Origin of the sequence: Microbulbifer sp. HZ11, from assembly GCF_000708675.1 — a bacterium.
Classification (GTDB): Bacteria; Pseudomonadota; Gammaproteobacteria; order Pseudomonadales; family Cellvibrionaceae; genus Microbulbifer.
The window spans coordinates 115343-230685 of the sequence record NZ_JELR01000005.1; the positions used below are offsets into that span (position 1 = coordinate 115343).

Here is a 115343-nt window from a genome sequence, read left to right on the forward strand (position 1 = left end):
AAGCCTGCAGTCACCACCCAATGTGTAATACAGGGACTTAATAATACTGGACTTTCCAGTATCGTTATCTCCGTAAATAATGTTTATTTTTGGGGAGAAATTAAAAACCAGGCCTTTCTTATCACGCCTTGAAATAATAGAAACTTTTTTAAAGTATATGAGGCTCATGGTTCCTCGCCTCCGATAAGATTTTTAATTATGGAATAGACTATAATGGACTCCTTCTGCGGAGATGTAAGTGCCAGTGAGTAGTCGGGAACACTTACTTCCAAATTACTTTTCAATTCCTCAATATATAAACTCAAGGACTTATGAAGCTTGTTCTTATCATACATAGACTCTGCATTTTCTAGATAGGATTTTTCGACACTGTTATCTCTTTTTATGGATATGCTTACTCTTGAAAATGTGGCCTGCAAAGAGATTAGTTCAATCGAGCTTTTTCCTAAGTCTGCAAATATTGCTCGAGCATTTTCCCAATTTGGCTCCAAGCGTTTGCTTTCGCATATTGATTGTAAAGAGCCCCTAATAAAGCTCGAAGACAAACCTTTCTTTTTAACTAGTTCATCAAAGTCTTTGATATCAGAGGATCTTACTTTTGATCTATCTCGACATGCGCTTTCAAGTGTTTTGGCAAATGATGAGGGGTTTACATCTATGTCATTTTCAAAATACTTGTCGAAAAAATCACATATTTTCCCTTTTAAATGTGAAGAGTGCCCCTCTAAGCTCAAATCTGATGTTAGGAAGGTAAGTGATTTCAGTTCAACTGAATAACCTTTGCCTATTTGATCTGAGACTTTACTTTTAATATTTGTTTGTAGTGTATTATCAATTTCATGTGCGCCAAATATATTTCTACTTTCAAATGAGAAATAAGCATTGGTCACAAACATCAATTCTACGCCTTTATCACCAAACCTTTTTTTATGCTCAAAGAGCTTTCCAATAAATGAAATGGGCTTTTTCTTTGTTGAATTAATCAGTTTGGGTAATGTCCATGATCCTTCATTCGTTTTAACTTGTGCGAATGTCACCCTTTTAGGGTCGCTTTCAGAGTCAAGTATTAACACATCATCATGAAACTCAAATACGAAAACATACTCTTTCCCTTCTAACTCATACTCAAGCATGTGTGACAGCGCCCAACAGGATTGAAAATCAAAACCTCTTTGGGCGATCTCTCCTCCTCGTTCTGTCTGAGGGGTGTTGATAAGAATTTCACTTAACTCCATGACAGTCCTTTATCCAATTCACATTAATTCTCCAATCTGAAACTAGGGCTTATAACGCCCAGCGTTGGCTGTCGGTATCTGTCAACGTAGTTGTCGCGTTTAAGGTATCAGCTCTTTAACAATTTACCGCCTTGTCCGGGTTCAGCATTACTGACTCCGGCAAGCTGAGGTTTCTTGTTTCTCCTGACCAGCGTCGAGGGTTCTTGGCCTTCGCAGCCTCAAGCACAACTCTGCGCTGAATCAGTATCTCGTGAGCCTCTCCATTATGGCGTTGCTCAGGTGTTACGTAGTTCAAGCCACTGTGGCGATGCTCGGTGTTGTACCATCGCACAAACGCCAGCACCCAGTTCCGAGCTTCATTGATCGTTTTGAAGCCACTTGCCGGGAAGCCCGGTCGGAACTTCAGCGTCTTGAACAATGACTCAGAGTAGGCATTGTCGTTGCTCACTCGGGGGCGGCTGTTCGAGGGGGTTATACCAAGGTCATACAGTTTCTCCAGGAATGTCGCCGCCTTCATGGGGCTACCATTATCGGAGTGCAGTACAAGCGGCTTGCTCTTCGCCGTCAGGCGCTCACGCCAGCAGGCTTTCTCGATAAACTCACAAGCCAACTCTCCGGTCTCACGCTCATACACCTCATGGCCGACAATTTTCCGGCTGTAAACATCCATAACCAAGTAAAGGTAATACCAGGTTCCGCATGCTGGTCCTGGTAGCCACGAGATATCCCACGACCACAGACAGTTTGGTTCTGATGCTTTGTGTGTGGTCGCTGCTCGCTTCCGCTCCGGCGCCTTCTGGCGGCCTCTACGGTGGACTTGATTGTATTCATGTAAAACCCGGTAGAGCGTTGATTCAGAGGCGAGATAATGGCCCTGATCCAGCTGGTCAGCAACAATAAATGCTGGAGGGCAGCTTCGGTATTCAGGTTGATTACACAGGGCTATTACGGCTTGACGCTCCTTAGCCGTCAGTTTGTTCGATGGCTCCGGCCTCGGCACCACGGGCCTCTGATCTTCCCTGACAACCTCGTCAGTGACCCAGCGTTGATAGGTGCGTACGCTCAAGTTCAGCAAGGCACAGGCCTTGGCCAGCCGGGCTCCGCTGCGATTGGCTTCGGCAATCAGAGCAACGATCTGCTGGCGATCTGGGAGGCTGGTCATTCGTCCTCGTCTTTGTGGCCCCAGATCGCCTCGGCTTTTTTTGACAGTGTGAGGAGCGCAGCGGTTTCAGCGAGCGCCTTCTCCTTACGTCGCAGCTCTGCCTCAAGCTTTTTGATACGCTTTTTCTCGGCCTTACTGGCCTTTTGGTTGCGTTTAGACTGCTCGTCAGATACAGCATTGGCTGACATGCAGGCCGTTTTCCAGGCCTCAATCTGCTCGGGGTAAAGGCCTTTCTTGCGGCAGTATTCACTGAGCTCCGCCTCAGTCATTGGGGCAGTTTCAAGGACGACTTTGAATTTTTCTTCGCTACTCCAATTATCGGGAGTAGCAGAGTTGGAAGGCAAAACAGCACCTCGTTGTCTGGCGGCTTTACGCCAATTGTACAGGGTAGCGGTACTGATGCCTTCCTGGCTCGCCAGTTCGGCAACGGTCATGCTGTGAGGCGGCGCCATCTTCTTGAGGATGGCCTCTTTACGTTCAGGTGAATAGTGGGGCATGGTTGTCCTCTGAAAAGTTCAGGCGACAACTACCCTGACACATAGGGCTGTCGCTCTGCCGCTGATTGTTATACGGGGCCACTGCACTCAGGCTCAACGATAGTTTCACAATAGATTTCCGTCGCTAGAGCTAGCAACTGCTGACTGAACAATTCAGTGATCTCTTTTGCATGCTGCTCTATTTCTGGAGTAGCTTTTCGCTCAGATCCAATGTATTTGAAGCCGACGGATATTTTAGTGGATGGCTCACCAGGAATTGCATCTGTTGTTTTCTTCACACGAAACTGTACACGCTCTCGCATAAAGTTATCTGCGTACATTGGATATTTTTCTTTTATCTCATCGATTAGACGCGGCTCAAAAATCTCGCTCTTTATGCAGTCAATTTCTTCTTCGCCTACATTCTGCATTTTTACGGATGTAAGCGAGGAAATAGTACATGTATCGCAATCCATGGTACATCCAGCTGAAAGCAACATGAGCGGAAACAAATATGCAATTACTTTTTTCATTTTTATAGGTCTCAGTCTCGATTATTCGTATAACGCCGCAATAAGACGTCGGCTGCATTACTTTGTTAGGGCTTTGATAGTGCATGGCCTGCGCCACAAGCCACGAACACCAAACCAACCAGGCAAGCAACGACCGCAACTCCGCCAAGTAACCAGCTTATACAATGCACCCATTTTGGCGAATCAAGTACTTCGACTCCTTGAATATTGTCGTTAAACCGTTTTTCCCAGCTCTTTAAAACGACTGCACCAGATATCACGAGTAAAAAATGTAACAGCAATGATGCGGCAAGACTTGACGCGAATAGGTACCAAGAAGCTCTTAAAAGTTGTTCTCCTTGCGCCGGCAAGTTCGGACGACTTCCATTTAGATAGGCACCAATAGTAATCGACATCACGCCTCCGCTTAGCACTATTACGACATTCAATAACTTTTCAATTCGATTTTTCCAATCAGCCGTAAAATTATTAAAGGCTTCTGTATCGTTACTCATGTTTTTTCAGGTACTGAGCCCTAACGCCCGCCACACGGGCAAAGTTGAAGCGCAGCGTAAACTTTGTCCCTGTGCTGTCGATTGCTATGCATCTTCGTCTGGAACCTTCAAGTCCGCTGAAGCAAGGGGGTGGCTTTGCGAGTTGAAGAAAAATAGTTCCTTTCCTTTAAGGTCAACGGCTAGCCGGGATTTTAGGGCGACAATATCCTCGCCATCTTGATGTGGCCAAACACCGATTGCCACTTTACTAGAATCGCTCTGCAAGAGCGCATCAATAATGTGTTGGTCATAATCTTTATGCAAAGAATGCCCAATTACGACCACTCCATTCTCGCTCCTTGCGAGCTTTTCGTAACAAAAGCGGAGATAATCATTCCGTTTAATCCGCGACAGCTTCCATTTTGAACTGCCTTCAGTGATAAATAGGGGGAACTGTTCGGGATGGTCTAAATCAAAGAGCTCCGATAACCGGTTTAGACCATTGGCGGTTAGCTTTTTAGTCTTTCCATTTGGAAGCTCTACGAGGTGAATAGCGCCGTGCAGGTAATGGAGTTTTGTTCTGTCTGCGGGAACAGCTACATCAGATGAATCAAAGCAACCATCCGCCCCCCAGAAGTAATCTTTAAATCTCCATGTATCAGAATCCATAATGGCCCAATAGGGGATTAAGTCATAGTTCGTGGTAAATACATTCTTGTAACCCCTAAGCCTTGCATTAATTTCAGTTACGTTAGCAAGTGCTGGTGGTATGTGAGCAAAGTTAACCGCTGAACCCAAGGCATTCTTGGCACTTTCATATAGAGCTGTAATCTCGGCTTCCTGAGGGTTACCAAGCTGCTCATCTACGAGCTTCGCGTGATACAGGATTCTCAGAACGTCTTCAAAGTTGGCACTGCCAACGTGCTCAAAGAGAGCAAGACTTTGCGCGTTGAGTTGATGGTCTATATCTTTTCTCTGAGCAACCTCAAACAATGTACCGTACCCAAATCGATCCCAGATATTAATACTAAAACCATTTCCAAGAAGCAGGTTTCTCCACTCCAACTCGGATAGCTCGTCCCACTCAACTAAGTTTTCGTCAATTTTAAGCTCTGGCATCGATACTCCGTTTCGAGAAATCATAAAATGCATAACGCCCAGCACAGCGGCTGGCAAAGCTGGCACGTAATTGCGCAGCAATTTGAGTGACAGGTTTGACAGTCCGTTGCTGCTGCTTGTTAGCTCATTCCGCCATGACTTTTTCCCAGCGATACTGACAATAACCACACTTTCCTTCATTGTATTGATCTTCTAGGCCTAATCCTTCCCCACACATTTCACAGCTTGTGTATTCCAACTCATATTCACAAGCAACGCACTTTCCTTCTTCATGTATAAACGTAGATTGATCACAACTCAAACATGTATCGTATGGAGACTCACCACCATTCATCGCATTATAGATTGCTTCTCCTGCCAGAGAATCATCAATACATTGCTCAACTACTTCATCAAAGGTGAAATCATTATCACATGACTTACAATGCAGATTAATCGAAGGATAAGAATCACTCGAATCCGGAGCCTCTATTAGCGAAGAATGACAACTCTCACATCTCAAATACTTTAAGGCATCTTTAACAGAATTATATTTCCAATCTATAGCATCAATTGTGGATTGACAGGCTTTCTCTTCTGCGGTGTATACATCACTTACTTCGAGTAGAGTTGACCAAGCATCTTGCCCTAGCGTTTCTTGTGGGTCTAATTCAAGATTATCAGATAGAAAATCTCGTATTAATAGGAAGGACTTAGCTACAATTTCTCTAACAGCATCTGGAGATTGGGAAGTATAGTAGTGCTCTAATTCATTTCTTAATTTGTTTATCTCATCGAACCGAGTCCAATCTACGGTTACTTTTAGACTCTTAAAGCGCTCTTTTATCGATTGAACATCTACAGTTTTATGGCCTTTTCCTTCGAAAACGATTTCACCTTCATCATTCTGAATAGGCCGAATATTTTGTTTAATCAAAAGCTCTTTATTGTCTTCAGGAGAGAGCTGACACAATTTCTCTTTGTACAATAGAAGAATTCCCGCAGAAATATTTCTAATTGCGGAGACACTTCTTCTGTCATCTGTATCCTGATAGTCTTCAATTCCGATTTGAATCGAATCTATCGCATTCTTGATTATGCTCACGACCTCTCCTTGGAGCTAACGCCCAGCGCAGGCGCAGCGTTGGCTGTCGCTCTGCCGCTGCTTGTATGGTCAAATTCCCCATATCTTCGATAAAGTGAGGCCCGTAACTTGCCTCCACAAGTTACCGGTGTGGCAGCTCGATGCCTGGCAGGAGCAGGTTCTACCTAGCCCGTTAACAAGCGTGTAGCGCCACACCGACCCTATGTATAACCCGAACAGTCGAATGGGCCTCATGAGCCCGAATGTAGCAAGGATGGGATGATCTCACAATGCGCGAAATAGCTACAAAAGGGGTAAACGTCGGTGCAGATATTGGAAAGGCTTTTCTTGATATCTACATCCACGAGCGAGACCGGTATTGGCAGATTGATAACACCAAAACCGAGATCAATAAATGGATCAAGGCGATACGCCGGTTCAAGGTCGAAAGGGTCGTGCTAGAAGCGACTGGCCGGTATGAGCGCTTATTTTACGAGCAGTTGGCTGAGGCCGGTATTCCCGTCGTCATAGTCAACCCTTTAAAGGTCCGACGCTATGCAGGAGCTGCCGGCATCCTCGCCAAAACCGATAAAGTCGATGCCAAGCTGATTGCCGAATTTGGTGCGGTAATGCAGCCAGAGGTGATGCCTCCGGAGTCAAAAATTCAGCGTCAAATCAAAGACTTACTGGTTAGGCGGCGGCAGCTTATGACGATGCGAACGATGGAGAAGAACAGAGGCAAGATAATGCCGAAGTGCCTCCAAGCTGATTACCGCCGCCACATTAAATTCCTCGAAAAGGAAACTGAGAGAATCGACGAAAAGCTCGATAAAGCAATTAAAGCGGAGGAGCTTTGGCGCGCCAAGCGCGAGCAGCTCGAATCGGTTCCTGGGGTAGGCAAATTACTGGCTACTACGCTAATAGCGGAACTGCCGGAGCTGGGTAACCTGAGCCCCAAGGAGATCGCAGCACTCGTCGGCGTAGCACCATTTAATAGAGACAGCGGATCACTCAGGGGGAAGCGTCGAATAAGAGGTGGCAGAGCATCTGTTCGAACGATTCTCTATATGGCGACCCTTTCATCGACGATTCACAATCCGATGATCCGAGAGTTTTATAAACGGCTCGTGAACCAGGGCAAACATAAAAAAGTCGCCCTCACGGCCTGCATGCGGAAGATGATCGTAATACTAAATGCCATGGTGAGAGACGGAACTTACTGGGGAGAAAGCGACCTCAAGTTGGCAGCTTGACATCACAGTCGCTTGTTAACTGTTGTGCTCAATGAGCCGCTGCGCCACCTCAATTGGCTCCACTTCCATGCCGAAAAAATGAGCATCCCAATTAGGACCGACTAGGTGTCCATCACCATGCATACCTTTTAGCCAGTTATCAATAAAGCTATCCAGATTAATCATAGATGGAGCGGAATCACTCCAAATTTCCTTGCAATGTCTTTTTGCATAGGCTTTGTCTGACCAGAATACAAAAACGAGTGTTTCATCATACTCGTTTGACGGACTGGTAGCCCAAGTACCATCAGAGTGTTGTATCCCCCAGACTTCTCCCGACTCTTTAACTCTCTTAAGAAATCTTTCGAAATTTTCTTTTGTTGTAGCTGAATCTTGGAACATAGATTAATTCGTGAATGACAGTTAACGCCTTGCTCAGCGGCGGCTTACTTTATGCAACTTTTGCGCGAAACTGGGAGCGTAGCGACCGCGCAAAAGATGCATAAAGTAAGACGTCAGCTGCAGCAACTTGTTAGGCATTTTTTGACCACCTTGCGTAGATTAGTGAGGAGGCAACCAAAAAAGGAATGCCTACTAATAAAACACTCAGTACTGAGGCAAAGTATTGTGGAAGGTTTACTCCACCCTGAAGTAAATAACATACAAAAAATGCCGTGACTACCATCGGCAGAATGCTAGATAGCAAACCCGAAATCAATACGTTGAGATAGTGATTAAGATGCGAGAAAAACTTTGTGGAAACCTTGAATATCGGAAATCCAATTAAGCAAACCCCAACAGCTGTAGGGAGTGCGAACAGTAGAATGACCATTGCTATAACATGGAAATCCGGCACAAAAATCATACCAATCATGAAAATTACAAACCAAGTTGCCATCGTCCCAACGATTGCAGATGCGATGTATTTAACGACTTGGTGCTCGATCATTCCTGATGCCTAACGCCCAGCGCAGGCGCAGCCAGCGCGGAGCGCATTTTGTGTTAATGTTTGAGCGCCAGCGAGTAACACAAAAGGTGCGTAGCGTTGGCTGTCGCTCTGCCGCTGATTGTTATGCACTTCGGAGTATTTTGTTAGCGTAGAGATCCTCTACAGGGAAAATCATTGTGTAATCATCCCAATTTAGGTTCCCATCCACTATCTCATACTCAAGAAACTTTCTTTCAGACTTATACTGTTCATAGTCTGGATGACCCACAGAAAATATGAATGGTGCAAAATCTACGATCTGCTTGTGGCCATCATTGAAAGTTATTTCAAGAATGTGAGATTTTAGGTGACGGACAGACTCAACCAAAATTTCTGACATTTTTAACTCTCTGCGTGATTACTTTAGGAGCAATAGGCTGCTTTCTCACGAAGTATGAAACCCACTTCTCAACGATTTCATCAGCATATACGTTGACAAATTCTTCAAACTCTTTTCTCTTCTTAGGATCTAAACCCTGCCCCTTATCCTTGATGATAATCTTGCTGATTTTTCCGTGGAAGAAATGAATTTCCGCCTTACTTTCTTTTCCTTCATATTTTGCATGGACGTGAATAGGTTCATGCTCATTGCTATAGAAGAAAAGAGTAATTCCGAGGTATTGATATAGTTTTGGCATCACATTCTCCTTGTGAAGTTTCTACTTGATTGCATAACGCCCGCAGCAGGGGCGACCAATGCTATGCACTTTTTGTGCGAAACTGGGAGCGCAGCGACCCGCACAAAATGTGCATAGCGTTGGGCGTCCCGCGGAGGCCCGAAGGGCTGGAGCAAACTGCCTGCGATTGTTATGAGATGGTGGCACGGCTTCGGAACTCGCCTATTCTTTTGCAAAGATCCACGTCTAGCTCATAGCCATATTGATTTAAAGCAGCATAGTTTTCCGCGCAACGGCTAATCATTTCATGTGAATCATTAATGATACACCCGATATTTATTTTTGAATTATTGGGATCAGAGGCATCCATATGTTTGAGGTTGTTCCTAATGTGGTTTAATGATCCCTTAGCCTCTTTTCCAGAAATTTCGTTCCCGCTAATTTTCTTGTGGATAGAAACAAGAAGATTTTTTCTCCATTCTATGGCGGGACTTCCTCCACTATGCAGAAGCGCATTTCCAAAAATTTCCTCTGCTGCACCAGCAAGAGTTAACGCACACAAATATTCATCTGAAAAATGTAGATCAATAGCCTTAGAAAGATGAATTTCAGCGCATACAAATTTTTCTACGATCATCTTCGAATCTCATAACGCCGCGCTCAGCCGCAGCTTACTTTGGGCGCATTTTGCGCGAAAATGGGAGCGACAGCGACCGCGCAAAAGGTGCACAAAGTAAGCTGTCGGCTGCAGCGCCTTGTTAACGTGCGATGCCCTTTGAGGCACTACGGATTAAAATTTTCACTTGAGACTTGCCGCCCGCACCCCTTTAGCAAGGGTAAAAGTAACCACAGTTCGCTCAGAACTTTACGAAAATCCTGGCCTTTAAAACACCATCCGAATTGAGCCCAAAACTTGCAGCCCGCTGTTTTAAGTAGGCTCAGCGGCTCTCCATAACTTGGGAAGCCCGCGCCAAGCCTGACAAAACAACATTCCTTCTATGCGAGCGTGGATTAAACCACAATCCGCATTTTAAAATTTTAAATCTCGGCTTTTCACAGTAGACCAAGGAACTATGTTCTTGCCTCTACACGTTAACGCCCACAGCAGGGGCGGCTTACCTTGTGCGCATTTTGCGCGAAAATGGGAGCGTAGCGACCTGCGCAAAAGGTGCACAAGGTAAGCCGTCCCGCGGAGGCCCAGCGGGCCTTAGCAATCTGCCTGTGTTTGTTAACGTGGTCTGGATATAAGGCCAACGAACCACCAGAGAACTGGAAAAACAATGTACAACAATATGACCATTGGTACCATTTCAGAAGCGCTTTCCGGGTCAAGAATCGACGCTGAATGGTTACTCTTGTCGTAATATACTTTTACAAGATCACCAGGCTTTAAACTCCTGAAATTCGCCAGTGTGGACAAACATGAATCACTATTTTTGACTATGTTTGAACTATATGTTTTCCCAGAGACTGTATAGAAATAGAAAACTTTTAAATTCCTACAGCCTCTGCCACCACCTGAAATATCTACTAGGGAAACATTCCCTTGGGCAACACCTGAATATCGAAAATTCATCTCACGATATGCATCAGATAGTGGGCCATTAAACATTACGTCCCATCCAGTAATAAAAATGAGATACGTTAAAATTTGCAGAAATACATTTTGCCAATGTAGCCGTAATACTTTCTTCGTAACCATGAAACGTTAACGCCCAGCGCAGGCGCAGCCAGCGCGGAGCACATTTTGTGTTAATTTTTGAGCGCCAGCGAGAACACAAAAGGTGCGTAGCGTTGGCTGTCGCTCTGCCGCTGTTTGTTAGCAATGTGGGTCAAACTAGGAACTCTATTGGATCCTTGGACTTGAAGTCCCGCTTACGCATGACTGTAATTGCAATAATTTCTCGATGATCCAGGCCAGATGTATCTCTTGTAAGCTCGACAGCACACGGTATATTGATGTCAGTTTTTGAGCACCGAATATTGAACGTATCATGATGCTTAAGCTTCACCAGCTTTCCGATATAGACCGTTGTGAGCCGGTTAAAAATACTATGTAGTTCAGTGATAGTAATATTTGGCACGTTTCTTGGGTGGTTCATTCTATCCTTGACAAAATGAACTGACATTTTGAAAGTGAGGCGCTCTTGAGAGAAGCGCTCATTCAGAATGCTTTCTAGCAATGAAATTTCATCAAGTGCGATACCCATTATTTCTCTCCCTGAAATTTCTGGTAAAGCTCAGCTAGTTTCGTATTTAATTCTTCCGTTGAATGAGCCGTAATAGATCCGGCAGATTGAGACTCTCGTACCGTTCCAATTCGAACCTCAAATTCTTCATTATCAAAAGAATCAACAAAAACAGACTTCCCCGTTTTCTCGTCAATGAATGAGGCAAAATTGTCCTCAATTGACATGTCAAATTTCACGCCGATCTCCTTTTAACGTGATTGAATTGCTAACGCCGCAATCAGCCGCGGCTTATTTTGTGTGCTTTTTGCACGAAAATGGGAGCGCAGCGACCGTGCAAAAGGTGCACAAAGTAAGACGTCGGCTGCATTGCTTTGTTAAGTGCTCGCCAGCGCCACGACTACCGAAGAGAAGAAGTAAGCTGCAATTGCAATAACCGCCAATAGAAGAGGCATAATGTACTCTCCGAACCAAGTAGTACGAATTATGTGCTTAACGCTCACAATAAGATACGTTAACCACAAATGTCTTTTGGTTACTTGGTAATCACTACCAAGAGCTTTTGAGATTTCCTCTTCAAGCGCACCATCCTTCTCAGGATCTATGACTTCTCTAACGGTGTAACGTAAAAATCCGTTGTACTCAATTATTTTAAAATAATCTAAGGGTATTACTTCTTCTGACGGGTACTGCTTCAGCCGTACTTTTCTAGCAACGTGAGGTACTCTTCCAGAAATTAAGTGATCTAACGCCCGAAAAATACCAGTCCCACCAAGCTCATTAAGGTATTGCCAATATTTAATCACCATATAAATGAGCGCGAGAATTACGAGTTGAAGAGGAACTTCGGGGCGTTCAAATTTTATTGAATTTCCCAGAAGGCTGAGTTTTTCAATTTCCCCACCGGCAAAAAGCATGAATAGAGCAATGGCCGATAGAAGTAGCGTATTTCTTCTATGCTTGAAAAATCTTTCTTTCTTTTCTTTATCTTCTTCGATTTGCATAATCTATAAATCACTTAACGCCGCGCTCAGCCGCGGCCAACTTTGTGCGCTTTAAGCGCGAAAATGGGAGCGCAGCGACCGCGCATAAAGTGCACAAAGTTGGCCGTCGGCCTGCAGCGCATTGTTAGGCGGACTCATGCTCACTACTTTTACTTACCTCATATCGTAGCTCGGCCATCCCTACCCCCATTTGCTGAACGGATATTAGACAGAGCGTAGGGCTTAAAACACGACGCGGAAAAAGTGGCTTACCTTTAGCAAGAGTGGCGGAACCGACTTGAATAATTAGCTCGTCCAACAAGCCCGCGTCATAGAACTGGCCAGCCAAGTCACCGCCGCCGACGATCCAAATATTTTTATCTTTGGCAGCAACCTTCATTGCTTCGTGCGCTTTACGTACATCTCCATTTGAAAAATGAATATCTGCGCCATCAATCATTGGTAGCTTGCGACTAGAGAACACCCAGGCAGGTTTGTTGTAAGGCCATGGAGAACCAGTCTCTTTAGCGACCTGGTCTGCATTACGTACCATCCATTCATAAGTTGATGACCCCATAGCCAAGGCTCCAACTTCGGAAATGAACTCCGGATAACTAGAGCTATTAATATCTCCAAGAGGAAAAAGCCAATCAAGAGAGTCTTCTTCAGTAGCGAGAAATCCATCAAGGCTTGTAGCTGTGTAATATTGTGTTTTCACTATTTCCACCTATTCAATTGTGTTCGCCTAACGCCGCGCTCAGCCGCGGACAATTTTGGGCGCTTTATGCGCGACAATGGGAGCGTAGCGACCGCGCATAAAGTGCACAAAGTTGGCCGTCGGCTGCAGCGCCTTGTTAAATGCATTTGCCACGCAAGGACTATGCGCATAGACTATGCACATTACCCACGCGAGGACTGTGACCATGAAGTCAATTTATGACCATTCAGCGGCCAAGAAACCCACAAACCTTAGCCTAAACAAAGACTTACTCACTAAGGCTAAACAGCTAAACATTAACCTTTCCGCGACACTTGAGAAGGCATTGGCTGCCGAAGTCAGCAAGCGACAGGCTGAAGAATGGCTAAAAGCCAATCAAAAGGGCCTTGAGGCATGCAATGAGTTCGTGGAAAAGAATGGCCTTTTCTCAGACGCATTTAGGGATTTCTAGTGAGCCAGTTTACCCTCTACGAAAACACGGATAAAACCACCAGAAAGGCCTATCCATATTTTTTGGATGTTCAGACTGACCTCATTTCTGTGTTGAACTCCAGAATCGTGATTCCGGTAATTCCCGCACAGAATCTTGAGCGAGAGGCACCTGAACGTTTATGCCCAATTTTTCAAATTGACAGCAATGAGTACGCGCTACTTACACACCAGCTAACAAGTGCGCCGACGTCAATATTGAAGCGCCCCGTCGAAAACCTAGAAACTTTTCGCGATGAAATTATAAACGCGATAGATTTTTTGATTACTGGCATTTAACGCCTTGCTCAGCGGCGGCTTACTTTATGCAACTTTTGCGCGAAACTGGGAGCGTAGCGACCGCGCAAAAGATGCATAAAGTAAGACGTCAGCTGCAGCAACTTGTTAGGCATTTTTTGACCACCTTGCGTAGATTAGTGAGGAGGCAACCAAAAAAGGAATGCCTACTAATAAAACACTCAGTACTGAGGCAAAGTATTGTGGAAGGTTTACTCCACCCTGAAGTAAATAACATACAAAAAATGCCGTGACTACCATCGGCAGAATGCTAGATAGCAAACCCGAAATCAATACGTTGAGATAGTGATTAAGATGCGAGAAAAACTTTGTGGAAACCTTGAATATCGGAAATCCAATTAAGCAAACCCCAACAGCTGTAGGGAGTGCGAACAGTAGAATGACCATTGCTATAACATGGAAATCCGGCACAAAAATCATACCAATCATGAAAATTACAAACCAAGTTGCCATCGTCCCAACGATTGCAGATGCGATGTATTTAACGACTTGGTGCTCGATCATTCCTGATGCCTAACAGTTTTATTCAAAAGCCCCAGATATAGACATAATGTCTATATCTGGACATATATTGCCATATGTAGCCATTATGCCTATATCTGCCTATTTCGGTATATGTCTATATCTAGGCATATTTGGTTTCTTACTAGGATTTACCGCCTGTCTCGCACGACGGATATGGCGCCAGATGCCATTGGCGGGAGTGGCAAAGCGGCGTCTCATTCCTTGCTTGGGTCTACAGCTGTAAACGCAGATTACTCTCGATTTCCTCGATCAGTGTTGTCGGCACTTCCTGCTCGGTGGCCAGGCGGCGCCAGTGGGAGACCTGCTCGGTTACTTTATCCACAACGCTGTCGATTTTCCGCTTGCTAAACAGTGGGCTGATGCTTTCCAGGCTGTAGATATCTTTTCGGGTAAATCCGTCCCGTTTGCCGTTCAGGCTCATCCAGTGGCTGTTTACCCAGCGGCTGCCCGGTTTGTAGCTGTATGCGAGGTCGTAGGCGGGGGCCAGTTGCCAGGTTTTTCCCTTGAGCTGGAAGGCAAAGTTCTTTGCGTGGTCGTCGTGGTTGCGCGCGACGATATTGAAGACCAGGCGGTGCAGCAGCTGTTCTGCGTCTCTGGCGGTGAGTTTGAGCTGGCGGGCGATGCCGAAGAGTTCGGCGTAGGAGTAGGAGCCCGGTACCTTGTAATCCACATGGGCGATGCCGTTCAGGGTCTGGATATGGATTTTGTCGTTGCCGTGGCGATCAAAGCGCTCCGTTACAAAGTGTCTGCGGTTGCCCTCGTGCAGTAAATGGCAGGGCATCATGTCGATCCCGCAGCGGGTGGCCATCTGGTGATAGACGTATTCCATGGCGCCGAACCCCATGGGGTCACCGAAGGTTTCCTGATTCTTGTTGTGTTCGCTGACGCCATCAAACTTCATCAGATAGTGGGTGAACCCGGCGGGCAGGTCTGTCTGGCCGGAGCGCACTTGGGTGAAGTCCTGGTTGAAGGCGAGTACGGCTTTGGGGCGGGCGCCGCCGGCGCTCATGCCAACGGAGAGCAGGGCGACCATGGCTTCCCGGTTCTCACCGTTCTTCTCCAGTTCAACCTGAAAGCCGGCGCGGCTGTCGAGTACTTCCTGGGCGATGGCGACCAGTTCGTCGATGGCGATATCCTGGGAGGCGTTGAGTTTTTTGATGCGTGTGGCCGGGCTGTATTCCAGGGCGCCCATACCGCGCTTGCCGGTGTATTGCAGCCGCTGCAGTGGGGTAATGTCCTGGGGTTGTTTGCCCTGGGCGGCCATCCAGGCGTTGAGTACGGCATTGCCGAAATCGTCCGGGAGGGAATCGGCTATCAGGCCGGGGAGGCCGCGGAAGGTTTCAAAGCGCAATTCCGGGAAGCGATAGATGCGCCGCGCCAGGGGCATTTTAAGTGGTGAGAGTTCGATACCGGTGTCGATAAACGTGGGGTCGTATTCGAAGGCGCCGAGGCCGCTGTCGGTATCGAAGCTGACGGCGCCGGCGGTCTCGCCCTGATATTCGACGTTGATGACTTCCATTACCATTCCGCTTCCTCCCGGGTGTCTTCTTCACCCCCTTCCTCTTTACCGCGCTGGCCGGACGCCCGTTGGCGCTGTTTGCCCTGGAGCTTGGCGAGCTGGATGGGGGAGGGCGGCTGCGGCGGCAGGAAGTTGTCCAGTTGCTGGGTGAGTTCCAGGGCCTGGAGGATGGCGACCAGAACCTCCAGCTGGGCTTTGCCTTTTTCCGCGTTGAGCACCGCTTTGCGACTGACGCCGGCGCGCTCGCCGACTTCCTGCTGGGTCAGGTCCAGGTTCAGGCGCGCCTGCTTGAGTCGCTGGCCCAGCGCCCCGGCGATGGCGGCGGGCGATCTGCTGGTGTAGTCCATGGGGTAGCCCTCAGGCTCGAAATCGTATCGATTGTGGTTAAGGTGCGCTTTATGGAACCTTAATGGGTTTATTTCACATTATGTGCCTATTTTAGGACTTTGTTAACATATATTTAATGTGCAGAAATGAGGATTTTACCGGAATTTTTAGTGTTAAAGTCCAAAAAATGGATCTTTATGGGCGTTGTGATGAATAAGTTGAGGGTCCGCGGGCCGGTATTCTCCGCCCCCGCCGGGGAGGATGGCCCCAATTGCCCCTGCTGAGACAATCCCCGCATAACCATAAGTCAGTCAGCGGTGATCCCAATGTCTCAAAATCCATCCACGGCGGCGGTTGCCGGCGCCAAGCCTCAGTTGAGCTTCTGGCAGATCTGGAACATGTGTTTCGGGTTTCTCGGTATCCAGTTCGGTTTTGCCCTGCAGAACGCCAATGTCAGCCGAATCTTTCAGACCCTCGGGGCCGAAATCGACGATATCCCGGTGTTATGGGTGGCCGCACCGCTGACCGGTTTGCTGGTACAACCGCTGATCGGCTATTTCAGTGACCGCACCTGGACCGGCTTTGGCCGCCGCCGCCCGTTCCTGCTGGCCGGTGCCATTCTCTCTTCCATCGCCATCCTGTTTATGCCGCATTCGCCCACTTTGTGGATCGCTGCCGGCATGCTGTGGGTGATGGACGCCTCCATCAATGTGTCCATGGAGCCGTTCCGCGCACTGGTGGGCGATATGCTGCCACAGAAGCAGCGCTCCTTTGGTTACGCCTTGCAGAGCTTCTTTATTGGGGTGAGCTCGGTGGTGGCCTCGGCCATGCCGTGGATGCTGGCCAACTGGTTTGATGTCTCCAATACTGCGCCGGAGGGCGTGGTGCCGGATTCCGTGCGGATTTCCTTCTATGTCGGTGGTATCGGTTTCCTGCTGGCGGTGCTGTGGAGCGTATTCCGCACCCGTGAATACAGCCCGGAGCAGCAGGCTGCGTTTGAGGCGGCGGAATCGCCCGAGCTGCAGGAACAGGCTCAGGAAGCCGAGCAGGATCACAGCGCCGGCTACCGCAAAATCGGCGGTGCCATGCTGCTGGTGGGGACCGCCTTTGCTGCATTCGTCTGGCAACAGGGGCTGGACCAGCAGCTGTACATTCTCGCCGGACTGATTGCCGGTCTTGGTGTGATGCAGCTGCTGGCGCTGGTATCGCGCGCCAAATCCGGCGGCGACAAGGGCATGCTGGAAGAGATCGTCTCCAACCTCTACGCCATGCCCGATGCCATGAAACGCCTGGCCTGGGTACAGTTTTTCTCCTGGTTTGCGCTGTTTGCCATGTGGATCTACACCACTGCTGCGGTCACCAGTTTTCACTTCGGCACCAGCGAAGTGACCTCTCAGGCCTACAATGACGGCGCCGACTGGGTGGGTATTCTGTTCGCCACCTATAACGGTTTTGCCGCCCTCGCTGCACTGCTGATTCCGGTGATGGCCCGCAGTCTCGGCATGCGTCTGTCCCACAGCCTGAACCTGGCCTTGGGTGGTCTTGGCCTGCTGTCTTTCCTGTTTATCCGCGACCCGCAGTGGCTGCTGCTGCCAATGCTGGGTGTGGGCTTTGCCTGGGCATCGATCCTGTCACTGCCCTACGCCATGCTCTCCACCCATGTATCCACACGCAAGATGGGCGTGATGATGGGCATCTTCAACGGCTTTATCGTGATTCCACAGCTACTCGCCGCCAGCGTACTGGGCTTTGTACTGCGCACCTTCTTCGACAACGAAGCCATTTACGCGCTGGTTCTGGGCGGTGCCAGCTGGCTGCTGGCGGCGGTGTGTGCTCTGCGGGTCAGCGAGCCGAAAGCGGCCGAAACCGACGGTGACCTGGCCCAGGCCGAAGGCTGAGTAACTGCTGAGTCCTCAACGTCTTCTTTGATGTCGCTGATCGATGTCATCTTCCGTTTGCCCCGCTGGTCGGGGCTTTTTTGTGCCGGTTAGTGGCATGACCGCGCAGCAGAATATTTGCTGGAAATACGGTAGGATTTACAGGCTTTGCTGCGAGAAAAGTGCATTTTTCCGATAATAATTTTAAAAAGGTGAGTCTGGTGATGATTTCCTGGTTGGCGCGATGCCACATTCTCAGGCCTGTGGTGGGCCTGATGCTCTCTCTATTCCTTGTGTCCCCTGGGGTCGCGAAAACGAATGAACTGACCGCCAAAGACTATGGTGCCCTGCCAAAAGTCAGCATGCTGACGGTGTCCCCCAGCGGCGAACGCATTGCCTTCCGCATGACCGGGGAAAACGACTCTGATATCGCCATCGTGATGTCGCTTGCGGACGGCAAGCGATTGAGCGCTTTGAACCTCTCTGAAATAACCCCGGAATCCATCTATTTCGCCAATGAGAACGAGCTCATTCTGGTGGCGTCGAATGTGCGCAAGTTGTGGGGATTTCGCGGCAAGCTGGATTTGAGTACTGCTTACGCTTTTAACGTGGCAGACGGCGAGGTGCGTCAGCTGTTGACCCCGGGAGACGTGATCTATGCGGGGCAGACCGGGCTCGGCAGTATTGTGGGGCTCTCGCCCGATAATAAGTACGCCTATATGCCGGCGTATGTGCCCGACAGCAAGAACGATCAGAGCCCGCGCAAGTCACTGCTACGGGTCGAACTGGATAGCCCGCGCTACCCCCGGGTACATTTCAAGGGGCGCTCGTCCTCCTGGGATTTCTTCGTGGACAACAAGGGCGAGGTGATCGCCCACGAGTTGTTCGATAACAAACGCAACCTGCACCGTATGCTCGCGCGCCACGGTGATGAATGGAAAGAGATTTACCGCAAGGAAACGTCGGTCCCGTCGATCAGTTTTATGGGACTGACTCCGGATCGCGAGTCACTGATCGCCATCGCAAATAATGGTGAAACCAATCGCAACGACTTTTACACCTTGTCACTGATCACCGGCGAATTCGCAAACCTGGGTTTCGGTCGGGAAGATGCGGATGTGGAATACACCTACACCAGTCTGGACCGCCGAGTGTGGGGGGTGCGCTACTCCGGTTTTACCCCGAGTTACCGGTTCTTTGATCCGGCGCTGGATCAGCGGATGCAGGATATTCAGGCACAGTTTGCCGGACACTCGGTGTGGCTGCGTGACTGGAGCGCAGATTGGGAGCATCTGGTGGTGTACGTGGAGGGCTCGCAGGTGGCCGGGGATTACTACCTGTTCCCGAAAGAGGGCAGCCCGGTACTGCTGGCTTCCGCCAGGCCTCAGATCAGCAGTGAGCAGATTCATCCCATCGCGACCATGAATTTCAAAGCCCGCGATGGTTTGGTGATTCCCACATTGCTTACCTTGCCGCGTACCAGGATGGACAACCTGAAAAACCTGCCCGCGGTGATTCTCCCCCACGGCGGTCCCGCGGCCTATGATCGCGTCAGCTTTGACTGGCTGGCCCAGGCGCTGGCCAATCGTGGATATCTGGTTGTACAGCCGCAGTTCCGGGGGTCCACCGGTTTTGGCCTCGACCATCATCTGGCGGGGAGCGGTGAATGGGGTGTGAAAATGCAACATGACGTCACCGACTCGGTGGATACTCTGGTACGTAAGGGCATCATAGATCCGCAGCGGGTGTGTATTGCCGGCATGAGTTACGGCGGATATGCAGCGCTGGCGGGCGGGGCATTTACCCCTGAAAAATACCGCTGTGTGGTCTCCGTCAATGGAGTGAGTGACCTGGAGCAGATGTTGCGGGGAGAAAGGCGCGATCACGGGAAAAATCACTGGGTCGTCAGCTACTGGGAAGAAAGCATGGCCCGCGGTGAAGCGGACAAGGATCGCTTGCGCACGGTGTCCCCGGCGCGATTTGCGGAGAACTTCCAGGCACCGGTGCTGCTGATTCACGGGGAGGACGATGTAACCGTGCCGATACGGCAGTCTGAATACATGCACAAGCAGCTCAAGCGCAAGAAAAAAGCTGTAGAGTTTCTGGAGTTAAAGGACGAGACTCACTACCTCTCCACAGGAACCGCGCGCGTGCAGACGGCAGAGGCCATCGTCGCCTTTATCGATGAGCATCTGCAGCCTTGATTTGGGATTCTGATCAGGTGAGGAGTCGCAGTTTTTGCCACTGTTACTGCTCACCGGATCACTTCCTTTGTCCAAATGTTGGGGGCACGTATTGAATACAGTTTTCGCCTGCCCTTGCGGTACCTAACCGTCTTCCCCCACCCGTACCACCAGCTTGCCAAAGTTCTTACCTTCCAGCATTCCGGCAAAGGCTTCCGGTGCCTGTTCCAGGCCTTCGACAATCTGTTCGCGGTATTTGATTTTGCCCTTGGCGTACCAGTCTGACATCTGCTGGTAAAACTCGTCATAGCGGTGGCCGTAGTCATCAAAGATGATGAAGCCCTGCATTTTCAGGCGCTTGGTCAGAATCATGCCCATCAGCAGTCCGAGGCGGTCGGGCCCCTCGGGCAGATTGGTGGCGTTGTACTGGGATACCAGTCCGCATACCGGTACTCGTGCGCCGGTATTCAGTAGCGGCAACACGCCGTCCAGTACCTTGCCGCCGACGTTTTCGTAGTAGACATCGATCCCATCCGCGCAGGCGGATGCCAGTTGCTGGTCAAAGTCTGACGCGTAGTGATCAATACAGGCATCGAACCCCAGCTCTTCCACTGCGAAGCGACACTTCTCCGGGCCGCCGGCCACACCGACAGCCCGGCAGCCTTTCAGTTTGGCGATCTGACCGACGGTGGCGCCCACTGGCCCGGTGGCGGCAGCGACGGCGACGGTCTCGTTTTCTTTGGGTGCGCCGATGTCCAGCAGGCCCATATAGGCGGTGAACCCGGGCATGCCGAGTAGGCCGAGAGCGAGTGAGGGCTGCTTGGGGTTTTTGCCCAGGTTGATCAGCATGGTGCCGTCCGACAGGGCGTAATCCTGCCAGCCGCAGGTGTAGGAAAGCACCCAGTCGCCTTCGGCAAAACCGTCCAGGCGGGACTCCATCACGCGGTTGACGGTGCCGCCCACCATCACATCATCAATAGCCACTGGCTCCGCGTAAGACGGTGCGTCGCTCATGCGGCCGCGCATATACGGGTCCAGCGACAGGAAAACGGTGCGCAGCAACACCTGGCCCTCGCCGGGCTGCGGGATCTCGCTCTGCTCCAGGCGGAAGTTGTCGCTACCGGGGGCACCCTCGGGGCGGGAAGCGAGAACGAGGCGGCGGTTGTGCTCGCTGGATTGGTTGAGGTCCATAGGGCGTTCTCCAATATGGTTGAGATAGGGATTACGGGTTGATGATTGGGGGTTGATGTTTGGAGGCCTTTTCCGGAAATTAATTCCATCGAGGCGCTGCAGGGAGCAATAATCGGCTAGGCCGCGGGTGTCCGCCCCAGGTCGCTCCGGTAAGCGCTATCCGGGCTCTTAGGTAAGGTAGTGCCTTCGTCTGAGGCGCGGTAATTTTCTGGGGTTGGGGGCGGCAATATTTGAGATCCGGCCCGTAGTGCGCGAGCATTGCGTACTTTTGGCTGACTCTCTTTCCCATGAATTTTCTCGAATCCCTAGAATCTGCCCTCAATACCTTCGTCGCCTACGCTTGGGGGACTCCGTTACTGGTACTGCTGGTGGGCGGAGGCCTGTTCCTGCTGGTCAGCTCTCGTGCGCGCCCCTATCGCCACCTAGGACACAGTATCGATCTGCTGCGGGGTAAGTACGACAACCCCGATGATCCCGGCCAGGTTCCTCATCGCCAGGCGCTGTCTACGGCGCTGTCTGGCACCCTCGGGCTCGGCAATATTGCCGGCGTTGCCATCGCCATCAGCACTGGTGGTCCCGGCGCCATCTTCTGGATGTGGATAACCGCGCTGGTGGGCGTGGCCACCAAGTTCTACACCGCTACCCTGTCGGTGATGTACCGCGGCCGTGACAGCAATGGGGAAATTCAGGGCGGCCCCATGTATGTGATCCGCGAAGGGCTGGGGAAGCGTTGGCAACCGCTGGCCTACCTGTTTGCCATTGCCGGCCTCGGTGGCCTGCTGCCTTCCTTTCAGTCTAATCAGACAGTGCAGTTGCTGCGGGTCTCATTCGCCGAACCCCTGGGCTGGGTAAGTGCGGACAATGCATTTCTGTTTGATCTGGGGCTCGGTGTGCTGCTCGCCGTCGCGGCGCTGGTGGTGATTGTGGGGCGTATCCAGCGTATTGGCCGCTTTGCGGTGCGTATCGTGCCGGCGATGGTGATTTTCTATCTGTTGCTGACCCTCGGAGTCATTGGATATTTCTGGCAGGAAGTTCCCGCCGCATTCGCGCTGATTTTAACCGACGCTTTTTCCGGTGAAGCTGTGGCCGGTGGGGTACTGGGCACGGTGATAGCCACGGGCATCAGCCGCGGGGCATTCTCCAATGAAGCGGGCATCGGCACCGAGTCTCTCGCACACGGCGCTGCGAAAACCACCGAGCCGGTGCGCGAGGGCGTGGTGGCCATGGTTGGGCCGATCGTGGACACCCTGATTATCTGCACCTGTACCGCGCTGGTGATTATGCTCACCGGAGTGTGGCAGCAGGGCGAGGGCATCGAGGGGGTATCACTGACGGCAAATGCGTTCAGCAGTGTGTTTGGCGGCTGGGGCCCGCTATTGCTGTTGATCATGGTGGTGCCGCTGGCCTTCAGCACCATCGTTACCTTCTGGTATTACGGCATGAAATGTTTTGTGTTTCTGTTTGGCGCCCGCTTCCAGGTCCTGTACACGGCTCTTTATCTGCTGCTGATTGTGTTGGGTGCGGTGCTGTCGTTGAATATCGTCAACAGTCTGATTATCGGTATGTACGCGGTGATGGCGATACCCACTATGGTCTCCACGCTGCTGTTGTCCGGTCGGGTGAACCGGGCGGCGCACGATTATTTTGTGAAGACTCCAGGCGTCTGATTGCCCGGGTGCACGGGCACCCCTGTGCCATACTTTTTAAGGAACCTCTGGCAACCTTTGGTAAAACGGGCCTGCTCAGTGGTTCCCTCGGCTCGCGAGTGTGGGCGCAGGTATCCAGGAAGGATACATCCGGGAAGTAGAGGTGCCATTGCACCGGGTAGTAGGGATGCTCGACCATGGAAGTACGCAGTTTTCGCGGGCGTCACGCCTGCCTCTTTGTTGCAGTAATTGGGCTGTTTTTTTCGTTCGCATCCTTTGGGGCACAGCCTGACAGGAGCTGGGACAGCTTTCGACATGGCTGGCTCCCCGCGCCCCCCGCTGCTGAAATTATTGAGGGCTCGGTCAAGAGCCAGCATTTCCCTCTTGCGGGCTACCGCATATCGCTCTACGCCAATTTCACTATTTCCGGTGGCTTCCAGCGCAAACTGGCGACGGCAGTGAGCAAGCCCGATGGCAGCTTCCGCCTGCACTACCGGCTGCCTCCGGGGCTTATCGCGACAATGCCGCCGGTACTGTTACTGGTTGCGGAAAAAGGTCTGGTGACCCTCGCCACGGTCGTATCCGGTAGTGAGGTGCCGCTACAGCTGGTGATCAATGAGCGCACTACCGTTGCTACTGCGGTTTCCTTCGCGCAGTTTATTCACGGCCGAAATTTGCGCGGCAATCATGTGGGTATGCAGAACGCCGTGAAAATGGTGACGAATATGGCGGACCCAGCCTCCGGACGGACATCCGATGTCTTGCGAGAGACGCCCAATGGCAGCGAGACCAGTACCTTTGCCACCTTTAACGCACTGAGTAATGTGGTGGCCGCCTGCGTGGCCGCCAGTGAGCACTGTGAACAATTGTTTGCGGCCACTTCGGTGGCGGGCGCGCCTCCCGCCGATAATATTCTGCAGGCGCTGGCCAACCTGACCCGGCACCCGTCTTACCCGTTATACCCTCAGGACAGTGCGGACCCGATTTTTCTGCTGTCTCTGGCGGCGCCTTTATACCAGCCGGCGCTGGAGCAGCGTCCCACAAACTGGCTGCTGTTTATCAAATTTACCGGTGGCAAGTACTCCGCGCAGGATCGTTTCAACCTGATGAACGGGCCGGGAAATATCGCCTTTGATGCAGAAGGCAGTGCCTGGATTCTGAATAACTACATTCCCAAAGCCACCAATCAAAATGCCTGCGCAAGCCAGCGTCTACTGCGTTTTTACCCCTGGGGCGAAACTTACGAGGGGTCTCCCTATTACGGCGGTGGCCTGAGCGGTGCCGGGTTTGGCATAACCCTGGATCCGCGCGGCAATATTTGGGTGGGGAATTTTGGTTTTGAATCCCCGGCCTGTGCCGACGGTACGGTACCACCGGACCCGGCAAATAAAATTCCGGCCACCCACAACAGTGTCTCGCTGTTTCATAAGAGCGGTCGGCCTATTTCCCGCAGCAATGGCTTTACCCGGGGCAATATCTGGTGGCCGCAGGCTACGGTTTCGGACCGCGAGGGGAATATCTGGGTGGCCAATTGCGGCAATGACACGGTGACCATGATTCGCAGTGGTAACCCGCTACTGGCAAAAAACTTTCTGTTGCCCGGCGCCAATCCCAATCTGCAACCCACGGAATCTCCTTCCCTCAAGCCCTTCGCGATTGCCATCGACACGCGAGGACGGGCCTGGATCACCGGCAATAAATCCGAGCGTCTGTACCGTATCGATCAGCGCGGCAATGTGGAAGAGGTGAGTACCGGTGGTGCCGAGCTGTCCTGGCCCATGGGCATTTCCAGTGACAGCAAGGGGAATATGTGGATATCCAATTCCGATGCGGTGAATGTGCCCTGTGTTGATCCGCTCGATCCCCAGGGGGGTGGTAACCCATCCATTGTATTTATGCCCGCGGATGGTGGGGCACCGGTACAGGTGTTTGGCAAGGGGGGGCTGAGTATTCCCTGGGGTAACGCGGTGGATGGCAGTGATAGCCTGTGGGTATTCAATTTTGGTCACACCCCATTTGAGGATGTACAGGCGGACACTGTCTGGCCGGATACCGGTGTGTCGCGATTTTGCGGAAGTGGCGACTGCCCACCCGGAATGGCCGTAGGGGATCCGATCTCCCCGGATACCGGCTACACCAGTGATGCCCTTGAGCGCATTACCGGGGGCGGTATCGACCCATCCGGTAACCTCTGGCTGCTAAACAACTGGAAAAAAATCGGCCCTTTCGTCTATGACACCAACCCGGGTAGTAATAGTTTCGTCATTGTTCCCGGTGCAGCGACGCCGGTAAAAACGCCCCTTATTGGTGTGCCGCGCCATTTTCCTTAGCCGTAGCCGGGAATAATTTGTATTCAGCGCAAAGGCTGCCCTGCACAAAGCTGTGCGATTTTTCGCTGAATTAACCGCTATTTAAACAGTTCGGCAATTTGCCGGTTGTGCTCTTTTTGGCCAGCGGCGAGTGCTTTTTATACGCTGGTCGGAAATGGTTCCGCTGGTGTCTGCATTTGGCGCCTAATTTTGTGTGAGGGCCTTCACAAACTTGGAGCGTGGTTTGATTTTTGTCTCAACGGCTATGGGAACCAGTGGAAAAAAACGCTACAAACGTGGCTTACCTAAAAACATAAACACTTCTCTACGGTTACAACTTAGGTGGCAATATGGCGAATCCGCTCGATCCAAAGCCAGATGCGAATCTGGACTCCAACTCTTTTCTTTCCGGTATGAACGAAAATGGTGCGAGCGAACGCCCGTTCGCGGATAAGCTCGAATCCACGATGGCGAAGGATCGCTCGGTAATCGGTAAAAACATCAAGTTCCGCGGTGAACTGATCGGCACCGAAGATCTGCATATTGAAGGCACCATCGAAGGCACCGTGATTATGGAAGGTCACGACCTTTCCATCGGTCGTGAAGGTGAAATCAACGCGAATATTCACGCGCAGAACATTGTGATCAATGGAACCCTGACCGGAGACGCTCTGGCGGACGAGCTGATCGAGATCCGTAATACCGCGGTAGTAAAAGGCAATCTGATCGCGCCGCGCATCCAGCTGGACGACGGCGGTAAGTTCCGCGGTTCCATGGATATGGTCGACACCGATGACGAGATGAAAGCCCGTCATTCCGAGTTCAAAGACAAACTGGTTCACCCGAATCTGCCGCCGAAAGACGAAGCGCCGAGCAAGCCCGTCGCGAAAAAGCCTTTCGCACCGGCTAAAGACGCTGCCAAGGATTCGGCCAAGGATGCGGAGCTGGCTGACAGCTGATCCTCCGCTGCAACGCCGCATCCCCCCGTGCGGCGTTGCCTTCTTTCTCCAGGCTCACGCCCCGAATTCTTGCGATAGACAATGCAACACCGCTCTTTTGGCCTCGCTGCGTTAACGACCGAGATGGTCAAAAGCGGGGACCGAATACTCGATCTCGGGCCTCTCTCGTCCGGCACCACTCAGGCCTTTCTCGGCCTCAACTGCCAGTGTCATATCGAAGACCTGGTGGAGTACCTCGCCGATAATCAACACGCTGAGGATCCTCTGCAGGCGCTGGAGGACCATCTGATCCCCAAGCCGGAAAAGCTCAAGTTTGACGTGATCCTGTGCTGGGATTTGCTGAATTTTCTTGAGCTGGATGTAATCCGCCACCTGATTCACCTGCTGGAGCCGCACCTGAAACCGGGGACGATCCTGCATACCATGCGCTATACCGGGCGCAACCAGCCACATAAACCTCGGCGCTTCCGCCTGCTGGAAAATTTCTGCTTCGAGTATGTGGACGACCCCAGTTACCCGGAGGTCCCCTCCAAGGGGCACTCTACCGTGACCCTACTGAAGTGCATGGATCGTTTCAGTCTGTTCAACTCCCTGATGAAACGGGAGGGCATGGACCAGAATGTTACCGAGCATTTTCTCGAATACGACAGTACCACCTCGCGCAACCAGGTTCGCAGCGGTGGCGCTTCCGATGTGAGCGCCTATTTCCGCCAGGTGCGCGACGACGAGCGACTGGAGTTTGCCGGTGTGCGTAAGGCTTTAAGCGCCTTGCCAAACGCGGCCACGGTGCTGGACTGTGGACGCAAAAATGGCCGCAATATTGATGCACTGAAAAAGAAAGTGGGCGCGCTGTACGTGGAAGACCTGCACGCTTCCCTGGCCTGGCGCAAGAAAATGCACGGTGAAACCAGCGGTTTCAGTGAATCCATGTTCAGTTTTGACCCGGGCACCCGTCTGGATGGGGTATTCCTGTGGGATCTGCTGAATTTTTGCAGCGCAGATCAGATTGCGGCGCTGGGTGAATTACTGGCGGGGCGCATGACTCCTGGTGGCCAGTTGCACTTTCTGGTGTACAAGTCCAGCCAGCAGCCGCAGCGGCCGGCGATGTACGAGGTGCTCGAGGATGAAAAGGTTGCGGTTACCGGAATTTCCGAAAGTCGCAGCGAGCGCAGCCTCGGCAGCACCGCGGATCTGATGCGCTTATTACCCGGCTATCGCCTGTTCAGCCATCATCTGGGGCGGTTGCCATCGGGGGACTCGGTGCAGGAGTTTGTGTTACAGCTTAAAGCCTAGCGGCCGCAGCCCCCGTCAAGAAAAGAAAGAAAATCAAAAAATTAAACCGAGAAGATTCCACACGAGATTGCTTCCATGTCTGAATTTTTGCGCTCTGTCTTTGTTGCCCTGAGCCCGGATGCGGTTACCGAAGGCTTCCTTTCCCTGATGCTGGTGCTGTTTGCGCTGGCGCTGGTGTTCCGGTTTACGCGCCGCGCCGGTGAGTTTGTCGAGCAGGCACCGGGCCTGCTTACCTCTCTCGGTATCCTTGGTACCTTTACCGGCGTCATCATCGGCCTGTTTGAATTCAGCCTGGCGGATATTGACCAGAGTATCGCCAATCTGCTGGATGGTCTGAAAACCGCCTTTATCACCAGTGTGTGCGGTATTGGCCTGTCCATCGTGCTGCGCGCGCTGACCCGTTTTATTCCCATGCCCGGCGACAATGCGCCGGAAACTGAACTGTCGGATATTCACCAGGCTTTGCAACAGCTGCAGGGCGCCCTGGTGGAAGGGCAGGAGCGTCAGCTCAAGCAGAGCGAAACCCAGCTGGCGAATTTTTCCGAGCAGATGTCCAGTGCGCTGGTCGCGCAAATGGAGCAGGTGGTGACCCGTTTCAACGAGCGCGTGGAAAGTCAGTTTGGTGAGAACATGACCCGCTTTGGGGAAAACTTTGCCCAGTTTGACGGCATGGTGGAAACCCTCACCCGCGAGTACAAAGCCCACGAGGAGCGGGTGGAATACTGGTCCGAGCATTGCGATACCGCGGTGATGGGGCTGGTGCAGGTGGCGCGGGATCTACAGCAGATCCATCAGCAACTGGCGGAAGTGCCGCAATTCTTTGAAGGTATGCAGGGGGTCAACGATCAGGCCCGCACGCAGATGCAGGCACTGAACGAACAGCTGGAGCGCTACCGCGGTGTGAGTGTACAAATGCAGGAAGTGCTGCCGCACCTGGGTGAGCGCATCGATCAGTTTGTGCAGGGTATCGATGTGGTGCAGCAGGTGATGACCAGCGACATGAAGCAATCACTGGTAAGTATTGCCAAGCAGAGCGAGCTGCTGGGTGCGCAGATCGAGTCGGTATCCGGTGCCTTCGAAAAAATGTCCAGCCTGGATGCGGATTTCATCCAGGGACTGGTACAGGAAACTGTCACAACCCACCGCAATGGTATGCAGGAGCTGGCGCTACAGCAGGCGCGCACCCACAAGGAAATGGTGGATGCCCTCAGCCACGTGATCCGCAAGAGTATGGGCGATGCGGAAAACTCCATCGGCAAGCAGTACCAGCTGGTGGAGCGGAAAATGGAAGAGGAAGTGGAAGGGGTTATCGCAGCCATGGGCCAGGCGCTGGCGACTATCAGCGGCCAGTTCACCCGGGATTATCGCCAACTGGTTGCGCAGATGCAGCGTCTCACCACTGCCGCCCAATCTTCTGAGCGCGCCCGTGAGGAAATCGCCTGATGAACTCGAGGTCCGGGTTTTCCCGTTCCGGCAGATTGGGTGTGGGCAGGTCTGGCTCCGCGCGCACCGACAGCGACGCTTCCTGGATCAGTGTCTCTGACCTGATGGCGGGCCTGATGATGGTATTCCTGTGTATTGCCGTGGCAATGATGCGCTCGGTGATGATCGAGCGGGAAAAGATCCGCACCATCGCCATGTCTTACAAAGAAAACCAGCTGGCCATCTATGAGTCTCTGCAGAGCGAATTCGCCCCGGATCTGGCGCGCTGGGGGGCCACCATTGACCGCGATACCCTCACGGTCGCGTTCAACAACTCCGATGCCATGTTCGATACCGGAGAGGCTGCGCTCAGCGACAGCTATCAGGTGGTATTCGAGGAGTTCTTTCCCCGCTATATGAATGTGCTGGCTCCATACAAGGCTTCGGTGGAGGCGGTACGTATCGAGGGTCACACCAGTACCGGCTGGGGCCAGACCAGCGACCGCAACGCCAGCTACTTCAACAACCTGCGCCTGTCCCAGGATCGCGCACGTTCGGTACTGCGCTATGTATATACCCTGGACGAAGTAACCACTCACCACGCCTGGATGATGCAGAATGTGGCGGCGGTCGGATATTCTTCCTCGCGACCGATTTACAATGCCGACGGCAGTGAGAATATCGAACAATCCAAGCGAGTGGCCTTCCGCGTGATCACCAATTCCGAAACCAAGATCCACAGCATCCTCGAGGAGTCTTTCTGATGGGCCGCTGGAGCCGCCATCTGGAAGCGCTTACCCAGGCGATCTCCGGCATGGGGGCGCCCCCCCGTTCCGAGGACGCCACCGCCCTGCAGGAATTGCCCGAGGTGGAAGATGCAAGCGGGGTCGCTGCGTTGCCATCGACAGGCCAGGGGGATGCGGAAACTGCATTGGCCGACGCATCGGGTGCGGTGCAGAACAGTTCCATCGAACAGGCCCTGATCCAGGGTATGGAAGTGACCCTGGGGGATCTCGATCAGACTGCCCACGGCTGGATGTATCGCGGCCAGCCGGTAATGGTATTTGCGGTAGACGTGGCAGCGGTGGAAGACCAGCAGGTGCGTCGGGAGTTTTTCCATCGGGTACACCTGGCGAGTTGCTGTGGCGCGCTGGAAGATCCGGCCCAGGTGGTGTGGATCGGTACCGCGCGGGAAGCGCTGGCAGCGCCGGGCCTGGAGGGCGCCCCTCATGCCTGCGAATACTGTCTTGCCAAGGTCAATCACCGCGGCTATCGCAGCCTCGGGCCGAGGGATCGCAATCGGGTCGCCGCCGGCTTCAGTTTCCACTGGCATGTCAGCCAGTATGCGCAGGAATTTTTTCCCGGCGAGACGGCGCACTTCTGGGCGCCGGGAAAATTGCCACAGCCGCTACTGACCACTGACTCGGACGAGCCGCAGCAGGGCACCTGCGGTGTGTGTGAATGGCAGGTGCCGGTGGGCGAAGAGTGGTTTATTCCCGTCGAGCGTGGCGAAGCGCTGGGTCTTGCTATCGATACCTGTATTCTCTGTGCACAGCAGCAAGCCATGGGGGTGTTGACCCTACCGGATGAGCGAGCACTGGAGGCGAGCCACGCCCGCTACCAGGCGCAGGTCGCTGGGGAGCCTGTGGTTGACTCGGGAGATAATGAAGAAAGTGCGCGCGACTGGACACGGGTACGCCGCCTGCTGCCCCTGTCGTGGCACCCGCTGTGCGAGCAGTTGGAGCGAAAACTCTCGGCACCGGTGTTGTTTCACGGGTTTACCGGCTACGAAGGTGTCGCGGTGCTGGCGTGGCCGGAGCATCGCCGGGGTATCGTTGCCAGCGAGGAAGACCGCAATCTGTTGCCGGAGGGGTGGGATTTCTGGACCATGCGCAGTGTACTCGGCAGCCTGGGTTGATCCGTTTGATTGATCGGCAGAAGTTTCCGCTAGTTTTCAGCAAAAAGGGCAGCGTAAGCTGCCCTTTTTGTTTTGCTGTTACTTCCGATTGGTGCCTACCGTATCACTGACGAATGGTCACCTTGGTTCCCATCGGGGCGTTTTCATAGAAAATTTTCGCCATATGCCAGGGCAGGCGGATACAGCCGTGGGATTCCGGACGGCCGGTGACCTTGCCTGCGTGCATACCTACCGCGCCATTCACCCGCATAAAGAAGTCCATGGACGCGCCGCGGAATACGGTACCCGCAGGTCGCTTGTCGCGACGCACGTCCACACTCGCTTTGCGCACATAACCCGCGCGGTCTACATAGTGGCCAAACAGGTTCGAGCGGTGATCGATATCTTTTTCCGATACGCGGAAGCTGCCGGTGGGTGTGCGATAGCCGGCAATGCCCGTAGCCACCGGTGAGATGCCGGCGAGCTGGCTGCCTTTATAGAAATAGGCGCGCTGCTCGCTGATATCGATGATGATGTGCGGCGCTCCACCAACCACATCCCGGCGCCACCAGGCACTGCCATCGGTCATGGATCTGTGTTGCTGGTAGGGGTAGGGGTAGTCACCGGCCTGCGCCACGGGTGCAAAAACGGCCGACGCCGCCAGTACCAGGCTGGTGCCAATAGCGATTTTCTTGAAGAGATTTTTGGCCGAGTTTTTAACGGAAACTGTCAAAGAATTGGAAGAGCCTTGCATGCGTACCTCATCTGCTCTCGCGAGCAATTTGCAGGTCGGCGTCTTTGTGCTTACCGGTGATGGCAGGGGTTTGCATCCACACCTTTTTCCGAGGCGAACGAAGCCCTGCACCCGCGTGCACTAACTTGACCTGTGAATTTCCCCAAAGCGGCGAGCCGGTGTGTCCCGGATTGGCCGCGGGATGAGCCTGCCTTTCAGCACTGCTGGAGCGCAGTCCTCTGGGCAAGTGAGAGGCATGGTAGGGTCTGGGTTTGGCGCCTTTTACATTTAAATGGAATGACGGGGGGCGCTGATAGATGCGTTTTTCCGTTGGGCAGATAAAAAATCGGGCAGATAAAAAAAAGCCGGCTGATGAGCCGGCTTCAAACCAATCCAGAAAGTCTGGAAAGCGTGCTTTGACGAGAGAGCAACTAATTGACGATCTTATTGAGAGGTAACCCTTTGAGTACGGGCGGCCGAAGCGGTTCGACAGACTCGCGCAAGGGGGCGCCAGTTTCTCAATAAAATCCGAATTTCCTGAGGGTTTTCCTGTTTATCTGTACTTGCGCTACGCGCTTACTTGCGGAAAAAGACCCGCGCGCCAGCCACCGGTAGCTTGACCGTATCGCCGTCCACCGCCCCACCAAACCACTTCGGGGTAATGTCATCGCTGCCAACAAACTCTGCGGGCAGGGTGAATTCCGCGGCCTCGTGGCCCAGGTTCAGCACCACGAAGTAGCCTTCGCCTTCACCGGCACCGCGTTCAAAGACCAAAAGGTCATTGCCGGTATCCAGAATTTTCTGGCTGGCGGTGGCCAGTTCCGGTGACAGTGCGGCATGCCACTTCAGCAGGTCGCGGAAGCGGTTCAGCATCGCGTACTGGTCGTCTTCCTGAACTGAGGCGGCCAGGTGGTAGTGTTCTTCCGCAACCGGCAGCCACGGTTTCACCTTGGAGAAGCCCGCATTGATTTCACCGCCGTTGAACCAGGGCATGGGGGTACGGCAGCCGTCGCGGCCCTTGAACTCCGGCCACAGGTTGATGCCGTAAGGGTCTTGCAGGTCTTCGAAAGCCACTTCCGCTTCCGGCAGGCCCAGCTCTTCACCCTGGTACATGCACACACTGCCGCGCAGCATCAGTTGCATCAGGAAAAACAGCGGCGCGCGGGCGCGGGCGGCTTCAGGGTCGAAGCCCTTGTTCCAGCGGGTGAACGAGCGCGGCACATCGTGGTTGGAGATGGACCAGCAGGGCCAGCCTTCCTCGATCACCTGGCGGTTTTTCTCCAGGGTGTCGCGCAGGAATTGCGCGCTGCAGTCTTCCGACAGCAGGTCGAAGGAGTAGGCCATGTGCAGGCGGTTTTCCGTGGTGTACTCGGCCATGATCTTGTGGGTGTTGTCGTCGCCCACTTCGCCCACGGTGGTGGTGCCCGGGTACTGATCCATCAGTTCCCGCACTCGTTGCAGAAACACCAGGTTCTCCGGCTGGGATTTGTCGTGAATGTGCCACTGGTATTCGTAACTGTTCACCGGCGGTAGGCCGTTCTTGTCGAGCTTGACCGGGCGCGGCGGATTGTTTTCCAGCGAGCGGTTGTGGAACGCGTGGTTGATGGCGTCCAGGCGGAAGCCGTCGACTCCACGGTCGAGCCAGAACTTCAGGTCGGCCAGCAGCTGTTCCTGAACTTCCGGGTTGTGCAGGTTCAGGTCCGGCTGCTCTTTCAGGAAGTTGGTCAGGTAGTACTGGCGGCGGCGGGTGCACCAGCGCCAGGCACTGCCGCCGAAGTTGGACATCCAGTTGTTCGGCGCGCTGCCATCTTCCTTGGCGTCCGCCCACACGTACCAGTCCGCCTTGGCGTTGTCGCGGCTCGCGCGACTTTCCTCGAACCAGGGGTGCTGGTCGGAGGTGTGGCTCAGGATCTGGTCGATGATGACCTTGAGGCCCAGTGCATGGGACTTTTCGATGACCCGGTCAAAATCGTCAAGATTGCCGAAGATCGGGTCCACATCGCGATAGTCGGCTACGTCGTAGCCGAAGTCCGCCATCGGCGACTTGAAAAAGGGAGAGATCCAGATGGCGTCCACGCCGAGTGATTTCACATAGTCCAGCTTCTGGCAGATACCCTGAAGGTCGCCGATACCGTCGCCGTTTGCGTCGCAGAAGCTGCGGGGGTAGATCTGGTAGATAACGCTGTTGCGCCACCATTCCCCATTTGGGTTTCCGTTGTGAATACCGCTCATACCGAGAGTCCGTCTTTGGGATACTTATTAGGTTAGGGTCAGTATGGCGGCGGCAGTGCCGGCATGCCTCCTCCCCAAATGGGGGGGAGGGGTGAGGATGCGTGGCTGAAAGTCAGCGTGTGGCTGCTCGCTCATGCGCCTGGCCGCCCTCCTGCAGGAAGGATTTGCGGGTGGCGGCTGGCCGCACCGCGTCCCGTTGAATGGATCCGTTAGGTGGTACCGGTGTACGTGCAATAATCCTTGAAGGGGTTTTTAGCGCTCTTTAAGATTCTTGGTTCTTTCAGATGGATTTGAAATGTTGCAAGGATTCCCATGAGCACGCCACAAAGCCCTCTCCAACCCTCCCCCCATAACTGCCCTGTGATCGCCGGCCAGGGGGCCGGTAAACCTATTCGCTGCGTTACGGAATACCAAATGACCTATGAGCGCCTGAAGCGGGCCGCCGATCGGAACCATCACTGGGCGCGGATTGCGGTCAAGGAGTTGCATGCACTCACTACCGGCATGCTCGGCAAAAACAATGTGTATGTGCGACCCGGTGAACGCCAGCGTGGTACTGGTAACGAATTGTATTACGTGTTTTTCCCGGGTCTGAAGGCCACGGTGGTGCGCTGGATGAACGACCAGTTTTGTATTACTAAACTGGCGATGGACGACCATTACTTCGACTTGACGGCGCCGGGCCAAGATACGGCTCGAATGGGCTTATACCGCGCTTCTATTGACCCCGTGAGGGGTGAATGGAAAGGGACATATATTGCGAATGGAAAAGTGGCTGCGCAGCACGGCCGCTTAGTCGCAGTCGCTGATGGAAAGTTCAATCGCGTATCAGATGCCTTGAGAGAGACGATGCCGAGAACAGTCAAGCATTTGGGTGTAGGGGCGGCTCAATTATCCGATAGTGGGGCGGATCTGCATTTTACCCCGGGTAGGGCGCGCCTAGGTGGCGGTCTCCTAAGCTACAACCCGCTGAAGGTAGATAATAGTCGCGCTTCCGCGCTCTTATTGGCAGTTACGATGGAATCTTCTCGAGAAATCAAAGGAGTGGTTTGGGCGGCAGATTTCGGTGGATCTTCGGTGCTTACTCAGGCAATGCAAATATTGGCTGACAAAGGCATTCGCCTGACGGGGCATACGGTTTACTTTCATAAACCGCGGACATCACCAGCCAAAGCTTTGCGGTTGGCCCACCAGCTGGAGATGAGGCTAAATGAGCGCATCGCCGATACCGGATATAGTGTGCTTGGTGCGCTTAGTCAATTTAGCGTAGCCGGGGTACGCCTCAAGAATAAAAATGACCCTTACAACAAAGGGTATCACGCCGAAGCGTGGCTGAATGGTGGACTCAAGGTAGCCGCTCCGGCGGGTTTTTTGGCAGCTGCAATTGGTGGGCAGGCAGGATTGATTGTAGGGGGAATTGCCACTGCCATCGGTGGGGCCGGCGTGGTGCACGCACTCGGCAAGAGTGCCGCAGAAAGCTTCGGCTACAACTTCAAGCGATGACAAGCGTTATGCGTAACTTATTCAAATATCTGCCTCTAGAGTGGCGGCGGCGGGAAGATTACTGTGTCCCCCGTGGGCCATCTTTTTCGGGTTCAGCAAAAACCACATTAAGTCTTGCAGGAAGTCGCTTGCATTTTCGGGCGCCGAGGCACAAACCTCTGCGTCGATCTGTGCCACAAGTTCGAACTGTGCCTGGCCACGATGTATTGATTGAGCCTCATTTGAGTCGGTTTGGCGAAGGCATTTTGGCGAGCTCCCATTGGGGCGCGAACTGTTTGGTGCACCGTCTATGGGCCTTTTTCGGTCCGTGGATGAGCGGGTGTAAAGGGGAGCTAAATTTTAGTGTTGGTGTAATTGGCCGGCTAGAGGAACACAGTTTTAAGAATGTGTCATTTTTGAATCCCAGGGCCTTTGAGATGGTTCTGCTGCACTATTTGAATGATCGGTACGGACATCACAACTGGGAAAATGACCTTGCACATATCCCAAAATTTTTTGGCCCTATAGATTGGCAGTGCCATGCCCACCTTCCGGTACCTAGTGCCAGCTTTAAAGTTGGTCGAGGAGCTAATTCTGAGCAATTGGTTGGCCTGGAGAATATTTTTGTATTTCCGGTCACTGATAGGCATTTTGTAGAAGTATGTTTTGAGAAAGAAATCTACAGTTTTGATTCTGATCATCAACCAAAATTTGATGCTTCTCCAATGACGGAGCTGCAAAATGCCATTTTCGATAGTATTCGTCTGGAACTGGGCCCAGAAACCCAGGCCCGTGTCGACCAGATCAAAGCCGAAGTCGGTGATATGCAGCTCTGCAAAGAATTCGCCCCCCTCAAGTGGCCCACCAATATCTACCCGCCGGAGCCATCCGAAGCTCCGCAAATGCAAAAATCCCTGAAAGCCGGTTGTTAAAACCGGCCTTTTGTTTTCGGGCTGAGGCTTCGTATCAGGGCTTATCCTGCACCGAGCGCAACAGTTGCTCGGCCAGGGCGATCGCCTGCTGGCGGTCTTTCACATCGAGTTTCTGATACAGACTGCGGATATGGGTCTTGATGGTGCTGGGGGCCACCTTGAAGTGCCGCGCGATACGCTCGTTGGAGAGGCCGGAGTGAATGGCGTTCAGTACCTGCCACTCCCGCGGGGTCAGCGGAGAGTGACGCAGGAAGTCCGGCACGGCGTCGCTGGCGAGGATCTCGCGCACGATGGTTTCGTCCAGTTCGATTCGGATGCCGCCGCCCAGTTCCGGCTGCTGTTGCGCGAGTTTGATCAGCTGCTGTGCCTTTTCCACCTGGGCCTCGTTGAGGGCGTGCTGCCCGGTCTCTTCCAGGGCGGCCTTGAGTAGTACGATCATGGGCTTGCCGACCTGCAGGAAGCTGGCGGTCAGGTCACTTTCGGTCATGATGGCGAGGGCGGCATTGAGATGGCCCAGTGCGGTTTCCCGGCGTTCGCGCAGCCAGGCGAGACGGGCGGCGAGTACGCAGTTGCGCAACTGGTCGGTGATCAGGCCGCACTCCTCTGCCACCTGTTGCAGGCGTCCCAGCAGCCGGTTGGCATCGGACCAGCGGTGTAGGGAAATCAGCGCGCGCACATGGTTGCGCCCGTAACACTGCTCAAAGTGGTTGCTGGGGCGATCCGCCACCGGCTCCGCCTGTTCCTGCCAGGTGGCGATGGCCTCGGTATTTTCCAGCGCCTGCCATACGCGCATGCGCGCGGCGTCCGCATTGGCTACCCAGTCCCGGTGGTACTGTTCGCCGCTCAGCAGGTGTTCCACCCGCTCCATCCACTCCAGGCACTCGTCCTTGTCGCCGCGGGCCAGGGCGACCTTCAGCAGCAGCGTGTATTCCGGCAGCAGCCAGCGTTCGCCGACTTTGCGGTTGATCTGCATGCCGCGGCGGGCGGAATCTGCGGCGCCGTCGAGGTCGCCGGCCTCCCACTGCAACTGGCCTTTGAGGCGGTAGATAAACTCGGAAATCGGCAGGCCCACCAGGTGGTGTTCTTCGACCAGGCGCTGGGCGCGCGCCTGCAGGGCGGCGGCTTTTTTCAGCAGGCCGTTGGCAAAGGCGATTTCGGTCTGCTGGCACAGGGCCCAGGCCGCATTGGGAATATCCTGCCGCGCGAGGGTGGCTTTCTCCACCGCTTCCATATGGTGCATGGCCTGATCCAGCTCGCCCAGGCAGAAGCTGGTTTCGCCGATCACCAGCTGCGCGGATATGCGCTCGTTCAGCTGATCTTCGGGAAGAAGCTCGAGGGCTTCCTGGGCGTATTCCTTGGCCTTGAGGATCTGCCCGCGGGACACGGAAACCTGAGCGCGCATAGCGGCGAAGGCACCTTCGAATGCCTGCCACTGCTTCGGGTCTTCCCGCTGCAGCCAGCTCTCCGCCGCTGCCAGCAGTTTGTTGCAGCGCTCGTAGTCAAAGCTGTCGCGGGCGAGCCGTGCAGCCAATAGGGCGAAGCCTGCGTGGCGTTTGATCTGGTCATCTCCCAGCCAGTTGAGGGAGTCATTCAGCACCCGGAACTGTCCTTCGCGCAGGAACTGTTCGCCCTGCTCGTCGATCAGCCGGTGCACCCGCTCGCGGTCCTCTGCCTTGAGGGCGTGGCGCAGGGCTTCAAGAGGTTGGTTGAGCTCCTGCCAGGTGTCGCTGGCGGTCTGGTGGAGTTGGGTGAGTTCGTCGCCATCGGACAGCTGGCGCTGCAGGAAGCGCGCGAACACCGGGTGGAAGCGGAACCACTGGCGACTGGAATCCTGTGCCTGCAGGAATAGCCCGCGACTGGCAGCGGTTTCCAGTTGCTGCTGGCCACCGCTCTGGCCACTCAGACGCTCCGCCAGCAGGCCGTTGACCCGGGTGAGAATGGAGGTGCGCGCCAGTAGCTGGCGCAGCTCCGGCTCCAGTCGCTCCAGCACTTCCTCGGCGAGGTAATCGAGAATATGTCCGTGGCCCTGTTCCAGTTCGCCCAGGTAGCGATCCACTTCTTCCTGGTTGCGCACCGATAGGGCAAACATCTGAATCGCCGGTGGCCAGCCTTCCGACAGCTGGTGTAGCTGGGCGACACGGTCGCTGCCGAGCGCAAATGGCAGGCGGCGGGCAAGGAGCTGGGTGGTCTCGTCGGTGGTCAGTGCCAGGTCTTCCGGCCCCAGCTCCAGCAGTCGCCCCTGCAAGCGCAGGGCGCCGAGCCCCAGTGGTGGCTGGCTGCGGCTGGTGATCACCACGCCGATACCGGCTGGAGCGTGGCGCAGCAGAAAGCGGGTGGCATCGTGTACCGCGGTGTTGTCTATCTGGTGGTAGTCGTCGAGGACGATACGCAGCTCACTGGGGAGCTGGCGCAGTTCCGACAGCATTTGGCTGATTACCAGGGAGGGGTCGAGATTGTGTTGCGCGGCGAGAATCTTGCTGGTCTCGGGCACGCCGTTACCGGTGGCGCGGTGCACGCTTTCCACCAGGTAGCGGCAAAACTGGCCGGGTTCGTTGTCCCCGCCATCCAGTGAATACCAGGCCACCGGGTTGTCCTGCTCTGCGGCCCAGGAAGTGACCAGGGTGGTTTTACCGTATCCGGCGGGGGCGGTAACCAGTAACAGCTGGTCACTCTGGCTCTGTTCCAGAAGGGACTGTAACCGGGGCCTTTGCAGGGTATGTTCCGGGCAGTCGGGGAGGCTGTACTTGGAGGCTAGGAGCATAGCGTGGACCCTTCCCAAATGTTCTGGCGCAAGTGTTAAGGCGCAATTGTACACTCTGAGTCTGCCACTACCCTGCGGGGCCCGCCTCCCCCTCGCTGGGGGTGGAGGCTCATATAAAAAAGCCCACATCGCATGATGTGGGCTTTCGCAGAGGGCCGCGTGCCGCCCGGCAGTCTACAACCGGGTTACTGGCGCTGAAACGGCCTGATCAACGCGGTTACTCGCAGGTGCCAATGGCTTCCCAGGGGCCGCCGTCGGTGGGAACATTATTTTGGGTCCACCATTTTGCGCGGTAAATGGTGCCCTGATACGAGGCCTGGTCGTCGCCCACATACACCGCGTTGGAATCCCATGCCGCAGGGCAGCTGGTGCCCTCTGCAAAGGTCACCACAAGAGTGTGGTTGGCGGAGAGGTTGCTGAAGGTATAGCTGTCGGCGACCGCCTGTGTCACGCCATCGACCACGATGCTCGCTATCTTGTAGCCACTGTCGGGAATAAAGGTGACGGTAAAGTCGCGATTGCCGCGGGCGGAGATGGTGCCGCTGGTATCCGGTGCCGGAGACAGGCTGCCGCCGCTGCCGGAGACGCTGGTGGAAATGTCGTAGTACACCGGAGTATCAATGGTGATATCGCTGTAGCTTCCGCTGACGCCAGTAAAGTTGCTCGCGTTGATGTCATTTACATTCGTGTCTACGAGGATCAGCTGCTTATTGTCGCCGCCGGCGGCCGCAGGGGTGAGTGACAAGACCGCATTGTCGCCGTCCTGAGCGAGCTGCAGATCGCTGAAACTGTATTGGAAGGCACCCATGCTGATCTCAGTCTTGGCGGCGTCGAAGCTGTCCACGCTGACGATCATGTTCCAGCCCCAGGTCTGCCAGCCGAGTGATACGATGTAGCCGAGGCGGTCGAAGCTGCCGGTGACGTTATCGAACATATCCCCATGCAGATCGTTGAGTGTCAGGCCGGGCAATTCTATGTAGCTGTAGATGCCGCCGTCGGCCGCCTGTACCCCGACAAACACTGAGCCATTGCTCTCGTAGGCTTTGAGGTGTTTAAAACCGATACCGGCACTGCCGCGGACTTTATCGACCGCTGGATCGAAGCCAGAGGCTACCTGAGTGCCGGACCAGGCAATGGTGTACACATTGGAATTGACAATCACCGCGGCAACGTCGGCGTTGACCTGAGCGGCGCTCGCGCCCTGGATAACAACAGACTGACCGGCAAACTGCAGTTTTGCTCCGCCACTGACATCACTTACCACCAGTGCCGCAAGCGGGTCTTGCGCGGTCCAGTCGCGCAGGATGATACGGTCATCACCAATGGTGAAGTCTGTAAGCGTGGTGGTAGAGCCAGACTGTTCATTGAGCAGCACTATATCGCTGCCACCACCGGTAATGACCAAATCATTGCCCCAACCTGCAGTCAGGGTTTCGTCGTATGGTGAACCCTCGATGGTCTCACTCGCCGGCGTGTCAAACAGGGTGTTGAAACCACCGAACTTGTGCACGTACGTGGTGATACAGGTACCGATCTCATCGCAGGTGATTGAGTCGTTGGTCAGCAGCGCACCGGCACCCCAGGCACCGCGCAAGTGGGCGGCGGCGAGCAGGCCGGACATGGTGGCCTGAATCTGAATCGGATCGCCATTCTCATCGGTTCCAGGCCAGCTTTTTGCCAGCGCCTGTCCCCACGTCATATTTGCATCTTCCAGCAACTGGCTCATCACGTTGTAGTTGAAACGCATTGCATCGCGAATAACGAGCTCCTGATTGGCGGGGACCTTCAGGTCCTCAAAAGAGTGAATGCCATTCTTGCCAACAAAAGTACCTTCCCAGCGATTGATATGGGTGGACAGCACATAATTGCCGCCGGATCCGGGAATTTCAGCCAGCGCTTCTGTTTCGCACCCGATCCAGGTGCTGTCGTCGAGAAAAATATAAAAACTGTCGTATTCGGTACCGTCCACATCAACACTGATCGGGCTGTAATAGCCCGAGTCGATCAGCAGCGCTTCACCAAGTTGATAGCCTACAAAGCCCCAGGCATTGGTGGAGTTGTACTGCATCGCCTTGTACATTTCGGCGTCGTAGGGGGTGGAGGAGTCGTACAGGTGATCAATACCAAGTTTGGTAAAAAACTGGTTGATGGTGGTCGCTTCCGAAATCATGCTGCCCGTAGCGCAGTCGCGCACGATTTTTCCCGGCTCGGTAACTTGGGCGTAGGTGTATACCGGGTTGTCCAGATTTGCCAGGTAGAAATCCGCAAGAGCGGGGTTGATACCGGATTCGAAGTCGCGCAGCGTGTCGAGAAAATCCTGCATGCCGCCGTTCGCGGACGCACTGACCGTGTGCGCGGACAAGCATAAACCAGCCGCAATAAGCGCGTGTTTGGTTTTCATAATTAGCCTTATTATTTATTGAAGGTGATGTCGTTTGAGTAACCGTCAACCAGCAGTGTGGGCGGGTACATCATGACGGCCTTACGCAAAGTTAGGCGGCCAAAAATAAATAGTCAATTAATTTGACTATTTATTTTATTATTCTGCGAGAAGTGACGAGAGCGCGCGCTCTTGCTGCTCTTTCGCGGGGCGGGTAGCGGAAAAAAGCACGGAAATGGGGCGTGAAAATCATAACAGTCGGCAAGACCGCGCGATCACGCAAAAGGCGGTTACCTGTTTCGATCACCGCCTCTATAAGATCCCTCTAGAGCTCTAGGTTGCGCCCGTGGCGCTTGCCATCGGCGCTGCGAACTCGCAGTGATATTACCGACTCTGGTGCGGTGTTTTCGGTAACCGGGTTCCACCGGGCGCCGTCAAAGTATTCAACGGTCAGCCCCGGATAGGGGGTGGCAACTTTCAGCCGGTCACCTTCGATGGCGGCACCGGGAACCGGAATACGGTATTGCACATTTCCGAGATCCAGTTTGTAGAGCTCTCTGTTACCAAGTGCCGCTGAAAACGCCAGCCAGTCATCGGCCAGTTGCTTGGTGTCTACGCGGTTACTGCGCTCGTCAAACACCTGACCGTCCGGGTCGATTTCCCATGACGCCTTGTGCCAGGCGCGCTCGGCGAGTGCGAGCAAACGGGGAAATATTTTGTACTCGACCATCTCATCGGTGCGGGTAGTCTCACTCCAGAGCTGCCCCTGTATGCCCATGACGGACTGCGCAAAATCAGCGTTTGGTGATTTCCCTGACCAGGGTTTGCCGTCGGCATCTGGAAAGACTTCCGCTAGCTGCGGGGTGTTGAGTGGCGAGTAGCCAAATACCTTGCGAGTATCGGAATTGCGCGAGGCCCAGTAATAACCGTTTTCTTGCGGGTCCATTTCGTAGGGCATATCGAAATACAGGTGGTCTGAATGAGACTGCACCACACCGAAACCTCGGCTCGCCAGACGGTGGCTTTTGTCGCCGCCGTCGCCGAACGCCGGGGCCCAGGAATTGATGTAGTTATTGCGCGTACTCAGCTCTGTTTGCGGATCGTCAATATTCTTGAGGCCGTCATACCAGGCGCCCATGGTGAGGATGCCGGCGTCGCTCACTATCTCACTGACACGCGTGGCAAAATAGTTGCCCAGCTTTTCGATGGATTCCACGGTGCCGTTTTCAACCAGTCGCTGGCACTGGGGCGAGCCGGACCAGGGCTGCTGGCGGGAAGCAGCGGCGACATCGCCTTTTTCCGAATCGGTACCCGGTGCATCTTCGAAACTGTCGAATGCGCGGAGGTTGATCGCTTCATCTCCACCGAAGTGCCATGTGGTCAGTGGCGCTCCGGCGGTTTTGTGCATCTGTTGCACCTCGCGAACCAGCTTGGCGACAAAGTGATAGCTGGAGTCGATACAGGGATTGACATAGCTGTCGTTGTAAAACTGCACTGACAGGAAGTCGGTATTGTCGGCCGGGTCGATCAGTCGGAACTCTTCCGCTTGAGCGGGAGCCGATTCCCGGTATTTCTGATATCGGGCTTCCATCGCCACAATGGCCGCGCGCGCGTGAGCCGGGGTGTCAAACTCGGGAATCACTTCGATATGCCGGGCGGCGGCATAGCGCACAATATCGATATAGTCGGCGATGGTGTAAAAGCCGCTACCGAAATTGTCACTGTCTGGCCCCGACCCCAGTTGGGGCAGCAGGCAGCGGGTTTCACTCAGATCAAAACAGCGCTTGCCGCCGACTTCGGTCAGTTCCGGCAGGCCGGGAATTTCGAGACGCCAGCCCTCGTCATCCGACAGATGAAAGTGAAAGCGGTTGAGCTTATACGCGCTCATCTGCTGCAGTAGTTTCAGTACCACCTCTTTACTGTGAAAGTTGCGCGCAACATCCAGGAACATTCCACGATACTGGAAGCGCGGTGCGTCTTCGACGCGGGCGAGCGTCAGCGTGCGCTGCCTGGCATCCACCAGGGAGAGTAGGGATTGTGCCCCGTAAAATGCACCAGCCTGGTCAAAACCAATGATCGTTGCGCCGCTATCCCGAGCGTCGAGGCGGTAGCTGCCTGCGATGGCGTTCTCGAAGGTGTGTGGCTGGATATCAATTTCGACGGGATATGCCGCTTCACCAGTCTCTGTCAGTTTGAGTTGTTGCAGGCGGCTCTGGATAGCCGCAAGGCTGTCCTCACGTATTGCGGAATTTACCAGGTGAATACCGGCGGCGAGCGTTACTGGTGGCTGAGGGTAAGGGGTACTGGACAGGGGACTGGGGATAATACGCGTGCTCCCATCGTCCGCATCTGTACCGGCGGCGGTGTGGCTCTGATAACGGCTGGCCGCGCTTGCCAGGGTATTGCCGTCGTCCGCGGTGTGTTTCCAATTCAGCGGGTCATTGCTGGTTATGGGGCGGACAAAATTCGCGAGGGTTTCACTATCGGTGTTGGCGATCACCTGAGTATTGCCGGCGTCGTCGGCCACAAAAAAGCGTGGCATAAAATCGGATTCAAACTGGATCCGCTCTTCGATCAGAATGTCCAGGTGCAGGGTCTGCCCCGCGGCCAGACCGGGGAAGCGGGCCGTGGGCACCAGCCGGTGCAGGTCGCCTTTGACATGCTCAAGGGCAAAGGCGTCGCTGTTCAGCAGCACGAGATTGCGACGGATACTGTGGAAGTAGAGGCTCCAGTTGCTCTCTCCGGAAGACAGATTCGTTCCGATGTTATTCAGCGACATACGGTAAGTGGAGCATTTGGCGCCTATGGCGCCAGACCGTTTGCACAGCTGTCTTAGCTCGCTGCTCACGCCCTGGAAATTTTTCAGTATTTCGAGAGTAACCGACAGGCTGCCGGCAACCCGCTCAGAAGTTGTGGATAAGGACTGCTCCATTGTATTTTCCACATTGGTGCCCGGTTGATCACAGCCGGAGAGCAGTGACGCCAGCAGAGCGGCGCCAACCAGATTGAACGTGCGCATGTTGAGTACCGTTTTTATTGTATTTCTTACCGTTGATCACTTGGGAACCCTCATGCGGGTTCTGCGTTTGCCGCTGAGATTTCCAGGTCCTGGCTGAGTAACTGAGCGGCGGCGCGAGCACTGCAGGCGCGGCTGGAGTAACTGCACACATAAGTGGAGAGCGCCGGCAAGGCTGCCAGTTCATAGTCGGAGCGCAGCGCAATGACGATCACGGAATCGCCAAACTTTGCCACAGCCCGCCGAACGATCTCAGCCTGCTGGTCGCCGTCGTAATCCAGTCCCGGTAACGGGTAGTCTTCGGTAACAATCACCAGGGGCAGTTCAATACGAACACGGCTGTCTTCGGCAAGCAGTGTGTCCAGTAATTCGTACCCCACTTCCTTAAAGTGGCAACCGCGCGCCTGGAGCTCTTGTCGGAATACCTCGTAGGCGGCATGAGGCTCGTTCGGTCCAATGCCCCGGGTACCGGTTACCAACTGGTGCATAGCGGGGTTCGAAGCGCCAGCGAGGGTAAAACCATCGCGCTTTAGCGGCCATGCGCCGCAGTGATTCCGCAAAACCCGCAGTGCCTTGTGGGCACACTCTGCGGCAATATTCTGATGCTCGCCGCTTTGAAGTGCACCGCGTACAAATCGTGACGGATGGGTAAACGCCTCGCCTTTGTACTTTACAGACAACACGCGGGTCAGGGCCGTATCGATGATGGATTCGGCCAGCTCGCCACGCTCTACAGCGTGAATCACACCCACAATGGTTTCGCGCTGTTTTTCCTGGTAATTCCCCAGCTGGTTTTCATAGTGCTCTTCGCTGAGCATAATCAGGTCGGCGCCCGCAGCGAGTGCGCGCACCGCCGCTTCTGCTGGAGCATAGTTTTTCCGCATGGCCCACATGTTCATGCTGTCGGTAATGATCAGACCAGTGAACCCCATCTTTTTCCGCAAAATCTGCTGCAGGATTTTCTTTGACAGGGTGGCGGGGTTTTGCGGATCGATGTGTGGATAAAGGATGTGACCGGTCATGATCAGATCCACCCCTGCATCGATGGTGGACTGAAAGGGGGCAAGGTCGCTGCGCTGCAGTTGATCCCAGGTTTTATCCACTGTGGGAAGCAGCCGGTGGCTGTCTTCACCGGTATCGCCGTGACCGGGGAAATGTTTGGCCGAAGACACCACGCCACCCTGGTGTAGGCCCTTCACCGCCGCAGCGGCATGCGCTGCAACGTTTTCGGTCTTTTCACCGAAGGAGCGCACACCGATGATCGGGTTTTTGGGGTTACTGTTGATATCTGAGCACGGGCCGAGGATACAGTTGAAGCCCAGAGCGCGAATTTCACGGCCGAGTACCTGGTGCATTTTTTTCGTCAATGCCAGGTCGTCTGCGGAGCCAAGGGCCAGATTGCCGGGACCTGTGGTGGTGTGCTCGACCAGTACGCCCCAGGCGCCCTCTTGGTCTACCGCGAGAAGCAGGGGTGCATCGCAGGCGCGTAAATGCGCCTCGTAGTCCAGCTGTGACGTAAGTGCGTAAGCTTCCTCCGGCGTTTCCGCATTGTCATGGGTGAGGTAGAAGCCTCCGACATGCAGGTCCCTCACCAATGACTTCGCGTATTCCGTGTCTTTTCCGGCGTATCCGAGAACAAACAGCTGACCGACTTTTTCCGCCAGTGACATATGTTTGATCAGCGTGCTGACATGTTTCAGCGTATCCTGTGGCATCGCTTCGTCCTTTTAAATCCACGCAATTTTTGATTGTCGAGCTTTCGTTACGCGCTCAGGCGCTGGGCGCCGGTAATGAATCCCACAAGATCACGAGGGGAGACATCATTGATGGCCACATCGGCAATGCTTTCTCCACGCAGGAGCACCACGGCGCGGTCACAGGTTTCCATAACATGCTGCATGTTGTGACTGATCAGCAGTACTGCCACGCCCTGTGAACTGATCAGGCGGATGAGTTCATTCACCTGTGCGCTCTGCTCGACACCGAGGGCCGCGGTGGGCTCGTCCATAATGACGACATCGGCACCGCTATTGACCGCGCGGGCAATAGCCACTGCCTGGCGCTGCCCGCCAGACAGCTTTTTGATGGCCTCGTTCAGATTCGGGATACGGGAGTTCAACCGCTGCAGAGAGCGGCTGGCGGTGGCCTCCATGGCGCTGTCATCCAGCCAGCCAAAAAAGCGTAGCAATGGATTTTTTGACAGTGTTTCCCGATTCAGAAAAAGGTTTGCGGTGATATCGAACTCCGGAATAACCGCGAGGTCCTGGAATACGGTTTCGATACCCAGGTCGCGCGCATCTTGGGGGGAGGCTATTTTTACCGCGCGGCCATTGACCTGGATCTCTCCGGTGTCCGGCGGGTGAATGCCCGAGACGCAGCGTACCAGTGTGGATTTGCCCGCACCGTTATCGCCCAGCAGGGCCACCACTTCACCTTTGTTGATGTTGAAGCTGACATCTTTCAGCGCCTGAATGCCGCCGAAACTCTTGGAAATATTTTTGACGGTAAGTGCGGGCTGTTTCAGCAGTTCGTTGCTCATTTTTGCTGCTCCTTCACGCCGATGGCTACCGCGACGATAAGGATCAGGCCCCGGGCTATCATTTGTTCATTGGTGGAAAATCCGGAGAGAATCAGACCGTTGTTGATCAGTCCCATCAACCAGGACCCGATCACCGCACCGAGAATGGATGCGCGGCCACCGAACAGACTGGTGCCGCCGATGGCAACTGCGGCAATGACGGTGAGCAGGTCGGCTTCGCCCAGGGTGTAACGCGCACCGTGCAGGCGACCCGCGTAGAGCAAGCCGGCGATGGCGGCGGATGTGGAAGCAATGACAAGGGACGCGATACGGATCTTCACCGTATTGATACCCATCGCCCGTGCGCCACTTTCATTGCCGCCTACTGCAAGCAGGTGACGGCCGTAACGCAACTTACGCAGCACAACATAGCCGATCAGTGAAGCGACGATGGTCCACACCAGCAGTACGGAAATGGAACCAAAGCTGCCGGAGCCGAAAATAAAGTTAAAGCTGCTGTCGATAATGGGCACGGACTCGAGATTGGTAATCTGGCGTGACAGACCTGTGATCACACCCATGGTGCCTAATGTGATTAACAGGGAGGATACTTTCAGCCACTCGATCAGCAGGCCGTTGATCAGCCCGATGATGACGCCGACCATCAATGCGCCGCATACGGCAACTGGCATGGGCACCACTTGCATCAAAACCGCGGCGACCAGTGCTGAAAGTGCCACCACCGAGCCGATCGACAGATCGATGTGCCCCCCGGCAAGTGCGAAGGTCAATCCGATCGCCATAATCGTGATCGGGGTTGTCTGGCGAATGATGTTCATAAAATTCGCCAGTGAGAAGAACGAGGAATCGTGCAGCGTTACCGTAAAAAACAGCAGCACCAGAAAGAATACGTAGTAGACAAAGTATTCCCTGCGAATAAGGGCACTGGCAGAAAACCAGCTATTGAACTTCAGCGAAGAAAGCATGCTTCGACCCCGGTTAAGTGTTGTTCTAATTGTTCGTTGGAATGGAACGGCGAGGTTGCCGTTGTATTATTTGAGAGCCCTGTCCAGTAGCCTGGGCAGTTCGGTGCGATAGGCGCTGCGCCAGATGCCGCGAATATTGTCTCGTTGCACTTTATCGAAGCCGACCACGGAAAAAGCGGGCGCAGGCTTTCCGATCAGCCCGTAGACGCCGAGGCGAGCCATGGCTTGGCCGATTTCATAAGGCCGGTCGGCAATGGTGCCGTACATGCTGCCGTTCATTGCCATGTCCACCAGATTGTTTACCCCCAGGTCGTGGGTAATGACCTTGATATCGCCACGTCCCATGGAGCGGAGCCCCTCGATCACGCCCTCTGCGGCAGCATCCCAGGCCACGTAAATGGCTTTCAGTTCCGGGTGTTGCAACACCATGGCGGCCGCGATATTCGAGGTCTCACTTTCTTTGGTGAAGCCGCGCTCTACCGCGATACGGATTTGCTCTGCGCCTGCAAGCCCCCCTTGAATGGCATCGCGAAATGCCTGGTCCCGATTGTTGGTGATAAAGTAATCCGCATCGTGGTAGATCATACCGACGGCGCCCTTGCCGCCGATGGCATCCCGGGTCATTTCCGCGGCGGCGACACCCATGCCGCGCATGTCGTCAGTCACAATGCCCACATAGTCATGGCCGGGCTTAAAGCCCTGAATAGGATTGGAAAGCAGCACCAGTTTGCTGCCTTGATCAACCGCTGCGCGGTAGCTGGGCGCAGCACTGGTGCTGTCGATTACCAGTGACAGAACGATATCGGGCTTGAGTGCCATGACATTTTCGATGTCTGCGGCCTGTTTTGCCGGGTCATACTGTGCATCGGTTTCTGCAACGATCTCGATACCGAGTTGTGAAAACGTATCCTTCGCTCCCTCGCTGAGGGCGTTTACCCAGTTACTGGAACCGTGCCAAACCAGGGCTGCCCGGAAGTTTTTACCCCGTTGTTTGGCCTGTTCCTGGACTTGGGCGATATCTTCCGGCTGCAACAGCGTTTCCTGTTCTGCATTGACGGCGATGTTGCCAAGGGGGCCGCGCAGTGGAGTGTCGGTCGCTACCGCCGTGTCCGGCGCAGCGTGCACCAGTTGGCTGGTAAATAGCAGTGGCAATAGGAGCTTTCGGTACATGATTTTTATTTTCCGGCGTCGTTACTAGAGCGCTTCGCAGAAGCGCTCTAGTGGGGCTTTCCCTGTGTGGTATGAGGGCAATATTGGCGAAGCCTGTTTTTCAAGTCAAACAAATTGACTAAATGGGATTGAGCTTTTATGCTGCGGTTAATTTGCGATAGATGCGACCGAGCGGCCGTTACTGTGCAGTTACTGAGCGCGGTTGCGGGTATCGGCATTACTAGATGAAGGGAGAGCAGCTTGAGAGGCAATAATTCCAAGCAGAGTAAAACATCGAACCTGCGACTGGTGCTTAACCTGATTACCACAGCCCGGCCCATTTCCCGTGTCGAGATCGCGCGGCGCACCGCGCTTACCAAGCAGACCATTTCCAATCTGACCGATGAGCTGGCCGGCGCCGGACTGATTCACGAGACGGGAATTCGCCGTGAGGGCGTGGGCAAACCCTCGAAGATGCTCGATCTCAATCCCGAAGGTGCTTACACCGTCGGGCTTCGGGTCAAGGCGCGCAGCATTGAAGCCGGGTTGTACAACATCGCCGGCGAAGCGGTGGACGTGCGCCAGTTTCCATTTAACGAGCAGGATCCGGATGTGCTGGTGGAAACCCTGGCACAGATTGTGGATACGTGTTTACAGGGAGCGCCGGCCGAGCGCGAGCGGGTTCTCGGTGTTGGCCTGGTAATGCCGCCGCCGCAGTCATTTAGTCGCGACCCGCGCAAAGCCGGTCAGTTGGGAAACCTCACCGATCAGCATGTGCAGCAGGTACGCGCGCAGCTGATTGAGCGGATCCGCTTGCCTGTAGTGAGTGAGAACGTAGCGGCGGCGGTATCCGCGTCGGAAATGCTTTACGGTTCGGCCAGGGATTTGCGGAGTTTTGTCTACATCCACCTCGGGGAAAGTCTCGAGGCGGGCATTGTGTTCAATCGCCAGCTGTTTGGCGGGTACAACGGTATTTCCGGACGTCTGGGGCACGTCATTGTTGACCAGCATGGTGGGCAATGCCGGTGCGGGAACCACGGGTGTCTCGATCTGTATGCCTCGCTGGGTTCTCTGTCCAAAGCACTGGGGCGAAAAATCAAACCTGGCCAGGACTGGTGGGAAATTCTCGCGGACCCGGAAAAGCACAAAGCGGTATTGGATGCCTGGTTCCAGCAGATGAGCGAACCCATGCGCATCGCGTTCAACATGGTGGAAAACCTGGTCAATCCGCAAACGGTGATTCTTGGCGGTGATATTCCCGACTGGTTTATCGATCAGTTTATCCGGCGTCTGCGTCCGTTTATCCCGTCGGTATCCCAGTATGGAGAACGGGAGATTCCCCGGTTTATCCGCGCCCCGAAAATGGAAAATATGGCGTTGCTGGGTGCGGCTACCCTGCCGATTTACTCGGCAATCAGCTCTGAAGGGGCCCGGGCAGTCGACATTGATGCGTTGGGTAGCGTCACCGAACTGCAAGAGCTTGTGTACGCCTGACGCGCACCGTCAGCGCAGCGCGGGCGGTCCGGAATCCCTGAACCTCTGCTTGACTGCCTTCTCTTTGGGCCGCCGTCTCGCGCGGCCTGCTCAGTGTCACCCACACCCGATTTCCTGTGATGAATTAATAAGTAAAACTGTTTGACATAATATTAGTCCAATGCATAGACTAATTTCAGCTCGATAAAGCTGAAACATCAGCCGACCCAGGGGGTATACGGGGGAGCTTGGCTTTGCTTCATAAAAATAAGAGGACTCAACATGTCAGTCAGTTTGAAAACAGCCATTCAACACGCCAACAAACTGGCCCTGCGCTACGGCTCCATCAGTGCGCTTGCACTGGCGGGTATCGCCGCGCCGGGCTTTGCTCAGGATGCAACACTGGAAGAAATTCAGGTAACCGGTATTCGCGGTAGCCTGCGCAGCGCGCTCGACAGCAAGCGCGATGCGGACGCGGTCATCGACTCCGTTTCCGCTGAAGATATCGGTAAGTTCCCGGACAAAAACATCGGTGATGCTCTGCAGCGTGTTCCCGGCGTCACCGTGGTCCGCGGTTTTGGTGAGGTCAATGGGGTCACCGTGCGCGGTACCGCACCCCAGCACAGCGTCGTACTGTTGAACGGTCAGAACGTGGCCAGTGTTGGCTGGTTCGACCTGGGTGGCACCAACCGCAGCTTCAACTTCGAGCTGCTGTCCGCCGAGCAGATTTCCGGTATGGATGTATACAAGTCCGTAGATGCGAGCCTGAATGAAGGTGCTCTCGGTGGTACCGTCAACCTGCGCACCCGCAAACCGCTGGAAATGGATGAATTCACCGCGACAGCCTCGGTGGAAAACGGCTACAGCGAAGCCGGCGAAGACTGGTCTCCGTCCTATTCCGGGCTGGTGAGCTGGAAGAACGCGGATTCCACATTTGGTGTGCTGGTCGCGCACTCCTCCGAGCAGCAGCACGTTGTGCGTGAAACTCTGAGCTCCTTTGCGCCTCCCTACGATCACGTTCCGGATTCCGAAGGCGGCTCGCATACCATGACCTGGGGCATGGCATCCATTCTGTTTGATGAGGAGCGCGAGCGTTCCAGCAGTCAGTTCACCATGCAGTACTCGCCTTCGGACGCGCTGACCTTCTCACTCGATTACAACCTGTTCACCCTGGATAACGACCACGTAAATACGGCACTGTTCGCCATTCCCGATTTCAACGGCGCGTATCTGGATGCGGAATCTGTGGTTACCAATGAATTCGGCGCGGTCACCAGTGCGACCGTCGTGCCGGGTAACCTGACAGATGGCGGCGTGCCATTCTTTAACAACTCGGTGCTGCGCAAGCCAGAGATGGAAACCGACGCGCTCAACCTGACCATGGATTATGAGGGCGATGGTTGGCGTTCCCACGTAGTGGTGGGCCGCTCCAACGCGGACAGCTTCACCCCGCAGACCAGTACCTGGTGGGGAGACCTGGAAGATCGTGCGAGCACCGGCTTTACCTTCGATCTTGCCGATGCACACGAGATCATTCCGACCGATCCAAACTATGTGACGGATCACAGCCGCATGCAGTTGTTCCAGGAATTTACCTTCCTTGACAATATTCGCCAGAATGAAATCGAGTATTACCAGGCCGACTTCGCCATCGATGTAAACAAGGGAATTTTTACCAGTGTTGATACCGGTCTGAAATACCAGGATCAGATCTACCTGGGCCGAGTTGACAACCGCGATGTTGATCTTGCCGCGGCCATGGCCGAAGGTTTGAGCCTGGCGGATTTCAACGGCGGTTTGGCTTCCGGTCTGCATGGACAGGAAGGGCGTAACGGCACTCTCGACAGCTTTGCGGTGATCAGCGGCGGCATCTGGGATTACGGCTATGCCAATCGCGCCGACACCATCACCGTTACCAGTGACTTCTCCATCGCAGAGGAAATTACTGCAGCCTACGCCAAGGCCAACTTCGAGGGCGATGGCTTCCGGGGTAACATTGGTCTGCGCGTGGTGGATACCGATGTTCTGTCGAAAGGGCGTATCGCCGGCGAGCCGGCCAGGGGTGAGCGCAGCTACACCAACATTCTGCCGAGTATCAACTTTGCCGCGGATATTTCCGAAGACATGCTGTTCCGCTTCGCCGCCGGTTCGACCGTGTCCCGCCCGGACTATGACGATATGCAGATGGCGTCCACCGTCGCGATCAATATGGGAACGGCAACCATTGGCAGCCCGGATCTGGATCCTTACAAGTCTGACAACTACGACATGGGTGTCGAGTGGTACTTCACCGACGCATCGGTGGTGGGTGCAACCCTGTTCCACAAAAACATCAGCGACTACATTGAGCTCACCACCGCCATGGAGGCGCTGGAAGGTTGTTCACAGACCTGTCAGGTAACCCGTGCGCGCAATGTGGGTACCGCGGATATTTCCGGTATCGAGCTGCAATACCAGCACGACTTCGGCAATGGTTTTGGTGTGCAGGCAAACTACACCTACACCGACAGCTCCGTGACCAACTCCGCAGGACAGGAAGTGGATGTGGATGAGGTGTCTCAGAACTCCTACAACCTTTCCGGCTACTATGAAAACGACATGATCAGCGCACGTGTTGCCTATAACGCCCGCGACGGCTGGCACGGCAACTACAACAACAGTGGTACCGAGAGCCGTTACGACGACTACGATCAGGTTGATGCTTCCGTGATCTGGCACGCAACGGAGAATCTGGACGTTTCCCTAGAAGCGGTAAATATCTTCAACGAGCCTCTGGTGCAACGCCTGCCGACCTACGGTGTTATCCACAGTGTGGATGAGTTCGGTGCACGCTACTTTGTGGGCGCCAGCGTGAAGTTCTAATACGGGTCCGTTCCGTGAGTGGCAGGCGCCGGGGCATTACCCGGCGCCTGTTGAAAATAGTTCACCTTGTACTGGCCAGCATCGATTGTGGCGCCGGTGGGGGAACCCGCCGGCCTTTTTACGTCGGGCACATGTCGATTGCGCCTAATTCATTTTCTTAGTTTGACGCCTTCCACACTGTGGCATTTTGTCGCAGGGTATCGGGAGCGCTTAGTCGTCCCCGCCCGTCCCTTCTCTGGTAGCAAATCAATACAACGCTGACTCAAGAGGATACGGAAAATGAAAATTCGCAGTTCGAAACCACAGAGGTGGATAAAGTGGGCAGGTGCATTGAGTGCCTCACTATTTGCCAGCGCGGCATTTAGCCACGGACTGATGGTTGAGCCCCCGTCGCGAAACGCCCACTGTGGTCTGAACGAAAAACCGGATCAGGCCACCACACCGGCCTGTGTGGAGGCCGCACAACTGGACTCCAACGGTATGTACCAGTTTATGAGCGTGCTGACCCATACCATTGGTCGCTCCGGTGGCGAATCCACCAATGTGTGTGGCTATGACAGCGAAACCTGGAACGGTGGGCCCTCACCGTGGGATCACCAGCTGGATTGGCCTAGCAGTTCAATGAGTGCCGGCCCCCAGACCTTCTCCTGGAATATCAGCTGGGGTCCGCACTGGGACGACACCGAAGAGTTCAAATACTGGATTACCCGTGAAGACTTTGTCTATCAGGTCGGCAGTACGCTCACCTGGGATGCATTTGAAGACGAGCCCTTCTGTGTACTGAATTACGACGATACAGACCCCGACGGCAACCCGGCAGTGGTGGCCGAAAAAGCCAGCAACCTGTTCCACACCACCTGTGAAGTACCCGAGCGGGAAGGCCGCCATATCATATACGGTGAGTGGGGGCGGAATTATTTCACCTACGAACGTTTCCATGGCTGTGTCGACGTAGCATTTGACGGCAGTGGTTCCGGCGGCGGCTCCTCATCCTCCAGCAGCAGTTCTTCATCCGGTGGTACTTCTTCAAGTAGCTCTTCTTCCGGCGGTTCTTCTTCGAGCAGCTCTTCCTCGGGCGGCAGCTCTTCGTCGTCTTCCAGCTCCTCCGGCGGCAGCAGTTCAAGCTCCAGCTCCGGCGGCAGTGTGGGTACCGGTCTCCAGTGTGAATATGTGGTATCCAACGATTGGGGCAGCGGCTTCACTGCGGAAGTCCGTCTGACCAACACTGGAGATACGCCGGTCACCGGTTGGGAGGTACAGTGGGAGTACGCCGATGACACCGTGCTGACCAATACCTGGAATGCACTGGTGAACGGAATGGGTCCCTACACCGCCAGCAACATGGACTGGAATGCCACTGTCGGCGCGGGCCAGACCGTCAGCTTCGGTGTACAGGGTGAGAAGTCCTCCGGCAATGCCGAGGTGCCGGAAATTACTGGAGCAGTTTGTAACTGATTTCTGGGGAAACGCACAAAGCGTGAAAAAGCCAACGGGTCACCGTTGGCTTTTTTTTATGGCGAAAGAAACTTACCAGTCATGCATGGTGCCATCTTCCAGGCGGTTGATCGGCAGGTAGGCGCGCTGATAGGGGAAACTGCGAGCCAGATCCTCGTCGATATCTACACCCAGCCCGGGCTTTTCGCCGGGATGCAGGTAGCCATCCTCGAACACATAGCTGTGGGGGAATACCCGGTTGGTCTCTTCGGTATGGTGCATAAACTCCTGAATACCGAAGTTGGAAACTGACAGGCCAAAGTGCAGTGCGGCGGCCATGGTGACCGGGGACAGATCCGTTGCGCCGTGACAGCCGGTGCGCACATTGTACAGGGCCGCAAAGTTGGCAATTTTGCGCAATTGGGTAATACCGCCGGCGTGTACCGCCGCGGTGCGGATATAGTCGATCAGCTGCTCTTCGATCAGCTGCTTGCAGTCCCAGATAGTGTTGAATACCTCACCTACCGCCAGTGGGGTGGTACTGTGCTGGCGAATCAGGCGGAAGTTTTCCTGATTTTCCGCGGGCACCGCATCTTCCAGCCAGAACAATCGATAGGGTTCCAGGTCTTTGGCAAGGCGTGCAGCCTGGATCGGTGTCAGGCGATGGTGGGTATCGTGCAGCAGGTGAATATCCCAACCCAGCGTCTCGCGCGCCGCGGCGAACAGTTGCGGCACCGCGCGCAGATATTTTTCCGTTGACCAGATATTTTCTGCCGGGAGTCCGGTACCTGCCGGCTCGTAGCGTGCTTTGTCGCTGGTCACCCCGTAGGTGGACTTGAGTCCGGGAACGCCACACTGAAGGCGCACGGCGCGATAGCCCATGGCGATATATTTTTCTGCTTCGCTCAGGGTTTCCTCAATATCTTCCCCATTCGCGTGTGCGTAGACCAGATTGCCGCGCCGGCAGGCACCACCGAGCAATTGGTACAGTGGCAGCCCGGCGATCTTCGCCTTGATATCCCACAGCGCCATATCCACTGCAGCAATCGCACACATGGTGATGGGGCCGCGGCGCCAGTAGGCGCCCTTGTAAAGGTACTGCCAGATATCTTCAATCTGATGGGCGTCGCGTCCAATCAGGCAGGGGATGACATGCTCTTCCAGATAAGCCACCACGGCCAGCTCGCGCCCGTTCACCGTGGCGTCGCCGACCCCATAAATACCGTCTTCGGTCTCGATTTTTAGGGTTGTGAAGTTGCGTCCGGGGCTCGAGAGAATCACCCGGGCAGACAGGATCTTGGACATGACTGCGGTTCCTTGGTTGGTCCCGGTGCGCAGCGCGGCTGGCTGCGCACCGGTTGTGGTTGTTTTGCTGTGGTTATTCCTACTTTTCAACGTACAGGGGGGGACTATCGTCTCCGCTGGGCCGTCCTTTGGTGTAGATAGGGCCGCGCTTTCTACTCGTATGCGTGGGGATAAGACGCATGAGCGCGCCCCTATCCTGCCCTACATCCGTAGCGCTGACGACTGTCGATATTCAAACAATAACCAAAGATTGCTGCCAGATTCTTTCCGCAGGTTTACTCGGGAAAGGCAGCGGCGGCACATTGCGAAGAGGGAAACCCAAATGTTCGAACGCAAGAAATTGTCCGGTGCAGTAGTGGCGGCAATTGCCTCCATGGCCTGTGCGCCTCAGCTGTTTGCCCAGGACAACACCACCCTGGAAGAGGTCACCGTTACCGGCATTCGCGCCTCCATGGAGCGTGCCATGGATATCAAGCGCGATTCCGCCGGCGTTGTTGATGCCATTTCCGCCGAAGACATCGGCAAATTCCCCGATACCAACCTGGCAGAGTCCCTGCAGCGGATTACCGGTGTGTCCATCAACCGCGTAAATGGTGAGGGTTCGGAGATTACCGTGCGCGGCTTTGGCCCCAGTTTTAACCTGGTGACTCTGAATGGTCGCCAGATGCCCACCTCCAATGTGTCCATGGTGGGTGGCGATCAATCAGTAGAAGAAAACAGTAATGCCGGTACCGGGCGTTCTTTCGACTTTTCGAATCTGGCATCCGAAGGTGTTGCAGGGCTGGAAGTGTACAAAACCGGTCGCGCGTCAGCCCCCACCGGTGGCATCGGCGCCACTGTGAACATCAATACCGTTCGCCCACTGGAAAATCCTGGTATTCAGGCATCTCTGGGGGTGAAGGGGATGCACGACACCGGGGTGAACTTCGAGGGTGAGGATATTACGCCGGAAACCTCCGGGCTGTTCAGTTGGACAAATGAAGAAGAAACTTTCGGTGTGGCACTGTTTGGCTCTTATCAGGAGCGCAACGGTGGCACCCGCAGTTCCACGGTCAACGATTGGGACATCCGCACCGGTGCTACCATCAACGATGGTTCCAGCGAATTTGTCGGCAACGATACCGTTATCAATAATGCCCCTGACGATGCTCAGTTGGTGGCTATTCCGAAGGACAGCCGTTACCACGTCTCCACCAACGAACGTCAGCGCACCAACGCCCAGCTCACCATGCAGTTCCGTCCGCGGGAAGACCTGACCCTGACTGCGGACGCCATGTACGCAAACAACGAGCAGACCGAGCAGCGCGTGGACCAGGGAAACTGGTTTAATGCCATTCGCAGTGAGATGACCTTTGACGGCAACTCCACCGTGGCGACCCCCATCTATCAATATCAGGACGTGCCGGGTGACGTAAAAGACCTGGGACTTGAGCAACAACTGCGTTCTACCGAAAACACTCTCGAGTCTTTTGGCTTCAACGCCGATTGGGATGCCACGGATACCCTGAGTTTCAGTTTTGACGCCCACACCTCACAGTCCAAGTCGAACCCCAATGGTCCCATGGGTACCAGCTCCATTCGCTTTGGCATTGGCGCTTTTGTCGTGGATGGCCATACCCTGGATGTGAGCAGCGGCTTCCCGGTGTCCGACATCGTATTCAATGACGATCACTACAATGGCAATGGCCAGCTGGATGCCAATGAGCTCGCATCTTCCGTAGTGCGTACCACCACCGCCAGTCAGGAGCATCAGATCGATCAGTTCGCTATTGACGGCAGCTGGGAGCTGGAAAATGGGCGCATCGATTTTGGCCTGAGCAGTATTGCCTCGGAAATGACCCAGCAAAATATGCGCACTACGCAAACGTTGGGTGGTTGGGGTAACCGCACTCCGGATGTGCCCGCCGATCTGGTGGAAGCCTTCTGCATGACCTGCATGTTCGAAGATTTCAATCCGGGCAGCGACGGTCTTACCGTCTATCGTGGCCATGCGGGTGAACTCTACTCGGCAATGGTCGAGCCCTGGACTGCTGACAATATTGACACGCAGCTTTTCAACACGGTTGAAGAAGATATTCAGTCTGCCTATTTCCAGTTTACGTTGGATGGGGAGCTAGGCAGCTTCCCGACACAGCTGGTCATCGGTACCCGCTTTGAGCAGACGGATACCAATTCCACTTCACTGGTGTACGTACCGTCTGGCATGCTCTGGAAAGCGGACAACGACTTTGAACGCAAGCTGTCGGATGAGGTATTGCCGGTGAGCCTGGATGGCAAGTACAACAACCTGTTGCCAAGCCTCGATTTCTCCATCGATCTGCGCGAAGACCTGAAGGGCCGCGTGTCCTACAGCAAGACCATCGCTCGCCCCGACTACGCGGCACTGTTCTCGTCTGTGTCTGCTGAGAAGCCCTCCGGGCCCACCGCTTTAGGTGTGGTACCTGTCGGTTCCCGTGGTAACCCGGAACTGCTGCCCCTGGAGTCGGACAACTTCGACCTTTCGGTGGAGTGGTACTACGGCGATAGCAGTTATGTATCGGCGGGCTTCTATGAGAAACGCGTGGCCAATTTCATTGGTGACGGCAAGTTCCGCGAGCCTCTTTTCGGCCTGCGCGATCCCAGTTCCGGTGCGCCTGGCACTCGCTCTGGCGACGCCCTGGAGGCGTTGGAGGAGCTGGGAGTGGATGCCAGTGAGGCGCACTTGTTCACCATGACTGCGCTGATTGATAATTTCAGTATCGCCGATGCCAAGTCCATGTTTGAGGCGGAGCTCGTGGATGGCAACCTGCCGCAGGGCTACGTGGATCAAATCCTGACCGACTACGATGTAGTCGCGAATGCTGACGATCCGTTCTTCGAGTTCGATGTGACCTCCAAGGTCAACAACCGCGAAGCGAAGATTCATGGCTTTGAGCTGGCGGCGCAGCACTTTTTCGGGGAAAGCGGGTTTGGTCTGCAGGCCAACCTGACCACTGTACGTGGGGACGTGGGCTTCGATAATGGCGCCGACCCGACCGCGACGCAGTTCGCGCTACTCGGTCTCAGTGACAGTGCCAACCTGGCGTTTATCTATGAGAACTTCGGCGTGTCGGCGCGACTGGCGTACAACTGGCGCGATGAGTTCCTTTCGCAGGTCAACCGCGGTGCCTCAAACAACCCGGTCTATGTGGATGAATTCGGTCAGCTGGATATGAATATCAGTTACGAGGTCACCGATAACCTGACTGTACTGTTTGAGGGCCTGAACCTGACCGAGGAAAGCCTGACACACTTCGGCCGTGACAAGAGCAACGTCTGGTTCGCGCAGGAGTTGGATGCGCGGTACCTGATTGGCGCTCAGTACAAATTCTGATGCTCCCGGTGTCCGATCCACTGGGCGCTGGTTTCAGCAGAAATATTTAGCTCAAGCGCGAAGTGCAAGTGCTTAGTAAATGATAAAGGGACCGCTGCATTTGCAGTGGTCCCTTTCTGCGTTGTAAAAAAGACAAAATAAAAAAAATACGGTGAGAGAGATGACCCAATCTGTACTACTGGATAACGTCCAGCATCACGATCTGAAAGTCATAACGGAGTATTCCGCAGCTTACGGGGATGGCGTCAATCAGGTTCTGGTTTTTCCTTCGGAGTACCAGCACCTTCAGCGTGAATACCCAATCCTGTTTTTTCGCGATAGCGCCAGTGGCGAGTACCAGTCGGTGGCGCTGTTGGGGCTGGACCGCGATGAAAATCTGTACCTGGATAACTCGGGCTGGCAGGCGGATTATGTACCGGCGGTACGCGCGCGGGGGCCCTTTCTGATCGGTCTGCAAAGCGGCGGCGAACCGATGATTCACGTGGATATGAGTAGCCCACGGATTAGCCGGCAGCAGGGAGAGCCGGTGTTTTTGCCCCATGGCGGGAACACGCCTTACCTGGAACGGATCAGTGGGATTCTGCAGCTGATTCATCGAGGTGCGTCGGAAAACCGGCACATGTTTGAGGCGTTTGCCGCCTGTGATTTGATCGCGCCGGTGAAGCTCGAGCTCAAACTCAGTGAGAGCGAGCAGTACACCATCGAGCACTTCAGCACAATCAATGAGGAGCGCCTCGCCGCATTGAACCCTTCCGAACTGGCGTCGTTACACCGCGCCGGTTTTCTGAAGTACGCATTTCTTGTGGTCGCTTCGCTCAATAATATCTCCCGCCTGATAGAGAAGAAAAAGCGGGTATTGGCGCGCGCAGCATAGCGCCGATACTAACGCAATCTGATTCGGGTATAGGCCGGGGAGCTAAATAGCGATGTTTGAAAAACGCGTAAAAGATATTGAGGGGGCATCCCTCGATGTACTGCCGCTGGATGCACTGGTTGAGGGGGATGCGCCGGTTGTGATCCGCGGTTTTTCCCGGCACTGGCCGCTGGTCGCAGCGGGGCTGGAGTCGCCCCAGGCAGCCATGGAATATCTGCTGCAGTTTTACAATGGTTCACCACTGGTCGCCTACATCGGCCCGCCGGAAATCGAAGGGCAATTCGGCTACAACGATTCGTTGACAGGTCTCAACTTTTCCGCACAGCGGGTTGTGCTGAACGATTTTCTGCAGCAGGTCGAAAAGACGCTTTCCCAAGAGGGAGCGCCCTCTCTGTATATCGGTTCCACAACCATCGACGCCTGCCTGCCGGGTTTCCGGCAAGCCAACGACTTGCTTCCGCAGTGTGACGCGCTCACACACTTCTCCCCGCTTGCGAGTATCTGGCTCGGTAATCGCACCGTGGCGCGGGCCCATTTCGATACCTCGTTGAATATCGCCTGCTCACTGGTGGGAGAGCGGCGGTTTATTCTGTTTCCGCCGGAGCAGGTTGCCAATCTTTACCCCGGGCCACTGGAACCGACTCCGGGTGGGCAGGTGGTGAGTATGGTGGATTTCCAGAGCCCCGACTTTGCCCGTCATCCGAATTTTCGCGCAGCAATGGAGAGCGCGCTGGTCGCGGATCTGTCACCGGGAGATGTGCTGTTTTATCCCGCTTTGTGGTGGCATCAGGTGGAGGCGAGGGCCGACTTCAACGTGATGGTGAACTACTGGTGGAACCAGACTCCTGCGTTTATGGATACGCCCATGAACACCCTGCTGCATGGCATGCTCAGCCTGCGGGACAGACCCGAAGCAGAAAAGCAGGCGTGGAGAGCACTGTTCGATTACTACCTGTTTGGTGATGCCGAAGTCCCGCGCGCCCACCTGCCGCAAGCAGCGCAAGGGCCGCTGGCGGCATTGGACAATATGACCGCGCGGCGTCTGCGCGCAAAACTGCTGCAGAAACTCAATCGGTGAACGACGCAATGGTGGAGAAACATGAACAATCATCGAATTAAAAAGGTCGTCATCGCCGGTGGCGGCACCGCTGGCTGGCTGGCTGCCGCCGCGCTCTCCAGACAGCTGGGCGCACTGGTGGATATTGAGCTGGTGGAGTCCGATGCGATCGGCACCGTCGGCGTAGGGGAGTCGACGATTCCGACCATCTGCTCTTTCCACGCGCTGCTGGGAATCGATGAAGCAGAGTTCATGCGTGAAACCCAGGCCACATTCAAACTGGGCATCGAGTTTGAAAACTGGGGGCGCGAGGGCGATCGTTATGTGCACGGATTCGGACAGCTGGGTAAAGCCAACTGGATGGGCGAATTCCACCAATTCTGGTTGCACGCGCAAAGCCTTGGGTTTGGTGGTGATATTGGCGAATACTGTCTGGAAACCCAGGCGCTCAATGCGCGGAAATTCGGCACCTCAGACAAGCCGGTTCTCAATTACGCCTACCATCTCGACGCTACCCGCTACGCCCGGTATTTGCGCCGACGCTGTGAGGCGCGCGAGGGAGAGCGAGGGGTGAAGCGCACGGAAGGCAAGATTCGGCAAGTGACCACCAACAGTGAAAGCGGTTATATAGAGTCTCTTGTGCTGGAGAGTGGTGCTGTGGTGCAGGGGGATCTGTTTATCGACTGCACCGGCTTCCGTGCTCTGTTGATGGGGGAAACGCTGGGGTGTGGGTTTGAAGACTGGAACCACTGGCTGCCCACCGACAGCGCCTTTGCCGTGCAGTCGGAACTGGTTGGTGAGGCTCGCCCGAATACCCGTGCGATCGCGCGCAGTGCCGGCTGGCGCTGGCAGATCCCACTGCAGTCGCGCATGGGCAACGGTATGGTATTTTGCAGTGATTATCAGTCGGACGATGCGGCGCGCGCGCAGTTTCTATCGGAAATTGAGGGCGCCCCTCTGTTTGACCCGCGTCTGATTCGCTATCGCGCCGGGCGCCGTCGCAACGCCTGGGAAAAGAACTGCATCGCCCTCGGCCTGTCCAGTGGTTTTGTGGAACCACTGGAGAGTACCAGTATCCACCTGATCATGATCGGTATTACCCGCCTGATGCAGCTGTTTCCCCTCGATGGGGTCACCCCCGGCCTGCGCAATCGCTTCAACGCGCTGTCTCGCGACGAGCTGGAGAAGGTGCGGGACTTTGTCGTGTTGCACTATAAGGCCACAGAGCGGGAAGACAGCGAATTCTGGCGCTACTGCAGGCACATGCCGGTACCCGACTCGCTGGCGGAGCGTATGGCGTTGTTCCGTGAGAGCGCGCAGGTGCATCGCACCGCGGATGAGCTGTTCCGCTCCGACAGTTGGGTGCAGGTGATGCTTGGTCAGCACCTGCGACCGCAGGCCTACCACCCCATGGGCCGCCTGATGACCGAGGCGCAACTGCGTCAGGCACTGCAGAGCCTGCGGGGGAATATCCGCGCCGCGGTGGATCGACTGCCCGGCCACCAGCAGTTCATCAACCAGTATTGTCGCGCCGCCGCACCCGAGACGGTTTAGGTAGCCACGGGCGCCGCAAAAGAAAAAGCCGGCGCAAGGCCGGCTTCAAGCAGAGATACGATGAGAGAGTTCGATCACCACGCGTTCAATCAATAGTGATCTAGGGGATCTGGTTACTTTGATGGGGCTGTGGCGCTCGAGTTCCTCGCGGCGCGAAAAAAACTGAAAGTTTCTGTGTCTTTTCCCGACTTCACCGGAAGAATGGCGCGAATTCCTTCTTTTCTGGCGCATTTCTTCCCATCACAATCAACCAGTGTTACTTTTCCCAGATTGTGGTACCTGTGTCACGGTTCGTTACAGGACGAACGCCACAGAATCCACAGAAAGCCGATGCGCGGGCAAACCCCGGCGAGGTATTCGCATCCAAGATAAGTCTAAAAACAACACTCAGTAGAATATCGAGTTCAATACGTCGGGGAGCGAACAATGGCCGATCTGGTAATCCTCGCGGCACCGGGGATGGGTGCCGTGAACGAAGACTTTGCGGACCCCCTGTTTCGGGCCCTCAAATCCGCCCTGGGGGATGACTGGTCACGGGTTCACACCGAAAGCATCCTCTGCCAGGGGCACCTGCAGCCCAACCTCGAGCGCGTTTTTGACGCCATGCAAAAGCGCGACATGGACTACCTGCGGGCGCGCAAATTCATGCTCTATGGCCTCGCCGAAGCCGCCGCCCAGCTCAGCGACATCCACCAGCGCGGCGGCAACTACGACAAAACCCAGCAGGCCATCTACCAGACCTTCGAGCGCGCCGCCAAAGCGACCAGCGACAACGCGCCGGTCATACTTCTCAGCCACTCCATCGGCTGCAGCATCCTCTCGAACTATCTGTGGGATGCCCAGCGCGCCACCATCAGCCACGGAATCTGGCGCGACGGCGGACCCAAAGGCGTCCACAAAGCCTCCGCCAAAGACCTCTTCTTGCGCGGCAAAACCCTCACTCACTGGTATACTCTCGGCGCCAGCAACCCCCTCTGGACCGCCGCCATGGCCCGCGACCAGATTCAGGCCGTCACCTCTGACACCCGTGGCTACAACTTCCGCTGGAAGAACTTCTATCACCCCGACGACCTCTTCGGCTGGCCTCTCAAGCCCCTCAGCCCCTCCTACAACCAGGCCGTTTACCGCGACTACGAGACCCGCCCGCTGGCAGACTGGACCGCCGCCAGCTGGGGCCCGCAGCTGGTTTCCCACGATGGCTACTGGCAGAGTGAGCTGGTGCAGAAGAATCTGATCGAGGATGTGAAAGAGGTGCTGAAAAAATCCTCTGCGCGCAGGCCGAGTCCCATGCAACGGGCTACGGCGGCGGCAATTTAGCACTCTGAGGCCCGAATAGAAGGTGGCGATAGCGGGTAAGGGTCTGTGAGACGTTGATTCTCTTCGCTCACCCTGCGGGCGCCTTCGGCGTCCAAAACTGCGTTTTGTCACCGCCATGGATGGCGGTGCAGAGCCCCAGGGATGGGTTCACCGCGTGTCTCACAGACCCTTACCCGCTAGCGGCACCGCCACTTAACGAGCTACGAAGTACCCCGGACCACCTTAGCCGGATAAGTCCACGAGCGTTATACTCGGCACCGAAGACAACACAGGTACTCCCATGGCTCTGCAATTTCACTCGGTCCCCGTCACGCCCTTTCAGCAAAACTGCACCCTCCTGTGGTGTGACCAGAGCAAACGCGCAGCCGTAGTCGACCCGGGTGGCGACGTTGATCGCATCCTCGCCGCCGTGGAAGAGCGTGGCCTCAAATTGGAGAAAATCCTCCTCACCCACGGCCACCTCGACCACGTCGGCGGCACCAAACCCCTCGCCACCAACCTGAGCCTTCCCGTCGAAGGCCCCCAGCAGGCCGACCAGTTCTGGATCGAAAAAATCGAAGTCCAGGCCCAGATGTACGGCTTCCCACCGGTGGAAACCTTCACCCCTGACCGCTGGCTCAAAGACGGCGACACCGTCACCGTTGCCGACGAAGTACTCGAAGTTGTCCACTGCCCCGGCCACACTCCAGGCCACGTCATCTTCTTCCACCGGGAAAGCAATTTGGCCCTGGTGGGCGACGTCCTGTTCGCCGGCTCCATCGGCCGCACCGACTTCCCCATGAGCAACCACCAGGACCTTATCGACTCCATCACCAAAAAACTCTGGCCCCTCGGCGACGAAGTAAAATTCATCCCGGGCCACGGCCCCATGTCCACTTTTGGTCAGGAACGCCAGACCAACCCGTTTGTAGCCGACAAGCGTTTCGGTTGATTCAGTGTCGGTTCACCCTAGGGTCGCTTCAATGGGAGCTCTGAACTTCTACGGCGGCAAAGCACCGGGTACGGGTTTTCAGGACCGCTGTGAACCCGTCCCTGGGCGCTGCGGCGCAAACATCCTGTTTGCGACGCTCCTGAAAACCCGTACCCGGCGCTTCGCCTTCACAGCAAGTTCGTCACTCTGAATCACAGGCCGGTTATGCAACCCTGGAAAATACTCGCACTTCTATCAATCCCCACAGCCCTGGCCCTAACCAGCGGCTGCGCGGTGATTTCCGAAAACGAATGCCAGGCGGGCCTCTGGTACGAGCGGGGCATTGAAGATGGCGCACGCGGCCGCAGCCAGGCCACGGTCTACCAGATCGCGCAGAAGTGCCACGAATACGGCGTGCGCACCGATACCACCGCCTGGATGCGCGGTCATGAAGAGGGGGTTGAACAGTACTGTACGCCCGAGAACGGCTTTGTAGTCGGACGCCGTGGACGCGACTATGAAGGCGTCTGCACCGGCCCCACCGCTGACCTGTTCCTCGCCAATTACGAGCGCGGCCTCGCGGTTTACCAGGCTGAACAGCAGTACGCGGCCCTGGCCAATCGCTATGAAGATGCGGAGCGCGAGGTGTATCGGATAGAGCGCGCTATGGACGATGCGGAAAGCAAGGAAGAGCTGCGTGCATTGCGCAGCCAGCGGCGCAGCTTGCTGCGGGAAATGCGCCACCTGGAAGCTGAGATGATGCGCTTTGGTGGTTTTGGTGCTTTCAACCCGCTGTTGTTTTATTGATATTCGCAGACTGAACCTGTGAATAACTTGAGGTAAGCCCTATGGCAATCTGGCACAGCAATCCCACCGTAGACGAAGTCAATCAGGGATTGGGGGACTGTATGCCCACCTACCTGGGTATGCAAATCACTGAAATCGGAGACGATTTTATCGTCGGCACCATGCCTGTGGATGATCGTACCCGCCAGCCCTTCGGTATCCTGCACGGCGGCGCCAGTGTAGCGTTGGCGGAAACACTGGGCTCCATGGCCGCAAATATGGTGGTGGACACCAGCAAGTTTTACTGTGTGGGTCAGGAGATCAATGCCAACCACCTGCGTCCGGTACCTGACGGCACTGTGACTGCCAGGGCAACCGCCGTACATATTGGCCGCAGCAGCCAGGTGTGGGAAATCCGTATCCAAGATCCCCGCGGCAAGCTCAATTGTATTTCCCGCATCACCATGGCGGTGGTGCCGGTACCTTCAACTTAAATCTGATGTGACTCTGTATTTGCCGTGACCGGGGACCTGTTTACCTTTGAGGAAATTTCCTACCGCCTTGCCCGCTCGCCGCGCCGCAAGCGGCTGGGCCTGGTGGTCACGGAAAAGGGCGCAGAAGTGCGGATTCCCCAGCGCTGCGCCGAGCGACACGGCCATCAGTTTCTGCGTGAAAATATCCACTGGGTGCGCGAGCAGTTGCGCGGTGTGGAGCAGCGCAAGGCGCAGGTCCCGGAGCATCATTTTGCGTTTGGTGCACGTTTCCCGTGGCTCGGCAAAACCCTCGAGCTGGACCGCGCCGCCTGCGCGGTCGATGCGGGCATTCGCGACGGTTATATCCAGCTTTACAGCCGTGTGCGCGAACCGGATGAGGCACAGATTCAGGTTGCGCTACAGAAACTCTACCAGCGCGAAGCCCTGCAACTCCTCACGGAAAAATCCCACTATTTCGCCAGTCTGCTGGGGCTTAAATTTTCTTCGGTAAAAGTCCGCCGCACCCGCAGTAAGTGGGGGCACTGCACCATCCGTGGAGAGCTGCAATATAACTGGTTGGTATGCCTGGCCCCCGAGCCTGTAGTGGATTACCTGGTAATTCACGAGGTCTGCCATCTTCAGCACCACAATCACAGTCGCGAATTTTGGGCGCTGGTTGCGAGCCTTTGCCCTGATTACAAGCAATTGCGTCGATGGCTTAAGGAAAATGGGCATCGGTTGATGCTGTAAGGTTCGTGGTCTGGGCGCTCCGATTTTAGTTATGTGGCGCTGGAGCACTGGGTATTAGTTTTTGGAACCGCTGTGAACCCATCCCTGGGCGCTGCGTCGCAAACATCCTGTTTGCGACGCTTCCAAAAACTAATACCCAGCACTCCCGCTTCAGTATTGCCACTTGTACTTCGCTGCTTATTTCGAAGTACAAATTCTGACGCAGCGTACAGGGATGTATTCACAGCGGTTTCGAAAACGTTCACCCGGTGCCCAAACACCACGAAAGTTGATCTGGCGGTCCCCAAAACGTGGACTCGCTACATCCCAGCGCAAGTTTCTACTTATCCCGCCCAATCTGGCGTAAACTCCCCAAATCATTTTTAAGGCAAGCCGGTATGGAATTGGAACCTCTCGGAGACGACTTTGAGGAAAACTGCGCCCGCTTTCTGCCAGAAGCGGTAGAGCAGGGGTGTGTGTGGGCGCTGGAAGGGGAAGAAGGCTTCGCCCTGTGCGAATCAGAGCGGCGCGCGAATACCGAGGTGATGCCCTTCTGGTCCCAGCGGGAATTTGCCGAAGCCCATATCGTTGACGACTGGGCCGGCTACCAAGTGGTACCGGTCGACCTCGAAGAGTTTATGGACGACTGGCTCGAAGGCATGCATGAAGATGTTCTGCTCGTAGGCATCAACTGGAATGCCGAAATGGAAGGGGAAGAAATCGAACCCCTCGACCTGCTCGAACAGCTCGAGCAGGAGCTCGACTGATCACTGTCAGCAGTCGACAAACAGAGTCGTTCAAAAAACAAACAAGAATAAGCCGGCGACAAGTGTAGTGAACTGCATCCAAACGCCGGAAACAAATCTCCAACAGGAGGTCTGAGATGAGTCAGTTTTCAGGGGTGCAGAGCGTCATCTACGGCGTCAGTAATCTGGAAGAAGCCAAAGCGTGGTATACCACCTTGCTGGAAGTGGAACCCTACTTTGAAGCCGAATGCTATGTCGGCTTCAACGTCGGCGGCTTTGAGTTGGGGCTGGACCCCAACGCGCGCAACGTGATCAGCCGTGCCGATGGCGTCGTTGCCTACTGGGGGGTTGCCGATATTGCCGCCCAGGTAGACCGGATGAATGGCCTTGGCGCGCGCCAGCATGGTGAAATTGTCGACGTCGGCGAAGGCATATTGATGGCCAGTTTCCTCGACCCGTTCGGCAATGTGTTTGGACTCATCCAGAACCCGCACTTTACACTGACGTCTACATCGACCCAGGAACCGTCTGACTGAGACCGAGCGCAGTATTGGAGCAGTAAACGTGAGCAAGCCCCCCGCCAACCGATTCCGCCCCTCCGACCAGGGCTTCGCCGCCGAAAGCCTGGCCCAGATCGGACGCGGCTACGTGGTACCGGACCGGGTGGCGCTGATCACCGGCTGCTCCAGCGGTATTGGCCGCGAACTGGCGCTTGCCCTGCATGCCCGCGGCACCATCGTCATCGCGACCGCACGCCGTGCGGAAAGCCTGCAGGAACTGGCCGACCTCGGCATTGCCACCGAATCCCTCGACGTGAACAACCAGGCGGATATCAACCGCGTGGTGCACGCCATCAAAACCGCCTACGGCCGCCTGGATATCCTGGTGAACAACGCCGGTTACGGTCAGATGGGGCCGTTGCTGGAGCTGGATACCCGCACCCTCGAAGCCCAGTTCCGCACCAACGTCTTCGCGCCCATGGCCCTGGCCCGGGCCTGTGCGCCACTGCTCAAATCCCGTCGCCATGGCGTCATCTGCAATATCGGCTCCGTCTCCGGTGTTCTGCCCACCCCGTTTTCCGGGGCCTATTGCGCTTCCAAGTCCGCACTTCACACCCTGTCCGATGTGCTGCGCCTTGAGCTGAAGCCGTTTGGCATCCGTGTCGTTACCGTGCAGCCGGGGGCCATCGCCTCCGAGTTCGGGCGCCATGCGGAAACCTCCCTGCGTGGGCTGTTGGCTCCGGACTCCTGGTACAAGCGCAGCGAAGATCATGTGCGCGCCCGCGCCATGGAGTCCCAGCAGAATGCCACCCTCGCCCGCGACCTGGCCAAGTCCCTCGCTGCGGAGCTGCTGCGCAAGCGCCCCGCCACCCTGCTCAGAATCGGCAACAAGAGCCGGCTGCTGCCGTGGGTCGCCCGCTGGCTGCCGCGCTGGCTGCGGGACCGGATGCTGTCAAAGCGGTTTGGGCTAAAGCGTTTGCAGCTCTCCAATCAGTAAATAGGGTTTGCACTCTGTGGCATTGGGTTTGAGGCGCCTGGACAGAATCCAGGTCGCTGACGCCGCCACCTCACTTCAAATCCACTATGTTTGTGGATAGCCCAACGATTTTCCTCGGGCCGAATCACCGCTGGAACTTTTTCCCTTTATGGCTCTCGACCAGATCACCATCCTCGCCATCCTGGCGGTCACCATCCTCCTGTTTATCTGGGGCCCCTGGCGCCACGATATGGTGGCTCTGGCGTCCCTGCTGGCCTGTGTGTTTACCGGGTTGATCGAGCCGGAGAAAGCCTTTACCGGATTTGGTCACCCCGCCGTGGTTACCGTGGCCTGTGTACTGATTCTGAGCCGCGGGTTACAGAGCACTGGGGCCATGGATGCGCTGGCGCAGAAGGTTGTTCCTAAAAAAGGTGGCATCACCCTCGCCATCGGCGCGCTTTCCGCCCTCGGCGCGGCCATGTCTGGCTTTATGAATAACGTCGGTGCCATGGCGCTGCTGATGCCCGTGGCCACCGATCTCGCCGACCGCCACGATGTGCCTCCGGGCAAGGTGCTGATGCCCCTTTCCTTTGGCACCATTCTCGGCGGTATGACCACCCTGATCGGCACACCGCCCAATTTGATTGTCTCGAGTTTTCGCGCCAGTAGCGGCGCCGGCAGTTATGGAATGTTCGACTTTACTCCGGTCGGCGTGGTGGTGGCGCTAGTGGGCGTTTTGTTTGTGTCGCTGATCGGCTGGCGCCTGGTTCCCGCGCGCAATCAGGCGGGTGCGGCGACCTTCGATACCGGGACCTATCTCACCGAAGCCCTGGTGGGGGAGAAGAGCCCCTCCATCGGCAAGTCTCTGGCGGAGCTGGTGAAAATGATTGGCGATGAGGATGCCCAGATTATCGGTCTGGTTTACAACAATGCCCGGGTATCCACCGCCATGCCGGGGCTGCGCGTGCGGGCCGGGGATATTCTGGTGATCGAAGCGGAGCCGGAGGCGTTGTCGTCGGTCCTTTCGAGCCTTGGATTGACGCTGGCGGCGGATCCGCAGAATGAGGACGACGCCGCGGTGGATAGTGCAGCGCTGGTACCGGACGCGGAGGGGCCGGAGGAAGACAGGGGGGATCGTCCACCGCTGGCGGAGCAGAATATGGCGCCTGCTGCCCGAGAAATAGTCGAGATTGGCGATGTAGAAATCCCGCCGGAGCTTGCCGAGGATTCCGCTGCCGGTAACGGGGCGGATACGGAGGGTAAGGGAAAGGGCGCCAAAAAAGAGGGCGATGAGAAGCGGGGTCGGGAAAAGGCCGATCTTGCCCTGCGCGAACTGGTGGTACTGCCGGATTCCTACCTGATCGGTCGCACTGCGGAGAACCTGCGGCTGGCGGGACGCTACGAAATCAACCTGCTGGCGCTGTCCCGACAGGGGCGTCGCTCGGTTAAGCGTTTGCGTTCGACTGCGCTCAAGGGGGGCGATGCGTTGTTGATGATGGGCACCGAAGAAAATCTGTCCACCTTTGCCAGGGAGCAGCGCTGTGTGCCGCTGGCGCAGCGGGATATCACTATTCCGAACAAAGAGAAGGCTTATGTGGCGCTGATCGGGATGGCGTTGGCGGTGGCTGGGGCGGCGTTTGGGCTGTTGCCCGCGGCAATTTCGTTTGCCACCTGTGTGCTGGCCTTCATGGCGCTCAAGGTGGTGCCTATCCGCAGTATCTACGAGGCGGTGGATGGATCGGTCATTGTGTTGTTGGGGGCGTTGATTTCTGTGGCGGAGGTAATGGATTCGACGGGCGCCGCGGATGTGGTGGCGAAGTCGATGCTGGACAATCTGGCTCAGGGGAATCCGGTGTTTGCGCTGGTGATGATTCTGGTGGTGACGATGACACTATCGGACTTTATGAACAATGCGGCGACGGCGGCGGTGATGTGTGCGATTGCGCTGAGCGCGGCGGCGCAGTTGGATGTGAATCCGGACAGTTTTCTGATGGCGGTGGCGATTGGTGCTTCCTGCGCGTTTCTGACCCCGGTGGGCCACCAGAACAATACGTTGATTCTGGGCCCGGGCGGTTTCAAATTCGGCGACTACTGGCCCATGGGTTTACCCATGGAGATCCTGGTAGTCGCCGTATCGGTACCCATGTTGTTGTGGGTCTGGCCCTTGTAGGTTCTTAATCGGGTTCTGTGGCGGCACCGCTACCGGTAACGCCTTGGTGAAACACGAGCTAGGCGCCCCCCCGATAACCCATCCATGGGGGCTCTGCACCGCCATCCATGGCGGTGAAGGTTTCACCAAGGCGTTCCCGGTATCGGCACCTGCACAATTGGCTTCGGGGCTCTTAACTACGCCACATCATCATCCGGCGATTCCACCAGATCCGCCAGATACTCCCCACAAAACCGCAGTGCATCCGTCACCGTAACAATCCCCGCCAGCTCCCCTTCCTTCATCACCAACACCGAGCCAATCCCGGTTTCCGACATGGCTAGCAGGATCTTGTCCAGCGGGTCGTGGATATCGGTGATGTAGGGGCGACGGGCGCAGAGGTCGCGAACGTACAGTTGCTGTTCTTCGAGGCGGTGGCCGGGGGATCTGGCGCGCTCGATGTCGCTGCGGGAGATGATGGTTTCAAGGTCGCCGTCTTTGGTAACGGGGAGATGATGGACGCTGTGTTCTTCCATCAGTGCCTCCGCCGCTTCAATGGGGGCGTCGATGTCGATATGGTAAGGGAATGGCGTCATCAGGGCGGCCATTGTGGGCATGTGGTGGATGTCGCGGATTTTGCTCATGTAAACCCTTCCTCACTCCTTGTTCCTGTACCGCTTGTCGGCGCTGTCAGCACAAGGATAGATCAGTGGTGTGGCAGGTCGGGGAGGAATGGCGGGTGGATGTGAGGCTTTACGGGTTTAATGATCCAAATGGTATCTGTGATTCATCGAATAGGCGTTGGCTATTTATAGACAACCCAGTATTATGCGCGGCCTTGGCGATGGGTCGGATATGGGCATATATGCCCTATACGAGCTAAATACCCGAGACAAATCTGTATACAGACACTTGAATTACCGGGATTCGGTATTATTAAGTGCTGTGTTTCGGATTTAAAAATACTATTTGCCTGATTTCTTTTACTAATCGACCGTCTGGAAGTATTCGGCGTTGATTGGTGGAAATGCCCATGTGTGGTTTTGATATGGCTGGCAGGTAATATGGATATATCACAGTAAACTTGTTTACACGCCGGAAGGCGATGTCAGATATGTGGTCGGCGTCGTATTTGAGTGAAGAAGTGTAAATGGGTTTGCATTCCCGCGAAATATAAGTCTCAGCCCGGACATATTGGCGTTCAGGGCGAAATGCTTATTAGGCGTATATTGTGCGGCTCTTGGCCGTGCGTTTCGCAGAATTAAATCACTATCAAGACACTAAACCGCAATATATATCGAGGCTCACGTATATATGTTCCAAGATTACGATCAAATCGAACAACAAATTGCCGAGCACCAGGCAAAAATTGAAGAACTGCAGGAGCAGATGGCCAAGGCTGAGCGCAAAAAGCAGGGCGTAATTGCCTTTGATAAGGCGCTGGTCAATCTGGCCGCAGAATACGAAATGGAAGAAGAAGAATTCTTCCCCGCCCGCGGCGAGATGATTGTGGATTGGCTGGTGGGCCAATTGAACAATAACGATGCGCCGGACTATGTCCGTTCCTTGAAGGCCCGTGTCGCCCGTCATCTCAAGCGTGAAGGCGAGGCTCCCCGTCGCGCTACCCGTAAGGCTGCGAGCAGCAAGCCCGCCGAGCCCAAGCTGGAGACCGGTCATTACCGCAACCCTTACACCAATGCCACCATTGAGAAGAAAAAGCGCAACCCCAAGCAGCTGAATCAATGGGTGGCCGAGCACGGTCTGGAAACAGTGCAGTCCTGGAAAATCTGATTTCCCAGTGATCCTGTGACCTCTAGAACCCCCGGTAGTCCCAGCTGCCGGGGGTTTTCTGTTTGGGCGCGCGGATCTTCACGGTTGGCGGGGCGATCCTTCGAATGAATTGAAGGGCGGCGCATTACCGGTGTGAAACCTTTAATCGGGCGTCAATTGGCGGATTCTCGCGCATACCTGTGCTCACCACACCTGGATATCAACAATACTTTCTCGAGGTGCACATTTTGTTTGCCTGATTAGCTGTTGAACGAGGAGTACCCTGTGCCCAAAAGGCTTGTGTTACCGGGTTGTGGTTCCCTGCGCCTCCCACTGTTTGCCGGGATCCACCTGGTCTTGTGTCTGTGCCTGACGGGTTGCGATTTCAGCAGTGACTCCGGCAGCATCGCGCCCAGCGCCAGCTCTTCCAGTAGCAGCTCCGGTGGTACCCGTAGCGCCAGCAGTTCAGGCGGCACCGGTGCAGAGATGACCGGGGTATTTCTCGATGGACGAATACAGGGTCTCTATTATGAGACCCCGAGTTTTTCCGGGCTGACCGACGCCGATGGTATCTTCCGTTACCGAGAGGGGGAGGAAATCCATTTTTCTCTGGGGGGGATTGAACTGGGTTCCGCACTGGGGGCGCCGGCGCTGAATCCGTTTCACCTGGGTGGTGGTAAGCCGCTGACGGATGAGGTCGATCTACGGGCAGCCCTGGAAGACCATCAGCGGGTGGATGCGCTGGATATCGCCACCAATATGACACGCCTGTTTATGATCCTCGATCGGGATCTGGACCCCAGTAATGGCATTGATCTGACCGACTGGGATACAGAGCTGCAGGATTACCGTGTTGATCTCGCATTCGATCTCTACGCTTTCCCTTACCGCCGTGGCCTGGATTCCCTGCCCGCGATCAAAAGCCGGTTCGACATTGACTACCAGCTGCCACTGGATGCTCCACTGCTGTATCTGTACGACATCCTTGGCATCGTGGTGCCGACACTGGTGCCGCTGGAGGAGAATCGCGATGTCCAGGATAACGGCACCATCGAACAGCGATTACTCTGGCGGTATACCGATTTAGGGTTGCCGCGGGAAATTCGCTACACACTGTTGCCGGAAGAGACCGATCGCTGGCAAGAGCGCCTCGACTATCTTTACGACGATCTGGGCCGGGTGGTTTTCCTGCGACGGGAAACCGATACCAACGAGGATGGCAGTGTTGATTTCTTCTATACCTCGGAGCGCTTTTTTGACGATGACAATTTTCTGATTGAGGTGCTGGAGCAGGATGGGCGTTTGGTGGAGGAAGAGAGCCGAAGATATACCTTCGACTATGACAGCGGCGGCAATCTGGTGCTGTTCCTGTTTGAGCAGGATGCCAATTTCGATGGCGTGATCGATAGCCTTTTCGCAGTGGAAAGTCTGTACAACGACGAGGGTCTGCTGCGCTGGCGTGAGCAGGAGACTGATCTCAATGCCAATGGTGTGATCGAACGGCGTCTGCGCTTCGAATACTTTTACAACAACGACGGCCACCCGTTGGAAGTGGTGGAAACGGAAGACGACGGTGCGTCCCTACGCGCAGATGGAGTCGTCGATCGTCGCCGGGAAATCGCTTACCGCTATGGCAGTAACGAGCGATTACTGCGGGAAATCGTGCGTCTCGACGACAATGGTGATGGTCAGGTGGACCGTATCAACACCTACGAGTTTTTCTATCGTTCCGACGGGCGCCTGTATCGGCAGGAGTGGACATTTGACGTGGATGCCGATGGCAACCCCAACAGCCGGCGGACGTTTGAGTACCGGTATAATTCCAGTGATCTGCTGTTTCGCGTCGAAATGACCCTGGACAATGACGACGACGGAATCGCGGAAGCCCGTGAGGTCACCGACTACCTCTACAACGATCGCGGCCAGCTCCGGGAAACCACCACCGAGACGTTCAACGGCGCCGACGAACGCCAGGGATTACTGAGTATCGCGCGTCGTTATGGTCGGCGGGGAGAACTGGTGGACTGGTATCGAGAGGGAGTGGGCGTGACCGGCACCACCAATACGCCCATCCGCCTCGACTGGCGCTACCGCGAACTCGATGATGGTCTGCGCTATCTGGTGCACCACTACCGCTACCGGCAGCCCGCATTTGTGGAGACCGGCACCACTGATATCAACTTCCCGTGCGTGGATTACCGCTTCGCCGAAGGGGGGCCCCGCTGCGCACTCAGCTGGCCGCTGCAGTGGAAACTGGAGTGGGAGGTTTTCTGGAAAGCGCCGGGTATCAATCAGGGTGGGCCGGTGGTAATCCGGCCCTGAGAAGCGGCTTGGACCGGCTTAGAACCGCAGCTGTAAATCCGCATACACACTGCGTGGCTCGCCAATAAAGTAGCGGTCGCCTCCACCGAGGCTGCTGTAATCCGCGCGCTCTGCATAATCCACATTCATCAGATTCTCAATGCGCAGACCGATGGAGGTATATGCACTTAGGGTCTGGCGAGCGCGAAGGTGAACCAGCGAATGGCCATCATAGCGATGGGCGTTCTCGATATCGGTGTAATAGCCACCGGTGTACTGCCATTGCAAGCCCACCTGTGTGGACTGCGCAGGTTGCCAGGACAGGTTCACACTGTACAGCGCGCGCGGGGCGGTGTCGATATCGTTGCCATCTGTTTCAATCACTCCGGACCCCGGCTCGCTGACGTCATTGGTGTACTGGTGCCGTGCCAGGGTACCGGCGGCGCCCAGCTGCCAATTGTCAGCCAGTAGCCACTGCCATTCGTATTCCACGCCGAAGTGGCGACTTTCTCCACCGCTCAGATTGAGCCGGTCGGAAGACTGGAATACGACGTCGGATTTCGCCATATAAAAGCCGGTCAGACTGTAGCGGAAGTCATCGCTGCTGTGCTTCAGACTGATTTCCAGACTGTCGATGGCCTCGGAGTCCAGGTCTGCCACCAGCTGACCATTTTGCAGGCGGTACAGCTCGGTCGCCTGGGGCGCGCGGAAACCGTGTGCGAGGCGCAGGGTGGCGGTGGTCCTGTCACTGAACGACTGGACCAGGCTGGCATTCAGCGACAGGTTGCTGAAGCTATCCTGGCGGTCGTCCGGGCGCGAGTAACGGCAACCGATGGCGCCGGTAAATCCGTTAATGCACAGTTCGCCGCTGTCGGTTGTGTCGCCACCAATCATGCGGTTGTCGTAGTCGTACCGCAGGTGTTCACCCCGGGCGCCGAGTGTGCCCCGCAGAGATTCCCCCAGCGGCCGTTCAACCTGACTGAATGTGGCAACCACCAGCGCGGATACGCTGTAATCGTAGTGTTTGCCCGCCGGGAAAGAGGAAAAGCCTTGCTCCTGGCTTTGCTGCAACCAACCGTCGGTATACTCGAGATCGATTCCGCTGATCCATCGTACGGACTCCGAGTCACCGTGGTGCAGCGCTGTCTGCACGCCTACGCCGCTCTGGCCATTTTCCTCCAGCGGAGTGCCTGGCAGAAAGTGCATCAGGAAACGCATATCCGTATGGCGTGCGTAAGGCGTGATCTGCAGTAATTTGCCGTTGCCCAGGTTTTTTTCCAGTCGCACCTGAGCGCGGGCGGACTGACTATCGCGAAAGGCCTCCGGGTTGGGGTTCTCCCGCTTGCGGTCCGGGTCTTTGTAGGCATCTTTCCCGGAGACATAACCCGCGGTTTCCTGATTCAGGTTGCTGGCATTTATCAGCGTCTGATAATCCCACCCCTGCCAATTGCCGTCGCTGCGCAGTTGCAGCTTTTGCTGGTCGAAGCCGGAGTCGTCCTTATAGCCGCCATCCCGAGCGCCGCTAAAACCGATGCGCAGTCCCCCCTCGTCGTTCCCACTGCTGTGATTCAATGCTATTCGTCGGTAACTGTTAGCGCCGCCTTCAACGCTGATGCTGGACTCACTTCCATTGACCGGAGCTGCACTCAGCACATTGATCACGCCGTGCTGCGCATCGGATCCATACAGCACGGAACCGGGGCCGCGCAAAACCTCTATGCGGCCGGCCTGCTCGAAGTTGGTGTCGAACAGTTGATTGACGTTGCAGAAGCCGGTACCGCGTACCGGCACGCCATCCTGAGTGATGGCGAAAGCACCGCAACTGCCGGCTCCGGTCAGTACGGGGGAACGCACGGCAATCAGGCTTTCCTGGCCATTGCCGCGGTGGATTGCCACGCCGGGTATTGTGCTCAGTACTTGGCTCGGGTGGATGGCACTGGCCGATTCCAGTGTGTCCAGGCTGACCGTGGATAGTGATTCTGCTTGTGAATCGATAGGCCGCTCAGTACGGCTTGCGGTAACCACCACTTGTTCGAGAGTTTGTCTCTCCCCAGCCGGGGGCACGGGCGGGGCAAGCAGAAGGGCAAAGAGGGTGGGCGGAATGATAAGTGCTGACATCGGAATCCGGTATAAAGGGACGATTTAGCGAGCGTTGTTCGGCAGAGAAGTATGGTACCGATATGCACCCATTCCGAACAGGTATTGTTCCGATGTTATCGCTCTTTTCACTTCATCGACCGGCGGGTGCGCAGCACACCAATGACGGTGACTGTCCGCGCCCCCATTGGTGTTGCCACGCAATCCCGATTTCCGTTTGCTTCCCGGCCTCTCGTCAAAGTGCCTGTTGAAATTCCGGCGCAATTTTTTTCCTGGTGCCCAACAGATAGATTGCAGCAGAAATACCGGATGTCACCAGCGCAAACAGGCTAATTTCCAGCTGGCGCTCGTGACTGATCAGCGCAATCAACATCAGCAGCAGGGCACATAAGCCCATTGCAACGGCAACCACCCGCGCGGGGAGGTCACTGGCCACAGCCCCCGCGTTGCTGGTGGCGTTCTTGTAGGTGTCTGGTATCCAGCCGGGCGTACCGTTTCGATCGATGACGAAGGTGAAAAGGGCGAGCACTGACAGGGGGACCAGAATCCCGATGCCCAGCTCGATCACTGCCGAGTGCTTGGTCAACCACGCCAATGCTGACGGGCTGATAGACCCATCGGCCGGCACCGACAATATCCATTTGAATGCGCCGCCGGCAGCGAAGGTGAGCAACACACAGCTCCACACCGCCCGGGCGGATAGCCGCCGTGAAAAAATACCCCATACGGTTGGTGCAAACAGGGGCCCGACCATCAGGCTCGTGACACTGACAATCACTTTTTCCGCTCCGCCCATATAGGGAATTGAAATGGCGACCGCAATCAGCAGTAAACCTATTAGCAGGGTGATCCAGCGTCCGACGGTGACCAGATTGCCTGCGCCTCCTCGCTGCTCCATAAGAGGGCGGTAAAAATTTTCAGTAAATACGCCGGCAAATACATTGAGCTGGGAGCTTGCCAGGCTGGCGGTCGCAGAGAACATCGCAGCAATCAGCAATCCGACCAGACCCGCAGGTAACACGGAAAGACAGGCAGCAATGTAGGCCTGCTCCGGGTCAGCACTAGGATCAATGACGCGGTACAGCATGGGCGGCATCAGCCAGACGAGCGGGCTTACAAGATACAGAATGCCAAACAGATAAGCGCTCTTACGCGCTTCTTTTGCGCTGGGCACGCTGATGAAACGCTGCGCGAATGCCCAGTCGGCGCCCACCATAAAGAAATGTATACACACCCACCCCATCAGGAAGTAGAGACTGTAGCCCTCACTGACGGGCGCGAAGAATTGCGCCGGTGCCTGCTCGATAAAGGTGCCTACCCCACCGATCGCCTGCAGCATAAAAACCAAGACGAAAAGCACTGATAGGTTAAGGACAATAAACTGAAGGACGTCGGTCATGAGTACCGCCCACAGCCCGCCTGCCATGGTGTAAATAATTACCACCAGGCCAAAGGCAAGAATCGCCCATTCGACGGCGAGATTTCCGGTATTCGGGTCCCGGAATGGGTTGCCTTCAGGCAGGGGCATCAAGGCAACCAGAATGATACTGAGCGCATAGAGTGCAACACCTGTACCTACAATCCGGTACACAAGCATTGCCCATGTGTACAGTTGTACAACGCTCTTACCAAAGCGCAGTTCTATGTACTCTGCGGGTGTATCAACGCCCATGGTCTTCCAGCGCCCAGCGACAAAATAACCGGCAGCCAAGGCGGCGATGCCGTAGCACAGATTAATGGATACCGCGACCAAGCCATATTTATAGGCGATTCCCCCCCACACCACGAAAGTACCGGCGGAAAACATGGTCATAAACCCGCTGAGCCCGGAGACCCACCAGGGCGCCTGCCCGCCGGCGGCAAACATGTCCTGTGCGCTCCGGTTACGCTTCGCATAGAACACGCCAATCAGCACAATGCCCAGCATGTAGGCGGCCAGAACCCAATAATCCAGTAGTGCCAAAATCTATTCTCCCGGCTTTTTTATAGTGTCGTGTGAGATCGCATATTGCCGACGATCTTCGCTGCCTGATCGCGGATATCGGCCAGTGACTTTTCTGCGGTAAATAGCTGTGAACCAATACCAATGGCATCTGCTCCCGCCTGCATAAATCCCCGCATGTTTTCAGGGGCCACGCCACCGACGGCCATCAGGCGTACGTGAGATGGGAATACCGCGCGCACCTGTCGAAAAAAGCTCTCACCACAGCTCACCGCCGGGAATACCTTGAGCCAGCGCGCGCCCGCGTTCAGGGCCTGCATCATTTCGGTTGGTGTAGCGACACCGGGCACCGGTTCAATCCCCAGTTCCAGCGAATGCGCAATCAGGCCTGGATCACAGTGGGGGCTCAGCGCAATCTGGCATCCGACATCGGCGAGCGCGTTCAGCTCTTCCTGCGTACGTACCGTACCCGCCCCGATCACCAGTCGGTCCGTAAATTCTTTACGGATCAGCCCGATACTTTGGACTGCATTTGGTGAATTGAGCGGGACTTCCACCGTGGTAAACCCAGTGTCCAGAAGAACGCTCGCCACTTCCAGTGCGCGCTCCGGTGTCAGTCCTCTCAATATGGCGACCAGTGGCTCCCTGAATAGTGCTTCATTTAAATTCATAGTGCTTGCTGCTCCAGGCGTAGGCTGGAAATCTGACAGATTGCCCCGCGCAAAGCTGCCTGTGCATCCACAGTTCGCGCGGAATAACCGAGGTGCGCGAGAGCCGATTTATAGAGGCCCGCCAGCACTGGTGTGCCGGTGATACCAATGGGCTGAGCCGCGGGGCATGTATCCCGAATTCCTTCGGCAATTTCGCTACCGATCAACAGACCGCTCACGTAGTCGCTGGCAGATTGGTTGCTGAGTTCTGCGAGTAGGGCGTCTCCACGCACTGAAAATAACCGGCGCCCCAGCCCTTGCTCCGACATGCCGTCGTCGACACCGCGAAGAAAGTCAGGGGACGACTGTGCCTCTTCTGTCAAATGGTGACGCAGCAAACCGTACTGTCTGAGCAAGGCGAACATTTCACCGGTAATCGACGTGAAGAAACCTTCTATCCCGCCGTCGCGAAGCCGCATCCATTTGGAATGGGTACCGGGGGCAATACAAATACCCGATCCTTCGGTGAGCGCCCAACCGAACGCTTGCAGCTCTTCTCCGCGCATCACATCCCAACCTGTCGCGCTGCGGAATTTCACGCCGGGTATAAAGTTGACGGTAAGTTCACCCATGGGGACAGCCGCAATGGCATCGGCGATATCCGAGAGTTTGGCCGGCGCTTCCAGATACGGCATGTTGTACCAGCCGACAGACGAACCCACCATGCCACAGGCGAATACCTGCGGATCCTGCACCGGACAATTTCGATAGGCCTCTGACGCCACCTCGATCATGTCTGCGCGCGTCAGGCTGGCAACACCATCTCTGGATTCGGAGCGCCCAAGCACCCGACCCTGCGCGTCCAGATATATCGCTCGAAAATTTGTTGTTCCCCAATCCATCAACATCAGCGCCGACATCAATCACCTCCACTCAACAGAATACCGATAATCTGCATTATTCACATAATATCTATAATAGCAACGTTGTTGGTGGGGTAAGACTATTGGGGATATGGGTTAAGCTCATTATTTCACGATTTCATGCATATTTTGGCTGGGTGCCGCTCTATCGTCAATAATTAAGTTGCACATATAGCAACAGATGGGTAATCTAATAACCACTTCTGTAGCGGAACGTAATAAGGATCAATTCGTGAGTAATTCAGACGCAGGCGTGCTCAAAGGCACCTTCCCCGTGGTTCCCACACCGTTCGATGGGAAGGGTGGAGTCGATTGGAGGGGCCTTGAGCGGTCTGCCCAATATATTCTTGAGGCGGGTGCCGACGGCCTGGTTTTCCCCGGCCTGGCCAGTGAGTACGCGCAACTCACGGAGGAGGAGCGTTTTGAGGCTACCCGTCTGATCGGCAACCTGTGCAAAGACCGGGTGCCATTTATTGTGGGTGCTGGGGCAAGTACGCCGGATGCGGCGATCCGCTTTGCAAGGGCCGGCGCCGAAGCCGGCGCGCAATGTGCCATGGTAATGGCACCCAATCACTATGCGGATGACCCGGAAGCGATGCGCGCGTTTTTTGACGCTGTTGCGGAGGCAGCCGGGATACCCATCATGCTGCAAAACGCGCCGGCGCCGATGGGAGCTGGACTGCCGGTGGAACAGATAGCTTCGATCCTGAGTGCCAATCCGGCGATTGAATATGTGAAAGAGGAAACCATGCCCTGTGGTCAGCGGATGGAAGCGATACTGGCAACTGCTCCGGCCACACTGAAAGGGGTGTTTGGTGGCGCCGGCGGGCGCTACATTCTCGATGAGCTTTCTCGTGGTGCCTTGGGTACTGTGCCTGCCAGCGAGCTGACCGAGGTGCATGTCGCTCTGGTCAGCGCGTGGCAGCGGGGTGAGCAGGAAAAGGCCCGAGAGCTTTTCATTAATATGCTCCCCATTCTTAACATGCAGGCGATCTTTCGCTGCAATCTCACCAAGTGGGTGTTGATGCAGCGCGGAATTCTCAATACCTGTGAAGTGCGTGTACCCGGCCCGACCATGGATGAAGGGGACCGTCAGGAGTTGCGGGCCTTCTGGCCAAGAGTTGCCGATATAATGGGGAAGCTTGAGTCTCGCCAAAGTACCCCCGGGCCAGAGGAAGTTGTTCTGCCATGATTTCGAAAATCGAGTCTGTTGAAACCTGTGTAGTGACAATCCCCAGGGAAACGCCTTATCTCGGCCCCCTGGGTGAGAGCGAAGAGGTAAACCGAAAGGGTTACCTGGTTCGCTCGGGGAATCGTACCGTTTACCCCAGTGTCGATCGGTCGGTAATCGTAAAAATCACCGACGCCAACGGTACGGTTGGGTGGGGAGAGACCTATGGTATCTGCGCGCCCAATGCGGTAACCGAAATTATCGAAGATTTACTGGCGCCGGTTATTGAGGGACGCAACGCGCTCGATGTTGCCTGTATTCACGAAGACCTGTACGACATGATGCACGTACGAGGGTACTTCGGCGGATTTTATCTTGATGCACTGGCGGCGATCGATATTGCGTTGTGGGATATCTTCGGCAAACACAGCAACCAGACGGTGGCCCAGCTACTCGGGGGCACTCGGCGCAAGAAAATTCCGGCCTATGTATCCGGGCTGCCGGAAAGCACCCTTGAGAAGCGTTGTGCGCTGGCTAAAAAGTGGCAGGACAAGGGGTTTACCGGGTTCAAGTTCGCGGGGGTGGTTAGCCACGAAGGCATGGCGAACGAAATGGCTGCATTGCGTGAAACCCTCGGTCCGGACGCCGATATCATGGTGGATATGCACTGGAAATTCAGTGCCGCCGAAGCCACGCGAGTGATCAAGGCGATGGAACCGCACAATCTTTATTTCGCGGAAGCGCCTTGCGCCCCGGAAGATATTGAGGGGCTCGCCACAGTCGCTCGCAGCGTTGCCACGCCAGTCGCTGCCGGTGAAGAGTGGCGTACGGTCTTTGAAGCGCGCGAGCGGGTCAACCGGAATGCCTGCAGCATATTACAGCCTGAAATGGGTCACACCGGTATCACCCAGTTTTCGCGTATCAGTCAGCTGGCCCAGGCCTTCCACTGCCGGATAATTCCTCATGCGAGTATCGGTGTGGGCATCTTTCAGGCTGCGAGTCTGCACGCCTCTGCGAATGTGTTGCACCTGCCGTATCACGAATATCAGCATTCGGTATTCGATCGGAACCTGCAGTTTCTGGAAACGGATATGGATTGCCGGAACGGGTACTTTTCATTGCCTTCCGGTCCGGGCCTGGGTGTAACCCCAAGCAAAAAGCTCTGGGCATTTAGTAACAAAGACCTTTCGAGTTAGCGCGATGTTTGACTCTGGGCAGGCGCCACCGCAAGATAGCCGAGTCAGAAATGGACTCGATATCATGACCGCAAAAAAAGGCACTCAGGCGAACCAAAGCATCATCGACGGGTTTGCTGTACTACAGGCCCTGGCCATGTCGGAAGACCCGATCGGCAGCCGCGAGCTCGCGCGCAGACTGGGAATGGAAACGACCAGGGTGAACCGCCTGCTGAAAACGCTGGCGTATATGGGGATTACTCAGCAGACCCCCAATCGCAAATACGTCCCGGGTCCAGGTATGCATGTGCTCGCGACCCAGAGCTTGTACGCTTCCCGGCTTCTGCGCAGTGCCATCGCTCCACTGGAAAAACTGGCCTTTTTCGGTCACACGGTGGCACTGGGTGTGCTCTGGCAAGACTCGGTGTCTTTCCTGTATCACCGGCGTCCGGGTATGGCTTCTGCTGAGGCCATCGGGCGTATCGGTTTACGTCCTGCGACCACCAGTGGCATCGGCATGGCGCTGCTGAGTTGCGAAGAAGAAACGTACCTCGATCAGTTGTTCGAGGCGCGAGAGGTGCCGGGTTTCGACGATGGTCTACCCGCGCTTAAGCAGGCTCTCGCAGAAATTAAAGAATCTGGATTTGCAAGAATTCAAGTGCAAAGTGATTTACCGGAAGCACCGGATAAGCCCACGCATACGATCGCGGTACCCGTTGGTCTTGACACCAAGGCTGCGGTCGCGATTTCTGGCTGGATTCCCGAGTCCGCTTCCCTCGATATTGCCGACGCGCTGAAGACGACGACCGAAGAAATTCGCGGAAGTCTGCAACAGACAAAACCCGCTTAGTCCGCTTTGGCGCGTAGACGCCCCCACTAGAATGAGAATGTCATGTCTGAGGTAAAACGAGTTGCTGTCGTTACTGGCGCGGCCGGCAGCATTGGTGCTGCTATCTGTCGACAGTTATCCGAAAGCGGTGTTCTGGTTGCCGGGATTGACCTGAAGCAGCCTACCGATGCGGATCTCAATCTCGCCGGTGACCTGGCCGACGTCACTACACTCCCGCAGGCAGCGGAGAAGATTCTGGAAACGCTGGGGTCACCTTCGATACTGGTGCACGCTGCCGCCCTGAGCGATCTTGCCGATACGCTGAGTGCCCGGCTGGATAGTTTTCAGCGCCTGATGCAGGTCAATGTGTTCGGTGCTATGCAATTGGCACAGGTTTTCTGCCCCGGGTTCCCCGCCAGTGGCGGAGCCATCGTACTCGTGTCTTCTATCACGGGCCTGGTGGGTGCCCCGGGTATGGCCAGCTACTCCGCTTCCAAGGGGGCGATCCATGCGCTGACTCGTACTATGGCCCTGGAGCTCGCACAGAAAAATATTCGTGTGAATAGTGTGAGCCCTGCATCCGTTGATACGCCAATGTTGCGTGACAAACTGAACCAGCAGCCCGACCCCGCGCTGGCACTGAAGCAGAATATTCAGCGTCATCCGCTGGAGCGTCTGGGGCAACCGGAAGAGGTGGCCAACCTGGTGCGGTTTCTGACAAGTGATGAGGCGAGCTGGATTACAGGCTGTGACTACCGCATTGATGGTGGTGCAACGATAAACCGCAAATAGTCCGGTGCTGAAACACCCGAAACTTCATAGCTGATCGACCACTTCATACTGTGGACTTAAAGCCCCCGCAAGTGGTCCCGCCGCTACTGGCTTCCCACACCTCCCCTCAAGATGCGCTTGATGCACTGCGATAGCGCGGTCGCCCGGAACGCTACCCAGTCTTAAATACACTTCCCTTTTCACTGGTCACCAATTCACTTCTCTGTGACTGTCCACGTTCCAGTTTCAAGGGGTGGCTGGACTACTGATTGCCGGCTACAAAAAAGGCGCCCCGTAGGGCGCCACTCAAGGGGATGAATGCAGTCGCATTCGTGAGGATCTGTTAAAGCGCGTAGGTGAAAGATACCTTGTAGATCTGACCGTACTCCACGTTGCGACGGGTGGCTTCCGAGTAGGCGTTGTATTGCAGCTGACGGGTGTTGAGCAGGTTCAATGCCTCAAGATTCACCGTAAGATTGTCTGTGACGTGCCAGTTGGCAGTCGCAGAGAGGTCGGCGTAATCCTTGTAGTAAATACCGGAATCGCCATTGCCAATACCATCAAGATAATCGTCCCGCCAGTTGTAGGCGACGCGGAAGCCAAGATTTTCGGTCTCGTAATAGCTCACAAAGTTCACGTTGTGCTTGGAAAGACCTGGCAAGGGCAGCACCGACCCGTTTGCGTCCGTGAACGGCGTTTCGCTGTCGGTGTAACTGTAGGTCGTCATTACACCCAGGCCATCCCAGCCCGCCGGAAGGAAGGTAAGCGGTTGTTGATACAGTAATTCCAGCCCTTTTACCTTCCCGCCTTCGCCATTGACTTTCTGAGCAACGGTAATCGGGTCACTGTAGCCGGGAATGTCTTTGGACTGGATGGTTTGGACGATGAAAGATTCGACGTCTTTAAAAAATACACCGGCGGACAATACGGCTTCCGAGTCGAAATACCATTCACTACTCAGGTCCATCTGGTTGACGATAAACGGATCCAGATCCGGACTGCCGCTCTGGCCGGTATTGTCGCTGAATACGTGTAGACCATTGTTGAGGTCAGCAGTGTTTGGGAAGGTAAGTGCGCGGGCAGCGCCAACCCGTACCACCCAGTCTTCGCTGAGATCAAATTTCGCGACCGCGGATGGTAGGGTCTCACTGTTCGAGACCTTGGCAACCGTTGGGCTCACTCCACCATCTGCGTCTATCGCATTACCGGTGGAAGTCATGTTTCGCTCTACCTGGCGTATGCCGAAGTCGCCGGTGACAATCACATCACCCAGCTGCACGTCGTAATTCGCTTTCACATAGTAGGCATCGATGGACTCATCGATAGTGAAGCTACCGAGTGGATCCAGTCCGATATTGCAGATCGCCTGTTGTTCGCTATCGTAGAAGTCAGCGAGGGTGCCGCAGCCCTGCCAGGCACTTTTGTCCACAACCAGGTAGCGGGAGTGGGCGTCGCCTGCGTCACCGGAGAAAAAGTCGTTACTGGAGAAAAGTGTACTGATATCCGGCAGGTCGCCAAGGGCAAAATTGGGGCGAATATCTGCACTGCGGTATCTTACGTCGGTCTCCAGTGTGTTGCTGCGCGCGCCGAGTTCAATGGAGGTGATCGCACCTTCCAACTGCCATTCAAAGTCAAGGCGGGCGGCGCGGTCGGTGCTTTCCTTGGCTGTGGAATTGTCATACAAGATTGCCAGAGCCAGTTCATCCAGATTGGTCAGGTCGGCATCCGTAAAATCTACCTGTGGTACATCACCGTTGCGCAGATCAAACGCGATCTTGCCTGCGTCTTGCGTCTGGAAGCGGATGAAATCCTGCTCCATTGAGGATTCGGCAGCGGTGTTGGCGAGTTCCGCAGACAGAGACCAGCGTTCGGTCTCGTAGCTTCCACCAATTGCTGTGCTGGTAAATGCGGAAGAGGCGTCGGCAAATTCCGTGTTGGTTTGCGCAGGTCGCACGACCTCTGCCGCCATTAACGTCTCATTGTCAGAAAATACCGGATTGGAGATGGTGCAGCAGTTCCAGAAGCCCGTCCAATAGCGGTTCCGGTCCGATGTAATTTCCGAGAAAAAGGTGTCGGCATACAGTTCCAGTTCATCGCTGGGCTGCCATTGCAGGAAAGCACTTACGCCGCTGCGTTTGCGGTCGTCTTCAATCTGCTGAAAGCGCATGTCCCGGTGAATCTGCCCGGGAACCCCATCGCCGTTGGGGTCGATCGTGGTGAGTCCATCATCGCTCGACAATTGGCCGTAACCGCTGAATGTGTTCATTCCATCTTCGCGTACAGACTGATTCGCTTCGGTCGCGCTCACTAGTACACCGAAGGTGTCGTCGGCGAAAGTACCGCTGTACATTGCGAACCATTCACTGTCCGTTTCACCGGCAAGTTGTGAATGCGCTCCAGTGAGCGAGACGGTGCCGTGGTGCCCCAGATTGTCTAGCGGGCGACGTGTGACTACATCCACCACGCCACCGAGCGCCCCCTCGATCTGGCTTGCGGGTGTCTGTTTGTACACTTCCAGACGGGACACCAGCTTGGAAGGAATCTGGGCGAGAAGGCCGTAAGAGGACCCTTCCAGGGTATCCGGCCCGCGGCTACCGCGACCGCCGGCCTCGATGACCTGCCGCCCATTGATCAGAGTGACGTTCTGACGCATCCCGCGAATCGATACATCGCTGCCGCCGCCAATGCCTCGGTCAACCTGTACGCCGGATACCCGTTGCAGGGACTCTGCCACATTCGCATCCGGCAGCTTGCCCATATCGTCAGCCATAATGGCGTCGAGAAACTCGGTTGCATCGCGCTTGCGATCCACCGCCTCCGCCATGACCTGGCGGATACCACTTACGGTAACTTCCTCCATCTGCGCGGGTTGCTCCTGCGCGAAAGCAGTTGCTGATAATGATGCGACGGCCATCGCTAGAGCCGCCTGAGGAAAATTTCCTCTCGCATGAAACAATTTCATTAGTCTCTCCTGATTATTATTGCTTTCTAAGCAACATTTATTGTTGGAGGGCCATGGGATTGCATCTATTTGATCATAGAGTGCGGCCCTGACCCTAGTACATCTCTCCTTTCGGTTCAATTAATATTTCAATAATAGCAACGTCAGTTTTGGGTCAAAAAAATGAGGGGGAGGCCCCCTCTAAACCATGCCTGGAGACATTATTGGGTTTTACATAAATGCCAGATTCCTGCGGGGGTAGGGGAGTTCGCTCCGAGTTGAACCTGACCTCCCGCTGCCTGAGCCTGTAGGTGCTCAGGGTCTTGGTCGACGTTAATTACCGCGTAGCCGCCGTCGTTATCGCTGTCGATCAGCTTCCAGCGCATATTGGTGTTTGAGAAGCTTTGTTGAGTCACGCTGATCAGTGCACCGGAACCATTTGCGGTCAGACGCATGCCATTGGCATCGCTTATGAGGCCAAATTCACCGTCACTATCCCCGTCCTGCAATATCCAATGGGTAGAACTTCCAGTGTCATTACCGACAGACGCCAGGTCGCCACTGGAGCCCCCTGTCAGCTGTTGCCCGTACTGTTGGTTGGTCAGGTGATAGGTGCCAGGCTGAGAGCCACTGAGTGTGCCCGACAGGCAGGTCTGTTCCGGCGCTGATGTGAGATGTGTGCCGACTTCAAATGCGTATAGAGACCCGGAGTTGCTGTTGATTCCGGTGGGTGATGTGGCATAGATGTGATCGATATTTCCAGCGCGCTGAACGGCAATTCGTTCGATCGAACGTGAGTTATCCAGAATATAGCTGGACCAGCTACCGTCACGCTTTTCCGCGACCATCAACTCTTTGTTATCGGTAACAAAGTAACTGCGTGCCACTGTGCCGTCGTGAGTGTGGCCCAGTGCGGCGATAGTGTCATCGGTATCAAACAGTAAAGTTTTATCCACCCAGGCAAAGCCATCCCAGCGAATCCGGTAGACGTCATAGTCGCGGGGGCCGGCGCTGCCACTTGTGCGATACCGGTAGGTTACGCTGGGTCTGTTTTGCCCGTCTAACGCGAGTTTGGCACTTTGAATTCCTTTGCCCTGGCTGCTTGTCGAACCGGACTGTTTGACGAACTCTTCGCCTTCCTCAAGTGCCTGATAAAAGAGGCCGGGAGTGGAAAGTGAGACTGGCGTGGTCACCACCTGTCCATCCGCAGTGGTGAACTGTCCGCTGGCTGGGGAATATGTCAGGTAGCTGCCATAGTGTCGCATCGGGTTGGTCGCCCCGGCCGCCCACTGAAAGATGATATGCACCGTGCCGTTGGCATCCACCTTGATATCATCGGGATAGACCATGTCGTTTGGATTGAAGGCAAAGGTCGCTTCGTGTATCCAGATGTTGGCGCTGTTGTCCCAACGCACCAGCTCACCTTTCCCGCCCTGGCCGCCGGCTCTGTTGCGAACCGCAACATAGACATCACCATTCGGTGCGGTGGCGGCCACCGGGTAGGTCAGGGATGCGCTACCCGGAATAATGTCGGTACGTCGGCGAATGTCGTCGATGTTCCCCGCGGTGGACGAGCGAAAATAGTTCCAGCCGTTGTTATGCAAATCCGTGAAGATGTGGATAAACCCATCGCCATCAACCGCAATGGTCGGCTGATCGTGGCCGAGATCGTCGCCGTGTTCCCAGATTGTGCCGTCGGCCTGTTTGAGCGCTCCCGTCTCCCACTCACCGGTAGCCCGCCGTACCGCAACGGCGCCCTGATGCTTGGAGTTGCTGGACCCCGGGGTATTGGCGGCGAAGTAAATTTCTCCTCCCGATATCGCAATGGGTTTCCACCAGCCCGCCTGGTTAGAGCTGTCTACTGTTACCGGCACAGATTCAACCGCCACCTGCGCCGATGCATAGGCGCTGGCGAGAGCCAGGCCTGTAATCCACTTTTTCATTATTAGAATCTCTCATCGACGTTGAGATTTAAATCTATAATAGCAACAAAAGTGGTGTCAATACCCGCAGGGCTACCGCTTGATACGCAGTTTTCTGTATGTTTCCTGGAAAATAGCTGGGATTTCAATGGCTTGCAGAATGTGTGGAATTGTTGTGCGCTTGAATTTATTTCATATATAGCAACATATTGGGCGATCTGCTGTACTGGTGAATCTGTTTGCTGGCAGGTGATACCGATGCCACGGCGTGACATCGGTAAATCAGTGAAGGGATTTCGAAAGGGTTGGGTAGCTGTTGGCGAGTGCCGTCAGTGCATCTTCAGACGCGGTTTTACGAACCGGTTCGCCTGGCCGATTACATACAGCAACATCGCCTTGGGCCAGCCGTGTAGCGCGGCCAGGTGCATCCGGTAGAGGGAGCGGTAGGCGAGCCCGGCGAGGCGCCCCTCGATGGTGAGGCTGCCCTTGACCAGTCCACCCATCAGGTTGCCCACCGCATCGAACTTCGACAGGGACACCAGTGAGCCGTGGTCCTTGTAGGTGAACGGCTCCAGTTCAGCTTCGGGGTTTTCAATCAATCGAATCAGGTTGGCGCTGGCGGTCTTGGCCATCTGTTGGGCGGACTGTGCCCGTGGCGGAACCCGTACGCCGTTGCTGTCTTCGCAACCGGCGCAGTCCCCCAGGGCAAAAATCGCCGGATCATTCTTGCTGCGCAGGGTGGTTTCCACTTCAATCTGGTTGCGCGGGTTGACCGCGAGGCCATCCAGTTGCTGAAGAAAATCCGGGGCTTTTACGCCCGCGGCCCATACTCGAATGGCTGCGGGAATTTCCTCCCCCTCTTTGGTGATAAAACCGGTCTGCGTCGCCTCTGCGACCTGGGTGCTGGTGAGTACACGCACTCCGATTTTTGTCAGCTCCTTTTGCGAACTGTTGCCGAGGCGTTGCGGAAGTGCCGGAAGCAGGTGTGGGCCCGCTTCAATCAGGGTCACCTTGAGATCGCCGTTTTTGATACGCCCGTAGTGGCCCATCTCATGGACCGCGTCCACCAGTTCCGCTGCCAGTTCGACCCCGGTCGCGCCCCCACCCACGATGGCGATATGCACGGACTCTGTCACTCGACTTTCCAGCTGCAGAAACTGGTCCAGCAGGCGCGTGTGAAATTTCTGTGCCTGCTCGGCACTGTCGAGGAACTGGCAATACTCGCGCACGCCGGGGGTGTGGAAGTCGTTGCTCTGGCTGCCGAGGGCAAACACCAGGTAGTCGTATTCGAGTTTGCGCGCCGGTACCAGCGGGGTACCGTCTTCACTGCAGACCTCTGCCAGCTCTACGGTTTTGTTTTCCCGGTCGAGCCCCTGCAGGCTGCCCAGTTCAAACTGGAAACCATTGGCGCGGGCGTGGACCTGATAGTTGAGCGCATCGAGGCTGCTATCCAGCGCACCGGTAGCGACCTGGTGCAACAGGGGTTTCCAGATGTGGGTGCGATTTTTATCAACCAGGGTGACCTGGGCCGCGGGGGATTTGTTCTGGCGACGAAAGCGCCCGAAGGAGAAGTGGCGTCCGAGGCTGGTGGCCAATTGCAGGCCGCCGGCGCCACCGCCAATAATGACGATTTTTTTCATATCAGAGTTTCCTGTAGAGCTTAAAAATAATTCGGCTCTTCGCGGCACTCTGTGAGACCCATTTCGTTCTTGTCCCGGTTTACCCCGGGGATTTTATGCCGCCAGTATTGCTGCCGTGCCGGTATTTGGCAATGGTTTAATGGTTTCATGAGAAATGGTTACGGGCTGCAAGCTCCGCAAAGTACGCCGTTCAGTGCGGGGGCGAATACTTAGCCTGGCTGTCAGTTCGTTGCCGAAGGCTCTTCGTGTGTCGCCGAAGGCTCTTATTTTGTGGCTGAAGGCTCTTAGTTTGTCGCTGAAGGCTCTTAGTTTGTCGCTGATGGCTCTCAGTTTGTCGCTGATGGCTCTTTCTGTACCGGTGTTGTGGGAGCGTTGGCCACAACCTCAGAGGGGGCGGCGTCAGCCTCTTCCGTTCGCGGTAGTGACAACTGGCTGATCCGGTTGATGAAGCGGCGCTCGAGAAATTCTTTGCAGTGCGCGAACGCAGGGCCCGCCGCTGCCAAGCCACCGCAGGCGGCAATCGCTCCTGAGGAACCGCAGGAAAGCAGGCGTAACCATTGGCGACGGGGGCGATAAGGCTTGAGAGGTTGTGCCCGAAGTGCCGCGCACAAGTTGTGAAACAGTGTGGCCCCTTGATTGCAGGCTTCGGCCGCGGACTTGGGCAGCTGTCGGGATGTACTCGCTATATCTCCCACCGCAAAAATATGGGGGTGGCTGTGGGATCGCAGGTCGTCGTCAACCTGTACGAAGCCACGTTCATCCACCGCAATACCCGTTTGAGTGAGCCATGGGGGCGCAGTGGGCTCCGTGCACAGTAGTGCTCTGTCAATGGGTATAAAGCGGCCTTCGTCGCTGTAGATACCCCGGGCGGTAATCTCCGCTACCCGCCAGCGGTTGTGGCTGTAGACCTTTAATCTGCCCATCTCCCTTGCGGCCAGCTGGCGTGCCAACAATGGGTACCCGGCGGGTGTTTTGTTTCCAGCGTGCACCAGGTGAATCTCTACTCTGCCGCTGTAAACCGGTTCCTCCAATGCGCTCGCCATGGCCATGGCCAGTTCAAAACCGCCGGCGCCACCGCCGATAACACCCAGTTTCAGTGGGCGGCGCTCACTGCTTATCTGCTGCCGTAATTGTTCCCAGTAACGTAAAAACTGTCCGATGGGTTTGACCGGAATTGCGTGCTCTGCGCCGGGAATGCGGTGGCAGGATGTGGCACCGACGGCCAGAGACAGAAAGTCGAACGAAAGGTCCGGCTGCCCCAGCAAGGACACGCGATTTTGCTCTGGATCGATATTGTGTGCACAAGCCTGGATAAAACGCGCGCCCGCCGCGCGACACAGACGTGCCAGGTCGATGTGGGTGTCGCTTAGGGAATACTGGCCGGCGATCATACCCGGCATCATGGGGGAGTAGGTGCTTACCACCTGAGATGAAACCAGGGTCAGGCGTACGTCTGCTACGGGGTTGATTGCCCACCGCCGCAGCAATTCCAGGTGGCCGTGACCGCCGCCGATCAATACCACGTCCTGACTGAGGGGTTGCTTGTGCATGGATTCCTTCCGCACGCCCACCGCAGCTTCTTTTGCGACGGCCGGTCTCTGTGCCGTTTTGATTGAAATATAATCAGTGTAACGGTGGTTGGTGGAATAGCACGGTTTCAGCGGAGTCATCGGTGGTATTTGCTGCCGGAATTTTCGCGACAGAGAGGCTTCATTTTATTCGGCGGCACCGGGCCGCACTAAATCGCCATTTTGTACGAGCAGGCGACATCTGGATCCGGGCTACTGGTCTTTAATGTAGAGAGCCCGCAATTCCGCCACGGTCGCGAGAATTGCGCGAAATACACTGTTCGCCGAGCCTCGATGTCTAACTCACCACACGATTTACCGCCAGTATCCCCCGCAAGGGACGCACAGCGCAGAGGCGTGCATCGCGTTATGTGGATTCTGGTGGCGATTCTGCTGGTGATCACTGGCATTAACTTCTTTCTGTCGATTTACCTGCCCGGCAAGGTGCAGCGGTGGTTGCACCAACATGGCCTGGAAGCCCAGATACAGCATATAGACGTGTCGTTGCCCCGGTTGCATGCGCACCTGCAGGGAGTGGAGGTGCGCAACCAGTATGAGCGGGGATTTCGCGTGCGCGAAGCGACACTGGGCCTTAGCTGGTGGCACCTGCTAAGGGGGAATATCCACGTCAAACTGGTTGAGCTCGACGGCGCCTACATGGATCTTGAGTCCACACCGGGCAAGCGTGGTCGGGTTTGGGAAATCGGTGGCTGGCATCTGGCGGAAGGTGACAAGAAGCCGAAAAACTGGCGAGTTGATCTCACTGCGGCGACATTGCGCGACAGTGTGGTGTGCTATCAACACAAACCTCAGTGGACCAGTCCCAGCTGTGTGCGGATTGGCAAACTGGTCCTGGATGACTTTTTTGTCAGTGGATTTCGCGAAGCCAGCGAGGCGTTGAAATTCGATATCGGCGCCGCGGATCTGCGTGTGGAAAACTTGCTGGCCTGGGATGAATTTGCGAACAACGTCTCCCGTTATGGGCTGAGCCGTCGGGTGCAAGAGGCGGGTGAGGGGGATATGCGTAAATCCCCTGAAGAAAACCCGACTCTGGCACTGGTTGCTTTACGCAGTCAGCACATCCACTTTGCGCGGCCGGGCAATGCGTTGCGCACCGAAGAGCTGTTTGCGCACAAGTTTGCGGGGTGCCCCCCTGACCGCTGGGCAGAAGCCATTCCTGCGCTAAAACGCATCGCCGGGCATTGCGGCATAGCTCGCCGTCTTGAACTGCGGGGCTCGGCACTATTCACCTTTGGGGCAAAATCCGAAATTGCCTGGCACCGCCTGAGTGGGGAGGAAGTACGGCTGCGCTATCGCAATCGGCGCTATCCCAACTGGTATACACAGACCATTGCGCTGAACAGCTTTGACTTTCAGCGCCAGGATAAATCACTAGGCTGGGAGAGTGGGGGTGCCAGCGGATTCTCGTGGTGCCCGAATGCGTGGCGCGAGGATGCGCATCACTACTGCGTTCGCGCCGGCGTACTGAACCTGCCGCGAGCAACGGAATTTCGCTGGCGCAACGGATTTGCGGTGGACCTTGTCGAGGCCAGTCTCAGCGAGGGCAGGCTGGTGGATATGGCCACCAAGGTTCAGGATGCGCGCGCCCTGACCCTGAATCAGTTGCGCCTGGGTTCCCTGCAGTACCGCAACGATACACGCCAGCTCGGCTTGTATCAGGCACAGCTGGATGTAGCCAACGGCTGTTTGCCCGGGGGGCTGCTCGGTACCGCGAATCACTGTATCCACCTGTCGCAGTTGCAGATGGCGGAAGGTTTTTCCGTACAGTTTCCACGGAGCCTGGCCTCCGGTGGGCGGCCGGCACAGACCTGGGCACTGCTCAGTGATGCCTTGTCGCTGCAAAGCTTTCGTATTGCAGGAACGCAATCGGGCTCAGCGGACAGTGCACGCACATTACAGCCCGATCACCGGTTGGAACTCGCCGAACTTGAGTGGGCGCGCCTGAATCTTGTGCCCGGGGAGCGTGAGTTCCTCGCCGAAGACTTCGCGTTGAAATCTCTATCCGGCTGTATGCCCGAGGGGGTCCTGCCTCAGCGCCTGTCCCCTCTGTGCGGGCGGATGAATGCGCTGGAAGGGAAGGGCAATTTCATTCTGCGCAGTAAAGCGTCTGATACCGACACCGCATCACCCTACCTCATTCTCGGCGAGCTCGCGCTGCAGAGCTTGTTGTTGTCTGATCACCTCATCGGCAACGCCAATCGACAAACAGGGCTCGCGCTGACCGGGTTGCGTATCGGCCCGGGGCTTTTTCGTCGCAGTAATGCACAGCGCAATCCGGGAGAGTATTTTGCCACGGGGCAGGGGCACTGGTGGGTGATGGAAGAGGACGGCGTGGCGCTGGAAGGCGAAGTCAGTGAGGCGGTGAGTGGAGAGAAGGGTCAGCTGGTATCCGGATCAACTGACGCGGGTAGCCGGAGCGAGGGTGCGGCCGCGACAGCAGGGAAAGCCGGTGCGGCTATTGGCAGTCCGATTCAGTTCAGCAGCACGGAACTGGAGCTGGACGCGGTATCACTCGAGCGATTGGACGGCTGCCTGCCAATGGCGTGGCAGCGAATACTGACTCCCGGTAGCGGGGTGCGTCGCGCGGCCTGTTTCGATATCCACAATCTGAAGCAACAGCAGCCATTGCATCTGCAGTTGGAGAGACAGCGCTCTGTCACTGCGCAAAACACGCCGCCAAGCAGCGCTTTCCGGTTTGGAATGCGCGCCGCTGAACTGCGCCTGGACAGCGCCGAGATCAATACCGCTACCGGGGAGTCCCTGCTGTCGGTGACGCAGCTGCACCTGCCCAAGGCCAACCTGAAATATCAGTCCGCGCCGACAATGGCACAGCTGGACGTGCCGGGTGCGGCGCTGGATAGCGCCGACTTCTGTCTGCAAGAGGCCCGCTGTGTACAGATAGAAACCCTGCGCACCGGTGAAACCTTCATGCTTGATTACCGGCGGGCCCATTTTCGCGCCGACCTGAATCAGCTGGAGCTGGCGCGCTTCTCTCTCACCGGCGGTCAGAATGAGCTGACTGCGGAAGTGCGCGATCTTGCCGGGCTTTCCCTGGAAATCGACCTGCCGCGGGGGAGGGCGGCGAGTGCCGACTGGCAGCTGGATTCACTGCACGCCACCCGGCTGGATCTGTGTTGGCCGACTACTGGCGACTCGAACGCCATGTGGCCACGTTGTATACGCGGTCGCGATTTATCCTCCGACGGTACCGGGTTGGCAATACAGCAACTGGCACTGCACGCTTCGCTGCCAATGTCGACGCCTGCAGAGCGCACTGATCAGCGGCCGCAACTGGAATTCGGGCAGCTGCGAATCGGGGGCATCGGTATGGTGCAGCCCGCGCCGGGTCAACCGGTAATGCTGAATCTGCGCAATGTGCAGCTCGAGTCCCTATCGGGCTGTGGCCCAGAGGCGTGGCTTGTCGCTGCTCGCCTGCGAGGTGAGAGCCGCGGTCGCTGGGGGGGGTGCCTGGCACTGGAAAAATTGCACCTGACCGGTGATAACCGCATCGCGTTGGGCCTCGGCGAACAAAATACTGCGGCGGATATTCTGGATCTGGGGCCGCTGCAAGCGGACAACCTGAAGTTGCTTTCCCCCGCAGACCAGACGCCCAAGTTACAGCTGGCGCGGCTACAGTGGCAGAGTCTGCGCTGGCCCGGCGGCAAGCGTTTACAGGCTGAAGATCTGGTGGCCGATGATTTTTCCGGTTGCATACCGGACATTCAGGGCGTCGTCGATCTCAACCGGGCCCCGCCCTGCGTGAACATCGGCAAAGTGCAGATCTCCGGCAATCAGCGCCTTGCTCTCGAACATGAAGACGGGGATAAGTCCCAGCAGGCGTTCCGCTCCACCGGTCAGATAGCGGTAGAGGATTTTGTTTTTCTGGAGGGAAATCGCGAGCGCATGGGATTTAGCAGTCTCGATGTGCACGGTCTGGTTCTGTCACCCCATGCGTTTTCTCTCAGGGATGGTGACATGACCGGTATCCGCGGCTGTCTGAAGCCGGTGCACTGGGATGAACAAGCACTGACCCCCTGCTTTGATATCGAAAAAGTCACCGTCGCCAGCGAGCACCGGGTCATTTTGAGCCGCTTCGGCAGTGGTATTCCCCAGCGCTATTTCCGCAATATCCAGGTCGACGGACTTCGTGTATTTCATGGCCGGGGAAATGGCGAAGTGGTGGGAAGCTCCGCTCCCTATTTACAGGCAGAAACCCTGCGGGCAGATGAACTCGGATTCGGCAGTCGTCAGCTGGTCGCTGAGAATTTACAGATTCGTGATATTCAGGGTTGTGTACCGCCCGGGTATATTCCCGGTGTGCGCTATTGCCTGGATCTGCAAAGCCTGGAAACAACCGGCGTGTTTGACTTCGATGCACAAAGCCTGCAACTGGAAATCGCTCAGCTGTTCACTCTGGCGCTAAACGACGTCAAGGGGGACCAACTGCTTGAGACGGAGTTTGCCGAGGCGCGGGGTTTGACCGTTACCCGGGAGGTGGTGCGGCTACTGCACGCTGAGGTGGCCGACAGCAGAGTGCTACGGCGGGACCCGCGGGCCCAGGAATTCGCCAATCATCAGTGGAATACGCAAGTGCAGTTACTGCGTCTTTCCCAGTTTGAGTATTTTCCAAAAGACCGAATTCTGAGTATCGATACCATCGATTTACTGGAACCACGCAGCATCCTCGCCCGCGGTGTGGCTGGGGATCTCGGTGCCTGGGAGCGGTTTCGCGACCGCCCGCCGGAGTCGCTGGGTAATAAGCGTGTCCGTGGCCGTCTGGCGCGGGAAGCCAATCGCTTTCGCTATCGTGTGGGCCAACTGTATGTGGATCATGGGCGCTTTCTGTGGCTCGATAACAGCGAAGAGTACGAAGCGAAACTGCCGGTGCGGCGTATCAATCTGCTTTTGCAGGGAATGAGTAATTACCCGGAAGACCCGTCTGCGCTACTGGTGTTCAATGCCCGCCCGGGAGGCTTCAGCGAAATGCACCTTGCAGGCCAGGTCAATCTTCTCGAGAGCAGTCACTGGGATGCCAGTCTGTTAGGGTATGTGGAGGGGGCGAACCTGATACCCGCGACCCCATATATTGCGCGCCTGCTGGGTTACAAAATTCTACAGGGGCAACTGGATGCGGAAGTGAATATTGCCATCGAGGACAATCAGGTCGATGCGCTTGCAAAAATGGAACTCGAGAAAATAAAAGTTCGGCGAGTGCGGGATACCGACCATCTGCAGGTGAAAAAAAGTTTCATTCCCCTGAGCCTTGCGTTGGCGCTGTTGAAAGATGGTGATGGCGACGTGCGATTTAATATGCCGGTTACCGGGGAACTGTATGATCCAAAATTCAATTTCAGTTTTATTTTCAGTGATCTGTTGCAGCGCGCGATACTGGAATCGCTATTTGCCTATTTTACCCCTGTGGGCTTTTACAGCCTCGCCAAGTTGGCTTGGGCGCGATTCCGCGCGGTGCATTTTGACGACCTTGCGTTTGCGCCAGGGAACGATACCCTGAGTGCACAGGCCAAAGCAGAGTTAGAGGCAATGGTGGAAGCCATGCGCGACAACCCCAATGCGCGGCCTGGAATATGCGGTGTATCCACGGCGCGGGATTTTTCTGTACTGTTTCCGCATGAAGCTATGGCGGTGAGTGCGGATAGAGCTCAACGGAAGGAGTTTTTCCGCGACCCGCCACGGGGCATGCGTGAGGAGCTCTTGCGTCTCGCCAATCGCCGCAGCCGCCATGTACAGAAATTCTTGATTGAAGCCGGGCTCGATCAGGAAGACTTCATCCAGTGTGCACCGGACTATATTGGTACCGACAACAGTGCCCCGCGGGTGGAATTTTCCAACTGACCATCCCATGAAAATCGAAGGAGCAGGTAATGAGCGTGAAAAAGAACCTAGCCCATCAGTTGATTGAACAACACCTGGTGAGTGGAAAGATGCAGCCCGGCGAAGAAGTGCAGCTGAAAATTGACCAGACTCTGTGTCAGGACGCCACAGGTACCATGGTAATGCTGGAATTCGAGGCACTCGGTCTACCACGGGTAAAAACCGAGGTCTCCGCCCAGTATGTGGATCACAACCTGATTCAGGCGGACTTCAAGAATGCGGATGATCACCTGTTCCTGCGCAGTGCCAGTCGCAAGTGGGGCATCTGGTTTTCCCGTCCCGGAAACGGCATCAGCCACGCGGTGCATATGGCGTGCTTCGGAGTCCCGGGTAAAACCCTGTTGGGCTCCGACAGTCATACCTGTGCCGGTGGTGCCATGGGCATGCTCGCCATGGGGGCGGGTGGCCTGCAGGTGGCATTGGCCATGGCCGGAATTCCATTCTCCCTGGTCATGCCGGAAGTCATCGGCGTGGAGGTAACCGGCAAATTGCCCCCATGGGTAAGTGCCAAGGATGTGATCCTGGAAATGTTGCGCCGCTACGATGTGAAAGGCGGTGTGAACAAGATATTTGAATATTACGGCCCGGGGCTGGACAACCTCACCGCCATGGATCGCCATGTAATCGCCAATATGGGACAGGAAATGGGCGCTACCGCCAGTGTGTTTCCCGCCGATGAAGCGGTACGTGCATTTCTCAAACAGCAGGGGCGCGAGCAGGATTTTGTGCCGATGCAGGCGGAAGAGGGCGCCGACTACGATCACCACGACAGTATTGACTTGTCACAGTTGGAACCCATGATTGCCTGTCCCTCCAGCCCCGGCAACGTGGTGACGGTCCGTGAGGTCGCGGGCAAACCCATCTACCAGAGTTATATCGGCTCCTCCGCCAACCCGGGGCTGAGAGATTTCGTGGTGCCGGCGCGAATGGTCGAGGGACAGCAGGTTCCCGAAGAAATATCCCTGGATATAAACCCTACGAGCCGTCAGGTTTTGGAAGAACTGAGTCGTAGTGGCGACCTCAACCGGCTGTTGCTTGCAGGCGCGCGCCTGCACCAGACCGGCTGCAACGGCTGTATCGGCATGGGACAGGCACCGGCCTCCGGGCGGATCAGCCTGCGCACGGTGCCGCGCAACTTCCCCGGACGCTCCGGCACCAAGGAAGATCAGGTATACCTGTGCAGCCCGGAAACCGCCACCGCCAGTGCTCTGTCCGGCAAGATCACCGACCCCCGCGACATGGAGATGGAATACCCGACGTTTTCCGAGCCGGAAACTCTCGGCGATATGCGCCCACTTATGCTGGCGCCGGAGGACCGTGCAAACGAAATTCCGGTTGAACTGGAAAAAGGTCCCAATATTCAACCATTGCCGGACTTTGACCCGCTGCCGGAAAAACTGACGGGCCCGATATTACTCAAGGCTGGTGACAATGTCTCCACGGATGAAATCCTGCCCGCGGGCACCGATATCCTGCCACTGCGTTCAAATATTCCGGCCATCAGTCACTACACCTTTTCCCGCATTGACGAGACCTTTTACGATCGTGCGAAAAAGCTCGACGGCGACTGCTTTGTAATCGGTGGTGAGAACTATGGTCAGGGGTCCAGCCGCGAACACGCGGCGATCGCACCGCGTTTTCTCGGCGTGCGCGCAGTGATCGCCGTGTCCATGGCCCGTATCCACCGCCGCAACCTGATCAATTTTGGTGTGGTACCACTGTTGTTCGCCAAACCCAGTGACCTCGCGAAACTGAAACAGGGCAGCCCATTGACCTTCAGCGATCTGGCCGGACAGTTACAGTCGGGGGATGTGGTGAACATTGAACTGGAAGACGGGAAGCAGCTCTCGGTCACCCACAATATGAGTGAAGACGAGGTGGCAACCGTGCTGGCGGGAGGGTTGATCAATCAGGTGCGGGACAGCCATTGATTTTCCTCTTACCCGCTGACTGCACTTCCAGTCTCCCTGATCGGGCCAAGCGATGAACTGTGCGTCACCACTGCAGGTGGCGCTAGGTTCATCTACCGGTTCCATTCCCTTTGTGACACATCCGGCGTTCGCCTCCCCCCGTCTTGTTTCCAATTGAATTGCCCTGTGGCTTGCCCTGGTCTGGTGCGGACATTGACGTTGTCGTAAACGTTGCCCCCAACACCGTCAACGCCACCCGCGTATTCGACTTTGAAAACCCGGTGCCCAACCAGCGCAACACCCTCACGATTGAGTACGACACCGGCGGCATATTGCAGGGCTACTTGCGCTTCAATCGCTACGGCAATTGGCAATCCACCGGCGGCCAGCTGGAAGCCGACGGCAACGACACCTCCAATACCACCCGCTACGGCGGCGAGATCCTCACCGACATCGAAGCCCGCTTCACCTTCGCAGAAAACTATATCGTTGCCGTAGGCGGCGAGAATATTTTCGACGTGGAGGCGGATGAAGAAGGCAATGGCCCCCTGCAATTCCTCGGCGTCCGCCAGGCCCTGACCTCACCGTTTGGATTTAACGGCGGGTTCTGGTATTTGCGGGCGAACGCGAATTTCTAATTGGCAATTATCTCGACCGATAAAAAGGCCATCCTTCGCAGTGGTCTTTTTCTAGGGCTGATATTACTGACAGCGTTAGCCCTATAGGGCTAAGGGGGTCGATTAACTAGGCGCTGTAATTGCGTGTAACGGAATTTCGGGGCTGAAAGCGTGACGTACTTATCATTTTGTGGCTAGATAGTGGATTGTAGCCAGATATAGACCCTTCAAGGGTTTGCATGCATATATGGATACTTTGTGGGTGGATATAGATATTTCGGTGGCTCCTATATATGCACACGCCCACGAATAAACTGTTAGGCATAAAGGAGATTAAGTACAGTGTCGAATCAAAGAATTAAAATTCCAAGAAAAAGTGACAAAAAAGTCTGGGCAGTATTCAAGGAGCTTGCCTCTCAATACTCTGTATCAAAAATCAATGTAAATGCGCTTGGGTTTGCTTCTATAGGCGTAGTCAATCCTGATTCATCAACAGCTGAAATGGATGCTTTGCTGTCTAAAAATTCATCCATAATTGATTCGATGAGCCTTCCTATACCGGGATATTCTGTATCTTATCATCGAGGTGGCAGTTACCCGCCGGAACAGAAATCTGGGGTTTTTGATGAGATTTTGTTGAGTCAAAGTAACCAAAATCAGGTTTCTGTCGAAGACAAGATTAATATCGTTGCATTTCTGAATAAGAGGCTCAATTCTTTCGACTCTTCAAAAAGTATTAAAGGCGATCCAGAGGCACAAGCTCAACTTGAAGCTATGCACATCTCTACCCTTGAACGTTTGGAGATGTTAAATGAAGAGCTGATACAGAAAAGTTCTGAATTTAGAGAGGGCCTTGAAAAGAAATTTTCAGAAAAACAGAACACTCTCGAACAAAAAATCCAAAAAGAAAAAGAAAGACTGGAAGGTGAGTATCGGGCAAAAAATGAAATTTTAGAAACCAGAGCCGATGATCTTGAAAAAAAGATCAAGGCTATTGATGATCGTAATAATACTCATGTTCGACGCAGTCTAAGGAAAGAGCTTCAAGAGATAATCCAAAGTAGATCTACGGAGTTCAAATTAACTTCTGGCACAAACAAGCTTCGCACTCCAATCCATATACTTTGCATTGTTCTTATTGCGCTTTTTGCCTCTGGGGGAATTTGGTATGCACTAGAACTATTTAATTATCTTGGTGAAGAGGGGGCAACCACTATTAATGTTGTAATCTTAGCTATTAAACAGCTGGGGTTAACTATCGGCGGTGTGGGTACGGCTGTATTTTATATGAGGTGGCTTAATCGGTGGTTTGAGCAGCATTCCCAAGCAGAATTTCACTTAAAACAATTTCAGTTAGATGTCGACCGAGCAAGTTGGGTCGTAGAGACCGCATTAGAATGGAATACATCGACAGGGACAACTATCCCGGCCGTTTTGATGGAAAGTATCACCAAAAGCTTATTTGAACGCGAAGGAGAAGTTTCTGCACCTGATATGGAAGCGGGCGACCAATTGGCTTCTGCAATCTTGGGGTCCGCTTCAAGAGTAAAGGTGCAGACTGCAGGCGGGGGTGCTGAATTAGAATTTGAAGGTAAAAAGCTTAAGAAAGAGATGGCGTAGTAGTGAAGGTGCCTAACAAATCAAAGCACCGGACTTGGTAAAGCTGCCACCTTTTTTGTTCCAAATAAGCCGCCAACTTCACCAATTCGGTGTTTGAGGCGTTGGGTATCCGAGTTGCCCAAAAAAATTCATGAAATGGAGATTGAAATGAAGAAAGTTATCCTACCGATACTATTTTTGATTGCAGGATGCTCATCTTTACCTAAAGAAAAAGCTAATACCGTTAATATTCAAGAGCGACTTCAGGCCGCGGCAATATTGGGTTACGAATACTCTCAAATGGCAGAAAATACGTATAAGCCAAATAATACATTTGCGCTCCCCGCCAACATCGTCAGTTACAAAAATCAAGATAATGATAAGTACGGTCTTGCCTACTCAATTTTTCATAGAGTAGATGGCGATGCTACATCTGAAGTAATTTTGTCTTTCCGTGGCACGGAGGGGGTTCAAGATTGGATATTCGGAAATATACTTGCAGTACAGAATGACCGAGGCCTGTCTGTGTACAGAGAGCTTCGTAAAGCCACACCACATAATATTCCCATAACTGTAATTGGTCATTCCCTGGGGGGAGCAATTGCATTGCACATTTCGCTGAGGGAGGAAGGTGTAAATACTTTTGTGTTTAATACATCGTCAAGGTTTACAAGGGGTAACGCAGCTCATAGTGAGCGGCATTCCTATTCCGAGTATGCCGAAGTAAACAAGGTTTTGCGAATTTCTACTATTGATCCTAAATGGACTCATAGTATCTACAGTTGCACTTTTGGCAATCCAATTAAAAATCATTCACAAGTGAAGCTGGCAGCGTGTCTAACAGCCTGCGCTTCTCAGAAAGATGAAAGTGCGAAAATAAGTGTTGAAAATAATCCAAATATATTTGAAGGGGATTCGGTTTTTGAGGGCGCTTGCAGCTAGTGGTCAGCCTAGTAAGCAGCGGCAGAGCGACAGCCAACGCTACGCATATTATGTGTTGCTCGCTGGCGCTCAAACATTAACACAAAATACGCTCCGCGCTGGCTGCGCCTGCGCTGGGCGTTAGACAACAGAGTTACCCACAGAAAGTAGACACAATGAATACAGTCGTTTGCTTCCGGCCCGTAGGACAGAATGAGCTTGATCTGATAGAAGAGTCCGACTACACAGCGTGGCCACCAAGACTGCCAGAGCAGCCAATCTTCTACCCGGTTACCAATGAAGAGTACGCGATAGCCCTCACCCAATGGAACGTTACCGATTTTGGCAAGGGGTATGTCACCCGATTCTATGTCAATAAAGAGTTTATGGACCGCTACCCGATCAAGTGTGTTGGTGCTGCCGGCCATACGGAGTGGTGGATTCCGGCCGAAGATCTGGATGAGCTCAATAAAAATATCGTTGGGAAGATCGAAGTGATCCGCGAGTACGGGCCATTGAAATAGTGATCTTGCCCCGCCTTAACGGACACCCGCTGTGACAGCGACGCATTGCTACTCACTAGAAAAATTCCAGAAAATCGGCTTCAGAAGAACCGCGCTCAAGATGAGCAACTGTAGTGTGATACGCCACCCGCATTGAAATACTCTTGGGGTCTCAAACGGTAGTACTTCTCTTCGATGTCTTTTGATTGTTCGTCATAAGGGTGGCTCAGGACTTCCTGCAGCTCCTTGATCAGGCTGTAATCCCCCTGTGTGGCCTGTTGGTAGGCTGGGACAATCAGCCATTCACGCCACGCATACTTCGGATTGACGCGTTTCATCTTGTCGGCTGCCGTTGATAAGTCATGATCGGCCAACACCAGATCGCGCCAGCTACTTAACCAGGACTGCCATTTTTCGTCGATGTCAGAGGATGTTTTGACATAGAAGCTTTTTTTCAATGGGGCAATATCCTCAGGTATATGGGATAGCTCACGAAAGAACATGGTGTAATCCACCTCTGAGCGAATCATGAGCGTCACCAGTTCCTTAAACAGCTCCAGGTTGAACTCGGTGAGGCCGAGCTTGGCTGCCCACATGTGATGCAACTGGTCTTGCATTACTTCCTGGAAATCACGGCGTATTTGATCCAGCCGTTCTAGCGCTTCATTGTGGTCCGCGAGCAGTGGACGGATGGCCGTCCAGAACATGTGGAAGTTCGCCTCTGCGGCGGTTGGCTGGTTGAAGAATGAAAAGTGTTGGCCGCCGCCGGTCCAGGGTTGGAACTCGGGGTCGAAAACTTCGCAAAAACCAAATGGACCATAATCCAGCGTAAAGCCGCCAGCGGCGCAGTTGTCGCTGTTGAAATTTCCTTGGCAATAACCGACGCGCAGCCAGTTGGCGACCAACGCGGTAAGGCGTTGGCGAAATAATCGTGCTAATTCTATCAATTGATCTGAAAAGTTGAGGTTGGAGTCGATTTCGTCTTGGTATTCTCTGGCAATCAAGTGCATGACGATCATGCGCAGCTCCTCAAGCGCATTGTCATGCGCATGGCTGCGGGCGCGGCGGGCAAATAATTCAATTTGCCCAACACGCAGGAATGACGGCGCTACACGTGTGGATATCGCTACCGGGTTCTCGGTGATAATGTCTGGATCAAATGCGTTGGAATGATCGGAATACCAGGGGCGGGAAACCGTATCGGTCTTTGATACATACAGAGTTAATGAGCGGGAGGTCGGCACACCCAACGCGTGCATATACTCCTGTGCGAGAAATTCACGTACGCTCGAGCGCAGTACCGCGCGGCCATCGGCTCCGCGGCAATAGGGCGTGGGGCCGCCTCCTTTTAATTGCATTTCCCAGCGCTGCCCGTTAAATACCCCTTCAAACACGGAGATGGCCCGTCCATCACCATACCCATTGCCGGTGCCAAATGGGCATTGTCGGACATATTCAGTACCGTAAATTGATAGCGCATAACCGGTTGCCCAGCCGAAGTTACGCATTGGGGCATGGGCTGCGGCGATATCTCCAGAGAATAACTGGGTAAATTTGGGGTCCTGCGCAAGTTCGTCGCTGAGCCCTAGCTCTTGAAAGAAACTGCGGCTATGGGCGACATATTCTGGCTGTCCAATTGGTGTTGGTGTTACCGGCACGAAGTGCCCGGAGAATACTTGGCGCGCACGGTGATCATCGCCATCCGTTGTGGCGTCTGGGTCGGCATTCAGGCTATCCATCAACGAATAATCTACCTGCTGGACAAATTCATCGTAGGTGGTCACCCAGGTTTTGTCCGGTGATGTGGATGGCTGAGTCATTGTGGTCAAAACCTATGGTTATACAGGCATATGGCTATGCGGGTATTTCGGTTAAATCGGCTTATGGGAAAACTTGCTTCAAGCGAGCCTGCTTCATTATTTTCACATTATATTGAAGCATATCGCCAAAGCGTCCAGCTCTGCGTTGAGAATGCTTGATCTGAACACTTTGGCTGTGCTCTTTAGTTACCTTATTCCCCGCATCGACCACCAGGGAGCATATCGCCGTCGGCGGTGCTCCCTGTCTCGGGGAGTTGCGCCTGTATCTTCGGCGGTGATAGGAAGTTAGGTGGTGATAGGAAGGTTCCGCCTAAAACGCATCCGGGTCGCGAATGATCTGCTGGGCACGGGCAGGCGTCGTCACTGGTTCGCTCCTGAACCTTATAGCGACAAGCGTCGCAGTAGTTGCTCACTTTGTGAATGTAGCTGCCGCTGCTGATATAGGGCTTGGTGCCGAAGTGCGGTAGCAGTACCTCACAGAAATGTCGGAGCATGGCCAGCGCGTCGGTGCGAGTGGTCGGCAAGTTGAACTGCTCGGGGGAGATAGCGCCAAACGTGTTCACTCCGGCGCGCTCTATCCGCTTGAGGGTTTCCACAACCTGTTTGCGAAAGCCGCGTTGCGGGGGGATCTTCGGCTCCCCCTTCCACTTGTTGCGATTGTTTTGATCGTAATTCCATTGGCCTCCCACCGGGCTGCCGTCTTTATTGAGCAGTATTTGGTGCTGCTTTCGCATATGCCGGTAAAAACTCTCCATCAACAGCGACTTCTTACTGTCAAAAAACCTGCTGAGTGACTGCCGGTCGGTGAGGAAGTGCTCGCTGTCGAAAGGTTCGCTAGGAATGCTGAGGTCATCTGTGAGCAACTTCAGTTGTTGATCCAGCCGGTATTCGTCTGGCAGTTGATACTGGAATCGTTCGAACTGGTGTTCAGAAACAAGCCGGGCGATATTGCTGCCCAGTTTCTGGGTGTTTTCTGGGGTATCCAGGGTGTAGTAGATGACGTTTTTGCCCCGGTCTTCCAGCCATTGTGCAAATTCGGCCATGGCCTCGAAAAAGGCCACCACTTTCTGAATATGGTGTTTGACGTAATCCGTTTCCTGGCGCATTTCGCAATGAAATACCAGGTATTTTCATCGTCATTGCTGTACCAGGAATGCTTGTGATTGAGCTGGTCGCCCAGTATTAGTCGCAGAGTTTTCACACCGGCCCCACTGTAGGTATCTGACAACAGAATAGCCTGCTGCAGTATCTGGTACGGCGGATTCGGAGTCTGGATGAGTCACCGGCGAGAGACGCGCGCGGCCAGTGCGTCAACGGCTCAGGGGTACAGTCGATCCAGACGCAGCCGCTCGCGCCCGTCAAACAGGCGCCGCGCACAGAGTGCCACCGCGGCAAAAGTACCATAACCAGTGCCGGCGGCGATGGTGAACATGATCAGTATCTGATATTTCACCGCCAGTGCTGGGGAACTGCCGGCCAGTATCTGTCCGGTCATCATCCCCGGCAGGGATACAATACCCGCCGCAGCCATGGCATTGATGGTTGGCATCAGTCCGGCGCGCATGGCGTCCCGGCGCAGGTGCGCGCTGGCCTGTTGCCAGGTTTCTCCCAGCATCAGGCGGTTTTCAATTTCATTGCGCCCGCGCCGCGCGCCTTCCGTCAGCCGTTCCAGCCCCAGCGCCACGCCGGTCATGGTATTGCCGAGCAACATGCCAAGTAGGGGGATGGCGTACTGCGGTGTGTACCAGGGGTCCGGGCCGATAATCACCGCAAGGGTCAGCACGGTAACGGCGAAGGCGGAGATAAACATGGACAGGGTGCCAATCGCAAAACTCCAGCCGCCCCGTAAACGGTGCTTCTGCCGCGCCACTACTTCGCGCCCGGCGAGCAGCAACATGGCACCACCCATCAGCGCCACCCACAGCAGGCTGCCCACGGCGAACAGTGCTTCCAACACCATCCCGATCAACGCCAGTTGCACGGCGGTGCGCGCGGCGGCAATCAGCAGGGATTTGCCGATCCTGAGTTGCGCGAGCCAGGTGCACAGGGCCAGTGCGATCACCAGACCTGTGGCAATCCCCAGGTGCCACCAACTGAGTTCGATCACATTCACAGGGGTTGCTCCCTGAGCTGACCGCCGTCGTCGATATGGAAGTGACGTTGTGCCACCCGCTGAATCTGTCCCTGGGCGTGGGCGATCCACAATACGGGTATCTGTCGGTCCCGGATTTCCTTGTGCAGCCAGTGCTCCACCTGCTCGGTGGTTTCTTCGTCCAGGTTTGCGGTGGGTTCGTCCAGCAGCAGGGCCCGGGGATCGCGGGCGAGGGCTCGTACCAGGGCGAGGCGTTGCTTTTCCCCGGACGACAGGCGGGTTACAGGCCAATTTATGCAGTCCGCCGGCAGGCCCAGCGCCTCGGGAATGGTCGAATCTTCGGGAAAGTGCGCCCCTACGGTCTCTTCCCACCAGGCACTTTCCGCCGGTACCAGCATCACCCGTTGGCGCCACTGGTGGGCGGGCAGTTTTTCACTGGCGGTGTCGCCAAGGGTGACTTCTCCCCGGTGGGGTTCCAGATCGACAATGGCGCGCAGCAGGCGGCTTTTACCAATTCCCGACTGTCCGGAGAGGCAGACGATTTCGCCGGGGCGAATACTGAGGTCGACGGGCTGCAGGTCGCCAATGGCGACCTGTTTCAATACAAGGCGGTATGCTTCGCTCAAGAATTTTGTCTCACTCAGCCAAAGTAGCCGATGCCTTTGGCCATCAGTGCGGCGCACAGGGCCATGGCGACGATGGCGGTCAACTCGGTGTGCACAATAATACGCATCCAGCGGCGCTGACGGTCACTGACCACCGGCACTGTGCCCTGCTTGAGGGACTTCCCCCAGCGCAGAAACTGGATGGTGGGGTAAATGGAAAGCAGTGCTGCGATCACAAACAGGGTCAGTTTTGCGTGGAAGGCACCGTTCTGAAAATAGTAACTGGCGCCCTTTTCGAAATGGAAAACCCGTAAAAAACCCACCACCAGAAGCAGTACCGCGGACCCGCCGAGAATGCGGTCGACAATACGAATCTTGCGCGCATTCTGCAGGGTGAATGCCTGATTCAGCAGCACCAGTTGCATGGTGAGCACGGCGGTCATCGAGAGGAACAGCAGGTGGTGGAGAAAGGCAATCAGTGCAGGCATATGTCAATTCCCTGTTTATGTACACCGCGTTGAATAATGCCTGCTGGTCGGGCGTATTGCCATATGATCCTCAGTGATCGTTCGGTGCAGGAGCTCTCACCTCACTAGATACATTACGATTGCCTGTCAATTGACCCACCAATTGTCGGGCGGCCGTGTAGGCCGCGTCGATTGAGGCCCGGTGACGCTCATCGTTGAACTCCTGGTATTCGATTCCGATTTCGTGAAAGTGCTCGACCCCTAAGTAGTGGCTCAATGTACGAATATGGGGACCCAGGTGATTCATCGACTCACGCACCCCGCCTGGGCCGAAGCCAAATTCGCCGCAGGAGGTCAGTAGCACAAGGGTTTTTCCCGAGAGGATTGGCTGCAGCGGAAAATCCCCTCGGTTGAGGTCAAAGCTAAAGGTTTTGTTCACTCTTACCACCTGGTCGAACCAGGCCTTAAGGCTGGCGGGCATGCCGTAGTTGTACATCGGCGTGGATATCACGATCAGGTCTGCAGCGACTACTTCATTAATCAGCTGATCCGAAAGAGCAAGCTCCGTTTGCTGCGGTTGACTGCGCTTTTCTTCGGGAGTGAATGCTGCGCCGATCCACGCTTCACTCATAAAGGTGGGTGGGGCGAGGCCAACATCGCGGTGGATAATGGAGTATTTGTGGGGTTGATCCATCCACTGCGCGGTAAAGTAATCGCTCAGCTGTCGGGATAGAGATCGGTACGAGGCTTTTGCGTTGTGCAGGTTGCGAGCACTGGCGTCAATTTTCAGTAGAGTTTTCACTGTGTCTCCTGATGAGTGATAGAGTGATATTGCACAACTATCGGGTCTATGGAGACTTGTGACAAAGGATGTGTTATCACCTATAGATGAGGTTGGTTCACCTATAGAGGCTTGTGCAAACTGTGCTCGGAAACTTGAACGGGATACGTATTTTTGAGGCCGCAGCGAGGCATTTGAGCTTTAAGCGCGCTGCGGAAGAGTTGCACCTGACGCCGACAGCGGTTTCTCATCAGATCCGAAAGCTTGAGGAGCAGTTGGGTGTACCGCTGTTTGAACGGCATACCCGGGCAGTTTCATTGACGGATGACGGGCGCGTGTTGCTGGACGCCGCACGCTTGTCACTGCGAACCCTGGCGGAAGCGATCGAGCAGATTTCCGAGTCGCCGAAACGTATCACCGTGAGTACCACGAATGCATTTGCGGCCTTGTGGCTGGTGCCACAACTGCCGGGTTTCAAACTCCTGCGCCCGGACGTAGAGGTGGTTATACAGGCAAGCGAGGTCCCGGTTGATCTGCGTCGGAACCGAACCGTTGATTTAGCTATTCGCTACGGGTTGCCACTGAAAACCCAGGAAGCAGACGTCTTGTGCACCGATGCATTCGCAATTTACGGGATACCGGGCGTTTTGCAGAAGCTTCGGAAAGGCGAGTCAGTACCGGTGTTCGAAACCCGCTGGCAGAGCCCAAATTTGCCGACCGTGTCGTCAACGTTGTGGTGGGAACGTTTCTTGCCAGAGCAGGGTATGCCGTCGCCCACTCTGTTCGACCAAGAGATTCATGTGATCCAGGCCGCATTGGCGGGGCAGGGGGTGGCGTTTGTGAGCAACGTGCTGGTGGAGTCGGCAGTCGCGCAAGGATGGTTGGAGCCGCTGCGGGCTGACTGCCTGCTTCCCGGGTTCGCGTATTACTGCGTGACCGAGGATTCATCAGGCAAGGCGAAAATAACGCAGTTTCAGGATTGGCTGAAAAATGCGCTTTCCAAAGCGCCGGATTGAATAAGATGTGGGCGAGGGGCCAAGGGCACTTTGAACCTGTAGTCGTTCGCCGCCATAATCCCCGTCTGACAGGCATCTTACTTGTCCAAATTTCGATCAAAATAACGAGACTCTCGCAGTATGACCGAGCCCTCCGTGTTTGAAGCCTCCGAACGCCAGCACCTGGCGGACTACACCGAGAAGGCGTACCTGGACTATTCCATGTACGTGATTCTCGACCGCGCCCTGCCCAATATCGGCGATGGCCTGAAGCCGGTGCAGCGCCGTATTGTCTACGCCATGAGCGAGCTTGGCCTGAAGGCCAGCGCCAAGTACAAGAAGTCCGCGCGTACCGTGGGCGACGTGATTGGTAAGTACCACCCGCACGGCGACAGCGCCGTGTACGAGGCCATGGTGCTGATGGCGCAGCCATTCAGCTACCGCTACCCGCTGGTGGATGGTCAGGGCAACTGGGGCTCCCCGGATGATCCCAAGTCCTTCGCCGCCATGCGTTACACCGAATCCCGTATGGGCAAGTACTCCGAGGTATTGCTGTCCGAGCTGGGCCAGGGCACCGTGGACTGGCAGCCGAACTTTGACGGCACCATGGACGAACCGGCGGTACTGCCGGCGCGGGTTCCCAACATCCTGCTGAATGGCACCACCGGCATCGCCGTGGGTATGGCGACCGATATTCCTCCGCACAACCTGCGCGAGGTGGTGGATGCCACTGTACATATGCTGGAAAACCCCAAGGCTACGGTCAGCGAGCTGTGCGAATTTATCCAGGGCCCGGATATGCCCACGGAGGCGGAGATCATCTCGCCCCGGGCGGACCTGCAGAAAATGTACGAGACCGGCAAGGGCTCGGTGAAAATGCGTGCGGTATGGAATAAAGAGGATGGCGACATCATCATCACCGCACTGCCGTATCAGGCCAGTGGCTCCAAAGTACTGGAGCAGATTGCCGCGCAGATGCAGGCGAAGAAACTGCCCATGGTCAGCGACCTGCGCGACGAGTCGGACCACGAGAACCCTACCCGTCTGGTGATTGTGCCCAAGTCCAATCGTGTGGATCTGGAGCAGGTGATGAATCATCTGTTCGCCACCACCGATCTGGAAAAGAGCTACCGGGTCAACCTGAACATGATCGGTGTGGACGGTCGCCCGCAGGTGAAGTCCCTGGACATGATCCTTTCCGAGTGGCTGAGCTTCCGTACCGTTACCACAAGACGTCGCCTGCAATTCCGTCTGGACAAGGTCGAGAAGCGCCTGCACCTATTGGATGGCTTGCTGATCGCCTTCCTGAATATCGATGAAGTGATCGAGATCATCCGCACCCATGATGAGCCCAAGCAGGAGCTGATGCGCCGCTTTGCGCTGTCGGAAGTACAGGCGGAATACGTTCTCGATACCAAGTTGCGTCAGTTGGCCCGCCTCGAGGAAATGAAGATCCGCGGCGAACAGGCGGAACTGGAAAAAGAGCGGGATACTCTGACCAAAACCCTGGGCAGCGAGCGCCGTCTCAAGACCCTGATCAAGAAAGAACTGCTGGCCGCAGCGGAAGAATTCGGAGATGAGCGTCGTTCACCTCTGGTGCAGCGTGAGGAGGCTCGAGCCTTCAGCGAAACCGAACTGCTGAGCAGCGATCCGATCACCGTCGTACTCTCTGCCAAGGGCTGGATCCGCCAGGCCAAGGGCCACGAAATCGACCCGGAGTCTCTGAGTTATAAGGCCGGCGACGGCTTCAAGTACGCCGCCCGGGGCAAGAGCAATCAGCCGGCGCTGTTACTGGACAGCACCGGGCGCAGCTACGCCATTGCGGCACATACTCTACCTTCCGCGCGGGGCCAGGGTGAGCCTTTATCCGGGCGTATCAATCCGCCCTCCGGCGCCACCTTTGAAGGTCTGTTGATGGGTGGGGATGATCAGAAGGTATTGCTGGCCAGTGATGCGGGCTACGGCTTTATCGCCAAATACGCCGACCTGCAGTCTCGCAACAAGGCCGGTAAAGCGATGCTGAGCCTGCCGAAAGGCGCACAGGTGCTGCCGCCTCAGGAAATCGAAAATCCGGAGTCTGCACTGCTGGCGGCGGTAACCAGTGAAGGCCGTATGCTGGTGTTCCCGGTAACCGAACTGCCGGAGCTTTCCAAGGGTAAGGGCAACAAGATCATCAATATCCCCGCTGCACGCGCGGCCAGTCGTGAGGAGATCGTCGTGGGAATCGCGGTGCTGGAGGGCAAGGATCAGTTGATCATTCATGCCGGCAAGCGTCACACCAAGATCAAGATCTCGGAGCTGGAACACTACGAAGGAGAGCGGGGCCGGCGCGGTAACAAGCTGCCGCGAGGCTTCCAGAAAGTGGATAAAGTCGAGGTTGAACGCAAATAGGTTGGGTGTCGACAGCAAAGAAAAAGAGGGCTAATTAGCCCTCTTTTTCGTTTTGCTTTGCCGGATATCCGCGCTCAATCAGAGGTTCCCTGAGTGCGCCCGAACCGGCCAGACACCTTCAGCCTGCCATTGTCTTCCCACATCTTGCCGTCACTTGCTCGTTACCGGATCGAACATCTAACCGCCTTCGTAACCATCGCCTTTTCTCTCCCTATTGGTGATGAGATTCACACCGAGAATTTCCTGCTCTTTTCTCTCGCCTGCTCTCTCATCTGGGCGCGTATCGCATACCGTGTCATCTGGCTTCGTCGGCCGAGCGAACCCCTTTCTGCAAACTGCTCGAGTAGGTTTTCGTGAAACCGTAGCGGAATTTGCGAAGATTTATGCGCAATCGGTTTGGGAAGTTCTTTCTGGAACGTCAACTGGTGCGAAAGACAGGAAAAGTCGGCCGGACATTAAATGGGTTACCAACCGGACCGAAAAATGGCGAACCCGGAATCAAAGCCGAGTGCCGCCGTTTCTGCGTTTCACATCAGGCCGTCGGTAAGCACCGGGGGCTGAATCGCCGCCGCACTGCGGTGGCATCCGTTTTCACTGCAACGGTGCAGGAAATAATAATGAACAGTCCCATCCAGAAAATCTCATCATTATTGCTGCTCTTGTGCGCATGGTGTTCCTCCTCAGCGGCGATTGCTGCGAGCTGCGAGTACGTCGTGGTCAACGACTGGGGCTCCGGCGCACAGGTCAGTATCCGAATCACCAATAACGGCGCCGGCCCCATCAACGGCTGGGAAGTGAATTGGGAATACAGCGACGGCACAGTGGTGACCGATAGCTGGAATGCCGAAATCTCTGGTGATAACCCCTATACCGCGAACAACCTGTCCTGGAATGGCAATCTCCAGCCGGATCAGTTCGCCGAAGTCGGCCTGCAGGTCAGCAACGGTGCCGACAGCGCTTCGGTGCCCGCCATCACCGGCTCCGTCTGTGATGGGGGGAGCAGTTCCAGTTCGAGCTCCTCCAGTAGCGGTTCGGGCTCGAGTTCATCGAGCTCCAGCTCTTCCGGCGGCTCCGGCTCTTCCAGTAGCTCCAGTTCTTCCAGCGGCTCCGGCTCTTCCAGCAGTTCCGGTTCCTCCAGTGGCGGCGGGCCCAGCGGGCCACCCCCGGCGGTGGTGCTGGAGCGGGCCTTCCCGAACCTGACCTTCAACCAGCCCCTGGGCCTGATGCAGGCACCGGGGGACGATTCCCGCTGGTACGTGCTGGAGAAAACCGGCACCGTCTACTGGATCGATGCCAGCGACAACACCACGACCACCAAGAACACCTACCTGGATCTGTCCGGCCTGGTGGATACCGCGGTGGAGGGCGGTGTGCTGGGGATGGCCTTCCACCCGGACTACCAGAGCAATGGCCAGGTGTTCCTGTCGTTCACCACGCCGGCTTCGGAGCCGATGACCTCAGTGATCGCGCGCTTCACGGAAACCACGGGCGGCGCCAGCCTGGACGCTGGCTCGCGCCAGGATATCCTCAGCCTGCCGCAGCCCTACGCCAATCACAACGGCGGCCACATCGCCTTCGGGCACGATGGCTACCTGTATATCGGCTTCGGCGACGGTGGTTC

The 115343-nt window shown here is 55.5% G+C and carries 91 protein-coding genes (2 of these 91 running past the window's edge); 45 read left to right on the forward strand and 46 right to left on the reverse strand.

Features of this window, described 5'->3' with window-relative positions:
- From AU11_RS16235 to AU11_RS16265, 7 genes are all read right to left on the reverse strand, one after another.
- Nucleotides 1–168, reverse strand: the 5' end (the start) of a protein-coding gene (locus AU11_RS16235; protein ID WP_043320692.1) for an AAA family ATPase. It extends 1473 nt beyond the left edge of the window; 168 of the gene's 1641 nt are visible here — the first part of the coding sequence; its start codon is at nt 166–168; its stop codon lies beyond the left edge, outside the window.
- The gene (locus AU11_RS16240) at nt 165–1235 is read right to left on the reverse strand and encodes a DUF4297 domain-containing protein (protein ID WP_043320693.1); all 1071 of its coding nucleotides are present in this window, start codon (nt 1233–1235) and stop codon (nt 165–167) included. Before AU11_RS16240 ends, AU11_RS16235 begins: the two co-directional genes overlap by 4 nt.
- A 115-nt stretch (nt 1236–1350) precedes the next feature.
- Nucleotides 1351–2894, reverse strand: a protein-coding gene (locus tag AU11_RS16245) for an IS3 family transposase (RefSeq protein WP_156035073.1) whose coding sequence is annotated in 2 segments (ribosomal slippage) — nt 1351–2423 and nt 2423–2894 — 1545 coding nt in all. Because the reading frame shifts where the segments join, the coding sequence is not laid out codon by codon here.
- A gap of 68 nt (nt 2895–2962) precedes the next feature.
- Complete coding sequence (locus AU11_RS16255; protein WP_043320694.1) at nt 2963–3406, reverse strand: hypothetical protein; 444 nt, start codon at nt 3404–3406, stop codon at nt 2963–2965.
- A gap of 65 nt (nt 3407–3471) precedes the next feature.
- Nucleotides 3472–3900: a hypothetical protein gene (locus tag AU11_RS18360; protein WP_156035409.1), complete on the reverse strand. Its 429-nt coding sequence runs from the start codon at nt 3898–3900 to the stop codon at nt 3472–3474.
- Between the two features lie 84 nt (nt 3901–3984).
- Nucleotides 3985–5178: a DUF4917 family protein gene (locus AU11_RS16260; RefSeq protein WP_197023884.1), complete on the reverse strand. Its 1194-nt coding sequence runs from the start codon at nt 5176–5178 to the stop codon at nt 3985–3987.
- A complete protein-coding gene (locus tag AU11_RS16265; protein ID WP_043320696.1) occupies nt 5123–6082 on the reverse strand; it encodes a hypothetical protein in 960 nt (319 codons plus the stop codon). Before AU11_RS16265 ends, AU11_RS16260 begins: the two co-directional genes overlap by 56 nt.
- A gap of 269 nt (nt 6083–6351) precedes the next feature.
- On the opposite strand from AU11_RS16265, the gene AU11_RS16270 reads away from it, so the two are divergent.
- A complete protein-coding gene (locus AU11_RS16270; protein ID WP_081847844.1) occupies nt 6352–7314 on the forward strand; it encodes an IS110 family transposase in 963 nt (320 codons plus the stop codon).
- 15 nt (nt 7315–7329) lie between these two features.
- Here the strand turns inward: AU11_RS16270 and AU11_RS16275 are convergent, their stop codons facing one another.
- The 10 genes from AU11_RS16275 to AU11_RS16310 all read right to left on the reverse strand — a co-directional run bounded on the left by AU11_RS16275 (nt 7330) and on the right by AU11_RS16310 (nt 12788).
- A complete protein-coding gene (locus AU11_RS16275; RefSeq protein ID WP_043320697.1) occupies nt 7330–7695 on the reverse strand; it encodes a DUF2750 domain-containing protein in 366 nt (121 codons plus the stop codon).
- A gap of 130 nt (nt 7696–7825) precedes the next feature.
- A complete protein-coding gene (locus AU11_RS16280) occupies nt 7826–8242 on the reverse strand; it encodes a hypothetical protein (RefSeq protein WP_043320698.1) in 417 nt (138 codons plus the stop codon).
- Nucleotides 8243–8363: 121 nt separating this feature from the next.
- The gene (locus AU11_RS18715; RefSeq protein ID WP_043319731.1) at nt 8364–8621 is read right to left on the reverse strand and encodes a DUF2442 domain-containing protein; all 258 of its coding nucleotides are present in this window, start codon (nt 8619–8621) and stop codon (nt 8364–8366) included.
- Nucleotides 8602–8919, reverse strand: a complete 318-nt coding sequence (locus tag AU11_RS16290) for a DUF4160 domain-containing protein (RefSeq protein ID WP_043319732.1) — start codon at nt 8917–8919, stop codon at nt 8602–8604. Before AU11_RS16290 ends, AU11_RS18715 begins: the two co-directional genes overlap by 20 nt.
- A gap of 169 nt (nt 8920–9088) precedes the next feature.
- Nucleotides 9089–9535: a hypothetical protein gene (locus tag AU11_RS18365; protein ID WP_156035411.1), complete on the reverse strand. Its 447-nt coding sequence runs from the start codon at nt 9533–9535 to the stop codon at nt 9089–9091.
- Between the two features lie 591 nt (nt 9536–10126).
- Nucleotides 10127–10600: a DUF3592 domain-containing protein gene (locus tag AU11_RS18720; RefSeq protein ID WP_156035413.1), complete on the reverse strand. Its 474-nt coding sequence runs from the start codon at nt 10598–10600 to the stop codon at nt 10127–10129.
- Between the two features lie 130 nt (nt 10601–10730).
- A complete protein-coding gene (locus tag AU11_RS16295; RefSeq protein ID WP_043320699.1) occupies nt 10731–11108 on the reverse strand; it encodes a hypothetical protein in 378 nt (125 codons plus the stop codon).
- On the reverse strand, nt 11108–11326 hold the full coding sequence (locus AU11_RS16300; protein WP_043320700.1) for a hypothetical protein: 219 nt from the start codon (nt 11324–11326) through the stop codon (nt 11108–11110). The genes AU11_RS16295 and AU11_RS16300 overlap by 1 nt, the downstream gene beginning before the upstream one ends.
- Before the next feature lie 138 nt (nt 11327–11464).
- Complete coding sequence (locus tag AU11_RS16305; protein ID WP_043320701.1) at nt 11465–12091, reverse strand: hypothetical protein; 627 nt, start codon at nt 12089–12091, stop codon at nt 11465–11467.
- Nucleotides 12092–12215: 124 nt separating this feature from the next.
- A complete protein-coding gene (locus AU11_RS16310; protein WP_043320921.1) occupies nt 12216–12788 on the reverse strand; it encodes a dihydrofolate reductase family protein in 573 nt (190 codons plus the stop codon).
- A 205-nt stretch (nt 12789–12993) separates the two neighbouring features.
- Here AU11_RS16310 and AU11_RS16315 point away from each other — a divergent pair, with 205 nt between their 5' ends.
- The gene (locus tag AU11_RS16315; RefSeq protein WP_043320922.1) at nt 12994–13239 is read left to right on the forward strand and encodes a type II toxin-antitoxin system CcdA family antitoxin; all 246 of its coding nucleotides are present in this window, start codon (nt 12994–12996) and stop codon (nt 13237–13239) included.
- Complete coding sequence (locus tag AU11_RS16320; RefSeq protein ID WP_043320702.1) at nt 13239–13556, forward strand: CcdB family protein; 318 nt, start codon at nt 13239–13241, stop codon at nt 13554–13556. Before AU11_RS16315 ends, AU11_RS16320 begins: the two co-directional genes overlap by 1 nt.
- 105 nt (nt 13557–13661) lie before the next feature.
- Here AU11_RS16320 and AU11_RS16325 read toward each other — a convergent pair whose 3' ends face one another.
- The 3 genes from AU11_RS16325 to AU11_RS16335 all read right to left on the reverse strand — a co-directional run bounded on the left by AU11_RS16325 (nt 13662) and on the right by AU11_RS16335 (nt 15965).
- Nucleotides 13662–14078 carry a hypothetical protein gene (locus tag AU11_RS16325; RefSeq protein WP_043320698.1) on the reverse strand — a complete coding sequence of 139 codons (417 nt, stop codon included), beginning with the start codon at nt 14076–14078 and terminating at the stop codon, nt 13662–13664.
- Nucleotides 14079–14310: 232 nt separating this feature from the next.
- Nucleotides 14311–15624 (reverse strand): type II toxin-antitoxin system HipA family toxin, encoded by a 1314-nt coding sequence (locus AU11_RS16330; protein WP_043320703.1) that lies wholly within the window; start codon nt 15622–15624, stop codon nt 14311–14313.
- Entirely contained in the window at nt 15618–15965 is a 348-nt protein-coding gene (locus AU11_RS16335; RefSeq protein WP_043320704.1) for a helix-turn-helix transcriptional regulator, read from the reverse strand. The genes AU11_RS16330 and AU11_RS16335 overlap by 7 nt, the downstream gene beginning before the upstream one ends.
- A gap of 306 nt (nt 15966–16271) precedes the next feature.
- On the opposite strand from AU11_RS16335, the gene AU11_RS16340 reads away from it, so the two are divergent.
- Nucleotides 16272–17843, forward strand: coding sequence for an MFS transporter (locus AU11_RS16340; protein ID WP_051687387.1), 1572 nt, complete (start codon nt 16272–16274; stop codon nt 17841–17843).
- A gap of 254 nt (nt 17844–18097) precedes the next feature.
- A complete protein-coding gene (locus tag AU11_RS16345; protein WP_043320926.1) occupies nt 18098–20026 on the forward strand; it encodes a S9 family peptidase in 1929 nt (642 codons plus the stop codon).
- A 123-nt stretch (nt 20027–20149) separates the two neighbouring features.
- Here AU11_RS16345 and AU11_RS16350 read toward each other — a convergent pair whose 3' ends face one another.
- Nucleotides 20150–21196: an NADP-dependent oxidoreductase gene (locus AU11_RS16350; RefSeq protein WP_043320705.1), complete on the reverse strand. Its 1047-nt coding sequence runs from the start codon at nt 21194–21196 to the stop codon at nt 20150–20152.
- Nucleotides 21197–21483: 287 nt separating this feature from the next.
- On the opposite strand from AU11_RS16350, the gene AU11_RS16355 reads away from it, so the two are divergent.
- From AU11_RS16355 to AU11_RS16385, 7 genes are all read left to right on the forward strand, one after another.
- Nucleotides 21484–22863, forward strand: a complete 1380-nt coding sequence (locus AU11_RS16355; protein ID WP_043320706.1) for a sodium:alanine symporter family protein — start codon at nt 21484–21486, stop codon at nt 22861–22863.
- Nucleotides 22864–23039: 176 nt separating this feature from the next.
- Nucleotides 23040–25172 carry a hypothetical protein gene (locus tag AU11_RS16360; protein ID WP_051687389.1) on the forward strand — a complete coding sequence of 711 codons (2133 nt, stop codon included), beginning with the start codon at nt 23040–23042 and terminating at the stop codon, nt 25170–25172.
- A gap of 329 nt (nt 25173–25501) precedes the next feature.
- Nucleotides 25502–26110, forward strand: coding sequence for a polymer-forming cytoskeletal protein (locus AU11_RS16365; protein WP_043320707.1), 609 nt, complete (start codon nt 25502–25504; stop codon nt 26108–26110).
- 81 nt (nt 26111–26191) lie between these two features.
- Nucleotides 26192–27403 (forward strand): class I SAM-dependent methyltransferase, encoded by a 1212-nt coding sequence (locus AU11_RS16370; RefSeq protein ID WP_043320708.1) that lies wholly within the window; start codon nt 26192–26194, stop codon nt 27401–27403.
- A 75-nt stretch (nt 27404–27478) separates the two neighbouring features.
- Nucleotides 27479–28846, forward strand: a complete 1368-nt coding sequence (locus AU11_RS17900; protein WP_051687390.1) for a hypothetical protein — start codon at nt 27479–27481, stop codon at nt 28844–28846.
- Nucleotides 28846–29589, forward strand: a complete 744-nt coding sequence (locus tag AU11_RS16380; protein ID WP_081848207.1) for an OmpA family protein — start codon at nt 28846–28848, stop codon at nt 29587–29589. Before AU11_RS17900 ends, AU11_RS16380 begins: the two co-directional genes overlap by 1 nt.
- Complete coding sequence (locus AU11_RS16385) at nt 29589–30743, forward strand: hypothetical protein (RefSeq protein WP_043320709.1); 1155 nt, start codon at nt 29589–29591, stop codon at nt 30741–30743. The genes AU11_RS16380 and AU11_RS16385 overlap by 1 nt, the downstream gene beginning before the upstream one ends.
- Before the next feature lie 103 nt (nt 30744–30846).
- Here the strand turns inward: AU11_RS16385 and AU11_RS18595 are convergent, their stop codons facing one another.
- Nucleotides 30847–31476 (reverse strand): L,D-transpeptidase family protein, encoded by a 630-nt coding sequence (locus tag AU11_RS18595; RefSeq protein WP_231492087.1) that lies wholly within the window; start codon nt 31474–31476, stop codon nt 30847–30849.
- 555 nt (nt 31477–32031) lie between these two features.
- Nucleotides 32032–33687, reverse strand: a complete 1656-nt coding sequence (locus AU11_RS16395; protein WP_043320710.1) for an alpha-amylase family glycosyl hydrolase — start codon at nt 33685–33687, stop codon at nt 32032–32034.
- A gap of 414 nt (nt 33688–34101) precedes the next feature.
- On the opposite strand from AU11_RS16395, the gene AU11_RS16400 reads away from it, so the two are divergent.
- Both AU11_RS16400 and AU11_RS18375 read left to right on the forward strand, forming a co-directional pair.
- The gene (locus AU11_RS16400) at nt 34102–35190 is read left to right on the forward strand and encodes a hypothetical protein (RefSeq protein WP_043320711.1); all 1089 of its coding nucleotides are present in this window, start codon (nt 34102–34104) and stop codon (nt 35188–35190) included.
- A 416-nt stretch (nt 35191–35606) separates the two neighbouring features.
- A complete protein-coding gene (locus AU11_RS18375) occupies nt 35607–36101 on the forward strand; it encodes a hypothetical protein (protein WP_197023885.1) in 495 nt (164 codons plus the stop codon).
- 34 nt (nt 36102–36135) lie between these two features.
- On the opposite strand, the gene malT is transcribed toward AU11_RS18375, so the two are convergent.
- The 7 genes from malT to AU11_RS16445 form a co-directional block, all read right to left on the reverse strand.
- Nucleotides 36136–38862 (reverse strand): HTH-type transcriptional regulator MalT, encoded by a 2727-nt coding sequence (gene malT, locus AU11_RS16415; protein WP_043320714.1) that lies wholly within the window; start codon nt 38860–38862, stop codon nt 36136–36138.
- A 217-nt stretch (nt 38863–39079) separates the two neighbouring features.
- Nucleotides 39080–41224 carry a carbohydrate-binding protein gene (locus AU11_RS16420; protein WP_197023886.1) on the reverse strand — a complete coding sequence of 715 codons (2145 nt, stop codon included), beginning with the start codon at nt 41222–41224 and terminating at the stop codon, nt 39080–39082.
- A gap of 343 nt (nt 41225–41567) precedes the next feature.
- Nucleotides 41568–44261: a family 20 glycosylhydrolase gene (locus AU11_RS16425; protein WP_043320716.1), complete on the reverse strand. Its 2694-nt coding sequence runs from the start codon at nt 44259–44261 to the stop codon at nt 41568–41570.
- 50 nt (nt 44262–44311) lie between these two features.
- Nucleotides 44312–45973: a glycoside hydrolase family 3 protein gene (locus AU11_RS16430; protein WP_043320717.1), complete on the reverse strand. Its 1662-nt coding sequence runs from the start codon at nt 45971–45973 to the stop codon at nt 44312–44314.
- A gap of 47 nt (nt 45974–46020) precedes the next feature.
- Complete coding sequence (locus AU11_RS16435; protein ID WP_043320718.1) at nt 46021–46797, reverse strand: ATP-binding cassette domain-containing protein; 777 nt, start codon at nt 46795–46797, stop codon at nt 46021–46023.
- Nucleotides 46794–47762, reverse strand: coding sequence for an ABC transporter permease (locus tag AU11_RS16440; protein ID WP_043320719.1), 969 nt, complete (start codon nt 47760–47762; stop codon nt 46794–46796). The genes AU11_RS16435 and AU11_RS16440 overlap by 4 nt, the downstream gene beginning before the upstream one ends.
- 66 nt (nt 47763–47828) lie before the next feature.
- A complete protein-coding gene (locus AU11_RS16445; protein WP_043320720.1) occupies nt 47829–48932 on the reverse strand; it encodes a substrate-binding domain-containing protein in 1104 nt (367 codons plus the stop codon).
- Nucleotides 48933–49172: 240 nt separating this feature from the next.
- Here AU11_RS16445 and AU11_RS16450 point away from each other — a divergent pair, with 240 nt between their 5' ends.
- From AU11_RS16450 to AU11_RS16460, 3 genes are all read left to right on the forward strand, one after another.
- Entirely contained in the window at nt 49173–50405 is a 1233-nt protein-coding gene (locus AU11_RS16450) for an ROK family transcriptional regulator (protein WP_043320721.1), read from the forward strand.
- 261 nt (nt 50406–50666) lie between these two features.
- Nucleotides 50667–53246, forward strand: a complete 2580-nt coding sequence (locus AU11_RS16455; RefSeq protein ID WP_051687391.1) for a TonB-dependent receptor — start codon at nt 50667–50669, stop codon at nt 53244–53246.
- Nucleotides 53247–53525: 279 nt separating this feature from the next.
- The gene (locus AU11_RS16460; protein WP_081848208.1) at nt 53526–54701 is read left to right on the forward strand and encodes a lytic polysaccharide monooxygenase; all 1176 of its coding nucleotides are present in this window, start codon (nt 53526–53528) and stop codon (nt 54699–54701) included.
- A gap of 72 nt (nt 54702–54773) precedes the next feature.
- Here AU11_RS16460 and manD read toward each other — a convergent pair whose 3' ends face one another.
- The gene (gene manD, locus AU11_RS16465) at nt 54774–55985 is read right to left on the reverse strand and encodes a D-mannonate dehydratase ManD (RefSeq protein WP_043320723.1); all 1212 of its coding nucleotides are present in this window, start codon (nt 55983–55985) and stop codon (nt 54774–54776) included.
- 322 nt (nt 55986–56307) lie between these two features.
- Between manD and AU11_RS16470 the strand changes: the two genes are divergently transcribed.
- The 13 genes from AU11_RS16470 (at nt 56308) to AU11_RS16530 (ending at nt 71429) form a co-directional block, all read left to right on the forward strand.
- A complete protein-coding gene (locus AU11_RS16470; RefSeq protein ID WP_043320724.1) occupies nt 56308–59337 on the forward strand; it encodes a TonB-dependent receptor in 3030 nt (1009 codons plus the stop codon).
- Between the two features lie 160 nt (nt 59338–59497).
- The gene (locus AU11_RS16475) at nt 59498–60211 is read left to right on the forward strand and encodes a SapC family protein (RefSeq protein WP_043320725.1); all 714 of its coding nucleotides are present in this window, start codon (nt 59498–59500) and stop codon (nt 60209–60211) included.
- Between the two features lie 52 nt (nt 60212–60263).
- The gene (locus tag AU11_RS16480; RefSeq protein ID WP_043320726.1) at nt 60264–61289 is read left to right on the forward strand and encodes a cupin-like domain-containing protein; all 1026 of its coding nucleotides are present in this window, start codon (nt 60264–60266) and stop codon (nt 61287–61289) included.
- Nucleotides 61290–61310: 21 nt separating this feature from the next.
- Nucleotides 61311–62822, forward strand: a complete 1512-nt coding sequence (locus AU11_RS16485) for a tryptophan halogenase family protein (protein ID WP_043320727.1) — start codon at nt 61311–61313, stop codon at nt 62820–62822.
- A 426-nt stretch (nt 62823–63248) separates the two neighbouring features.
- Entirely contained in the window at nt 63249–64139 is an 891-nt protein-coding gene (locus tag AU11_RS16490) for a hypothetical protein (RefSeq protein ID WP_043320728.1), read from the forward strand.
- A 280-nt stretch (nt 64140–64419) separates the two neighbouring features.
- Nucleotides 64420–65070: an MBL fold metallo-hydrolase gene (locus tag AU11_RS16495; protein WP_043320729.1), complete on the forward strand. Its 651-nt coding sequence runs from the start codon at nt 64420–64422 to the stop codon at nt 65068–65070.
- Nucleotides 65071–65274: 204 nt separating this feature from the next.
- Nucleotides 65275–65856: a DUF2799 domain-containing protein gene (locus AU11_RS16500; RefSeq protein ID WP_043320730.1), complete on the forward strand. Its 582-nt coding sequence runs from the start codon at nt 65275–65277 to the stop codon at nt 65854–65856.
- A gap of 41 nt (nt 65857–65897) precedes the next feature.
- The gene (locus tag AU11_RS16505) at nt 65898–66329 is read left to right on the forward strand and encodes a hotdog fold thioesterase (protein ID WP_043320731.1); all 432 of its coding nucleotides are present in this window, start codon (nt 65898–65900) and stop codon (nt 66327–66329) included.
- Between the two features lie 24 nt (nt 66330–66353).
- Nucleotides 66354–67058, forward strand: a complete 705-nt coding sequence (locus AU11_RS16510; RefSeq protein WP_043320732.1) for a M48 family metallopeptidase — start codon at nt 66354–66356, stop codon at nt 67056–67058.
- A 377-nt stretch (nt 67059–67435) separates the two neighbouring features.
- Entirely contained in the window at nt 67436–67804 is a 369-nt protein-coding gene (locus tag AU11_RS16515) for a DUF2750 domain-containing protein (RefSeq protein WP_043320733.1), read from the forward strand.
- 116 nt (nt 67805–67920) lie between these two features.
- Entirely contained in the window at nt 67921–68319 is a 399-nt protein-coding gene (locus AU11_RS16520; protein WP_043320734.1) for a VOC family protein, read from the forward strand.
- A gap of 28 nt (nt 68320–68347) precedes the next feature.
- On the forward strand, nt 68348–69280 hold the full coding sequence (locus tag AU11_RS16525; protein ID WP_081848209.1) for an SDR family oxidoreductase: 933 nt from the start codon (nt 68348–68350) through the stop codon (nt 69278–69280).
- Between the two features lie 148 nt (nt 69281–69428).
- Nucleotides 69429–71429, forward strand: a complete 2001-nt coding sequence (locus AU11_RS16530; protein WP_043320735.1) for an SLC13 family permease — start codon at nt 69429–69431, stop codon at nt 71427–71429.
- Between the two features lie 176 nt (nt 71430–71605).
- Here the strand turns inward: AU11_RS16530 and AU11_RS16535 are convergent, their stop codons facing one another.
- On the reverse strand, nt 71606–72052 hold the full coding sequence (locus tag AU11_RS16535; protein ID WP_231492095.1) for a CBS domain-containing protein: 447 nt from the start codon (nt 72050–72052) through the stop codon (nt 71606–71608).
- Nucleotides 72053–72722: 670 nt separating this feature from the next.
- Here AU11_RS16535 and AU11_RS16540 point away from each other — a divergent pair.
- Nucleotides 72723–73199, forward strand: a complete 477-nt coding sequence (locus AU11_RS16540) for a DNA binding protein (RefSeq protein WP_043320736.1) — start codon at nt 72723–72725, stop codon at nt 73197–73199.
- 264 nt (nt 73200–73463) lie between these two features.
- Nucleotides 73464–75500 (forward strand): hypothetical protein, encoded by a 2037-nt coding sequence (locus tag AU11_RS16545; RefSeq protein ID WP_156035419.1) that lies wholly within the window; start codon nt 73464–73466, stop codon nt 75498–75500.
- Nucleotides 75501–75518: 18 nt separating this feature from the next.
- Here the strand turns inward: AU11_RS16545 and AU11_RS16550 are convergent, their stop codons facing one another.
- The 4 genes from AU11_RS16550 to AU11_RS17905 all read right to left on the reverse strand — a co-directional run bounded on the left by AU11_RS16550 (nt 75519) and on the right by AU11_RS17905 (nt 81088).
- Nucleotides 75519–77597, reverse strand: coding sequence for a TonB-dependent receptor (locus AU11_RS16550; RefSeq protein WP_043320738.1), 2079 nt, complete (start codon nt 77595–77597; stop codon nt 75519–75521).
- Between the two features lie 214 nt (nt 77598–77811).
- Complete coding sequence (locus AU11_RS16555; protein WP_043320739.1) at nt 77812–79539, reverse strand: Na+:solute symporter; 1728 nt, start codon at nt 79537–79539, stop codon at nt 77812–77814.
- A gap of 20 nt (nt 79540–79559) precedes the next feature.
- Nucleotides 79560–80189 (reverse strand): 2-dehydro-3-deoxy-6-phosphogalactonate aldolase, encoded by a 630-nt coding sequence (locus AU11_RS16560; RefSeq protein WP_043320740.1) that lies wholly within the window; start codon nt 80187–80189, stop codon nt 79560–79562.
- Nucleotides 80186–81088, reverse strand: a complete 903-nt coding sequence (locus tag AU11_RS17905) for a 2-dehydro-3-deoxygalactonokinase (protein ID WP_051687392.1) — start codon at nt 81086–81088, stop codon at nt 80186–80188. The genes AU11_RS16560 and AU11_RS17905 overlap by 4 nt, the downstream gene beginning before the upstream one ends.
- 235 nt (nt 81089–81323) lie before the next feature.
- On the opposite strand from AU11_RS17905, the gene AU11_RS16570 reads away from it, so the two are divergent.
- The 4 genes from AU11_RS16570 (at nt 81324) to AU11_RS16585 (ending at nt 85058) form a co-directional block, all read left to right on the forward strand.
- A complete protein-coding gene (locus tag AU11_RS16570) occupies nt 81324–82283 on the forward strand; it encodes a dihydrodipicolinate synthase family protein (RefSeq protein WP_197023887.1) in 960 nt (319 codons plus the stop codon).
- Nucleotides 82280–83458 carry a mandelate racemase/muconate lactonizing enzyme family protein gene (locus AU11_RS16575; RefSeq protein ID WP_043320741.1) on the forward strand — a complete coding sequence of 393 codons (1179 nt, stop codon included), beginning with the start codon at nt 82280–82282 and terminating at the stop codon, nt 83456–83458. Before AU11_RS16570 ends, AU11_RS16575 begins: the two co-directional genes overlap by 4 nt.
- Before the next feature lie 64 nt (nt 83459–83522).
- The gene (locus AU11_RS16580; protein WP_043320742.1) at nt 83523–84287 is read left to right on the forward strand and encodes an IclR family transcriptional regulator; all 765 of its coding nucleotides are present in this window, start codon (nt 83523–83525) and stop codon (nt 84285–84287) included.
- A gap of 42 nt (nt 84288–84329) precedes the next feature.
- Complete coding sequence (locus tag AU11_RS16585; protein WP_043320743.1) at nt 84330–85058, forward strand: SDR family NAD(P)-dependent oxidoreductase; 729 nt, start codon at nt 84330–84332, stop codon at nt 85056–85058.
- A gap of 322 nt (nt 85059–85380) precedes the next feature.
- On the opposite strand, the gene AU11_RS16590 is transcribed toward AU11_RS16585, so the two are convergent.
- From AU11_RS16590 to AU11_RS16605, 4 genes are all read right to left on the reverse strand, one after another.
- A complete protein-coding gene (locus AU11_RS16590; RefSeq protein WP_043320744.1) occupies nt 85381–87897 on the reverse strand; it encodes a TonB-dependent receptor in 2517 nt (838 codons plus the stop codon).
- Between the two features lie 302 nt (nt 87898–88199).
- Nucleotides 88200–89921: a BNR-4 repeat-containing protein gene (locus tag AU11_RS16595; RefSeq protein ID WP_051687394.1), complete on the reverse strand. Its 1722-nt coding sequence runs from the start codon at nt 89919–89921 to the stop codon at nt 88200–88202.
- A gap of 308 nt (nt 89922–90229) precedes the next feature.
- On the reverse strand, nt 90230–91540 hold the full coding sequence (locus AU11_RS16600; protein ID WP_043320745.1) for an NAD(P)/FAD-dependent oxidoreductase: 1311 nt from the start codon (nt 91538–91540) through the stop codon (nt 90230–90232).
- A gap of 326 nt (nt 91541–91866) precedes the next feature.
- Nucleotides 91867–93090 carry an FAD-dependent oxidoreductase gene (locus AU11_RS16605; protein WP_197023888.1) on the reverse strand — a complete coding sequence of 408 codons (1224 nt, stop codon included), beginning with the start codon at nt 93088–93090 and terminating at the stop codon, nt 91867–91869.
- A 312-nt stretch (nt 93091–93402) separates the two neighbouring features.
- Between AU11_RS16605 and AU11_RS16610 the strand changes: the two genes are divergently transcribed.
- The 6 genes from AU11_RS16610 (at nt 93403) to AU11_RS16630 (ending at nt 104592) form a co-directional block, all read left to right on the forward strand.
- Complete coding sequence (locus AU11_RS16610; protein ID WP_081848212.1) at nt 93403–98982, forward strand: DUF748 domain-containing protein; 5580 nt, start codon at nt 93403–93405, stop codon at nt 98980–98982.
- 29 nt (nt 98983–99011) lie between these two features.
- On the forward strand, nt 99012–100952 hold the full coding sequence (locus AU11_RS16615) for an aconitate hydratase (protein ID WP_197023889.1): 1941 nt from the start codon (nt 99012–99014) through the stop codon (nt 100950–100952).
- A gap of 170 nt (nt 100953–101122) precedes the next feature.
- Entirely contained in the window at nt 101123–101569 is a 447-nt protein-coding gene (locus AU11_RS16620; protein ID WP_156035421.1) for a TonB-dependent receptor, read from the forward strand.
- 321 nt (nt 101570–101890) lie between these two features.
- Nucleotides 101891–103168 carry a hypothetical protein gene (locus AU11_RS16625; protein WP_043320748.1) on the forward strand — a complete coding sequence of 426 codons (1278 nt, stop codon included), beginning with the start codon at nt 101891–101893 and terminating at the stop codon, nt 103166–103168.
- 147 nt (nt 103169–103315) lie between these two features.
- Entirely contained in the window at nt 103316–104089 is a 774-nt protein-coding gene (locus tag AU11_RS18380) for a hypothetical protein (RefSeq protein ID WP_156035423.1), read from the forward strand.
- Nucleotides 104090–104244: 155 nt separating this feature from the next.
- Entirely contained in the window at nt 104245–104592 is a 348-nt protein-coding gene (locus AU11_RS16630) for a hypothetical protein (protein WP_043320749.1), read from the forward strand.
- A 95-nt stretch (nt 104593–104687) separates the two neighbouring features.
- Here AU11_RS16630 and AU11_RS16635 read toward each other — a convergent pair whose 3' ends face one another.
- The 6 genes from AU11_RS16635 to AU11_RS16660 all read right to left on the reverse strand — a co-directional run bounded on the left by AU11_RS16635 (nt 104688) and on the right by AU11_RS16660 (nt 110357).
- A complete protein-coding gene (locus tag AU11_RS16635) occupies nt 104688–106391 on the reverse strand; it encodes a YdiU family protein (RefSeq protein WP_043320750.1) in 1704 nt (567 codons plus the stop codon).
- Nucleotides 106392–106582: 191 nt separating this feature from the next.
- Nucleotides 106583–107497, reverse strand: a complete 915-nt coding sequence (locus tag AU11_RS16640) for a cryptochrome/photolyase family protein (RefSeq protein WP_051687397.1) — start codon at nt 107495–107497, stop codon at nt 106583–106585.
- Between the two features lie 212 nt (nt 107498–107709).
- The gene (gene fetB / locus AU11_RS16645; RefSeq protein ID WP_043320751.1) at nt 107710–108504 is read right to left on the reverse strand and encodes an iron export ABC transporter permease subunit FetB; all 795 of its coding nucleotides are present in this window, start codon (nt 108502–108504) and stop codon (nt 107710–107712) included.
- Nucleotides 108501–109109, reverse strand: coding sequence for an ATP-binding cassette domain-containing protein (locus tag AU11_RS16650; protein WP_043320752.1), 609 nt, complete (start codon nt 109107–109109; stop codon nt 108501–108503). Before AU11_RS16650 ends, fetB begins: the two co-directional genes overlap by 4 nt.
- A gap of 14 nt (nt 109110–109123) precedes the next feature.
- Entirely contained in the window at nt 109124–109576 is a 453-nt protein-coding gene (locus AU11_RS16655) for a DUF2214 family protein (RefSeq protein ID WP_043320753.1), read from the reverse strand.
- Nucleotides 109577–109646: 70 nt separating this feature from the next.
- Nucleotides 109647–110357, reverse strand: coding sequence for an FMN-dependent NADH-azoreductase (locus AU11_RS16660; RefSeq protein ID WP_043320754.1), 711 nt, complete (start codon nt 110355–110357; stop codon nt 109647–109649).
- Between the two features lie 122 nt (nt 110358–110479).
- On the opposite strand from AU11_RS16660, the gene AU11_RS16665 reads away from it, so the two are divergent.
- From AU11_RS16665 to AU11_RS16675, 3 genes are all read left to right on the forward strand, one after another.
- Nucleotides 110480–111352 carry a LysR family transcriptional regulator gene (locus AU11_RS16665; RefSeq protein WP_255343232.1) on the forward strand — a complete coding sequence of 291 codons (873 nt, stop codon included), beginning with the start codon at nt 110480–110482 and terminating at the stop codon, nt 111350–111352.
- Between the two features lie 120 nt (nt 111353–111472).
- Nucleotides 111473–113722 (forward strand): DNA topoisomerase IV subunit A, encoded by a 2250-nt coding sequence (gene parC, locus AU11_RS16670; protein ID WP_043320756.1) that lies wholly within the window; start codon nt 111473–111475, stop codon nt 113720–113722.
- 617 nt (nt 113723–114339) lie between these two features.
- Nucleotides 114340–115343: the 5' portion of a cellulose binding domain-containing protein gene (locus AU11_RS16675; RefSeq protein WP_051687399.1), read on the forward strand. Its footprint extends 2971 nt past the window's final position; 1004 of the gene's 3975 nt are visible here — the first part of the coding sequence; the start codon lies at nt 114340–114342; its stop codon lies off the right edge, out of view.

What these genes read in the sequence shown, in the direction of transcription:
- AU11_RS16460 (WP_081848208.1), top strand. Translation starts at nt 53,526, where the DNA reads ATGAAAATTCGCAGTTCGAAACCACAGAGGTGGATAAAGTGGGCAGGT.
- AU11_RS18375 (WP_197023885.1), top strand. Translation starts at nt 35,607, where the DNA reads ATGGTTCTGCTGCACTATTTGAATGATCGGTACGGACATCACAACTGG.
- AU11_RS16540 (WP_043320736.1), top strand. Translation starts at nt 72,723, where the DNA reads ATGTTCCAAGATTACGATCAAATCGAACAACAAATTGCCGAGCACCAG.
- AU11_RS16520 (WP_043320734.1), top strand. Translation starts at nt 67,921, where the DNA reads ATGAGTCAGTTTTCAGGGGTGCAGAGCGTCATCTACGGCGTCAGTAAT.
- AU11_RS17900 (WP_051687390.1), top strand. Translation starts at nt 27,479, where the DNA reads ATGTCTGAATTTTTGCGCTCTGTCTTTGTTGCCCTGAGCCCGGATGCG.
- AU11_RS16425 (WP_043320716.1), bottom strand. Translation starts at nt 44,261, where the DNA reads ATGCGCACGTTCAATCTGGTTGGCGCCGCTCTGCTGGCGTCACTGCTC.
- AU11_RS16400 (WP_043320711.1), top strand. Translation starts at nt 34,102, where the DNA reads ATGACCTATGAGCGCCTGAAGCGGGCCGCCGATCGGAACCATCACTGG.
- AU11_RS16430 (WP_043320717.1), bottom strand. Translation starts at nt 45,973, where the DNA reads ATGCCACAGGATACGCTGAAACATGTCAGCACGCTGATCAAACATATG.
- AU11_RS18720 (WP_156035413.1), bottom strand. Translation starts at nt 10,600, where the DNA reads ATGGTTACGAAGAAAGTATTACGGCTACATTGGCAAAATGTATTTCTG.
- AU11_RS16575 (WP_043320741.1), top strand. Translation starts at nt 82,280, where the DNA reads ATGATTTCGAAAATCGAGTCTGTTGAAACCTGTGTAGTGACAATCCCC.
- AU11_RS16330 (WP_043320703.1), bottom strand. Translation starts at nt 15,624, where the DNA reads ATGGTAATGGAAGTCATCAACGTCGAATATCAGGGCGAGACCGCCGGC.
- AU11_RS16335 (WP_043320704.1), bottom strand. Translation starts at nt 15,965, where the DNA reads ATGGACTACACCAGCAGATCGCCCGCCGCCATCGCCGGGGCGCTGGGC.
- AU11_RS16605 (WP_197023888.1), bottom strand. Translation starts at nt 93,090, where the DNA reads ATGCACAAGCAACCCCTCAGTCAGGACGTGGTATTGATCGGCGGCGGT.
- AU11_RS16500 (WP_043320730.1), top strand. Translation starts at nt 65,275, where the DNA reads ATGCAACCCTGGAAAATACTCGCACTTCTATCAATCCCCACAGCCCTG.
- AU11_RS18595 (WP_231492087.1), bottom strand. Translation starts at nt 31,476, where the DNA reads ATGCAAGGCTCTTCCAATTCTTTGACAGTTTCCGTTAAAAACTCGGCC.
- AU11_RS16515 (WP_043320733.1), top strand. Translation starts at nt 67,436, where the DNA reads ATGGAATTGGAACCTCTCGGAGACGACTTTGAGGAAAACTGCGCCCGC.
- AU11_RS16490 (WP_043320728.1), top strand. Translation starts at nt 63,249, where the DNA reads ATGGCCGATCTGGTAATCCTCGCGGCACCGGGGATGGGTGCCGTGAAC.
- AU11_RS16355 (WP_043320706.1), top strand. Translation starts at nt 21,484, where the DNA reads ATGAATTTTCTCGAATCCCTAGAATCTGCCCTCAATACCTTCGTCGCC.
- AU11_RS16530 (WP_043320735.1), top strand. Translation starts at nt 69,429, where the DNA reads ATGGCTCTCGACCAGATCACCATCCTCGCCATCCTGGCGGTCACCATC.
- AU11_RS16550 (WP_043320738.1), bottom strand. Translation starts at nt 77,597, where the DNA reads ATGTCAGCACTTATCATTCCGCCCACCCTCTTTGCCCTTCTGCTTGCC.
- AU11_RS16480 (WP_043320726.1), top strand. Translation starts at nt 60,264, where the DNA reads ATGTTTGAAAAACGCGTAAAAGATATTGAGGGGGCATCCCTCGATGTA.
- AU11_RS16505 (WP_043320731.1), top strand. Translation starts at nt 65,898, where the DNA reads ATGGCAATCTGGCACAGCAATCCCACCGTAGACGAAGTCAATCAGGGA.
- AU11_RS16350 (WP_043320705.1), bottom strand. Translation starts at nt 21,196, where the DNA reads ATGGACCTCAACCAATCCAGCGAGCACAACCGCCGCCTCGTTCTCGCT.
- AU11_RS16270 (WP_081847844.1), top strand. Translation starts at nt 6,352, where the DNA reads ATGCGCGAAATAGCTACAAAAGGGGTAAACGTCGGTGCAGATATTGGA.
- parC (WP_043320756.1), top strand. Translation starts at nt 111,473, where the DNA reads ATGACCGAGCCCTCCGTGTTTGAAGCCTCCGAACGCCAGCACCTGGCG.
- AU11_RS18715 (WP_043319731.1), bottom strand. Translation starts at nt 8,621, where the DNA reads ATGTCAGAAATTTTGGTTGAGTCTGTCCGTCACCTAAAATCTCACATT.
- AU11_RS16445 (WP_043320720.1), bottom strand. Translation starts at nt 48,932, where the DNA reads ATGTACCGAAAGCTCCTATTGCCACTGCTATTTACCAGCCAACTGGTG.
- AU11_RS16345 (WP_043320926.1), top strand. Translation starts at nt 18,098, where the DNA reads ATGCTCTCTCTATTCCTTGTGTCCCCTGGGGTCGCGAAAACGAATGAA.
- AU11_RS16365 (WP_043320707.1), top strand. Translation starts at nt 25,502, where the DNA reads ATGGCGAATCCGCTCGATCCAAAGCCAGATGCGAATCTGGACTCCAAC.
- AU11_RS16655 (WP_043320753.1), bottom strand. Translation starts at nt 109,576, where the DNA reads ATGCCTGCACTGATTGCCTTTCTCCACCACCTGCTGTTCCTCTCGATG.
- AU11_RS16360 (WP_051687389.1), top strand. Translation starts at nt 23,040, where the DNA reads ATGGAAGTACGCAGTTTTCGCGGGCGTCACGCCTGCCTCTTTGTTGCA.
- AU11_RS16255 (WP_043320694.1), bottom strand. Translation starts at nt 3,406, where the DNA reads ATGAAAAAAGTAATTGCATATTTGTTTCCGCTCATGTTGCTTTCAGCT.
- AU11_RS16305 (WP_043320701.1), bottom strand. Translation starts at nt 12,091, where the DNA reads ATGCAAATCGAAGAAGATAAAGAAAAGAAAGAAAGATTTTTCAAGCAT.
- AU11_RS16295 (WP_043320699.1), bottom strand. Translation starts at nt 11,108, where the DNA reads ATGGGTATCGCACTTGATGAAATTTCATTGCTAGAAAGCATTCTGAAT.
- AU11_RS16470 (WP_043320724.1), top strand. Translation starts at nt 56,308, where the DNA reads ATGTTCGAACGCAAGAAATTGTCCGGTGCAGTAGTGGCGGCAATTGCC.
- AU11_RS18380 (WP_156035423.1), top strand. Translation starts at nt 103,316, where the DNA reads ATGAAGAAAGTTATCCTACCGATACTATTTTTGATTGCAGGATGCTCA.
- AU11_RS18360 (WP_156035409.1), bottom strand. Translation starts at nt 3,900, where the DNA reads ATGAGTAACGATACAGAAGCCTTTAATAATTTTACGGCTGATTGGAAA.
- AU11_RS16260 (WP_197023884.1), bottom strand. Translation starts at nt 5,178, where the DNA reads ATGAAGGAAAGTGTGGTTATTGTCAGTATCGCTGGGAAAAAGTCATGG.
- AU11_RS16275 (WP_043320697.1), bottom strand. Translation starts at nt 7,695, where the DNA reads ATGTTCCAAGATTCAGCTACAACAAAAGAAAATTTCGAAAGATTTCTT.
- AU11_RS18365 (WP_156035411.1), bottom strand. Translation starts at nt 9,535, where the DNA reads ATGATCGTAGAAAAATTTGTATGCGCTGAAATTCATCTTTCTAAGGCT.
- AU11_RS16385 (WP_043320709.1), top strand. Translation starts at nt 29,589, where the DNA reads ATGGGCCGCTGGAGCCGCCATCTGGAAGCGCTTACCCAGGCGATCTCC.
- AU11_RS16495 (WP_043320729.1), top strand. Translation starts at nt 64,420, where the DNA reads ATGGCTCTGCAATTTCACTCGGTCCCCGTCACGCCCTTTCAGCAAAAC.
- AU11_RS16640 (WP_051687397.1), bottom strand. Translation starts at nt 107,497, where the DNA reads ATGCGCCAGGAAACGGATTACGTCAAACACCATATTCAGAAAGTGGTG.
- malT (WP_043320714.1), bottom strand. Translation starts at nt 38,862, where the DNA reads ATGCTCCTAGCCTCCAAGTACAGCCTCCCCGACTGCCCGGAACATACC.
- AU11_RS16340 (WP_051687387.1), top strand. Translation starts at nt 16,272, where the DNA reads ATGTCTCAAAATCCATCCACGGCGGCGGTTGCCGGCGCCAAGCCTCAG.
- AU11_RS16440 (WP_043320719.1), bottom strand. Translation starts at nt 47,762, where the DNA reads ATGCTTTCTTCGCTGAAGTTCAATAGCTGGTTTTCTGCCAGTGCCCTT.
- AU11_RS16630 (WP_043320749.1), top strand. Translation starts at nt 104,245, where the DNA reads ATGAATACAGTCGTTTGCTTCCGGCCCGTAGGACAGAATGAGCTTGAT.
- AU11_RS16455 (WP_051687391.1), top strand. Translation starts at nt 50,667, where the DNA reads ATGTCAGTCAGTTTGAAAACAGCCATTCAACACGCCAACAAACTGGCC.
- manD (WP_043320723.1), bottom strand. Translation starts at nt 55,985, where the DNA reads ATGTCCAAGATCCTGTCTGCCCGGGTGATTCTCTCGAGCCCCGGACGC.
- AU11_RS16370 (WP_043320708.1), top strand. Translation starts at nt 26,192, where the DNA reads ATGCAACACCGCTCTTTTGGCCTCGCTGCGTTAACGACCGAGATGGTC.
- AU11_RS16475 (WP_043320725.1), top strand. Translation starts at nt 59,498, where the DNA reads ATGACCCAATCTGTACTACTGGATAACGTCCAGCATCACGATCTGAAA.
- AU11_RS16435 (WP_043320718.1), bottom strand. Translation starts at nt 46,797, where the DNA reads ATGAGCAACGAACTGCTGAAACAGCCCGCACTTACCGTCAAAAATATT.
- AU11_RS16535 (WP_231492095.1), bottom strand. Translation starts at nt 72,052, where the DNA reads ATGAGCAAAATCCGCGACATCCACCACATGCCCACAATGGCCGCCCTG.
- AU11_RS16600 (WP_043320745.1), bottom strand. Translation starts at nt 91,540, where the DNA reads ATGAAAAAAATCGTCATTATTGGCGGTGGCGCCGGCGGCCTGCAATTG.
- AU11_RS16590 (WP_043320744.1), bottom strand. Translation starts at nt 87,897, where the DNA reads ATGGAGGAAGTTACCGTAAGTGGTATCCGCCAGGTCATGGCGGAGGCG.
- AU11_RS16615 (WP_197023889.1), top strand. Translation starts at nt 99,012, where the DNA reads ATGAGCGTGAAAAAGAACCTAGCCCATCAGTTGATTGAACAACACCTG.
- AU11_RS16325 (WP_043320698.1), bottom strand. Translation starts at nt 14,078, where the DNA reads ATGATCGAGCACCAAGTCGTTAAATACATCGCATCTGCAATCGTTGGG.
- AU11_RS16595 (WP_051687394.1), bottom strand. Translation starts at nt 89,921, where the DNA reads ATGAAAAAGTGGATTACAGGCCTGGCTCTCGCCAGCGCCTATGCATCG.
- AU11_RS16635 (WP_043320750.1), bottom strand. Translation starts at nt 106,391, where the DNA reads ATGACTCAGCCATCCACATCACCGGACAAAACCTGGGTGACCACCTAC.
- AU11_RS16380 (WP_081848207.1), top strand. Translation starts at nt 28,846, where the DNA reads ATGAACTCGAGGTCCGGGTTTTCCCGTTCCGGCAGATTGGGTGTGGGC.
- AU11_RS16280 (WP_043320698.1), bottom strand. Translation starts at nt 8,242, where the DNA reads ATGATCGAGCACCAAGTCGTTAAATACATCGCATCTGCAATCGTTGGG.
- AU11_RS16315 (WP_043320922.1), top strand. Translation starts at nt 12,994, where the DNA reads ATGAAGTCAATTTATGACCATTCAGCGGCCAAGAAACCCACAAACCTT.
- AU11_RS16485 (WP_043320727.1), top strand. Translation starts at nt 61,311, where the DNA reads ATGAACAATCATCGAATTAAAAAGGTCGTCATCGCCGGTGGCGGCACC.
- AU11_RS16290 (WP_043319732.1), bottom strand. Translation starts at nt 8,919, where the DNA reads ATGCCAAAACTATATCAATACCTCGGAATTACTCTTTTCTTCTATAGC.
- AU11_RS16395 (WP_043320710.1), bottom strand. Translation starts at nt 33,687, where the DNA reads ATGAGCGGTATTCACAACGGAAACCCAAATGGGGAATGGTGGCGCAAC.
- AU11_RS17905 (WP_051687392.1), bottom strand. Translation starts at nt 81,088, where the DNA reads ATGTCGGCGCTGATGTTGATGGATTGGGGAACAACAAATTTTCGAGCG.
- AU11_RS16610 (WP_081848212.1), top strand. Translation starts at nt 93,403, where the DNA reads ATGTCTAACTCACCACACGATTTACCGCCAGTATCCCCCGCAAGGGAC.
- AU11_RS16580 (WP_043320742.1), top strand. Translation starts at nt 83,523, where the DNA reads ATGACCGCAAAAAAAGGCACTCAGGCGAACCAAAGCATCATCGACGGG.
- AU11_RS16585 (WP_043320743.1), top strand. Translation starts at nt 84,330, where the DNA reads ATGTCTGAGGTAAAACGAGTTGCTGTCGTTACTGGCGCGGCCGGCAGC.
- AU11_RS16240 (WP_043320693.1), bottom strand. Translation starts at nt 1,235, where the DNA reads ATGGAGTTAAGTGAAATTCTTATCAACACCCCTCAGACAGAACGAGGA.
- AU11_RS16560 (WP_043320740.1), bottom strand. Translation starts at nt 80,189, where the DNA reads ATGAATTTAAATGAAGCACTATTCAGGGAGCCACTGGTCGCCATATTG.